This window comes from Agarilytica rhodophyticola (assembly GCF_002157225.2).
Lineage (GTDB): Bacteria > Pseudomonadota > Gammaproteobacteria > Pseudomonadales > Cellvibrionaceae > Agarilytica > Agarilytica rhodophyticola.
This window is the reverse complement of the sequence record NZ_CP020038.1, coordinates 1,130,344-1,245,686: the sequence shown is the minus strand read 5'-3', so window position 1 is coordinate 1,245,686 and position 115,343 is coordinate 1,130,344. Positions and strand designations below refer to the sequence as shown.

General features: G+C 41.6%; 98 protein-coding genes and 1 pseudogene (2 of these 99 only partly in view). 46 read left to right on the top strand and 53 right to left on the bottom strand.

What is annotated here, in order from left to right; genetic code table 11:
• The 7 genes from BVC89_RS05305 to BVC89_RS05275 all read left to right on the top strand — a co-directional run.
• Nucleotides 1–815, top strand: partial view of a porin gene (locus tag BVC89_RS05305; RefSeq protein ID WP_158657792.1) — the 3' portion only. Its footprint begins 289 nt before the window's first position; the window shows 815 of its 1,104 coding nt (coding positions 290–1,104); its start codon lies beyond the left edge, outside the window; the stop codon is at nt 813–815.
• Between the two features lie 153 nt (nt 816–968).
• Nucleotides 969–1,976: a TRAP transporter substrate-binding protein gene (locus BVC89_RS05300; protein ID WP_086930188.1), complete on the top strand. Its 1,008-nt coding sequence runs from the start codon at nt 969–971 to the stop codon at nt 1,974–1,976.
• Nucleotides 1,977–2,122: 146 nt separating this feature from the next.
• Nucleotides 2,123–2,620, top strand: coding sequence for a TRAP transporter small permease (locus tag BVC89_RS05295; RefSeq protein WP_086930187.1), 498 nt, complete (start codon nt 2,123–2,125; stop codon nt 2,618–2,620).
• A 70-nt stretch (nt 2,621–2,690) separates the two neighbouring features.
• Complete coding sequence (locus tag BVC89_RS05290) at nt 2,691–4,055, top strand: TRAP transporter large permease (protein WP_216825093.1); 1,365 nt, start codon at nt 2,691–2,693, stop codon at nt 4,053–4,055.
• 44 nt (nt 4,056–4,099) lie between these two features.
• On the top strand, nt 4,100–4,486 hold the full coding sequence (locus BVC89_RS05285; protein WP_216825092.1) for a nuclear transport factor 2 family protein: 387 nt from the start codon (nt 4,100–4,102) through the stop codon (nt 4,484–4,486).
• A 26-nt stretch (nt 4,487–4,512) separates the two neighbouring features.
• The gene (locus BVC89_RS05280; RefSeq protein ID WP_086930185.1) at nt 4,513–5,907 is read left to right on the top strand and encodes an NAD(P)/FAD-dependent oxidoreductase; all 1,395 of its coding nucleotides are present in this window, start codon (nt 4,513–4,515) and stop codon (nt 5,905–5,907) included.
• A complete protein-coding gene (locus BVC89_RS05275) occupies nt 5,898–6,644 on the top strand; it encodes a sulfite exporter TauE/SafE family protein (protein ID WP_086930184.1) in 747 nt (248 codons plus the stop codon). Before BVC89_RS05280 ends, BVC89_RS05275 begins: the two co-directional genes overlap by 10 nt.
• A 139-nt stretch (nt 6,645–6,783) precedes the next feature.
• On the opposite strand, the gene BVC89_RS05270 is transcribed toward BVC89_RS05275, so the two are convergent.
• The 3 genes from BVC89_RS05270 to BVC89_RS05260 form a co-directional block, all read right to left on the bottom strand.
• Nucleotides 6,784–7,248 carry a regulatory protein RecX gene (locus BVC89_RS05270; protein ID WP_086930183.1) on the bottom strand — a complete coding sequence of 155 codons (465 nt, stop codon included), beginning with the start codon at nt 7,246–7,248 and terminating at the stop codon, nt 6,784–6,786.
• 69 nt (nt 7,249–7,317) lie between these two features.
• The gene (recA, locus tag BVC89_RS05265; protein WP_086930182.1) at nt 7,318–8,343 is read right to left on the bottom strand and encodes a recombinase RecA; all 1,026 of its coding nucleotides are present in this window, start codon (nt 8,341–8,343) and stop codon (nt 7,318–7,320) included.
• A gap of 162 nt (nt 8,344–8,505) precedes the next feature.
• Nucleotides 8,506–9,003 (bottom strand): CinA family protein, encoded by a 498-nt coding sequence (locus BVC89_RS05260; RefSeq protein ID WP_086930181.1) that lies wholly within the window; start codon nt 9,001–9,003, stop codon nt 8,506–8,508.
• 336 nt (nt 9,004–9,339) lie between these two features.
• On the opposite strand from BVC89_RS05260, the gene BVC89_RS05255 reads away from it, so the two are divergent.
• Complete coding sequence (locus tag BVC89_RS05255; protein ID WP_086930180.1) at nt 9,340–9,810, top strand: DUF4124 domain-containing protein; 471 nt, start codon at nt 9,340–9,342, stop codon at nt 9,808–9,810.
• Between the two features lie 91 nt (nt 9,811–9,901).
• On the opposite strand, the gene BVC89_RS05250 is transcribed toward BVC89_RS05255, so the two are convergent.
• Entirely contained in the window at nt 9,902–11,353 is a 1,452-nt protein-coding gene (locus BVC89_RS05250; protein ID WP_086930179.1) for an aminotransferase-like domain-containing protein, read from the bottom strand.
• Between the two features lie 156 nt (nt 11,354–11,509).
• On the opposite strand from BVC89_RS05250, the gene BVC89_RS05245 reads away from it, so the two are divergent.
• On the top strand, nt 11,510–12,397 hold the full coding sequence (locus BVC89_RS05245) for an EamA family transporter (protein ID WP_086930178.1): 888 nt from the start codon (nt 11,510–11,512) through the stop codon (nt 12,395–12,397).
• A gap of 20 nt (nt 12,398–12,417) precedes the next feature.
• On the opposite strand, the gene BVC89_RS05240 is transcribed toward BVC89_RS05245, so the two are convergent.
• Both BVC89_RS05240 and BVC89_RS05235 read right to left on the bottom strand, forming a co-directional pair.
• Complete coding sequence (locus tag BVC89_RS05240) at nt 12,418–12,894, bottom strand: YHS domain-containing (seleno)protein (protein ID WP_086930177.1); 477 nt, start codon at nt 12,892–12,894, stop codon at nt 12,418–12,420.
• A gap of 116 nt (nt 12,895–13,010) precedes the next feature.
• Nucleotides 13,011–13,904 carry a LysR family transcriptional regulator gene (locus BVC89_RS05235; protein ID WP_086930176.1) on the bottom strand — a complete coding sequence of 298 codons (894 nt, stop codon included), beginning with the start codon at nt 13,902–13,904 and terminating at the stop codon, nt 13,011–13,013.
• Between the two features lie 107 nt (nt 13,905–14,011).
• Here BVC89_RS05235 and BVC89_RS05230 point away from each other — a divergent pair, with 107 nt between their 5' ends.
• The 5 genes from BVC89_RS05230 to BVC89_RS05210 all read left to right on the top strand — a co-directional run bounded on the left by BVC89_RS05230 (nt 14,012) and on the right by BVC89_RS05210 (nt 17,329).
• On the top strand, nt 14,012–14,881 hold the full coding sequence (locus BVC89_RS05230; RefSeq protein ID WP_086930175.1) for an SDR family oxidoreductase: 870 nt from the start codon (nt 14,012–14,014) through the stop codon (nt 14,879–14,881).
• A 105-nt stretch (nt 14,882–14,986) separates the two neighbouring features.
• Nucleotides 14,987–15,421, top strand: a complete 435-nt coding sequence (locus tag BVC89_RS05225) for a hypothetical protein (RefSeq protein WP_086930174.1) — start codon at nt 14,987–14,989, stop codon at nt 15,419–15,421.
• A 503-nt stretch (nt 15,422–15,924) separates the two neighbouring features.
• Nucleotides 15,925–16,215: a DUF6968 family protein gene (locus BVC89_RS05220; RefSeq protein ID WP_086930173.1), complete on the top strand. Its 291-nt coding sequence runs from the start codon at nt 15,925–15,927 to the stop codon at nt 16,213–16,215.
• Nucleotides 16,216–16,552: 337 nt separating this feature from the next.
• Nucleotides 16,553–16,837 carry a putative quinol monooxygenase gene (locus BVC89_RS05215; RefSeq protein ID WP_086930172.1) on the top strand — a complete coding sequence of 95 codons (285 nt, stop codon included), beginning with the start codon at nt 16,553–16,555 and terminating at the stop codon, nt 16,835–16,837.
• A 258-nt stretch (nt 16,838–17,095) separates the two neighbouring features.
• Nucleotides 17,096–17,329 (top strand): hypothetical protein, encoded by a 234-nt coding sequence (locus tag BVC89_RS05210; protein WP_086930171.1) that lies wholly within the window; start codon nt 17,096–17,098, stop codon nt 17,327–17,329.
• A 44-nt stretch (nt 17,330–17,373) separates the two neighbouring features.
• Here BVC89_RS05210 and BVC89_RS05205 read toward each other — a convergent pair whose 3' ends face one another.
• Nucleotides 17,374–18,627, bottom strand: a complete 1,254-nt coding sequence (locus tag BVC89_RS05205) for a WG repeat-containing protein (RefSeq protein WP_158657791.1) — start codon at nt 18,625–18,627, stop codon at nt 17,374–17,376.
• 545 nt (nt 18,628–19,172) lie between these two features.
• On the opposite strand from BVC89_RS05205, the gene BVC89_RS05200 reads away from it, so the two are divergent.
• The 3 genes from BVC89_RS05200 to fdxA all read left to right on the top strand — a co-directional run bounded on the left by BVC89_RS05200 (nt 19,173) and on the right by fdxA (nt 23,160).
• Nucleotides 19,173–19,433 carry a hypothetical protein gene (locus BVC89_RS05200; RefSeq protein WP_086930169.1) on the top strand — a complete coding sequence of 87 codons (261 nt, stop codon included), beginning with the start codon at nt 19,173–19,175 and terminating at the stop codon, nt 19,431–19,433.
• Between the two features lie 686 nt (nt 19,434–20,119).
• Nucleotides 20,120–22,732, top strand: coding sequence for a DNA mismatch repair protein MutS (gene mutS / locus BVC89_RS05195; protein WP_245929347.1), 2,613 nt, complete (start codon nt 20,120–20,122; stop codon nt 22,730–22,732).
• 104 nt (nt 22,733–22,836) lie between these two features.
• Nucleotides 22,837–23,160, top strand: a complete 324-nt coding sequence (gene fdxA, locus BVC89_RS05190; protein WP_086930168.1) for a ferredoxin FdxA — start codon at nt 22,837–22,839, stop codon at nt 23,158–23,160.
• Between the two features lie 268 nt (nt 23,161–23,428).
• Here fdxA and hmuQ read toward each other — a convergent pair whose 3' ends face one another.
• The 16 genes from hmuQ to BVC89_RS05110 all read right to left on the bottom strand — a co-directional run bounded on the left by hmuQ (nt 23,429) and on the right by BVC89_RS05110 (nt 39,676).
• Nucleotides 23,429–23,737 carry a heme-degrading protein HmuQ gene (hmuQ, locus tag BVC89_RS05185; protein ID WP_086930167.1) on the bottom strand — a complete coding sequence of 103 codons (309 nt, stop codon included), beginning with the start codon at nt 23,735–23,737 and terminating at the stop codon, nt 23,429–23,431.
• 67 nt (nt 23,738–23,804) lie between these two features.
• On the bottom strand, nt 23,805–24,149 hold the full coding sequence (locus BVC89_RS05180; RefSeq protein ID WP_103654236.1) for a hypothetical protein: 345 nt from the start codon (nt 24,147–24,149) through the stop codon (nt 23,805–23,807).
• 191 nt (nt 24,150–24,340) lie between these two features.
• Nucleotides 24,341–25,351: an RNA polymerase sigma factor RpoS gene (rpoS, locus tag BVC89_RS05175; RefSeq protein ID WP_087684105.1), complete on the bottom strand. Its 1,011-nt coding sequence runs from the start codon at nt 25,349–25,351 to the stop codon at nt 24,341–24,343.
• 176 nt (nt 25,352–25,527) lie between these two features.
• Nucleotides 25,528–26,322 carry a peptidoglycan DD-metalloendopeptidase family protein gene (locus tag BVC89_RS05170; RefSeq protein WP_245929346.1) on the bottom strand — a complete coding sequence of 265 codons (795 nt, stop codon included), beginning with the start codon at nt 26,320–26,322 and terminating at the stop codon, nt 25,528–25,530.
• A 176-nt stretch (nt 26,323–26,498) separates the two neighbouring features.
• Nucleotides 26,499–27,440 carry a DUF368 domain-containing protein gene (locus tag BVC89_RS05165; RefSeq protein WP_216825091.1) on the bottom strand — a complete coding sequence of 314 codons (942 nt, stop codon included), beginning with the start codon at nt 27,438–27,440 and terminating at the stop codon, nt 26,499–26,501.
• A 13-nt stretch (nt 27,441–27,453) separates the two neighbouring features.
• Entirely contained in the window at nt 27,454–28,095 is a 642-nt protein-coding gene (locus tag BVC89_RS05160) for a protein-L-isoaspartate(D-aspartate) O-methyltransferase (protein WP_086930165.1), read from the bottom strand.
• A gap of 167 nt (nt 28,096–28,262) precedes the next feature.
• Nucleotides 28,263–29,240: a tRNA pseudouridine(13) synthase TruD gene (gene truD / locus BVC89_RS05155; protein ID WP_086930164.1), complete on the bottom strand. Its 978-nt coding sequence runs from the start codon at nt 29,238–29,240 to the stop codon at nt 28,263–28,265.
• Nucleotides 29,241–29,311: 71 nt separating this feature from the next.
• Nucleotides 29,312–29,779: a 2-C-methyl-D-erythritol 2,4-cyclodiphosphate synthase gene (gene ispF, locus BVC89_RS05150; RefSeq protein WP_086930163.1), complete on the bottom strand. Its 468-nt coding sequence runs from the start codon at nt 29,777–29,779 to the stop codon at nt 29,312–29,314.
• On the bottom strand, nt 29,779–30,576 hold the full coding sequence (locus BVC89_RS05145; protein WP_158657790.1) for an IspD/TarI family cytidylyltransferase: 798 nt from the start codon (nt 30,574–30,576) through the stop codon (nt 29,779–29,781). Before BVC89_RS05145 ends, ispF begins: the two co-directional genes overlap by 1 nt.
• 137 nt (nt 30,577–30,713) lie before the next feature.
• A complete protein-coding gene (locus tag BVC89_RS05140) occupies nt 30,714–31,502 on the bottom strand; it encodes a hypothetical protein (protein WP_086930161.1) in 789 nt (262 codons plus the stop codon).
• A gap of 78 nt (nt 31,503–31,580) precedes the next feature.
• Nucleotides 31,581–33,047 carry a tetratricopeptide repeat protein gene (locus BVC89_RS05135; RefSeq protein WP_158657789.1) on the bottom strand — a complete coding sequence of 489 codons (1,467 nt, stop codon included), beginning with the start codon at nt 33,045–33,047 and terminating at the stop codon, nt 31,581–31,583.
• Nucleotides 33,048–33,659: 612 nt separating this feature from the next.
• A complete protein-coding gene (locus tag BVC89_RS05130; protein ID WP_086930159.1) occupies nt 33,660–34,853 on the bottom strand; it encodes a tetratricopeptide repeat protein in 1,194 nt (397 codons plus the stop codon).
• Nucleotides 34,854–35,120: 267 nt separating this feature from the next.
• Nucleotides 35,121–35,399, bottom strand: coding sequence for a cell division protein FtsB (ftsB, locus tag BVC89_RS05125; protein ID WP_086930158.1), 279 nt, complete (start codon nt 35,397–35,399; stop codon nt 35,121–35,123).
• 118 nt (nt 35,400–35,517) lie between these two features.
• A complete protein-coding gene (gene eno, locus BVC89_RS05120) occupies nt 35,518–36,804 on the bottom strand; it encodes a phosphopyruvate hydratase (RefSeq protein ID WP_086930157.1) in 1,287 nt (428 codons plus the stop codon).
• Between the two features lie 379 nt (nt 36,805–37,183).
• Entirely contained in the window at nt 37,184–38,035 is an 852-nt protein-coding gene (kdsA, locus tag BVC89_RS05115) for a 3-deoxy-8-phosphooctulonate synthase (RefSeq protein WP_086930156.1), read from the bottom strand.
• Nucleotides 38,036–38,047: 12 nt separating this feature from the next.
• The gene (locus tag BVC89_RS05110; RefSeq protein ID WP_086930155.1) at nt 38,048–39,676 is read right to left on the bottom strand and encodes a CTP synthase; all 1,629 of its coding nucleotides are present in this window, start codon (nt 39,674–39,676) and stop codon (nt 38,048–38,050) included.
• Nucleotides 39,677–40,056: 380 nt separating this feature from the next.
• Between BVC89_RS05110 and BVC89_RS05105 the strand changes: the two genes are divergently transcribed.
• Together BVC89_RS05105 and BVC89_RS05100 are read left to right on the top strand one after the other, a co-directional pair.
• The gene (locus tag BVC89_RS05105) at nt 40,057–41,739 is read left to right on the top strand and encodes an alpha-amylase family glycosyl hydrolase (RefSeq protein ID WP_086930154.1); all 1,683 of its coding nucleotides are present in this window, start codon (nt 40,057–40,059) and stop codon (nt 41,737–41,739) included.
• Nucleotides 41,740–41,935: 196 nt separating this feature from the next.
• Nucleotides 41,936–43,588, top strand: a complete 1,653-nt coding sequence (locus tag BVC89_RS05100) for a hypothetical protein (RefSeq protein ID WP_086930153.1) — start codon at nt 41,936–41,938, stop codon at nt 43,586–43,588.
• A 22-nt stretch (nt 43,589–43,610) separates the two neighbouring features.
• On the opposite strand, the gene BVC89_RS05095 is transcribed toward BVC89_RS05100, so the two are convergent.
• Both BVC89_RS05095 and tilS read right to left on the bottom strand, forming a co-directional pair.
• Nucleotides 43,611–45,566, bottom strand: a complete 1,956-nt coding sequence (locus tag BVC89_RS05095; RefSeq protein ID WP_086930152.1) for a HAMP domain-containing methyl-accepting chemotaxis protein — start codon at nt 45,564–45,566, stop codon at nt 43,611–43,613.
• A gap of 153 nt (nt 45,567–45,719) precedes the next feature.
• Nucleotides 45,720–47,063, bottom strand: a complete 1,344-nt coding sequence (gene tilS / locus BVC89_RS29550; protein ID WP_158657788.1) for a tRNA lysidine(34) synthetase TilS — start codon at nt 47,061–47,063, stop codon at nt 45,720–45,722.
• Nucleotides 47,064–47,080: 17 nt separating this feature from the next.
• Between tilS and BVC89_RS05080 the strand changes: the two genes are divergently transcribed.
• Nucleotides 47,081–49,057, top strand: coding sequence for a S9 family peptidase (locus BVC89_RS05080; RefSeq protein WP_245929345.1), 1,977 nt, complete (start codon nt 47,081–47,083; stop codon nt 49,055–49,057).
• 179 nt (nt 49,058–49,236) lie between these two features.
• Here the strand turns inward: BVC89_RS05080 and greB are convergent, their stop codons facing one another.
• The 3 genes from greB to BVC89_RS05065 all read right to left on the bottom strand — a co-directional run bounded on the left by greB (nt 49,237) and on the right by BVC89_RS05065 (nt 52,452).
• Nucleotides 49,237–49,713: a transcription elongation factor GreB gene (gene greB, locus BVC89_RS05075; RefSeq protein ID WP_086930150.1), complete on the bottom strand. Its 477-nt coding sequence runs from the start codon at nt 49,711–49,713 to the stop codon at nt 49,237–49,239.
• A 97-nt stretch (nt 49,714–49,810) separates the two neighbouring features.
• Entirely contained in the window at nt 49,811–51,031 is a 1,221-nt protein-coding gene (locus BVC89_RS05070) for a cyclic di-GMP phosphodiesterase (protein ID WP_086930149.1), read from the bottom strand.
• A 218-nt stretch (nt 51,032–51,249) separates the two neighbouring features.
• Nucleotides 51,250–52,452: an amino acid aminotransferase gene (locus tag BVC89_RS05065; protein ID WP_086934518.1), complete on the bottom strand. Its 1,203-nt coding sequence runs from the start codon at nt 52,450–52,452 to the stop codon at nt 51,250–51,252.
• A 317-nt stretch (nt 52,453–52,769) separates the two neighbouring features.
• On the opposite strand from BVC89_RS05065, the gene BVC89_RS05060 reads away from it, so the two are divergent.
• A complete protein-coding gene (locus BVC89_RS05060; RefSeq protein ID WP_086930148.1) occupies nt 52,770–53,237 on the top strand; it encodes an Lrp/AsnC family transcriptional regulator in 468 nt (155 codons plus the stop codon).
• A gap of 367 nt (nt 53,238–53,604) precedes the next feature.
• On the opposite strand, the gene BVC89_RS05055 is transcribed toward BVC89_RS05060, so the two are convergent.
• The gene (locus BVC89_RS05055; RefSeq protein WP_086934517.1) at nt 53,605–54,120 is read right to left on the bottom strand and encodes a shikimate kinase; all 516 of its coding nucleotides are present in this window, start codon (nt 54,118–54,120) and stop codon (nt 53,605–53,607) included.
• A gap of 66 nt (nt 54,121–54,186) precedes the next feature.
• Entirely contained in the window at nt 54,187–54,822 is a 636-nt protein-coding gene (gene pdxH / locus BVC89_RS05050; protein WP_086934516.1) for a pyridoxamine 5'-phosphate oxidase, read from the bottom strand.
• Between the two features lie 1,038 nt (nt 54,823–55,860).
• On the opposite strand from pdxH, the gene BVC89_RS05045 reads away from it, so the two are divergent.
• The 3 genes from BVC89_RS05045 to BVC89_RS05035 all read left to right on the top strand — a co-directional run bounded on the left by BVC89_RS05045 (nt 55,861) and on the right by BVC89_RS05035 (nt 57,762).
• Nucleotides 55,861–56,058 (top strand): LysR family transcriptional regulator, encoded by a 198-nt coding sequence (locus tag BVC89_RS05045; protein ID WP_086930147.1) that lies wholly within the window; start codon nt 55,861–55,863, stop codon nt 56,056–56,058.
• A 203-nt stretch (nt 56,059–56,261) separates the two neighbouring features.
• Nucleotides 56,262–56,888 (top strand): molybdenum cofactor guanylyltransferase MobA, encoded by a 627-nt coding sequence (mobA, locus tag BVC89_RS05040; protein ID WP_086930146.1) that lies wholly within the window; start codon nt 56,262–56,264, stop codon nt 56,886–56,888.
• Nucleotides 56,881–57,762: a hypothetical protein gene (locus BVC89_RS05035; protein WP_086930145.1), complete on the top strand. Its 882-nt coding sequence runs from the start codon at nt 56,881–56,883 to the stop codon at nt 57,760–57,762. The genes mobA and BVC89_RS05035 overlap by 8 nt, the downstream gene beginning before the upstream one ends.
• Here the strand turns inward: BVC89_RS05035 and BVC89_RS05030 are convergent.
• Nucleotides 57,743–60,349 (bottom strand): cadherin-like beta sandwich domain-containing protein, encoded by a 2,607-nt coding sequence (locus BVC89_RS05030; RefSeq protein ID WP_086930144.1) that lies wholly within the window; start codon nt 60,347–60,349, stop codon nt 57,743–57,745. The two genes, BVC89_RS05035 and BVC89_RS05030, sit on opposite strands and share 20 nt — an antisense overlap.
• 399 nt (nt 60,350–60,748) lie before the next feature.
• A complete protein-coding gene (locus BVC89_RS05025) occupies nt 60,749–61,168 on the bottom strand; it encodes an FHA domain-containing protein (RefSeq protein WP_086930143.1) in 420 nt (139 codons plus the stop codon).
• A 704-nt stretch (nt 61,169–61,872) separates the two neighbouring features.
• On the opposite strand from BVC89_RS05025, the gene BVC89_RS05020 reads away from it, so the two are divergent.
• The gene (locus BVC89_RS05020; RefSeq protein WP_158657787.1) at nt 61,873–62,589 is read left to right on the top strand and encodes a sulfite exporter TauE/SafE family protein; all 717 of its coding nucleotides are present in this window, start codon (nt 61,873–61,875) and stop codon (nt 62,587–62,589) included.
• 23 nt (nt 62,590–62,612) lie between these two features.
• On the opposite strand, the gene purU is transcribed toward BVC89_RS05020, so the two are convergent.
• Entirely contained in the window at nt 62,613–63,485 is an 873-nt protein-coding gene (gene purU, locus BVC89_RS05015; protein ID WP_086930141.1) for a formyltetrahydrofolate deformylase, read from the bottom strand.
• A 338-nt stretch (nt 63,486–63,823) separates the two neighbouring features.
• Here purU and BVC89_RS05010 point away from each other — a divergent pair, with 338 nt between their 5' ends.
• Nucleotides 63,824–64,732 (top strand): diguanylate cyclase, encoded by a 909-nt coding sequence (locus tag BVC89_RS05010; RefSeq protein ID WP_158657786.1) that lies wholly within the window; start codon nt 63,824–63,826, stop codon nt 64,730–64,732.
• Nucleotides 64,733–64,746: 14 nt separating this feature from the next.
• Here BVC89_RS05010 and BVC89_RS05005 read toward each other — a convergent pair whose 3' ends face one another.
• Nucleotides 64,747–65,508: an enoyl-CoA hydratase-related protein gene (locus BVC89_RS05005; protein ID WP_086930139.1), complete on the bottom strand. Its 762-nt coding sequence runs from the start codon at nt 65,506–65,508 to the stop codon at nt 64,747–64,749.
• Nucleotides 65,509–65,747: 239 nt separating this feature from the next.
• On the opposite strand from BVC89_RS05005, the gene argS reads away from it, so the two are divergent.
• Nucleotides 65,748–67,484 (top strand): arginine--tRNA ligase, encoded by a 1,737-nt coding sequence (gene argS, locus BVC89_RS05000; RefSeq protein ID WP_086930138.1) that lies wholly within the window; start codon nt 65,748–65,750, stop codon nt 67,482–67,484.
• Nucleotides 67,485–67,515: 31 nt separating this feature from the next.
• Here the strand turns inward: argS and BVC89_RS04995 are convergent, their stop codons facing one another.
• On the bottom strand, nt 67,516–68,391 hold the full coding sequence (locus tag BVC89_RS04995; RefSeq protein ID WP_086930137.1) for an AraC family transcriptional regulator: 876 nt from the start codon (nt 68,389–68,391) through the stop codon (nt 67,516–67,518).
• A gap of 253 nt (nt 68,392–68,644) precedes the next feature.
• On the opposite strand from BVC89_RS04995, the gene BVC89_RS04990 reads away from it, so the two are divergent.
• A complete protein-coding gene (locus tag BVC89_RS04990) occupies nt 68,645–68,878 on the top strand; it encodes a hypothetical protein (protein WP_086930136.1) in 234 nt (77 codons plus the stop codon).
• Between the two features lie 197 nt (nt 68,879–69,075).
• On the opposite strand, the gene BVC89_RS04985 is transcribed toward BVC89_RS04990, so the two are convergent.
• The 3 genes from BVC89_RS04985 to BVC89_RS04975 all read right to left on the bottom strand — a co-directional run bounded on the left by BVC89_RS04985 (nt 69,076) and on the right by BVC89_RS04975 (nt 70,864).
• Entirely contained in the window at nt 69,076–69,459 is a 384-nt protein-coding gene (locus BVC89_RS04985) for a nuclear transport factor 2 family protein (RefSeq protein ID WP_086930135.1), read from the bottom strand.
• A gap of 32 nt (nt 69,460–69,491) precedes the next feature.
• Nucleotides 69,492–70,325: an alpha/beta hydrolase family protein gene (locus tag BVC89_RS04980; protein ID WP_086930134.1), complete on the bottom strand. Its 834-nt coding sequence runs from the start codon at nt 70,323–70,325 to the stop codon at nt 69,492–69,494.
• A gap of 65 nt (nt 70,326–70,390) precedes the next feature.
• Complete coding sequence (locus BVC89_RS04975; RefSeq protein ID WP_216825090.1) at nt 70,391–70,864, bottom strand: GNAT family N-acetyltransferase; 474 nt, start codon at nt 70,862–70,864, stop codon at nt 70,391–70,393.
• Between the two features lie 768 nt (nt 70,865–71,632).
• On the opposite strand from BVC89_RS04975, the gene BVC89_RS04965 reads away from it, so the two are divergent.
• Both BVC89_RS04965 and BVC89_RS04960 read left to right on the top strand, forming a co-directional pair.
• Nucleotides 71,633–72,172: a glycoside hydrolase family 108 protein gene (locus tag BVC89_RS04965; RefSeq protein WP_086930132.1), complete on the top strand. Its 540-nt coding sequence runs from the start codon at nt 71,633–71,635 to the stop codon at nt 72,170–72,172.
• A 9-nt stretch (nt 72,173–72,181) separates the two neighbouring features.
• Nucleotides 72,182–72,880 (top strand): 3TM-type holin, encoded by a 699-nt coding sequence (locus tag BVC89_RS04960; RefSeq protein WP_086930131.1) that lies wholly within the window; start codon nt 72,182–72,184, stop codon nt 72,878–72,880.
• Nucleotides 72,881–73,109: 229 nt separating this feature from the next.
• Here BVC89_RS04960 and BVC89_RS04955 read toward each other — a convergent pair whose 3' ends face one another.
• The 3 genes from BVC89_RS04955 to BVC89_RS04945 form a co-directional block, all read right to left on the bottom strand.
• Complete coding sequence (locus BVC89_RS04955; RefSeq protein WP_086930130.1) at nt 73,110–73,727, bottom strand: class I SAM-dependent methyltransferase; 618 nt, start codon at nt 73,725–73,727, stop codon at nt 73,110–73,112.
• Between the two features lie 1,373 nt (nt 73,728–75,100).
• The gene (gene dinG, locus BVC89_RS04950) at nt 75,101–77,218 is read right to left on the bottom strand and encodes an ATP-dependent DNA helicase DinG (protein ID WP_086930129.1); all 2,118 of its coding nucleotides are present in this window, start codon (nt 77,216–77,218) and stop codon (nt 75,101–75,103) included.
• Nucleotides 77,219–77,221: 3 nt separating this feature from the next.
• Nucleotides 77,222–78,370: a 1-acyl-sn-glycerol-3-phosphate acyltransferase gene (locus BVC89_RS04945; protein WP_086930128.1), complete on the bottom strand. Its 1,149-nt coding sequence runs from the start codon at nt 78,368–78,370 to the stop codon at nt 77,222–77,224.
• 351 nt (nt 78,371–78,721) lie between these two features.
• On the opposite strand from BVC89_RS04945, the gene BVC89_RS04940 reads away from it, so the two are divergent.
• Complete coding sequence (locus tag BVC89_RS04940; protein ID WP_086930127.1) at nt 78,722–80,005, top strand: diguanylate cyclase; 1,284 nt, start codon at nt 78,722–78,724, stop codon at nt 80,003–80,005.
• A 32-nt stretch (nt 80,006–80,037) separates the two neighbouring features.
• On the opposite strand, the gene BVC89_RS04935 is transcribed toward BVC89_RS04940, so the two are convergent.
• The 7 genes from BVC89_RS04935 to BVC89_RS04905 form a co-directional block, all read right to left on the bottom strand.
• Nucleotides 80,038–81,048, bottom strand: coding sequence for an aspartate carbamoyltransferase (locus BVC89_RS04935; protein ID WP_086930126.1), 1,011 nt, complete (start codon nt 81,046–81,048; stop codon nt 80,038–80,040).
• A 92-nt stretch (nt 81,049–81,140) separates the two neighbouring features.
• Nucleotides 81,141–82,559, bottom strand: a complete 1,419-nt coding sequence (gene sbcB / locus BVC89_RS04930; RefSeq protein WP_086930125.1) for an exodeoxyribonuclease I — start codon at nt 82,557–82,559, stop codon at nt 81,141–81,143.
• A 111-nt stretch (nt 82,560–82,670) separates the two neighbouring features.
• On the bottom strand, nt 82,671–82,973 hold the full coding sequence (locus tag BVC89_RS04925) for a hypothetical protein (RefSeq protein ID WP_086930124.1): 303 nt from the start codon (nt 82,971–82,973) through the stop codon (nt 82,671–82,673).
• 54 nt (nt 82,974–83,027) lie between these two features.
• Nucleotides 83,028–83,732: a tetratricopeptide repeat protein gene (locus BVC89_RS04920; RefSeq protein WP_086930123.1), complete on the bottom strand. Its 705-nt coding sequence runs from the start codon at nt 83,730–83,732 to the stop codon at nt 83,028–83,030.
• 89 nt (nt 83,733–83,821) lie between these two features.
• Complete coding sequence (locus BVC89_RS04915) at nt 83,822–84,355, bottom strand: PIN domain-containing protein (RefSeq protein WP_086930122.1); 534 nt, start codon at nt 84,353–84,355, stop codon at nt 83,822–83,824.
• Between the two features lie 2 nt (nt 84,356–84,357).
• A complete protein-coding gene (locus BVC89_RS04910; protein WP_086930121.1) occupies nt 84,358–84,594 on the bottom strand; it encodes a UPF0175 family protein in 237 nt (78 codons plus the stop codon).
• A 126-nt stretch (nt 84,595–84,720) separates the two neighbouring features.
• Complete coding sequence (locus tag BVC89_RS04905) at nt 84,721–86,310, bottom strand: LA2681 family HEPN domain-containing protein (protein WP_086930120.1); 1,590 nt, start codon at nt 86,308–86,310, stop codon at nt 84,721–84,723.
• A gap of 444 nt (nt 86,311–86,754) precedes the next feature.
• Here BVC89_RS04905 and BVC89_RS30690 point away from each other — a divergent pair, with 444 nt between their 5' ends.
• On the top strand, nt 86,755–87,018 hold the full coding sequence (locus BVC89_RS30690; protein WP_425428387.1) for a site-specific integrase: 264 nt from the start codon (nt 86,755–86,757) through the stop codon (nt 87,016–87,018).
• Nucleotides 87,019–87,573: 555 nt separating this feature from the next.
• Here BVC89_RS30690 and dcd read toward each other — a convergent pair.
• The 3 genes from dcd to apbC form a co-directional block, all read right to left on the bottom strand.
• On the bottom strand, nt 87,574–88,143 hold the full coding sequence (gene dcd / locus BVC89_RS04890; RefSeq protein ID WP_086934514.1) for a dCTP deaminase: 570 nt from the start codon (nt 88,141–88,143) through the stop codon (nt 87,574–87,576).
• A gap of 193 nt (nt 88,144–88,336) precedes the next feature.
• Nucleotides 88,337–91,030: a hypothetical protein gene (locus BVC89_RS04885; protein ID WP_086930118.1), complete on the bottom strand. Its 2,694-nt coding sequence runs from the start codon at nt 91,028–91,030 to the stop codon at nt 88,337–88,339.
• Between the two features lie 215 nt (nt 91,031–91,245).
• Nucleotides 91,246–92,319, bottom strand: a complete 1,074-nt coding sequence (apbC, locus tag BVC89_RS04880) for an iron-sulfur cluster carrier protein ApbC (RefSeq protein WP_086934513.1) — start codon at nt 92,317–92,319, stop codon at nt 91,246–91,248.
• 579 nt (nt 92,320–92,898) lie between these two features.
• On the opposite strand from apbC, the pseudogene metG reads away from it, so the two are divergent.
• The 14 genes and pseudogenes from metG to pbpC form a co-directional block, all read left to right on the top strand.
• Nucleotides 92,899–94,950, top strand: a pseudogene (gene metG / locus BVC89_RS04875) (methionine--tRNA ligase); the annotation flags it as partial.
• A 264-nt stretch (nt 94,951–95,214) separates the two neighbouring features.
• Nucleotides 95,215–95,790, top strand: coding sequence for an electron transport complex subunit RsxA (gene rsxA, locus BVC89_RS04870; protein ID WP_086934512.1), 576 nt, complete (start codon nt 95,215–95,217; stop codon nt 95,788–95,790).
• A gap of 8 nt (nt 95,791–95,798) precedes the next feature.
• On the top strand, nt 95,799–96,449 hold the full coding sequence (gene rsxB, locus BVC89_RS04865) for an electron transport complex subunit RsxB (protein WP_086930116.1): 651 nt from the start codon (nt 95,799–95,801) through the stop codon (nt 96,447–96,449).
• Nucleotides 96,446–98,695, top strand: a complete 2,250-nt coding sequence (gene rsxC, locus BVC89_RS04860; RefSeq protein WP_086930115.1) for an electron transport complex subunit RsxC — start codon at nt 96,446–96,448, stop codon at nt 98,693–98,695. The genes rsxB and rsxC overlap by 4 nt, the downstream gene beginning before the upstream one ends.
• A 2-nt stretch (nt 98,696–98,697) precedes the next feature.
• A complete protein-coding gene (rsxD, locus tag BVC89_RS04855; protein WP_086930114.1) occupies nt 98,698–99,738 on the top strand; it encodes an electron transport complex subunit RsxD in 1,041 nt (346 codons plus the stop codon).
• A gap of 13 nt (nt 99,739–99,751) precedes the next feature.
• Nucleotides 99,752–100,435 (top strand): electron transport complex subunit RsxG, encoded by a 684-nt coding sequence (rsxG, locus tag BVC89_RS04850; protein ID WP_086930113.1) that lies wholly within the window; start codon nt 99,752–99,754, stop codon nt 100,433–100,435.
• Nucleotides 100,436–100,484: 49 nt separating this feature from the next.
• Nucleotides 100,485–101,195, top strand: a complete 711-nt coding sequence (locus BVC89_RS04845; RefSeq protein ID WP_086930112.1) for an electron transport complex subunit E — start codon at nt 100,485–100,487, stop codon at nt 101,193–101,195.
• A 268-nt stretch (nt 101,196–101,463) separates the two neighbouring features.
• Nucleotides 101,464–102,567, top strand: coding sequence for a hypothetical protein (locus BVC89_RS04840; protein WP_086930111.1), 1,104 nt, complete (start codon nt 101,464–101,466; stop codon nt 102,565–102,567).
• A gap of 10 nt (nt 102,568–102,577) precedes the next feature.
• Nucleotides 102,578–103,117 (top strand): GTP-binding protein, encoded by a 540-nt coding sequence (locus BVC89_RS04835; protein WP_086930110.1) that lies wholly within the window; start codon nt 102,578–102,580, stop codon nt 103,115–103,117.
• A gap of 5 nt (nt 103,118–103,122) precedes the next feature.
• Nucleotides 103,123–104,427 (top strand): phosphatase domain-containing putative toxin, encoded by a 1,305-nt coding sequence (locus BVC89_RS04830; protein ID WP_086930109.1) that lies wholly within the window; start codon nt 103,123–103,125, stop codon nt 104,425–104,427.
• 40 nt (nt 104,428–104,467) lie between these two features.
• Entirely contained in the window at nt 104,468–104,875 is a 408-nt protein-coding gene (locus BVC89_RS04825) for a hypothetical protein (RefSeq protein WP_086930108.1), read from the top strand.
• 15 nt (nt 104,876–104,890) lie between these two features.
• Nucleotides 104,891–105,292 carry a roadblock/LC7 domain-containing protein gene (locus tag BVC89_RS04820; RefSeq protein WP_086930107.1) on the top strand — a complete coding sequence of 134 codons (402 nt, stop codon included), beginning with the start codon at nt 104,891–104,893 and terminating at the stop codon, nt 105,290–105,292.
• Nucleotides 105,293–105,573: 281 nt separating this feature from the next.
• Complete coding sequence (locus BVC89_RS04815; protein ID WP_158657785.1) at nt 105,574–110,499, top strand: alpha-2-macroglobulin family protein; 4,926 nt, start codon at nt 105,574–105,576, stop codon at nt 110,497–110,499.
• Between the two features lie 47 nt (nt 110,500–110,546).
• The gene (gene pbpC, locus BVC89_RS04810) at nt 110,547–112,934 is read left to right on the top strand and encodes a penicillin-binding protein 1C (protein ID WP_216825089.1); all 2,388 of its coding nucleotides are present in this window, start codon (nt 110,547–110,549) and stop codon (nt 112,932–112,934) included.
• Nucleotides 112,935–112,986: 52 nt separating this feature from the next.
• On the opposite strand, the gene BVC89_RS04805 is transcribed toward pbpC, so the two are convergent.
• Together BVC89_RS04805 and BVC89_RS04800 are read right to left on the bottom strand one after the other, a co-directional pair.
• Entirely contained in the window at nt 112,987–114,015 is a 1,029-nt protein-coding gene (locus BVC89_RS04805) for a YncE family protein (RefSeq protein WP_086930104.1), read from the bottom strand.
• A 116-nt stretch (nt 114,016–114,131) separates the two neighbouring features.
• A protein-coding gene (locus BVC89_RS04800; protein WP_216825088.1) for a DUF885 domain-containing protein crosses the window boundary here: on the bottom strand, nt 114,132–115,343 show its 3' portion. It continues 657 nt past the right edge of the window; only the last 1,212 of its 1,869 coding nucleotides appear in the window; its start codon lies beyond the right edge, outside the window; it ends in the stop codon at nt 114,132–114,134.

Here is a 115,343-nt window from a genome sequence, read left to right as displayed (position 1 = left end):
CAGGCTTTAAAGCTGCTCATGAAATAATGGGTAGTTTGGCGGTAATAGCGCATGGCGAATGGGATATTTCGCTAGCTAATAATGGTGATTTTGGACGCGCACGCCAAGTGTATGTGGCTCTAAATTCATCCTTTGGTAATATTGGTTTAGGTAAGCAACGCCCGACTCAATACTTACTAATTGCGGGTTATATCGATATTTTCAACCACGCATCAAGCCCTTTTGCGTATGATCGAGAAAGTATATTTTTTGTAGATAATTTAATAAGTTACAAAAAAAACTTGGGCAATTTCACATATCTGACGACGGCGCAGTTTGACGGTAAAGAAGGCGCTGATGCGAGCGATTTAGTCAATACCGGTATCAGTTATGACACGGATAATCTGCACCTTGCAATCACTTATTTAGATCAAAAAATTGCCGACGGGAATGAAGTGCTTCGCAACGACGATGTCTGGGCAGGTGCTGTTGCCTATACCTTTAGCAATGGGCTATATACAGCTCTTGCTTATCAAGACAGAACCTATGAAGAGTTAGGGGCTAACAAGCGAAATGGAAGCACATTTGACACTGCATTCGCCTACCCAGTGTTCAATAATTTCAAGGTAAAAGCGGGGTATTTTAAATTTGATGATGGCATTGAAGGACCTGAAAGTGGTAAGCATGACGGCTATAACGTCACGCTTGAGTGGCAGCCAGTTTCTGCATTGAAGTTGCACCTAGAATATCTAAACAGGGAGTTTGAGTTTAGCGAAGACTTTCACTCGTTCTCCTTAGGTTTTAGATACGATTACTCAATTTCAACACGATTTTAACCCCGTGATTACTTCGCAATTTTCATTGTAAATAAAACTGGATATATAAAATTATTTAACTGGATATACGATCGTTTACCAGTTCTTGATAACTTAAATACATGCTTTGAAATATTTACCTGTCGCTTAACTTTCAAAACTTAGGTAACCACTATGATTTTTAATAAAGGTCTTTTATTCGTCACTGTTCTCGCTACCTCGTTACTAACAACTTCTTTGACTCACGCAAAAAACTTCAAAATCGCGGTTGGCGATGGCGCGGGCGGTGCACAAGAAGCTCTTGGCGAAGCATTTATCGCCACCCTAGAAGAAGAAAGCAAGGGCAAGCACAGCGCAAGTTTATTTCTTAACGGACAGTTAGGATCTGAACAGGACACAGTGAATTCAGCAGCAATAGGCACGTTAGATTTTTCTATTCTCGCCATTAATAACATTACGCCGTTCTCCCCTACCGTCGGCACTTTAACTCTGCCTTACGTAATTTTAAGTTTGGAAGATGCAGTTAATTTAACACAAGGGCCTGTAGGTCAAGGGTTGATTGAAAACACAATTCGTGATGCTGGTGTGCGTATCATCGGCTGGGCTTATTCAGGCTTTCGTGTGTTGACTAACTCGAAGCGTCCTGTGTCATCTGTTGATGATTTGAAAGGTCTGGTTATTCGTGTTCCAAAAAACGAAATTATGATTGAAACCTATAAATCTTGGGGCGTTAACCCCACGCCAATGGCGTGGTCTGAAACTTTTGCAGGCCTGCAACAAAAGGTGGTTGACGGGCAAGACAATCCTTACCTCACGGTCTATGCAATGAAATTTGATGAAGTACAAAAATATATCACCAATATTCGTTACATCTTTTCCATTGAACCATTAATTGTCTCAGAAGCTATTTTCCAAAACTTATCAAAGAAAGATCAAACGGCAATACTGGCAGCAGGTAAAAAAGCTACGCAGTTCAGTGAACAACTTCTTAGAGACAAAGAAGAGGCAATTAAAGTTGAGCTGGTTAAAAGAGGTATGCAAATTACTGAACCGGCTAATAACGAAAAAGAATTTATTGAATTGGCAACTAAGACAGTGTGGCCAAAATTCTATGACAGCGTTGGCGGTGTAGAAAAACTCAATAAAGTACTAAAAGAGTTAGACCGTCCGCAAGTAAAATAAGGATTGTGTATTACTATTGTGGGCCATTTTTTGGCCTCACAAAGTATCCCCTACAGCCTCTTTTTTATAACAATGTTCCTATTTTAGCAAGTGCGTGACAAGCACCTGGCTATCTATATCTTTTATTTTAGTTCAAGGGTTTATACATGAAACGGGCAAGCCTTTATCTTTGGAATAATTTCGAAAAACTGATGTGCAGTTTTTTACTGTGCAGCTTTGTCATTTTACTCTTTGTACAAATAGTAAGTAGAGAGTTATTCAGCTATTCATTTGCGTGGATTGAAGAGCTGTCAGTTTATATGTTTGTATGGTTTGTTTATTTGGGAGCAAGTGAAGCTGCTCGATTGTATGCGCACAACCGCGTTACCATTCAGTTCAAATTACTTCCCAAAAAATGGGGGAAATACCTAGACTCGTTTGCCGACCTATTCTGGATTTTCTTTAATGTCTATTTTATTTATTTATCTTATGATTTCGTTTTCAATCGGATGAACAAATTCTGGAAATCACAAACACTCGGCATCGAGATGAAGTATATCTACATTATTTTGCCGGTTGCGTTTACGCTAATGACAATTAGGATTATCGAAGTAAATTATCGTCGCATTATTAAAAATGAAGATATACAAACACTAGACAGTTAATGAGCCTCGCATTGTTTTAAACAACAACACTTACCTATGTCGTCGAGAAACAACCGGTTCTCTTGCAAGCGTGTTTAATGAAAAAGGTAAATCCATGCAAAGTGAAATATCGCTGATAGTTTTTGGTACATTTTTATTATTATTGATTTTGGGGACTCCCATTACTGTAGCACTTGGTACAGCCTCACTGCTGTCATTCTTGTATCTTGAAGAAAACCCGATTAAATTTGTGCAAATAGCTTTCACCTCGGTGGGTTCATTTCCACTCATGGCACTCCCTGCATTTATATTAACCGGCGCATTAATGGAAGCGGCTGGGATTTCCAAACGTCTAATTGATGTGGCCGAAAGCCTCGCAGGGCCTTTTACAGGGGGAATTTCTGCAGCAGCTGTGGTCGCATGCCTATTTTTTGGCGCTATTTCAGGCTCAGGCCCGGCAACAACTGCCGCCGTTGGTATGCTAATGATTCCAGCTATGGTAAAGCGCGGCTATAAAAAGGACTATGCCGCAGCAGTAACTGCGTCAGCAGGAGGATTGGGCATTGTAATTCCGCCTTCTATTCCAATGGTTATTTTTGGTATCGCTGCGTTAGGAGTTATGCCTTCACCCTCCGCTATTGAAGAATTTGGGTTGTTTCAAACGGTCTCTATTTCAAAGCTTTTTATGGCAGGAGTTATTCCGGCCTCAGTTATTGCCATTGGGATTCTAACAGTCAATTATATTCTAAGTAAAAAAGAGGGTTATGTCGGTAGCCAGCAAATACTTTGCTTTAAAAAAATTGCACAATCTATTCGAAATGCTATTTGGTCACTGCTAGCACCGATTGTTATTTTAGGTGGTATTTACTCAGGATTTTTCACTCCGACAGAAGCTGCCATTGTTGCCATAGCTTATACCTTATTTATTGGAATTTTCATTTATAAAGAATTAAATTGGCCCTCATTCTCTTTTTCACTGCAAACAACAACTTGGCTATGTGGCAGAGTATTAATGATTCTTTTCACCGCTACTGTATTCGGTCGTCTACTCGTTGAAAATCATATTCCAGCGAAAATTGCCGAGTCTATGCTTGAGCTAACCGATAATATGTATCTGATTTGGGCAATGATTATTTTATTTTTACTCTTTGTTGGCATGTTTATGGAAACGCTGGCTATTATTTTAATACTGGTTCCGATAATGCTTCCCATCGCTTTCAATGTTGGTATTGATCCTATCCATTTCGGGGTTGTGATGGTCTGTGCTTTAGGCGTTGGTTTTCAAACCCCTCCACTGGGTGAAAATTTATTTATCGCATCTGGTATCTCTAAAGTCTCAATCGAGAAAATTTCAGCGCGAGCTTTACCATTTGTTTTTGTTAATACCGCAATGATTTTTGTTATTGCATATATCCCAGAGTTATCCCTATGGCTACCTAGAGTATTGGGGTACTAGGTACATTTTTATTAACGATAAAATATTTAAAAGAGAATGATTTTATGAGTTTAACCATGACGACTAAAGATTTATCTGCATTATTTGACGCCTTTAATCTGCATGATATTGATGCTGTTATGAGTTTTTTTAATGACAACGCAATCTTCTACACCGTTGCAGGCGATGATGTTTTCGGTAATAAGATCGAAGGTAAGAGCGCCATCGCAGATGCCTTTAGTGCTGTATGGACCGCTATGTCGGATGCACAATGGGCACATCATAGCCATCTGGTCTCGGGAGATAGAGCAGTCTCTGAATGGACATTTATGGGTACGGATAAATCCGGCATGCGAGTGGAAGCTCAAGGAGCGGATTTATTTACATTAAAAAATGGAAAGATAGCGGTTAAACAAGCTTTTCGTAAAACTCGTCCAGCTTTTCAAGTTTAGTTTATCAGTATTTTAAAGAGGCTTTTATGAAGCATACTTCACACTTCTCTCCATATGATCCCACATACGACCCCTTGGTGCAGAGCACTCCCGGGCATGGGCAAGAATATGCACCAACCTATTGGATAGACACTGCTGGAGAGTTTCCCAAAGATGACGGCTCTGTTGTGACTGATTTCACCACCGATGTTGTTATCATCGGTAGCGGTTATACAGGGTTATCATGCGCCATTCATCTCGCCAAAGAACACAATATCCAAGCGGTTGTTTTAGAAGCTAATAGCGTTGCTTGGGGATGTTCGACACGTAATGGCGGTCAAGCACAGTTTTCATCGGGTCGCTTAAAACGTTCACAGTGGATTAAGCGTTGGGGCATTGATATTGCAAAAAAAATGCATGCCGAAATGATGGATGCATTTGCACTTTTCGATGACTTAATTCAAGACGACCTTATTGACTGTGACCCCCGACCGGGCGGTCATTATTATATTGCGCACAAGCCCACTGTTGTTCGGAGCCTTGAAGAAGAAGCAGCGTTGCTTCGAAATGTTTTTGGTTATAACGCAAAGGTCATTTCCAAGGATGAACTTCAAGCAGAGCATGTAAATGATAGAGAAGCGGCTGGTGCTATGTGGGAACAAGATGGTACAAGTGTTCACGCAGGCAAACTGGCATTTGGCTATCAGAAGCTTGCACGTAAATTAGGTGCGAAAATATATACAAGTAGCCCGGTTATAGCGTGGACACAGGATAATGGTAGACACTACTTAAGCACCCCCGGTGGTACTGTGTCAGCAAAGTCGGTAGCAGTTGCCACTGGCGGTTATACCTCTGGCGAATTAAGCCCATTAACTAAACATAGATTAATGCCAATTCTTTCTAATTCCATTGTAACCCGTCAGTTGACCGAAGACGAGTTACGGGCATGCGGTATTCGCGTCCACTGCCCGCTTACGGATACGAGAACATTGCGTCACTACTATCGCTTACTGCCAGATAATCGCGTACATATTGGTAGTAGAAGTGCAATTAAAGGTAAAGGTGCCCCCCACCAAAAGCATTTGGATCTACTAAAAACTGGCTTATATCGCAAGTTTCCTGACTTACAAAAAGTCGAAATCGATTATTCATGGTGGGGCTGGGTTGATGTGAGCCACGACATGATGCCGCGAATATTTCAACCGGATGAAAGTCAAAAAGCCTATTATTCGCTAGGATATGGCGGTAATGGAGTAATGTATTCCGCGCAAGCTGGTCGACGTTTAGCGCAATTAGTTGCAGGACAAAAGCAGGACTTAACGCTGCCCATTTTCCAGTCGCCCTTACCCCATTACGGCGTATTAACGCCGTTTAGGCGAATGGGACAAAGTATGTCTTATGTCTGGTACTACTTAAAAGACGAGGCGACAATATGGAGCTAACCCAAGGGGCTAGTGTATTACTTTACACCGTTGTTTTTGCTTGTGCTGTTTTACGCGGTATCACAGGGTTTGGCTTTGCCATTGCCGCAGTTCCTGTGATTAGTTTGTTTTTGCCCCCCGAAATTTCGGTGGCATACATAACATTGTTACAAGCCCTCATTGGTTTATATGATGTTCCCACCTGCAGAAAGGAAGCGCACTGGTCATCCGTATCGTGGTTTTCCATTAGCTCACTAGTGGGTATACCTCTCGGGGTTTATCTGCTCACAATGCTCGATGGTAATATTGTGAGAATTGTTATTGCTGGGGTGGTTATTTTTGCGGTAATAGGCTTGATCAGTAAACGAGGTCTGCCCATTAAAGCCAACATTAGATCAGCAATACCTTGTGGCGTTTTCGGAGGTCTGTTCGCAGGATTAGCCAGCATGCCAGGGCCGCCCGCTATCCTTTATTTTTTGGGTAGTGGTATTGCACCAGTACAAGCACGTGCATCGATGATCATCTTTTTCTTTTTTACATCCTTAATAGCTATTCCTTTTTTGTATGCCGCAGAGTTAATTGATAAAGCAATGCTAATTTACGCAGTTTTGGGTTTACCGATTTTTATTGCAGGAAGCAAAGTAGGAGAGATGATATTTAAACGCACGAGTGATATTGGCTATAAAAAAATATCTATCGTATTGCTGATCATTACCGCTTTACTGACGGCACTCAAGGGGATTTCAGGGTTGTTATAAATGTGCAACATCCCAATCACGCTGCGCTACATGAAGACAAGTAGCGCAACCAACATTAGAATCTGTTAAACATTCTCATACCTTATTGAGGCTATTTACCATTTACTAAGGCCTTGGGATTTTTTAAAGCAACACACCTCTAGCCTTCTATTCGCTTAAATAATTGACTTATTTCGTCAATGCTAAACCCTCGATATTGTAAAAAACGATACTGTTTAGCTTTTTCTTTTTGGTCTTGAGGCAGCGCTTTAAATTTTTTTCGCCATGTTTGTTCGATAATATTTACACTCGCCAACTCACCTTGAGCTTCTGCATTAAAGCTTTGTTCGGCAATATCTGTAGTAATGCCTTTATACATGAGTTCTTGTAAGACACGTCGCTTACCCAAACCTTTAGCTAATCGGTTGCGGGTAAACGCTATCGCAAAACGCTCATCACTTTGGTAGCCCTGATCCACCAGACGCTCTAGAACAGGCTCTAAACAGGATTGATCACAGTTGAATTTTTGCTGCAATTTTTCACGCAATTGAGCTTGACTGTGTTCACGCATCGACAATAATTCAATAGCTTTGTTATACACGTCTTTTTTTAAAGTTGTGTCCATTCAAACAATTACCATGCACAAAAAAGCCGGTACATCTACCGGCTTTTAGAAATCACCAAATGGAAAACCTTAAGCTTGCTCATTCTCACTTTCTTCTGTTTCAATGATTTCACCAAGTAGCTCCGACTTTATCTTTTGCTCAAGTAATTCTGCAATATCGGCATGTTCCCGTAGGTATTGGATAGCATTTGCCTTACCCTGACCAATTTTATCGCCATTGTAGCTGTACCAGGCACCCGCTTTGTCTACAAAGCCAAGCTTCACACCGTAATCGACAATTTCCCCTAGGCGATTAATACCCTGCCCGTAGAGAATTTGAAATTCTGTCTGTTTAAATGGAGGGGCAACTTTATTCTTAACAACTTTAACTCGAGTTTCGGAGCCAACCACCTCGTCACCATCTTTGACAGCACCAATGCGTCGAATATCCATACGAACAGACGAATAAAACTTCAAAGCGTTACCGCCGGTTGTGGTTTCTGGGTTACCAAACATTACGCCAATTTTCATACGGATTTGGTTGATGAAAATCGCCATACAATTAGCATTTTTAATATTACCGGTGATTTTCCTTAATGCCTGCGACATCAATCGGGCTTGTAAGCCCACATGGTGATCTCCCATATCTCCTTCGATCTCGGCTTTTGGTGTTAGTGCAGCCACAGAGTCAACAACAATAACGTCAATAGCACCTGAACGAACCAACATATCCGCTACTTCCAACGCTTGCTCCCCTGTATCTGGCTGAGAAATAATCAACTCTTCCACATTAACGCCAAGCTTCTCGGCATAAAGAGGATCAAGGGCATGTTCAGCATCGATAAAAGCACAGGTACCGCCCTGTTTCTGAGCTTCTGCAATAACCTGCAAAGTAAGGGTCGTTTTACCTGAAGATTCAGGGCCGAAGATTTCAACGATACGCCCACGGGGCAAACCTCCTATGCCCAAGGCCACATCTAAGCCTAATGAACCTGTAGAAATAGACGGAATAGACACTTGCTCGCGATCGCCTAAGCGCATCACTGTGCCTTTACCAAATTGGCGATCGATTTGAGTCAATGCCGCCTGTAACGCTTTTTCTTTATTGGTATCCATTTTTACCCATCACCTTTAAAAAATGTTTATTTTTTGTTCTTTAATCTTATGAAAGACTAGATTAGTTCCTTCTCTAGCATTCTGTAGATAAGAATACGACAAAAATACTGTATACGCAAACAGCATTATATCTTTATACAGTAGTTTGTTTTATTACAAGTACTATACCGCCTGCTCCAATGAGCAAAAATCCAGCAAATAACTAAGGGCAGTAACCACCGCCTGCTCTCTAATTTCGCTGCGATTACCTTCAAAGTACTCAGTATATGTGTTGACTTTAGATGTGCTACCCACGGCAAAACATATAGTTCCTACTGGTTTACCTGGTGCGGCGCCAGTTGGCCCTGCAATTCCACTAATAGCGACTCCTACGTCAGCCGCACTAATACTTATCGCACCGCGCAGCATGGCTTCTACCACTTGGTGGCTTACAGCACCATAACTATCGAGAATATTGGAAGGTACGTTTAGTACTTTTTCTTTTATCTCATTGCTATAGGTAACGAAGCCGGCAGAAAACCAAGCAGAACTACCAGCAATTTCTGTGATTGCCGTACTTACTCCACCACCAGTGCAGGACTCAGCTGTGGTGACCTGATAGTTATTACTACCTAACACTTGCCCCAATTGCTGAGCAAGCTTGACTATTTCTTGATTCATATAAGGTTTTGCTGATTAATACATTGAGTATGTCATGTTGTTAGAGCGCAGTAACAGGCTCTAGTATTTAAAAGCTACAAAACATAATAATACTATGCTCGCAGGATAAATAGATCAGTATTCGCTACTCTTCTATATATGACGTACAATTCCCCTAGGAGCTGCTATAAATACACTCTAGAACTGCTTTATCTGAAAAGACTTTATACTAAAAGATAAAAATACCTGAGCCTAGACCGTTACAGTCACTGCACGATACCTAGGGTATGATGGCCTAACACTGGCTTAAGAAGGTTTTAAAAACCTCGAATACTATTTAGCAAGGAGATACGAGGTATGAAAAAACTCATAACCAAAGCAATCTTAGTTGTTGTCATTGCTTTAGGGGCATCCAATTACATGCTGTATATCATGACGGGGAAGACGCCCTTCGACAGTAATGATATGAAAATACCAGACCTATCATTGAGCAGCCCCAAATTGGACAAAATCAATCCGCTAAGTGGTAGTAGTACGGTATATAAATGGGTGGATGAAAATGGCGTCACACAATATTCATCAGAACCACCGCCGGAAAACGTGCAGCGTAAAGTACTTGAAATTGATCCTAATGTGAATGTTGTACAAGGTTTGAGAATTGAAGAAGAGGAACCACAAGAAATTGCTCAAACACAAAACAATGTCATGCCTCAGGGTCAAGTCTATAATCCGCAGGCAATAAAAAAACTAATGGATGATGCAAAAAACGTTCAAAAAAAGTTAAATGAACGCTATAAAGAACAGGAAAAAGCAGTGCAAGACTTTTAAGCCCCAAGGCATATCTCCCCTTTTACTAATGTTAAGTGGGAGTATGCTCAATCACAACGGCTAGGCGCTAGATATTATTTACAAACAACAACTAGGGCCTGCTAACCTTACATAGCTCATTCGCCAGTTCGCATACCCGCTTCAGCTGTTGAAACGCTTCTGTTTCTAGTAGATTACCTTGCTTATCATGTGCTTCTAAGGACCAACCGAAGTTAATGCGGAAGTAATCTCGATAATAATTTTGGGTACTAAAACTAAGCCCCGAACGTATATCAATTTTCTCGTGCCGAGCTCTCTCAGTTAAGGCTTCTGCATCCAAACCAGGAATTTGAACCCATAAAACTAAGCCTCCCGATGGATCGCTAACTTTGGTGTAAGGTGGTAAGTTGTCTCTTAAATAGCGCTGGTATTGATAAGACTGCTGCTGCAGTTTTATGCGCATTCTATTGAGATGATGCATATACTGGCCACTGTTAATAAAGTCGGCCATGCTCATTTGAATTAAAGTGTTAACACCATAGCTGGTGTTTCTATGGCGAGTAATATATTCATTAAGATAGCGACCAGGTAGACACCAGCCAAGGCGAACGCCAGCAGCCAAAGTCTTAGAAATGGAACCACACCAAATAATATGTCCGCTTTTATCCCAGTATTTAGTGGCTAAAGGTGGTTTTTTATCATAGCCCATCTCCAGATACACATCGTCTTCTATGATAGGAATTTGGTACTTACTGGCAAGGGCAGCAAGTTGCTGTTTCTGCTCGGGTTTAAGACTGATGCCAAGAGGATTCACATGAGAAGTACTAAACAAGCCAGCCGTCATATTCTTACGCTTCATATGTCGTTCTAGCTGTGCTAAGTCAAGCCCGTCTCGCGAGCTTGGAATTTCGATAATTTTGCGAGACATATTGGAAAGTAAATCTAACAGACCACTGAAACATGGCGAACTTACCGCTAAGGTGTCACCCTCTTTACTCACAGTGTCCACCGCTATTCTAATCCCCTGCAGGCAGCCATGGGTGACGACCAGGTCAGAATCCGAAAATGCGAAATCATACTTCCTAAAGTGTTGCTGTAATGCCAACCGTAACGACTGGCTGCCTTGGGGCTCAGGGTAGTAGTGCAAGTCATTGCCTGCTCTTCTAGCGGCGCGCTTAATGCTCAGTTGCAACTCTTGAGTGGGCAATAACGCTGGCGACAGCATAGAAGTTCCCAATGGACTAAAAAATCCGCTATTTGGGTTATAACCAGCGACAGGGGCACAAGCACTAGGATCCGATGTGTGTGCAGTAAAACTGGGAATATCCGGATTTTGATCGGAAGCATTAGTAGTCGCGCCCTTAGCGACAAAAAAACCTGCCTGCGGTTGCGACACAATCCAACCTCTTTGTTCCAAGTGCTGATAAGCCTTGACCGCTGTGGTCATACTAATATTGTGCTGACTTGCCACTCGTCTCAAAGCCGGCAAACGCGCCCCCGGTGGCAGGCGCCCTACTTTAATATCATCAATGTAGTGCTCAGCAAGTGAAAGGTACAATTTCATGGCTCTACCTTAAGTTTTATGTAAACGGTCATCATATGAACAGCTTTTGTATTCACCACATGCAAAATTGTACCCTAAAAAATTTCAAAAATTGATACTGTATTCTATTTTTATTTTACTCGACAATACCCTAAAAACACCATTGCAGAGCTGATTATGAGTATTCGAGACTTATCCATAGGTATTGCCATTATGTGCTTATGGGGATTCAATTTTAGTGTGATAAAACTTGGCGTTGGCACAGCCGACCCTTTACTACTCACCGCCGCCCGCTTTTTTTTCGCCGTTTTACCTTTGATATTTTTTATTAAAAAACCTGATGTAAAATGGAGCTACCTCATCATTCACGGCCTCTGCTTTGGCATTGGTGTGTGGGGAATGGTGACTTGGTCTATTGATATGGGCTTGTCTGCCGGCATGGCGTCGCTACTACTGCAACTTAATGTGGTGAGCAGTCTACTTATAGGTCGCTTTTATTTTGGTGATTCTATTAGTTTGGCCAAAGCCTTGGGAGCATCGCTGGCGATCACAGGACTCGGCGTTATTATCCTAGAAGAATTACTATATAACGGTGGCGCACTCACCTCAGCAGGTTTACTACTTGTGCTACTGGGCGCATTATTTTGGAGTATTACAGGCGCTATTTTAAAAAGCGCGCACCCCAAGTCCATATTTGCTTTTAATCTTTGGTCGATGTTATTTGCGCCAATCCCATTAGTGTTACTTGCTTGGTTAACCCACGGCGGTGAAATATTCCATAATTTATTCGAGCAAGTAAATAGCGGGACTTGGTTTTCAGTGTTATTTCAAGCCTATCCAACCACCTTGCTCGGCTACTGGATCTGGAACCGGCTTATTGTTAAGTATTCACTTTCCAGCGTCGCGCCATTAACACTATTAGTCCCTATTTTTGGTTTATTGGGAGGAAATATTTTCTATAACGAAAGTGTTAGTCCAGCACAAATATTAGCAACCGTATTAATTATTACTGGTTTGTTAGTGAGTCAAAAAAACATTGCTATAAAAACCAGCTTGGCTAAATAGACTTTTTTAACTGGGGGTAATTATTTTACTTTAGCCTGTAAGATAGTTGCCCATTCTCGGTCGGCAATTTTTTTCAAGGCTTTATAGTTACTATTTCGCCAACGCTCAGCACCGCGAGAAGCATAGAACAAAAATAATTTGTTATCAAAAATCGCCCAGTGTTTGCCATTAGTTTTTACCAAGCCTTCACCCAGAGATAGCGCATTAGCACAATAGCCATTATATGCAGGAGCAAAGCGCTCGGGGTTTTCTGCAAAAGCCTCACTGTCTTGTTGGCTTACAAAGCGCCACTTAGCACCCTTCCATTCAACCACAAAGTCTTTCTTGCCTTTGACCGCTTTATCGCTCCTAGCCAAGCCATGATAAGCCTTAACATCATGACCACCTGCCGCAACCTTATTAAAAAAACCCGTGCTAACCGGCTCCTCTTGTGCATACAGGGCCAAAGGTAATAACAACAATAACAATGTTATTGTGTGACATAGTCTTATTTTCATATATGTCAATTTCCATCGTTAGTTAAAAATAAAAAACTAAATTCTAGACACTTTTAGCAAACGCTAGTTCGTAAAGCATACGAGACTTTTAATAAGTCTTCGATATTAAAATTTTTTTATATTTTTCTCATTCGCTTAAGTAAGAAGTTAACAAAAACTTTAACCTTAGGGGCAAGTTGTCTTTTATTAGCAAATATTGCATGAATAGGTGTACCGGCTGGAATAATAGGAAAGTCTTGCAAAACCGGCAGTAGGCGCTGTTGTTGTAATTCTTCACATATCATCCATTTGGGTAGCATGATTATGCCCATGCTATTGAGTGCAGCATTGCGCAAAAAAAACAAACCATTAACACTTAAACGCCCATTAATAGGCACATCAACCGCGTCATTTTCTATTTTAAAACACCAGTTATTAATGCCCGGTTGAGTACGAAACGATAAGCAGCTATGGGACTTAAGCTCATTGGGGTGTTTTGGCGTACCATATTTAGCAAGATATCCAGGACTAGCACATAGCAGTGAGTGACTCTGAGCTAATTTGCGAGCTACTAGGCTTGAGTCCTCTAAATGGCCAATACGTATTGCCAGATCTAAACTGCTATCAATAAGATCTTGAAACCCCGTACTCATATGCAGACTCAATTGAACATCAGGATAAAGGGCTAGAAACTCAGGCAAAAGAGGCTCAATAAACGCTAGCGCAAAGTCTGCTTCAGCTGTCACTCTTAATAAGCCAGAGGGGTTAGCCGTCAGCCTCTTAACTGCCAGCTGACCTGCATCTAGTTCTTCACACACACGCCTAGCGTACTGCAGATAAATATTACCGGCCTCCGTAAGACTTTGCCGGCGTGTGGAACGCTGAAAAAGACGCGCCCCCAGCTCACTCTCCAATTGGGATATCTGTCGCGACACCGCCGATGGCGTCAACCCAAGTAAACGCGCTGTTGCTGAAAAGCTCCCCTCTTCTACTACACGAATAAACAACTCAACATTTGATAAATTAGCCATTTGTGAATTATACGCACAAATCTTTTGATTTAATCACTGTTTTTAGCATTTTTAGAACATGAGAGGATGCCTACATCAGTTTGACGATTCTTAAATAGGAGATTTTTATGTCTAAAACCGTAGTTATCACAGGAACATCCACAGGCTTTGGCCGAGATACAGCAGAAACACTGGCAAGTGCTGGCCATCGTGTTTTCGCTACCATGCGCGACCCACAAGGAAAAAATAGTCATCATGCAGCAGCACTTGGAGCCATGGGCATTTATGTGATCGAAATGGATGTTACACAAGATAAGTCAGTCAACCAGGCCGTTACTCACATTAAAACTAGAGCCGAATATATTGATGTACTCATTAATAATGCAGGCCTCGCATCAGCTGGTGTAAGTGAAGCCTTCTCGCCTGCGCAAATGAATGAATTATTTGATGTGAATGTCATCGGCCCTCATAGAGTTAGCCGTGCAATATTGCCAATCATGCGGACGCAAAAATCTGGCTTAATTATTAACATTGGTTCTATCCTGGGGCGAATCACTTTTCCATTCTTTGGTATATATGGTGCGAGTAAGTATGCGCTAGAAGGTTTAAGCGACAGCCTCCGCTACGAGGTTTCTCAATTGGGCATAGACGTTACTCTAGTGCAACCTAGCGCTTACCCGACAAACATGTACGCCAGCGCCATGGAGCCGGTTGATAAACAATGTATTAGCGAGTACGGCACCACCGGCGAAATTCCCCAGGCTATGTTTGTGCAGTTTATGTCGATGTTCGAAGCCGATAACGGGCCTAATTTGCATGACGTTGCCCAAGCTATTGTAGAATTAATTGAGGCGCCCAATGGTAAGCGTCCTGCTCGAAAAGTGGTGGGTACCAGCTTCGGTGCTGACGCTATTAACAGCGCGGTAGCACCAATTCAGCAACAAACTATTAAAGCATTGGGGCTGGAGCACTTAGAAGCTGTCAATACTACTTTATAAATTCAACGCCTCTCACATGAGGGGCTATTGATAAATAGTAAGTTTGCCCAATCTTTTAACAGTAGCTCAATGAAAAAATATTTCTTTCATTAGAGGAGCAGGACTATGTCTGTCGAACTATTTTTAAAAGATAACGGTTTTAGTGATAAAGCATCTACATCACCCAACACCTATATTAAAGACCTAAAGACTTCTTGTAAGAATCTACACGCTCATATAAAAGTTACGCTAAACACAAATGGCAATACATTCGAAATTCATGCAACCGTAAGATTAGCTGGCGATGCCAAGGATATCGCAAGAGGAAAAAATGATGACAGTGCCTTAGGCCGTGCTATTTGGGTATATGCTAAGAACCAGTATCATACTCCTCAAAATATTGATTGGTGGATAAAAAATGGTGAAATTTACCGAGCGCCGTTAAAAAAGCTATGTAAATCCTTATCTAAGGAGGTGGAAAAATTTATTTATGAAATTGAAAGGCTAGGACCTAAATATAAGCAAAGCCTTCGCGCAAAAAGTGATACCAACTCTATCTAGATCTTGTCAACACAAAGTAGTCGCAGTAGTGCGAACCAGATAGGCGATTAAAATTTAGCTTCCAAGTAGAAATTAGAATAGCGGTCGCCTTTTCGCTTATAGCATATGCAATACGTCATATGCCTTCTACTTATGACCTTCGTTACTTATGCTCAAACAGTAAATAAAAAGGATGGTATTGCCTATCTCTTTTAAAACTAAACGAAAAAAGATTAAACCGACAATTACACATGATGCAAAATGCAAGCTTCACATAGTAACTCAAAAAAAAACCCAAAAGTTTTAACAAAAGTATTACAAGTTTAATCTAGTTTAAATTTGTATAAGTTAATAACTATTATGTATTACACCTTGCCCATATGAACTGTACTTTACTTCAATTTATTCAAGTTTCTTCACTATCGAACTTTAATAGCTCAGCAACAGTCTTAACAATAGAGCTTTATATAAGTTAACTGGGTATTGATAAAACATGGCGAAGAGATAAGTGTTGAGGAGGGCATGTGCAAAAAATAAAAGAGGTAGATAAAGTCATTGTTTCTAGGAAAATGGAGTTTGTCCACGCAGATGGTAAGCGTGAAAAAGCGTTTATTAAAGTAGGAAAACCCTACGAGCTTAATAAAAAGCTAGATTGGATGTGCCCTTATAAGATTGGCACAGAGTCCCAAAGTAAAACCTTTGGTATGGTTGGCTTAGATTCGCTACAAGCCCTAGAACTAACAATGAAAACCTTAGACACAGAAATTGAATGTTGGGAGAAAACGAATAAAGGTAAATTTGCCTTACTAAATTAAGGATTAACCCGCAAAAGTGTGAGCAAGATAAATTAGACTATAGTCGTATTAATAAAAAGGGCTAGCCACATATACCGACGAGATATATTTCGTAATAGACAATAGCATCATTAACGGTATAATTAACAGGCAACTTGGATATTACCGATGCATACATGGAGAGTATTCCCTCCTAATAGGGCCAGTTAATACAGATTTATTAAAATAGGCCTGCTAAAATAGTAACACCACGCTTTAACTCAATACTATTGAGTTAATTGGTTTTTTTAATAAGTAATATAATATAGCTCATACACGTAAACTGTGTATATGCGCAATACATAATAAGGACTTAACATTGTCAAAAGTTATTCTACAAGGGTACATTGTTGTTGCTGATAGAGACCTTTCAGCAGTAGAAACAGAGCTACCAAAGCACATAATACGGACTAGACTCGAAGAAGGCTGCTTGGAGTTTCAGGTAACGCGAGACTCCTACAATACCAATATATTTAATGTCTACGAAGAGTTTACCGACCGCAACGCCCTTGAAGCCCATAGAGAGCGTGTAAAAACATCTAACTGGGGCAAGGTTTCCGCTGGTGCCGAACGCCACTATAAAATTAGTGATGCGAGAGTATAAATTTTAACCACAACAAAAAATATTGTAAGCACATCAACCGAGATAAGCTTTTTAAAGAATAACCGATATGTATGCTCATAAAAGGGTTTAGCTTGATAGTTGCCTGACAAAACCCTTTTCCAAGATATGCCAAGGCAAACACGAATAAAAACAAAAACGCGCAGAGTAGATAAGATACATTTCAGTATCCATACCATAATACACGTTCTACATAAACTATCACCTCGATTAAAAATATTAAGCCAAAGGGAACAAAAAATGGGCATTACTGCTGGTGAGATTATTGGTTCACTACTTATTATTTGGGGCATAAGAAGCATGCTCAAAGATGAAACCGGCTCTAGCGATAACAAGTTAGGAAGAAAAGTTAATCGAAGCGATGACCCAGGAACATTTTATGCAATTCCAATAGTGGCCATAATAATGGGTTTTAGCTTTCTTCTATTTGGGATAATCGATAACCCCATTCTCAACGCTATAGGACGCCGATAACTTAATAAATTGTTCAGGTTAATAAAGAGCACAGATATCATTGATTAATTCAGTGCAGCAGTGCGCACAGTCAAGCTAATCAACTTATATCCATCGACCGTTTTCAAAAATTCAAATGCATTTTGCACTTCTAAATCTTTATGTTTATGATTTGCTACCACCGATAATACTGGGTGCTTATTTTCATAGTCATTGTAGCATTCTGCATAAAACTCTCGATACTTATCTTCCTCATAAATACCTCTATTGAGATTATTCATTGTTACAAAAAATGAACCCCCCTCTTTTTTAAGTAAACTCAAGGCCGCTAAAACAGTTTTGTTATTATTCGCCCAAAATTTGCTTTTAGGTTCTTTATACCACCCCCTTTGACTATCGTATAAAGTTATTTCTTCAAAGCTATATTTTTCCAAATTCGTTTTACTTAGTTTGTTTAAAATACGTTGACGAAACCAATCTTCAAAGTGTTTTTCCCTATTAATAAAGTTGTAAAATTTACCATCAACACCTTTAAAAGACTCAACAGCGACATCGTTTAACGGATTATCACTAATGGTAAGGGAATAACGATCAAACTCTTGACCAAGGGATAGCCCATAGAGAATCACGTTATTGCTTGCATCAATAACAAGCGATTCACCGCCTTGCCAGTGGGCATGCTCACAACGATTCTCATTAGAAAAAGGCTGTCCATTGCCACACATTAACGTTCCCCCGTTAAGAACACTGGCGACACCATTCGCAAAGGGTTGGCCAATACTGTATATCGCTGGAATAGCAACCTCACCCTCGCCATCAAGATATCCCATGCCACCCGTTTGTTTATCCCGAAAGCGGACTTTGCCATCGCTTTCACAATCGAAACTGTTATCGAAGGTAAACATATCAACACTATCGATTCGCCGCCCATCTTTAAGCAGATAGTAGGAGTCATAACTCCTTTCATATTCTCCACCCTTTACACCCTCCCCTTTCTCTTCCATAACTGCGATAATATTTTTAAATACCGTCGCCTGAGTCATTCCCATAAACTTTGGAGGAATACGTACCTTACCATTTTTATCTTTAAAACCACGTTTATAATGCTCATCGTCCCAAAAGGCAGTCCAGACATCCTCAGTAGCGTAGCTGAGAGGGGAGATTAGAAGGAAACCAACTAGCTGGAGTATTTTTATAAAAATAGAGATTGAATCCCGTCTTATATAGCTATTTTTTAAATTAGCTGCCATTAAAGTAAAACTCCATGATTTTACTGTACAAAAACGTCTTTCGAAGAAAGAGTAGAGATTATTTTCCATATAAACAATACTTCAGATATATTCATTCATAGTTTTTATGATAAAGCATATTAAAAAAATAGTAATTTTACTATTTAATGTGATTTTTTTCATCTAGGGCGAAAATTGATGACTTATCGCATACCATAACACCGAATCTCACGCCAATATTTTATAAACTCAGGCTATACGCCTCTGAGTGCTTTAGAGTTTTGACATAATTTAAGTGTATACACTGCGTGTAAAGGGTAAGCATGTATCCCTCCAGTTATGCTAAAAATGGGAAAGGTAATAGCTAACTCGTTATAAGCCAGAAATTCTGACAGAACAAAATTGTTTCTTGTTTGGACATAACAGAAGCTATTTCTAAAAAAGTATTGGCTAATAAACCTGGGTTTATTTTTTTCTATAGCGCTAATCGCCTAAATAACGCACGACCAAAAGTTATTCACGGTATATTTCAGCTACACATGGCACAGGAATATTTATTACTCGAACTAATTCTTTAAAAATAATACCTATAATCAGAACCGTAATTTACCGCATTTTTTGGGAGGGTATTTGTTATGAAGATACGCAACATTTTCTCGCAGGGCATCCGTAAAACCGAAAGTGCTATTAGTGATACGATAAGCTTTGCTGAACGCATGGCAAAGGGGCGGCCTGGCTCTCCCATGCACCCAACATCTACTTCACACCTGGCAAGTTTGCCTGCGCATGTGGATTGTTTTCAAGTGTACGCTTTAATACCTGAGTTGTCGGAGCTGATACCAGCAAGGAATAGTGATGAATTCCAACGGGATAAATGGGCAAGAGCGGTATCGTGACATGGATCAGCGCTATGTATTTACTCTGTATATATTTGGAGGGCAGCTATTAAATTTGGTCATTTCATTTAAGCACGATCAAACAACGAGCTTGAAGAGTGTGAGATTAAATTAAAAACTCCTTAACAAATTATGTAAAACACACTCAGTATAAATCTAATATCCATAGAGTATTAATACAAATCAAAGCTAGAAATTAAAAAAGCTAAAAAATAGTTTTTATAATAAATGATTTTATAGTCTCGCTCTTAATTACTTGCGGTCTGATATTTTTACTAAAAGAGAAAGCCTAAACAAACCGTATGCGACAGATTGTTGAAAAGGTATCGTTGGCCATCCATCCCATTAACAGGAGTTGCTAATAGTAACCAATCGTCATTAGTGCTCCTGCAAAATCGGCAGATCAAAAACCGAGCACTGTAGGAAAAGTTAAACCGACACAACGCTTTCTTACAGAATTGACCACAATTTATACTCCGAAAACCTACTTACCTGCCACAATAGACCATTCAAGTTATCACTGCTTTTATTGCAAGCATTGGTATAATGCTGCAATATCGCCACCCAAATTGGAATGACTTTCATTTTCAGCTTATGCGTAGCCCTGTCGAATATACTGCCTATTAGCGATTGTTAGCCAAAACACTAATTCAACTGAATATCATCGAATATAAGCTATTGATTTTATGAGTATTACTGCAAGCCAAAGCAATAAAAAAAACAAGTCCTCAAAAGCAGACTTAGCACAACATACCCCCATGATGCAGCAGTATTTGCGCATTAAAGCAGAACATCCAAACGAGCTTGTTTTCTACCGTATGGGAGATTTTTACGAGTTATTTTTCGATGATGCCAAACAGGCAGCGCGTATGCTCGATGTAACACTTACCGCGAGAGGCAAGTCTGGTGGCAACCCTATTCCCATGTGTGGTGTGCCCTTCCACGCGGCTGAAAATTACTTAGCTAAACTTGTCAAACTTGGTGTTTCTGTAGCTATCTGCGAGCAAATAGGGGACCCCAATACCACCAAGGGTCCTGTAGAAAGGAAAGTTGTGCGAGTTGTCACGCCAGGTACGGTAAGTGATGAAGCGCTAATGGACGCCACACAAGACAACTTGTTGGTGGCTTATTATCGCGGTAATGAAACCTTCGGTATCGCCAGCCTCGATATGGGAAGTGGCAGGTTTGTGGTGTTCGATACTGACAGTGAAGCTTCTCTGATCGATGAGATAGCGCGTCTGCGTCCAGCAGAGTTATTAGCCCAGGATGGGCTGGAACATCCGGCTGTGCTCAGTCAGTTGCCAGGGTTCAGGCAGCGCCCTGAATGGGAGTTCGACGAAGATACTGCGCGCAATACTCTCTCCAGGCATTTTCAAACAAAAGACCTTGGCGGCTTTGGCTGTGATGATTTACTCGCCATACGTGCGGCTGGCTGTCTGTTTGGCTACGCTCAGGAAACTCAGCGTACCTCGTTGCAACATATCGCCTCAATGCAGCAGGAAAATCAGGATGATCGCGTCACCCTGGATTCAGCCACAAGGCGTAACCTAGAAATAGACATTAATCTTAATGGCAGTGAGGAAAATACCCTCTACAGCGTCCTGAATACCTGTTCAACGGCAATGGGCAGCCGCTTGATGCGGCGCTGGTTAAATATCCCTCTGCGTCAAAAAGATGTGCTGGTGAAACGTCAGCAATCTATCGCCGAGTTATTGAGTGGCTATCTCTTCGAATCTCTGACGCCCCATTTAAAAAATATTGGTGACTTGGAACGAATTTTAGGCCGCGTCGCCCTGCGATCAGCGCGGCCAAGGGATCTTTCTCGTTTGTGTAGCTCACTGGCAGAATATCCCAAATTACAAGAAAACTTAGCAAGCACCGACAGCGAAGGCCTAAAACAACTGGCAGAGCAAATAAGCGAATTCCCAGAGTTGGTAGCGCTGTTAGATAAAGCACTAGTAGAAAACCCACCGGTGGTGATTCGAGATGGTGGTGTTATCGATGATGGCTACGATAGCGAGTTGGATGAATTACGCAATATTAGTTCGAACGCGGGTGACTTTCTGGTTCGCTTAGAGAATGAAGAACGAGAAAAAACCAAGCTTTCATCGCTCAAGGTCGGCTACAACCGGGTACATGGTTATTACATAGAAATAAGTAAAGCCCAGTCTGAGCGAGCGCCAGCTGAATATATTCGCAGGCAAACTTTAAAGAACGCTGAGCGCTTTATCACCCCCGAGCTAAAAGAATTTGAAGATAAAGCACTTTCAGCTAAGAGCCGCGCACTAACGCGGGAAAAAGCCCTTTACGACGAATTGGTCGAGCGTATTAACGAGTTCCTTGGGCCATTGCAAATAGCCGCCGGAGCAGTCGCTCAACTGGATGTGCTCAACGCTCTGTCAGAACGAGCAGAGCAGCTAAATCTAGTGTGCCCAACACTTAACGATAAGAGTGGCATTAACATTACCCAAGGGCGACACTTGGTAGTTGAGCAGGTACTGGATACGCCCTTTGTGCCTAACGATGTTAGCTTCGATGATAGTCAGCGTATGATGATCATTACCGGCCCTAATATGGGGGGTAAATCGACCTATATGCGACAAGCGGCATTGATTGTTTTAATGGCTCAAATTGGCAGTTATGTACCCGCAGAAGCCTGCCAGATGGGCTTAGTAGATCGTATTTTCACCCGTATTGGGTCTTCTGACGATCTCGCCGGCGGCCGCTCCACCTTCATGGTAGAGATGACAGAAACCGCCAACATTCTTAACAATGCAACCGATAAAAGCTTGGTGCTAATGGATGAGATTGGCCGTGGTACTAGTACCTATGACGGCCTCTCTTTAGCCTGGGCCAGTGTCGAGCACCTAGCTAAAAATATTAACGCATTCACTTTATTTGCCACTCACTATTTCGAGATCACCTCACTTGCGGATCAACTAGATGCCGTTGTTAATATTCATCTGGACGCTACTGAACATAATGACGACATTGTCTTCTTACACAATATTCAAAAAGGGCCAGCTAGTAAAAGCTACGGTTTACAAGTGGCCAAATTGGCCGGCATTCCTGAACAGGTCATAGATTGTGCAAAAAAACAGTTGGCAAAGTTAGAAAACCAAAAACCAGAGAATGACAAAGCCCCTGTAAAGCCAAGGCCCGCACCACAAATTGCTCAGGGCGAGCTATTTGCTAACGCAGAGCCCAGTGCTGTTGACCTGTTCGTGGAAAAGCTGGTGCCCGACGACATTTCTCCGCGAGAGGCACTCGATATTTTGTATAAGTTGAAAACTCTTTAAGCTAAAACACCGGCTAGCAGGCGCGAGTAAATGTGCAAATGGGTATTCCTGCGACCCTCGTATCCTGCTAGAATGCGCCCTCAAATTTTCCGGAGGCGAACGGTATGACCTTTGTAGTGGGCGAAAACTGCATCAAATGTAAACACACAGACTGTGTAGAAGTGTGTCCAGTTGATTGTTTTTACGAGGGGCCTAACTTCCTTGTCATACATCCAGACGAATGTATTGATTGCGCGCTTTGCGAACCAGAATGCCCTGTGAGCGCAATCTTTTCTGAAGATGAATTACCAGATGATCAGCAAGCGTTTGTGGAGCTAAACGCAGAACTTGCAGACGTATGGCCAAACATTACTGAGATGAAAGAGTCCCCTGCTGACGCAGATCAGTGGGATGGCGTGGAAAACAAGCTGCAACATCTCGAACGCTAGCTGTTTGTTAGCTGCAAGAATTTAAAGTCGTTATTTAATGGCATTTACAAAAAATAGCGACTTTTAAATTTCTCCCCAAAGAGATTTGTAGCGTTAAACGTATAGATTTAAATAGTGTCAAAATAATGTGCATTATTTATTTTAAGTTCTGCTGCAGCCACACTCTAAAAAGAAATAATTATCATTCCCGCTCCATTTCCTTGCTCTAGCCTAGCATTCTCACAACAAGTTAAGATTATCAGCTCAGTAACAGTGAGTGGTATTTTATTTACAATACTTCCTCAAACCCTTCAAATTTTGGATGGCCAACATAAATATCTTTTTTCCCTTTACTACCAGCATTGGCATGAGCTTTTCTGAAGGCTTCGGATTTAGTCCATGCTTCAAATGCTTCGCGTGATTCCCATACTGAATGGGAAGCGAAGAGCGTACATTCTTCATCAGTTGGCCCTTTTAATAAATGAAAGGTTTTAAAGCCCGGAACGGTGTCCAGATATGTCTCTCGATTTTTCCATACATCCACAAAGTCTTGCTCGCATCCCAATACAACTTTAAATCTATTCATTGCAATAAACATATACGCTCCGCACCAAATTATCTGTAATAGGCTTTATAGTTGACAATTATAGAGAAAAAATAAAGCGTTATTTTTTTATAGTTGCGTAATTAAATGTCGGAAAGTTTTCAAAACAACCGGACTCCCCGAAGGTCACCTGTTTACCACTTGCCTGTGCCGCTAACAATATGCTTAATATTGCATTTCCATTAGTATCACTAGTGCCGTTCCAACGGAAAGAACCATCATTATTAGCACATGCAGAGCTTATAGTTCCTTCGATATAGACGAAACAAGTCGTGCGATTAATGTGACAACCAACATCTTTGATATATTTTGTTTGAACAGCTGCAAAAGCCGAAAAGCTTGTTGAAAAAATTAATAGCCCAGCGACTGCTAACACTTTACTAGCGCCAGATATCCATCTAGTCATTTACATATCACTCAATTTATACATTTAACGAGCGGTGTAATACAAAATACAATCTCTTCGTTGACTCTAAAACTAAAGCCAAATAAAAAAGCCACTATCAAAGATAGTGGCTTAAACGAAGTATTTTTATTTTGCGATGCTTATTATAATTGCAATCAAAATAAAAAAGATATTATGTGTTGTTAGCTAACCTATTCAGCACCAAACAGCGCTGTTGCATCTAGCCCTTGTTTTTCAAGGATATCTCTCAGTCTGCGCAAGGCTTCTACTTGAATTTGTCTAACTCGCTCGCGAGTTAAACCAATCTCACGACCAACTTCTTCCAGTGTGCTAGTTTCGTGACCGCGCAACCCAAAGCGTCTTGCGACGACTTCTCGTTGCTTTTCACACAACTCATCTAGCCAGCAATCAAGGCTGGTACTTAGGTCGCTGTCCTGCAAAAGTTTTACCGGATCTGAAACCTGTTGATCTGGAACCGTATCAACAACAGTTTTATCAGAAGAAGGACCGACCGCAACATCCATTGAAGTAACGCGTTCGTTAAGTGCAAGCATTTTCTCGACATCGGCTACAGGCTTATCCAGCAGCATCGCAATTTCTTCTGGTGAAGGCTCATGATCGAGTTTTTGCGATAGTTCTCGCGCTGCACGTAGATACACATTCAGCTCTTTAACTACATGAATTGGCAAACGGATGGTGCGCGTTTGATTCATGATGGCACGTTCTATGGTTTGACGTATCCACCATGTGGCGTAAGTAGAAAAGCGAAAGCCCCGTTCTGGGTCAAATTTTTCAACAGCTCTGATAAGTCCTAAATTTCCCTCCTCTATCAAGTCTAGTAATGCTAGACCTCTGTTGACATAACGACGAGAAATCTTCACCACAAGCCTGAGATTGCTTTCTATCATGCGTTTTCGTGAAGCCTCACAACCTTTCAAGGCTTTGCGAGCAAAAAACACTTCTTCTTCTGCACTCAACAGCGGCGAAAAGCCTATCTCGTTTAAGTAAAGCTGTGTCGCGTCAAGCGTCTTGCTGTACCCATCTTCAAGATCTGGATCGCCTTTACCTTTGGAACTCTTTTTTAATTCCTCAACATCAACATCTGTGTCTACCACCTCTTCGTTAAACGGCGAATTTCCTGCCAGCACTACCGAATCAATATCACCATTTGAAGAAGAAACCTCTAGTTCTTGTATTGACATGACCGTTCCCCTGTGACCTTTTATTAATTTAGCGAACTTATTATCTATGTAGTTCGTATTTATCTCTTAACAATTAATGCGCTAACTAAATGATTCGGTATCTTGTTAAGAATCTTCAGTTACATTGTCGTCGATAAATATATTTTTCGGCTGTTAGTAAATAACTTTAATTTTTACTACTTCTTGGGCAAATGCTTTAGAGGATTAACAGGTTTTCCATCATACCTAATTTCAAAATGTAACTTTACCGAGTCTGTCCCCGTTGAACCCATTTCGGCGATTTTTTGTCCCTGCTTGACATAAGCGCCTTCTTTAACTAGCAACCGATGATTGTGGGCATATGCACTGAGATACTTCTCGTTGTGTTTAACAATCACCAATTTGCCATAGCCGCGCAAACCGTCGCCTGAATAAACAATCCTTCCAGCTGCTGCAGCAACTACAGGCTCCTCCAAATTTCCCTTAATATCAATACCCTTATTTAAACCGCTATTGGATTGAAAGCCCGCCAGCAGTTTGCCCTTTGCAGGCCACACCCATTTTTTTACTTTTGAGGGCTTCGCGGAGGTAATTTTTTTGGCAACTTTTGGCGTTTCTTTTTTTGAACGAGCGGGTTGAGGTCTTGGTTTTTTTGGTTGTTTTTTAACCTGCCTAACCACTTTTGGTGGTGCTTTCCATGGCTTTCTAACACTTCCTTTTAGCAGCAAACGCTGCCCTGGATAGATGCGATAATTAGAAGGAATCCCGTTTGCTTTGGCGAGTTGCTTGTAATCCAGATTGTATCGCCACGCGATCGAATATAGCGTTTCCCCCTTGGCCACTATATGCGTATTTACTTTTTGAGAAGGAGGCTGGCGTGATTCTTTTACTGCGGCATAGTGTGAAGTTTGACCACACGCCCCCAAAATAAAGGTGGTGATCAATATATTTAACACATAGCTAATTTGTTTTCCTAATGAAGGTGTCATCATACACCGAATAATGCCGCCACTGTTTAAAGTACTAAGACTTCTTATTAGAACCAAAAGCGCTTAATAAGTTGATAATATTTAAAAAAATTCTAAATCGAACCGATAAAATTATGCGTTTTTTCACACTTCTCCGATTTAAGTTAATGCTTTTGGTTAATTTTCATCATTTAAACTGACTAATTACGGCTCATTCTTTTCGCCAAAAAATCAGTCGAAAGTACTAGAAAAGCACCAAAAACAACAAAAAGAATGACAGCATAAAGTTGGGCATTAATACCCGTTATTTGTTCAAATTGTGCAGGGAAAACATTTTCTTGTAATAAGGGAACTTCTTTACCATGACGATTTACCATAACTTCAAGTGTATGTTTCCACGGCCAAGTTACATTGAGTGATCCGATCAGAAAACCAATCAATACAGCAATTGTCGGTCTGAAATGCATATCAAGCAACCAGGACAAGAAGCGAGAAAATGCCAATAAACCACAAAAACATCCAGCACCAAAGCTCGCAATTGCAACGACATCGACATTTTTAACCGCTTCAATAAAGACAGGGTAGAGGCCCAACAGTAGTAAGATAAAGCTGCCTGAGATTCCAGGCAGAATCATGGCGCATATGGCGATAAATCCGCCAAAGAAAAGTACCCACCAATGACCAGGCAATTGTGGCGGCGACGCGATGGAAACAATGTATACAAAGGCAGCTCCGATAAAACAAAACACCCACTCAGAAAGCCCCCAACCCTTTTGCTCTCTAGCAAGCAAAATAATAGATGCGGCGATAAGCCCACTAAAGAAGCCCCAGACTAATAGGGGATATGCTTCTAGGCTGTAACTGATAATCGAGGCAAAGGTTTTAATACTAATAAGAATACCGGCAAAAACAGCGAGCAAAAAACTGCCATTTACATGTTGCCAAAATGCAGCAAAACCCTGTTTATACAAAACAACAAAAGCTGAGGGGCCAATATTTTTCAAAGAATGAAGTAATTCATTGTAGATACCGGTGATAAACGCAATGGTGCCACCTGAAACACCGGGAACAACGTCTGCGGCTCCCATTGTTAAACCTTTCAATACAAGTAATACATAGTCACGCACGGTGCGGTTCTTCATCTTGATCCTTAAATTATCGTGTTATTCCAGAGAGCAAGGGTACAAATTTTACAGGCTCAAGTTTCTCTGTGCGAAACTTATCACTGTCTCCTTCTCTTACAACAAGTGTTAGGTATTGTGTATCCGCCCCCACAGGTATAACAAGAACACCATCTGGCGCCAACTGATCCAGCAGGCTCTGTGGTATAGAACGAGGGGCTGCCGCCGACAATATCCCCTGAAACTGGCCAATATCAGGCCATCCCAGACTGCCATCAGCATGCTTAAAACGTACATTGCGCAAACCCAACATTCGTATTCTTTCTCTCGCTTTATCCTGCAAAGGCTTAATACGTTCAATGCTCAAAACTTCGGACACTAATTGGGCGAGCACCGTGGTTTGATAACCAGAGCCGGTACCTACTTCTAACACTCGTTCAAGGTTGCCAGCAGCACCGAGCAGGATCTCTGTCATCCGTGCAACAATATAGGGTTGGGATAAGGTTTGCCCGTGACCAATAGGCAAGGCGGTATCTTCATATGCTCGATGAGCTAAAGCCTCATCAAGAAATAGATGGCGTGGTGTATTGCCAATCACATCCAACACATCTTGGTTGCTCACACCTTGTTCAACAAGCCGCTGAATCAAACGATCGCGGGTGCGCCGAGATGTCATGCCGACGCCTTCAATCTTCAGTAAGTCCACATCTCTCCCCAAAGAAACATTAAACTCAAGCTATAACAAAATTTGCCTTATTGCTTATTGATTATTTATTGTTAAAAACGACACATTAGAAACCACATGACCTGTAGCCCCAAGACGCTCGGCAGCAATATAGCACATTAATGGCTTTGATTATCTAGCAAACAAATTTCGCGCAAAACAGAAGTGGCAAATTGCCCAGGGGGAAGTACAAATGAGAGAGTAAGACTACTGTCCTGCCAATCCCAACAGAAGTCTTTTGGCATTAACTGCAAGGAGCGACGTTCCTGGTGTAAACCTACATGCTCAAGTTGATCACACCATGTAGAAAAAGGTGCAAGAGCTTCCGTTTCCAGCGCTAAAGCTGCGCCAGTACTTTTACTTCGTCCTCGCCCCCAAAGTGGCGCTGTGGCACAACCATTTTCTACAACATCACCATCTACATTCTTAAACCAATTATTTTGCTTAACGCGTTCGCTTAAAACCAAGTTAAATAGATAGGAACGTGCAGCGGACATTGCCATGCTGCGTTTACTTCTATTCCTGATAGTTTCACCGTCAACTAGCCATCTATGCGCCATAGTAAGATTATTACCGCCGCGGCCAAAACGCTGTTCACCAAAATAATTGGGTACTCCGTGTTCTGAAATTTTTCTCAGACGTTCTTCTAAGGTCTCTTGTTGTAGGAGGTCTCTGAGACAGATTTTAAATGCATTTCCCTGGTGAGCACCACGGCGTAATTTTTTTGTGTGGCGAGTTTTTCTCAGTATTTCTACATCGAGTTCAAATAATGTTTTGAATCTATTCCAGTCTGTATCCTCAGGCTCTCTAGGGAGATAAACACTAAACCATTGGGTAGTTTCAGCATGTCGATCTTTCATGCCACAAAAGCCCACATCCATACTTTTTACATTTAAAAACTTGGCTAATTTATCAGCCACCCACTGGGTGTTTTCGCCGCGTTTTTTTATTTCAAGGCATAGATGCTCACCTTCATCGGCAAGCTCAAAGCCAAGCTGCTCAACCACGATGAAATCTAATAATTCCGTGCGAAACTTAGCACGAGCTGAGGGTTTACCGTAGGCGTATTCTGTATCAAGGGGAAGATTATTGGTCATAAGATTAGCAATACATAAATCGCAGCATATTAACAGGCAATAATGCAGAGGTCAGTATCACTATTAGATTACTAACAGAGCAACACTGTAGCCAAGGCGGTAATGCCTTCGCCGCGACCATTAAACCCTAAACGCTCTGTAGTAGTCGCTTTAACATTGATATTTGCCATGTCGGTTTCTAAATGCTCAGCAATTCGCTCACGCATTTGATCGATATAAGGGGCCATTTTCGGTGCTTGAGCAACAATAGTCATATCGGCATTAGCGATACGATAACCTTGCGATTTTACCTTTGCGTAAACCATACGCAGTAAATTGCCGCTGTCCGCATTAGCGTATTGAGGATCATTATCTGGGAAATGACGACCGATATCCCCAAGTGCAGCAGCACCGAGCAGCGCATCGCAAAGTGCGTGTAATAAAACATCACCATCAGAGTGTGCTACCAAGCCTGAGTGGAACGGAATAACCACACCACCGAGAATAATCTTGTCACCGCTACCAAATTTATGAACGTCAACACCCTGCCCTATGCGCATTACTTGAACCCCTGCATTTTTAAAATAGTTTCTGCCCAGTAAAGATCTTCTGGTACCGTTATTTTGATATTATCGCGACGATCTTTAACCACAGCAACTCTGCCTCCGACCGCTTCAATTGCTGAAGCTTCATCGGTCACTGCAATATTGTCACGTCGGCATTTATGTAAAGCTTGGCTTAGGGGCTCAGTAGGGAAAAATTGCGGAGTGTGTGCTAACCACAGTTGGCTGCGATCTTCAGTACGTTCAATTTGCTCGTTGCTGCTAACACGTTTGACGGTATCGGCAACCGGAGACGCTAATATTGTTCCACAAGTAGCTGCAGCAAGATTGTTATCCTTCTTAAGATGAAGGTTGTCAGTATTTTGTGTCGTTTCAGAAAAAGTTTCAGCAAAGCTTAAGCCCCGTGCTATCAGTTCATTCATTTTCTGCTCAGTAACACATGGCCTTGCTGCATCGTGTACTAAGGCCCAAGAATGGACGTAATCTTGATCGGACATAATACTGCGGCAATATTCAAGACCATTGAGCACAGAATCACTACGTTCGCTACCGCCTTCAACACGGTGTACTTTGGCGTTAGAGGTAAAATATGATGTTTGCCAATAGGCATCCTCAGCGCTGAGAACTACAACGATACCGTCAACACATGTTAGCTGGAGGATTTTCTTGATAGTAATTTCTATCAAATATTGCCCAAATAACTGCATATACTGTTTGGGAGTATCCGATTCCATCCTACTGCCAACACCAGCAGCTGGAATGACGGCCCAAATTTTAGGAGTGTATTTAGTCACTTTTGATTTTGCCCTTATTATCGATATTCTAGATTGTATCAATAATAAAGCGTAAAAATATAGGAATTAAGCAGACCACCTTAACAGTGATATCACTTTTTTATTGCTCGTTAATAGCAAACAGATTAACTCACAACTTATGACGCTTCTACAGATCTATCACGCACATCGTTTAGCAAATCCTGTGCTTTATTTATCTCTTCTTCTCCGCTGTTAGAGCGTTTATGAAAAGCCAGCAACTCTTTGAGCACGAGTACAGCTTCATAGGATTTGTTATTAGTATGAAGCACTTGAGCATAATGATGTGCCATATCAGCATACTCTTCTTTGGAGCTATGCTTAGCTAAATGATATTCGAAACTTACTTTATGCATATCACAGCTATTGTGATCTTTGAACCAGTTATTAACATGCTCTCTCATATCATTTTTAGCGCCTTTCGCTGCTTTTTCAGGCTCTGAATTTTCATTCCCTTTAATCTCACTATCTAACGCTTTGAAAGCTTTTTCCATGGCCTCTGCCGCAGCGGAAATTCTGTCTCTTTTAAGCATCTCATCTACGAGGTTAATTGCTGAATTAGCAATTGCTTCGATTAATTTATGTTTAGAACTATCTGCCATGCCCGGTAATTTTTGGGAAACAGAAAGTGCTTTACCATAAGATTTTAATGCGAATACTAGCGAACGATTTTCAATGGCCATATTTCCATTGCATAACGCTTGCTCTATTTCAAATTTATGATAAGCAGTTTTTACTTTTGACAGCAGAGAAGTATTATGGGGCTGAACTAATATAGGAGACTCAGCTTTAGCAGAACGAAACCGAGACGCATGATAAGATTTACTAAGGGTTTCTTTTGTTGCCGTGGCAAAATTAGATAAATACGTATTTACATTATGAGCAAAAGGTTTGTGTATATTTGCCATAGTTTAAAGTTCTTGTTAGTTTAAATAACATAATTTAAGTATATTTAATAAGTAACGCCTTATAAAACACGCTACGACTTAATTATTAGTTAATTCCTGCAACACATGCAGTTCTTCACGAGTCTTTTTAGTATCAGAGTGGTCTTTTCCTAGCACTTGTTCACGAATTTCCAATACGTTAGAACAAAGTTTTTTTGCCGCATCCATCCTCCCCAAACTTTCGAGCATATTTACAGCACTGTCTAACACTTCAGCGGCCCGAGCTTTGTCATTAACAAACATTAACGTATTAAAAGATTCTGTAAAAAGCAGGTAAGCTTCGTCATGCTTTCCATCCGCACGATAAATAGATGCGATAGTATGGCGACAATCAGCTGTATGCCAATCTTGTCCTTCCTTGGTATTAATTGCCAAAGCCTGTTCAGCCAGTGCTAGCGCATCTATGTTTTTACCTAGCTCAAATTTTACTTTGCCATAGGTTAATATCGCTTGAGCGGTCTTGATATGATCGTTTCCATATAGTGTCTGCACACCATCTAAGTACTCCTCTGAACGTTTTTCTGCCTTACTGAAATCTTTTTCTCTTATGTTAAGACAGATTAATTTATCGAGGCATGCCAAGGTTGTATTGTGGATTTTGCCAAATTGGTCAACTGCCATATCATAAGAATATTCGAGGCATTTTTTCGCCTTACCGTATTGCTCTAATTCAGTATATGCAATGCCCAAAAGTTGCTGAGCAGAACTTATGTCTTCGCTATCGCTACCTGAGGCTATGTGAGCGGCTAACGCGTCGCGATAAGCAATTTTAGCATTTTCATATTCTTGTAGTTGAAAACAGGCAAGCCCCAGATTAGTGGCTATAGTCGCATGATTTAAATCTTTATTTTGTTTGCTAGCTTGGAACGATTTGGAAAGTAGTTGTTTGGCAATGTTATATTGTCTCTCATTTAATAACATAGTTCCTGCATAGCTAAACAATCTTACTTTAGTCTGTTTTGCTACCGGCGCAAACTCTCTATCAGCTTGATACTCATTTTCAAGGAGCTTGCCTACGTCTGCAAGAATCTCAAGTCCTGTTGTTTCTCTCAGTTTCACAGAACTACTCACAACACTTTCGACAGAGCGCTCTAAAGCTTGTAACAGTTGTGGCGTAACTAAACCCTTGCCATTGGTCTTCTGGTGACTTGTAATAGCTTCAATTAACGCATTAACACCTTTACAATAGGCTCTAAATGACTTGCAATATTCTCCTTTTTTCTCAAACTCACGTGCCCGATTCATATCTGTATTGGCTCGCTTAACGGTGGCAGCTAAATTAATAAAAGATGCCCTAGCAGCCTCAGGCTTGGAGTTACCTGTAGCAGAAATTGGATAGGCCACAAGTACAGGATTATGCACTACTGGCGACACAAGTGTGGGATATGATGCAGTTTCAGGGCGTAATTCGTTCTCTCTCGACAAGAAAAAAGATACACCTGCGTCTATAAGATTTGGCGCGCCCTCGTTGACAGAATCAATAATACCTTTAAGGTTTCTCTTCACCTCCGGAGCTACCTTTTTTGAGGTATTTACTATAGGCCGGATCAAATTTTCTCTTATATTATTGAGCATGTGTCACGCCATATATTTGATTGCAGAAAACAGATAACTAATTTTTTCTGGCGATGGCTAAGCGTTAATGCGAGGTTAAATTCTCCCATGGCTCACCATAACTAAAATATTTAGTTACCACTACCTATTAGACTGATGCATTTATATCTGTCTGTTATAAACCCCGTTAAAAAGTTCATCGCCACGGCTAATACAAGACACGCCGCTTAAGAGATGTCTAGAATCCGTCAACGTTGTGGTCAACACATAAAACTTTGTCGCTCTGACTGCTTTAACTTAAAATAAAAAATGAGTTACTTTTATTTAAAGCTACTTGCTGAAAAATTAACTTTCGATACCTTTCACAAGTTAATTCAGCCCTGAAACAGTGAGGCAATAAGATAAACGTAGAATTAATTTTTATGTTATTAATATGCAAAAAAGCAGCTAGGAGCGAGATACTCTGTTGGTATTTTATTAAGGCAATGATATCTATTGGAAAGAATCACTGCCCAAAAATAAAACGAGTAACTGTATACACAATCACTCGAACCTTAACAGACCCTAAGCTAGTTTTTCATTCAATTTAGCCTGATTTGACTTCATATGTTGCACCGCTGGATGCTCTCCACCGAGATGCTCCTCATAGGTAGCAACCGCTTGATCAACAAGGTGTTTGGCAGCGGCGTAATTCTCTTGCGAAAAGTGGACAGCACCCAGAGCCATAGCACTGTCTGCAGTAGCAAGATGATCCTCTCCGTGGTGTCCTAATTGAATATCATACGCTTTTTGGGCATGCTGCATCGCCTCACTTAAATTGCCCTGTCCTCGGAGCGCGATGACTAAGTTGCCAAGAGAGGTGGTTGTGTCAATATGATCCTCACCATAGGTTTTTCGTTCCCATTCAAGATTCGTTCTAATCAACCCCTCCGCTTCTTTAAATTTGCCTTGCTCTAAATTTAAGCGTGCGAGTTTGTTACGGCGAGTCACAGTGGTTTCATGATTTTCACCAAATTTTTCCAATGCCATATTGTAGGAGTTTTCAAGAGGCTTTTGCGCAGCATCATAGTCTCCTAACTCAAGGGATGCCGTACCTAAAAACTGGCTGATAGTAGCGATATCAGTATCATTACTCCCTATATTGTTGTCTCCAAAGCTGGTATGAATATTAAGAGCTTGTTGGTAGTATTCCCTAGCATTTTGGTAGTCCCCTTGTTGGTATAATATAAAACCTAAATCCGCTAACTTAGTGCCAACTTTATCGCGTAAATTGGCCTTTACTTGTTGTGCCGATGTAGCAGATTCTGTCGCTGGCTGATTAATTTCAGCGTCAAGTAGATTGACTGCCTTTTCCAAGGTGCCTGCAGCGGATACGCCATCGCCATTTTCTAAAGCCGTAGCAATTGACCCTGTAGCGGATGTTACAACAGCATTCAGTAATTCTGGTGGTGCCGACCCTTTACCATTTAATGATTGATGCGAAGATAAAGCATCGGAGTATGCATTAAACGCCATACTATGGTTGCCACTCTTTTCATGATTAGCGGCACTATTCACCAAACTGTCAATGTTATTTTGGGTAGGCGCTGAACCGGCCGCAGACAGTAAAGACTGTGTGCCAGCTGAAATGAGCATAGGCGCTGCAGCTCTGACAGACTTTATAAGATCTTTTAATGTGTTTTTTACCTCAGAAGCTATTCGCCCCAAAGTATCAAGCGCCGAGGTAATGGTTGGATTATTCTTTATGTAGTTGAGCATAGCCTTCAATAATATAAGTGTTATGGTTAAATTAAGACGTTCTTAAGTGTTTAAAACTTATGGTTGTAAGTGATAGATAGCGAGGCAATAGTTCATTAAGACGTGTTAATTGTCAGTTGTTAACGATCAGGTATCTAGGGCCTGTTGACCCTACTGTGAATGGCTTCTATTGCTCCTAAGAAGCAATGTTCTTCATGGCTGAGCTACGTTAAAAGTGACAAATAAAGTGCGAGTATCGAGATGTGTAGTGTCGGGGAAATATTGCTGTCAGGGGCTTTCGTTAACGATTAGAAAAAAGGTTTCGCCCTCTCTAATCATACCCATTTGGTGACGTGCGCGCTCTTCTATGCCTTCAGTGCCGCTTTTTAAAGCTTCCACTTCCGCCGCTAGTAAACGATTGCGCTCCTTCAGGCGATCGTTTTCAGCTTGTTGACGTTCAATGTCATCATTCAATCGTACTACATGCGCAAGACTGCCATCGCCTACCCAAAAACGATATTGTAGTCCTAGTACGATCAGCGTTAGCGTAACAAGCAAAAACTTCATAAATGAGAAAATTTAGTTAATCCTATTCTTAAAAGTAACACATAAATCCCAATAAAGAAAAAGGCCAGCAATGCTGGCCCTTTATATATGTGTTACGTTTCGCACATTTTAGCAAATTCTACTTAAATTCGGCACGACCACGGTAAGCAGCGTTTTCACCAAGTTCTGCTTCGATACGCAACAGTCTATTGTATTTCGCAATACGATCTGAGCGAGATAGGGAGCCCGTTTTGATCTGACCTGCAGCTGTGGCCACAGCTAAATCGGCGATGGTGGTATCTTCGGTTTCCCCTGAACGATGAGAAATCACTGCGGTATAACCTGCAGCTTGTGCCATTTTAATCGCATCGAGAGTTTCACTTAAAGAGCCAATTTGATTGAATTTAATCAAGATAGAGTTGGCGATCTTTTTGTCGATACCTTCTTGTAAAATTTTGGTGTTAGTAACAAACAAATCGTCACCGACAAGTTGAACTTTATCACCAATCTTTTGGGTTAAATCAGCCCAGCCATCCCAATCACTCTCATCCATACCATCTTCAATGGATAAAATCGGATATTTGCCGGCAAGTTCCGCGAGGTAATCGGAGAATTCTGGTGCAGAGAAAGTCTTACCTTCACCGGACATATTGTACACGCCATCTTTATAAAATTCAGATGAAGCACAATCGAGAGCTAGCGTAATATCTTTACCTAATTCATAGCCAGCATTTTTTACCGCTTCAGCAATAGCAGCAAGTGCAGCTTCGTTAGATGGTAAGTCTGGAGCAAATCCGCCTTCATCACCAACTGCCGTATTTAATCCTCGGCCAGATAATACTTTTTTCAGGCTATGAAAAACTTCGGCTCCCATACGCAACGCTTCGCTAAACGTGCTGGCAGCAACTGGCTGAATCATAAATTCTTGAATATCAACATTGTTATCTGCGTGTTCACCGCCGTTGATAATATTCATCATAGGCACAGGCATGGTGTACTTACCTTCTGTACCATTAACTTGTGCGATGTGCTGATAAAGTGGGATCTTTTTATCTGCCGCTGCCGCTTTAGCAGCCGCCAAGGATACAGCCAGAATAGCATTGGCACCAAACTGAGACTTATTTTCTGTGCCGTCGGCATCGATCATAATAGTATCGAGTTGACGCTGCTCGTTGGCATCTTTACCTAACAATAAAGGCTTAATGTTATCGTTGACATTGGCAACCGCTTTCAAGACACCTTTGCCAAGATAACGTGCTTTATCACCGTCACGAAGTTCAAGGGCTTCACGTGAGCCGGTAGATGCGCCTGACGGTGCACATGCACTGCCGATAACACCTGAATCAAGCACAACCTCAGCCATAACTGTGGGGTTGCCGCGAGAGTCCATCACTTCAAAACCTCTAACATCCGCTATTTTACTCATACAACATTCTCTCTATTGTCTTAATGAATTGGAAATCTGTTCTTTTTACCTACTTAAAAAAATAGTGTCCCTCACTATTTTTTTGGTCGCCCTCCAAAATCTGGCAGATCGGCAATTGCTCCTGCATTGCCCTAATACACCACATCCATGTGGCTACTGCGCGGAAATCCTTGATTTTAGAGGGCTCGCATTGACCTTCGGTCAATGGCGCACTTCCTGTGCTTGCTGTTCTTTTACCTACTTAAAAAATAGTGTCCCTCACTATTTTAGTGTCGTGTTTTCTGCACTTGCTTATGTTTGTAGAAGACTGAATTGACGGATAGTCGATATAGTCTTATTCCTTTTCCTTGGTATTTATTTATTAGGCTTGTGGCCTAATTTAATTAATATCTAATGGCGGTAGATTTTTTATGAGATCATCAACCCCTTTCATTTGTGCTAAAAATGGCTCGAGCTTATCCAGGGGAAGAGCACTAGGGCCATCGCATTTAGCTTGATCGGGATTGGGGTGGGCCTCAATAAATAGCCCCGCAAGTCCCACAGCGATGCCTGCGCGAGCAAGCTCAGCTGTTTGATGGCGCCGGCCGCCTGAGGCCGCGCCCAGCGGATCACGACATTGTAATGCATGGGTCGCATCAAAAATTAGAGGCAACCCGCCGCTGACTTCTTTCATAGTGCGAAAGCCCAGCATATCAACTACTAAATTATCATAGCCCATGCATGTACCACGCTCGCACAGCATAACCTTTGCGTTACCGCACTCGATAAACTTATCGACGATGTTCTTCATCTGTCCAGGGCTTAAAAACTGAGGTTTTTTGACATTAATAATTGCCCCTGTTTTTGCCATAGCTTCAACCAGATCTGTCTGACGGGCAAGGAAAGCCGGTAGCTGAATTACATCACACACTTCTGCTATTGGCTGCGCCTGATGAATTTCATGGACATCTGTAATAATGGGCACATCAAATTCACTTTTAATGGCTTCAAAAATTTTCAAGCCTTCTTCCATACCTGGGCCACGATAGGAGTGTATTGAAGAGCGGTTAGCTTTATCAAAGGAGGCTTTAAAAACGTAGGGGATGCTTAGTTTGTCTGTTACTTTCTTATAGTGCTCAGCTACCTGCAAGGCCAGGTCTTTAGACTCCAGCACGTTCATGCCGCCAAATAACACCAAAGGCTTGTCGTTAGCCACTGGAATACTTTGAATATCAATGATCTTACTTTGCAATAGATTATCCTCTTAAGACTTCTTGCTTTGAGCAATAGCAGCGCTGATATAGCTGGAGAACAACGGGTGGCCATCACGCGGCGTGGAAGTGAACTCTGGATGAAATTGACATGCGACAAACCAAGGGTGATCTGCGTATTCTATTACCTCAACAAGAGTATCATCAGAAGACCAGCCTCCTATTTTCAAGCCGGCTTTACGCATACGGTCTACATAAGCATCATTCACCTCATAGCGATGGCGATGACGTTCCACGATCACATTCTTACCATAAATTTCAGCAACTTTTGAATCCTTTTCTAAATGGCATTCTTGTGCACCTAAACGCATAGTGCCGCCTAAATCTGCGGTTTCGTCGCGCACTTCAATACTACCGTCGCTACCAGTCCACTCAGCAATCAAGGCAATGACAGGATCCGGCGTTTTGCGATCAAATTCCGTGCTATTTGCCTTATCTAAATGCATAACATTGCGCGCAAATTCAATAACCGCTGTTTGCATACCCAGGCAAATACCCAAATAAGGGATTTTGTTTTCACGAGCAAATTGCACGGCACTTAGCTTCCCTTCCAAGCCTCGTTCGCCGAAGCCACCTGGCACTAAAATTCCGTCAACACCATCAAGGATTGAAGTTCCCTGCTCCTCCACATCTTCAGCATTGATATAGTTAATATTGACCTTAGTGCGAGTATGAATGCCAGCATGCTTGAGGGCTTCATTGAGAGACTTATAAGCATCGAGCAATTCCATGTACTTACCTACCATCGCGATGGTAATTTCTTGCTCGGGATTGAGTTCGTTTTCAACTACAGCATGCCACTCACTAAGGTTTGCTTCATCGGCTTCTATACCGAACTTCTCAAGAACAATTTGATCGAGGTTATGACTTTTTAGCAACTCAGGAATAGCATAAATTGTTTTAGCGTCCGCTAATGGCACAACAGCGCGCTCTTCCACATTGGTAAACAGAGAGATTTTGCGTCGTGAATCCACATCAATTTCTTTCTCTGAACGACACAGCAAGATGTCAGCCTGTAAGCCAATAGAGCGAAGCTCTTTCACGGAGTGCTGGGTCGGCTTAGTTTTAGTCTCGCCGGCAGTGGCGATGTAGGGCACCAGAGTCAAGTGCATCAATAAGGCCCGCTGGCTACCCAATTCCACTTTCAATTGTCTAACAGCTTCTAAGAACGGCTGAGACTCAATATCACCTACGGTACCGCCAATCTCAACAATGGCCACATCAGCTTCTTTAGCACCACTTAAAATGCGGCGTTTTATCTCATCGGTTATGTGGGGAATAACCTGTACAGTGCCACCAAGATAATCACCACGACGCTCTTTACGCAAAACAGTTTCATAAACGCGACCTGTGGTGAAGTTATTACTACGTGTCATCTTTGTGCGTATAAAACGCTCGTAGTGACCGAGATCTAAGTCAGTTTCAGCACCATCTTCAGTGACAAACACTTCGCCATGCTGAAAGGGGCTCATGGTTCCCGGATCAACATTAATATATGGATCCAACTTCAAAATGGTTACTTTTAAACCACGAGATTCAAGCACCGCTGCAAGCGATGCCGATGCAATTCCTTTACCCAAAGAAGAAACTACGCCACCTGTAACGAAAATATAACGCGTCATATAAGCCCTTAAATCAACAATAGAGCGCCCCGGAGAAAGGCCGAGGGTGATCAAAATATGTGTTTTATTTATGCGGCGAAGATACCGCGGTGTCTGGAACCTTGTTAATCGGCCCTTGGTGAGAGAGTAGTAAAAAATTAGACGATTGCATGTTGTATTCTGCCCTCCCGAAACGGGGCGCCAGATTACCAGAAAAGCGCCAATGACTCAATCTTAGCTGGCGCGCAAAGCAATATTTCAGTCATTTGTTCGCATACGAATACAAAGCGACTTTCACCTAACACTAACCTTATTATTAACACACTGTAAGAAGAGGCTTATCTCACAGCCCTATGGCCATCAATGCGCCGATAAAAAGATAACGATAAAGAGCAATTATTATGAAATTATGGATCTATGCCCTGTCTGCACTTTTATGCATTGCATGCAGTAGTAAGGCCCCTATTACTGTAACGCCGCAAGAAAAAGACTCACAGCCTTTCCTATGGGAAAACGCCACTATTTATTTTCTCTTAACCGATAGGTTTAACAATGGTGATGCTAGTAATGACCATCCCGTAGCCAAAACTGAAAGTGCAGTTTTACGCGGTTATGAAGGCGGCGATATCAAAGGCATTACTCAGAAAATTAAAGAGGGGTATTTTACTGACTTAGGAGTTAATGCTATATGGCTGACGCCACATGTCGAACAAATAAGCGGTGCTACTGACGAGGGTACAGGCAAAACCTATGCGTACCATGGTTATTGGGCGGCAGACTGGACACAGGTTGATCCTAATATTGGCACTATGAAAGACATGCAGGAATTCGTCGACACGGCTCATAAAAACGGTATCAGAGTTTTACTCGATGTGGTGATTAATCATACCGGCCCAGTCACATCAGCAGATCCTGTATGGCCTAAGGAATGGGTACGAACCGACCCGAAATGTGAATTTGCGTCGATAAAGACGACGGTTGAATGCACTCTGGTTGAAAACTTACCCGATATCAAAACCGAGAGCGACGATGATGTAGCCTTGCCCTCAAGTTTAGAGAAAAAATGGAAAGAAGAAGGGCGCTATGAAGCAGAAATGCAGGAATTAGACACTTTTTTTGCTAACACACAGCTACCGCGTGCACCTCGCTATTACCTTATGAAATGGCACTTAGACTGGGTAAGGGAATTGGGAGTAGATGGTTTTCGCATTGATACAGCCAAACATACCGAAGCGTCTATATGGGCGGAGCTAAACAAACTTGCGCAGCAAGAGTTTGAGACTTGGAAGCGCAATCATCCCGAAAAAAAAATGAATGATGATCCATTTTATATGATGGGTGAGGTATATCACTATACGATTGAATCTGGCCAACAATTTAATATGTCAGCCACAGAACAAGTTAATTTCTACCAAAATGGATTCGATAGTCTGATTAATTTTTCCTTAAGGAGTGCCGCTGAGCAAGACTACGACACCATATTTAGCCGTTACAGTAATATTCTTCACGGCGGAGCACTAGATAAATACTCTGTGGTGAATTACATCAGCAGTCATGATGATGCTCATCCTCTCGACCCAAGTCGCTCGCAGCCTTTTGAGTCGGCAATCAAGTTGCTGTTAAGTCCTGGAGCTAGCCAGATATATTACGGAGATGAAAGTGCGCGGGATTTAATCTATCCAGGTGCAAATGGTGATGCAAATTTGCGTAGCTATATGAATTGGGATGAATTAAATAACAACGCTAAGAAAAATGGCTACCAGGTTAAAGAGGTTTGGTCACATTGGAGTAAGTTAGGACAGTTTCGCAAAGCTCATCCCGCTGTGGGAGCGGGCATTCACAAAAAACTAAGTGATCAACCCTATGTATTTTCTCGCACACTTAGCCATAAAAAACTAAACGATCGCGTCGTTGTTGCTATCGACTTAGAAAAAGGCAAAACGCAGCAGACCATTAACGTAAAAGGCATATTTAAAGACGGTACCAAGCTTAAAGATTATTACTCTAATACCTACACAAGAGTGTTAAACGGAGAGGCTTTAGTTAATACATCCAGCACAATTGTACTTTTGGGTGAACATTAACATTAATTAAATGAGTGCCCTAATGAAAGGCTGCACTATGACGTAATCACAAGGAAGTGGCGTAAATTATGCCTTGAGAGGCTTCGAACTTTATCTCCATCATACTCACTTATATTGTGAAAAACGCTAGGTTAGAGAAAGACCTAGGGCCTGTTAACAGGCTCTAGTAGCCACAAATAAATTGCTGAGGATAAAGATGGTTAGACGATACGATGCCAACATACATCGTCAATTTGCAGGACAGGTACGTAATTTTGCCAATGCCAAACAAACACGCCTAGCTTTTGCTGGTGCAGTGACGGCAGCGCAACAATTCAATTCGACTAGAGCCTCTCTTTATCCAGCGGCAAACCCAAGGACGACAGGATCACAATATTCTGCCGCTTCTAGGCCCACTCCCGCAAGAATACACTCCCCTCAACCTCAAGCGCATCAAGGAAATCGTCAAGCAAATATCGGGCTGCAAGGTGCACAATCTGGGCGTGCACAGTTTAACAATGTGCTACAGGGACAAAAGCTTATAAAGCAGCAAGCAGAATTAAGGAGTTTTATTCATGCAGAGCGCAATTTAGTCAACAGAGACCCTAATCTTACCGCTCGGGAGAAAAGCTGGGTAATAAGCAACCTAGGCCAGTTATTTGGGGCAAACAGAGCATCTAATAGAGATGATTTGCTCACCCAACATAAAAAAATGATGCAATATTATGCTAGTGATGGAAAAGTTTCTGACGGCTTAAAGCATCGCTTAACAAAGATAGCGAATAAGCTAGCATCGCAAACCTCAGGGCCACAATCATCACCGCAGCAGGCTTCGCGCACATCAGCACAGGTGGGCGTGTATCAGCCTAGCCATCCGTCTCGACCTACCTTAAATTTCTCAGGGCAAACCGTTCGGCCTAAGCAATCAGCAGCTCAACACTCCACATATCAGCCTATGCAGGCGGGGGTATATCGGCCGGCTTATCAACCAAGGCCTTCGGGAAATTTACAGTTTTCACAGCGCACCGTTCGCCGTCAACAACAGTATAATATTAATGATGAACTTAACAATGTAGCCAAAACACCAACGCTAAACCCCCTCGCGAAAAAAGCACTCGATACTTTTAGGCAAAAAGATTACGGCGCTGCTTTAGCACAAATGAATGGCCTGATATCCAATGGCCAGGAAGCAAATGCTATAAAAGAAGCAATTAATACAGGGTTTGATGCAGTCTCCTTAGGCGATGAAAGTGTTGGCAAGCAAGGGCTTAATAATCTGCACAAATCCAAACTTGAAAATGTAATGAAACTCGCCAAAGACCGCATAGATGTGCGTGTTTCACTGGGGCAAATAAATGCTGATGTAGGAAATAATGCCAAGGCCAGAATTGATACTATTCTCAAGGAAGTAAATCCTTATAATTCAAAGAGCAATATGAAAGCCATAATGAATCAGCTACAAAATGACATAGCCGATTCTAAAAATGCTCTGGATGCTCAAAATCTGTTGTCGCAAGGTACCGACAAAGCGCAGCGCTCATACGGTAAAAATGCCAGTCTAAGTAACGTTTTATCAGAAGCAAGGCAAAAGACGACAGATATGCCTAATGGGCGCGAAGTAAGAGATATACTGATGGAATTTGGCGAGCAGGCGGGTCTATATAAGGATCAGGCATTGGGGCTTTTAGCAAAACATGCTGGAGGTTTCACAGAGAACGGCAAGGGCATAGAACATTTATCCCAGGAAAAACTATCGCTAGTTGTTCGTCTAGCTAAACTCGATACGCCACACGGTTCCCATGGCGAAAAACTCAATGCCGCCCTAAACCACTTTGCCCAACAGGCAGGGTTAAAGCAGAAATTAGATTAAAGGCCGTCCTGATTAAACTTAATTATACTTTAAATCCATCAGCCAGCTCATTCAGTGTTGCAGCCATTTGTCGAACATCGCTACTCATGGCTTGGGCAGATTGAGCTTTACTTAGCGTATCATCGAATGTGTCATTAATATTTGCCATATTAGCAGTGACTTCTTTAACAACATTGGACTGTTCAGCAACGGCAGTAGCTACTTGAGTATTCATTTGAGATATGTCATTGATCATATCGTATATCGTCGATAAAGCCTGATCGGTTTTGTTAGAAAATTCCACTGTGTCTCTGGCTTTGGAGACACTCTGTTCCATTACGGTTACCGTTTGACTAGTACCATTTTGTAAATTCTGAATGATTTCTTGTATTTCAGTGGTCGATTCCTGAGTACGTTGGGCCAAAGTTCTCACTTCATCAGCGACGACGGCAAATCCTCTGCCTTGCTCACCAGCGCGTGCCGCTTCAATAGCTGCGTTTAAGGCAAGTAAATTAGTCTGTTCTGAAATGCCTTGAATAACTTCGATAACGGAATCAATTTCAGAACTCTGTTTTTCTAAGTTTTTAATGACATTCATTGAACTGTTTAGATTTTCTGATAGTTCATTAATTGATTTAACTGCAACTTTAACTGTTTCTCGACCTTTTGTTGTCTCGTCCATTCCTACTCTGGATTTATCTTCCGAGTTAGAGGCTAAATTTACGACTTCCAGTATACTTTGGGACATTTGCTCCACCGCGACAACAACACTTTCGGTCATACTTTTCTGATTTTCTACCGTTTCAACATTTGAAGAAATGATATTTGAGCTTTCATTGGCAGAATGAATAAGCTTATCACTGGTATCAATAATCGAACTAATTAACGATCGAAGCTTCGATGACATGTCACATACTGAGCGGTAAATTCCCGTATCCTTCTCATTAACGGTTAATTGCTTACTTAAATCGCCCTCAGAAATTCGGCTGGTAATTTCTGCTATTTCCCTAGGTTCACCACCAATAGGACGTCGCACAATGATCGCCATTCGCCATGACACTGTTACACCAATAATTATGACCAAGACTGAAATACTATTAATAAGAACGATAAAATTTTCCGACTCATGCTGAACCTTGGGCCCGAGAGTGTCTTGATCAGTTTTAACAGACAACTTAACCTCTTCTATTTTAGAGGCGACAAGCGGACCAATACGATTCAAGGTATTATCAATATAATCATTACGTTCTTGAATCACCGATCGAATTTCCCCAAAGGTTTTAAGGTAGTTTTGATGATGTGATCTTGCCGATTTGATCAGTTCAAGACGATCATAACTGTATAAGTTAGCTTCCAACTGCTGGAAAAACTTGGGCATTTCATCGGTCAATTCTGATTGCGCTCGTTCAGCATCCTCTTGTGCATTAGTAACGAGATATTTCGTCACATAAAGTCTCGCCAACAAGAGATGCTCTTGAAGTTGTGATGCGTAGAATGACGCTTGAGCATTATTATCATCGTTAGATGAAACAATAATATTTGATACCACCTTGCGCATTTCCAAACCAGAAGGGTCAAGTTGATCGCTTACGAGTGCATTACGTTTTTCATATAAGCTCACAACTTTTTCAAATGCGTTAATATAATCATCCACCTCTGAGTCCACATCCTTAACTAGGCGCGCTCTCGAAGGTTCTTGGATCTCGCTCTTGGCTTCTTGTAAAAACTTTTTCATTTTTTTACTGCGTAGCTCAAACTCATCAATAGCCGCCTGAGAGCGAGTATTGATAAATTTCAATACCGATAGTCGCATTGACAACATATTTGCCTGAACTCGTCCGGCAAGATTAGTATCCCGCGCCAAGCCTCGATAATCGACAAAACTGTCGTGCCCGTTTTTAAGGCCCGAATATGCCACCAATGAAATAACAAACACGAGCATCAAAATAGAGCCAAACGACAACATTAGAAGGGTATTAAGCTTTAAATTTTCAAACATAAAACTACTCGTAGTAGCCGTTCACATACTAAACGATGTTATAAGGACGACAATGGTGAAATATTAGGGTTCTCATAGAGAATAGGATAGAAAAGCTGGACTTACCAAACACGTATGAAAAACATCTATCGATTACACACCTAACCCTCTGGCTTATTCTTCAAAGTGATAATGCCATTCAAAAGACAGCGTCGTCTTAGTATAGTTGTCGATAGTTTTACAGTGAAAAATATCACCCACAGCAACCAATTCGTCCTCAACATAAATCAGCGGCACCCGCTGGCGTAGCCAAGGCTCTAGTTCGTATTCCTGTAGTAATTTTTTTAAAGTCTGGGAATGAGTGCGCTGTTGAGGTTGGCAACGTTCGCCACCGCTCCTATATTTCACGGTGAAACTTATAGCTTCAGAACCGGCATAACTACAGTGTAAAGTACTGCCATCACTCAATTTAAGGGGTTCACGCCCATCCCAAATAATAGGCAAAGAGGTTTGATCACAAGAAGGAAGTTTTCTAGTTAGAAATAAGCGTTTTTTATAACGCCTGAGTTCAACATTGCCCCAACACAACACCGGTGATGATGCATTACGAGCCAACAAAAGAGTAGGCAGCTGCTCAATAACAACACCATCTGGAACGCTAAAATGCAATCTCTGACACCAAACACGGACAAGGTGCTTTTGTCTTATATAGGAAAAGCCACTAAACGTGTTCAGGCACAAGCTTTCGCCTAACTCGTGGCGCGTCATTTTTTTAACTTTACACTGAGCCAAATCCTGCTGCGCATACTCGCTTAATAATATACTGGATTCTAACAGCCACGCACTGGTTGTCACTAGACGCTGTTGAAAATTTGGCCAGCGCTTACTTAATATAGGAAAAAGGCTATGGCGTAAAAAATTGCGGTCATAATACTGATCACTATTACTCTCATCTTCAATCCAATTCAATCCATGCTGCTTGGCATACTGTATAATTTGTTGGCGAGAAAAATTAAGTAAAGGCCGCAATAGTGTTCCGCCAGCAAAAACTCGCTTAGACCTTATTCCCGTTAAGCCCTGTAGACCAGCACCGCGCATCAGACGATATATGATGGTTTCGGCAACATCGTCACGATGATGGCCACAAAGAATAATATCCCCTTGTGACATTACTTGCGCAAATGCTTGGTAGCGCCTCTCGCGCGCACTGCTTTCAATACCCTTACCCATATTTTCCACAAGGACTTTTTTACTGACACAGGTAATGTCTAAACTTGCACAGAATGCTTCACAATGTCTTTGCCAGTTATCCGCATGTTCTGATAATTGATGATTAACGTGTAATGCTTTGACATTGTAGATTTTATCATTCTGGAGCTGTGTCAATTGAGCCATCAAATGCAAAAGAACCGTAGAATCAGCTCCACCGCTAAATGCCACCCACAGAGTATTTGCCGAGATCAAAGTCGATGCGTATTCTTGTACAATATTCTCAATATTAATATTCAATGTTTTCACAAACCGGATCATTTACTGTGACAAATACTATAACAAAAAAAAGCCTGCCATTTGGCAGTTGGCCATCCCCCATTGCCGCCAACATGGTAGCGGGAAAAAGTCCCAAGCTTAGCGATACACAGATTAATAATGGACGCTTTTTTTGGTGTGAGTCGATTGCCCAAGAAAAAGGCCGCAATGCCATCATGATGCACGATGGCGATCAACTCAAGTGTATATTACCTAAGCCTTTGAGCGCCAAATCCAAGGTCCATGAATACGGCGGCGCGGCCTACACTATTTCGGGGGATACTTTATTTTTTGTATTAGGAGATGATCAACGTGTTTACCGCAGTCAGCTAAGCCAAACTGACTTTAAGCCCTCACCTATCACACCTGAAGGAAATTTTCGTTTCGCCGATCTTACAATTGCGGGAGAGAAGGTTATCGCCGTCTGCGAAGAACATAGCGGCCCGCATCATACGGATGTGAAAAATTACCTCGTTGCCATACCAATGGAAACTTCTTCAGACCAAGGCGATGAGTTCAAAAAAATTGCTGAGGGCCATGACTTTTATTCCAACCCAAGTGTCTCCCCAGACGGTAAAAAGCTGGCATGGTTAACGTGGGATAACCCGAATATGCCTTGGGATAATACAGAGTTATGGGTTGCTGACCTAAGCTTAGAGGGCTTGCATAACATTCGAAAAATTGCAGGCAACGGCGAAGAAAGTATTTTCCAGCCACAATGGTCTAAACAAGGTGATTTGTTTTTTGTTTCGGATCGCAAACAATGGTGGAATATCTACTGTGTAAAAAAAGACAACCTATCATCGCCATCCCCCGAGATCATCCATCTGTTAGATCAGCAAGCAGAGTTTGCAACGCCACAGTGGGTCTTCGGTATGTCCACCTATGGTTTTTTTAACGATACAAAAATTATTGCCACCGCTACCAGCAACGGTGTTTGGCAGCTTTTAGAGATAGATATTGGTGAGCCTGAAAATATTAAAGTCAGTATCATCGATACCTCTTGCACCAATATTCAAGCCTTGAAGGCACACGATAACCAAGCGATATTTATTGGTGCATCACCCAGTGTCGACAATAATATCTATCGCTATCAGCATGGCAAGCTGTCAGCCATAAAACCAGTGGAGTCCGCGATATCTTCTGCGGAATTCTCAACGCCTAGAGCGATCACATTTCCCACATCTGAGGGTGACACAGCACAAGGTTTATTTTATCCACCTAATAATAACCAGTACACATGCGACAGCGAATTACCTCCCGTTATTGTTATTTGCCACGGCGGCCCAACAGGCGCAACCGAAAGTAGTTTAAACCTTAAAATTCAGTATTGGACAAATCGCGGTTTTGCAGTAGCGGATATTAACTATCGCGGCAGTACCGGTTATGGCCGAGAATTTCGTCACCGCTTACAAGATAAATGGGGGGTTTATGATGTAGACGACGTCTGCGCTGCGGTTGATTATCTCGCCGACCGCGCTTGGATTGACAAAAACCGTTGTGTGATTAAAGGGAGTAGTGCCGGAGGTTATACCGTATTAGCCGCACTCGCATTCCGCGATACCTTTAAAGCAGGCGTCAGCCTCTACGGTATAGGCGATCTAGCCATGCTGGCGCAGGACACTCACAAATTCGAAGCACGCTATTTAGATGGGTTAATTGGGCCATATCCCGAAGCAGAAGATACCTACAAGCAAAGATCCCCTATTCATGGAATTGATAAAATTACCTGCCCTTTGCTTATATTCCAAGGCTTACAAGATAAGGTGGTTCCTCCAAATCAAGCCAAAGCAATGTTTGATGCAGTAAAAGCTAAGGGTATTCCTGTGGCTTATGTCACCTACGAAAACGAAGCTCACGGATTTCGTGATGCTGCAACAGTGGAACATATGCTCGACAGTGAATTGCAGTTTTACGCGAAATTATTCGGTTTCTCCTTGCCTGAAACGGCGAAATTTCCCCTCAAAATTGAAAACATAGAATAAAACTATTCACTCTTTCGGTGCAGAAATCCCAACTGCACCATAGCTATATATTGGATAGGATAAAAGGTGTACAGATAAAGTCTTAATAAAAAAGACAAGCCAATATTTGGCTTATATAATCGTTTAGTATTGTTTTTTTATAAGCTTCGTATCGGCAACATGTGGCGATGGATGCATGATCAACTCTTTTCGTACTCGATGGCATTGATAAACCAAGTTACTGAGCCGGCCTCAGTTTTAACTTCGGCGTCATCATCTACTTCTTTTTTTAACAGCGCACGGGCCATTGGCGAGTCAATAGAGATATAATCATTACGCCCAAAGATCTCATCGTAGCCTACAATACGAAAACGCATGGTTTCACCGGTATTATTTTCTACCTCAACCCAAGCACCAAAATAGACTTTGCCTTCTTGTTCCGGGTTGTATTGAACTATCTTAAGATTTTCTAAGCTTTTGCGCAGATAGCGTACACGCCGATCTATTTCTCTCAATCGCTTTTTATTATATTGATAATCAGCATTTTCACTTCTATCACCTAGACTTGCTGCCCAGGCCACTTTCTTGGTCACCTCAGGTCTTTCAACGCGCCATAACTGGTTTAATTCATTTTGTAAGTTTTCATAGCCCTGTTTGGTAATTAAGGGGGTTCTCATGGAAAGCCTCAGATAAACACGAATTCACACCCCTCCTTAAGAGGATTGCTACATTATGCTGGCAAAATCAACAGGATAAGTGCCGGGGATATTGATATTAATAATTAAGTAGAATGCCTTCTTCTTGATATTTTCGCAGAAATACGCCAAAGCTACCATCGGGCAGCACCTGCTTAATCAAATAATCGCGAGGAAGATCACCTTCTTCAATATGGGAAAGATCTGCGATTTTATATTTTTCTTTTTTAACATGATCTTTATCTAACACCAGCACCACACGAGGTAAGTGGCGCCTTTTGGGGTTGGTCTCCACGACAATACCAATTTCGCCGTTGTAGAGTTCCACCACACTGCCCACGGGAAACAAACCTATGGTTTTGATAAATTGTAAGGCCAACTCTTCATCAAATTGCTTGCCGCGCTCCTCGTAAATAATTTTCAGTGCAACAGTTGTGGATTTTGCTTTGGAGTAGCAACGATCGGCAGTCATTGCATCATAAGCATCGACAATACTTATAATTCGAGCAAAGCGCGAAATATCTGGGCCATTAATCTTCCTTGGATAACCCTGCCCATCTATCCTTTCGTGATGACTATAAGCCGAATCAATCACCATAGGGCTAATGGTAGGCGTAGACAACAGTAAATTGCGTCCGTGAACCGTGTGCGCCTTCATAAGGTTCATTTCTTTCTTGCTAAGAGGGCCAGACTTCTCGAGGATTTCATTGGGCACACGCATTTTACCTATATCATGCAATAAGCCGCACATGCCAAGAGTTTCCAGTTGCTGCTGATTAAGCCCAAGATGGCGGCCAAAAGCCACCGCCAAAACACAGACGTTTAAGCTGTGTTCCGCTGTATATTGACTTTCCTGGCGGATTTTTGACATCCATAACAAAGCATCGGGGTTACGCAGTACTGAACTGACACACTCCTCAACCGTATCGCGAGCGGTTTCCGTATCAACCGTCTTGCCAAGTCGAACATCATCAAGAAAGTTGCCGGTAAAGGTTCGTGCTTTTTGGAAGTTTTCATGGGTTTGCTGATACTCTTCCTCAACCGTAACTTGATGGCTAAGATCTCTTTTGGGAGCGGTGCAGGCCGTACCTTCGCTACTACTGTGGGAGCTGGCTGGTTTTACGTAATCTAGATCAACCCAAACATGCTCACAGTACTCAGCCACTACTCGAACATCGCTGCTGTCTTCGATGGTAAAACCCTGCATTAGAAAGGGCGTATCAAGCCAAGGGCGATCTAGCTTGGAAACACGCATTCCGACTCTGAGTTGATCTACACTAATTTTCTTTTCGTTTGGCATTAAGCTTTAGTAGGGCAAATCTAATAATTGGTTTTGACCTCTTCGCAAGTAGGGACTGAAATCCAATTATTAGAGGTGCTCTTTATCAAAAAATGATACAAAAGTATCTCATTTAAACCTGGGTACGCCATGTATATTATAGGCTATCAAAATATAAATTCATCAAGCATGTGGCTCCTTTTATCGCATAAGAACGATAAAAACAATGCGTTTTTACCCTATGAAGCGCTGAGAACCGTGGCAAGAGAACCACAAAAATATTCCAGGTTATTAGCATTTAAACCAGCAATATTAATACGACTAGAATCCGCCATGTAAATACCGTATTCATCTCCCAGTTGCTGCACTTGGGACGGATTTATACCAAGAAAAGAAAACATGCCTCGTTCACTCTCAACGAAGCGAAAATCTTCGCCAAAACCTTTTGCAGCCATATTATCAGCCAAACCTCGGCGCATATGCTGAATGCGCTCACGCATAGTGTTGAGTTCCACCAACCAGCCCGCTCTCAATTCTTCACTGCCAAGAATATTTGCCACAACTGCTGCACCATGGTCAGGCGGCATAGAATAAATACCCCGTACCACTTGTACAAGATGGCTCATCAACGCAGGAGAAGTATCTTTCGATACATTCATAAAGCCTACAACACCTACTCGATCTCGATACAAACCAAAGTTTTTTGAGCAAGAGATGCAAAAAATCGCCTCAGGGCATTTTTCAATAACTAGTCTTAAGCCAAAAGCATCTTTATCGAGATCTTCTCCAAAACCTTGATACGCCATATCAATAAAGGGGACTAATTCGCGCTCAAGCATAAGATCACATAAATCATGCCATTGTTGTTGCGATAGGTCGGCTCCACTGGGGTTGTGGCAACAGGCATGCAGTAATACGAGATCACCTGATTGTGCAGCTTTCAAACCTTCGAGCATAGCAGAGAAGTCTATGGTTTTAGTGCCATGGTCATAATAAGGATATTTTTCAATCGTAAGCCCCGCATCCCCCAGTAATGGAACGTGGTTGGCCCAAGTAGGGTCACTCACCCACACCTTGACACCAGGCTTAGAACGATTCACCAGTTCTGCAGCAACCCGCAAAGCACCACAACCACCTGGGGTTTGCAAAGCAGAAATACGACCACTCTCAAGGATTCCCGCAGACTGTTCCCCCAACGCTAGCTGGCACATTAAACGCGTGAAATTTTTATCACCGTTAGGGCCTAGGTAGCTTTTCGACGTCTGTTTTTTAAGCAAAAATGTTTCGGCTTGCTTGACACAATCAAGCACAGCGGTTTGATTATTCTCATCTTTATAGACGCCAACCCCTAAGTCAATTTTATTTGGGTTAGTATCCTTATTAAATTTATCGATGATCCCCAACAAAGGATCTGGCGGAATCAATTGTAAATGTTCAAACATATCAAGTACCTTTACACGTTCTTGTAATATATTCTCGTAATCTCGCATCTCTTAGCTCAAACAGGCCAGGGTAAACAAGGCTTATATAGAGACGCCTATCACATGCCACTATCATCATTAGGGCTTCAGTTATTGTTAAAACCATGGGATTATAGCTTTATTGGGGAGGCGCTCATACTAGGCTTTTATCTCATGCACTTGCAGCATTATTAAGACTCAGTAAACACTACAATACTTTGAACAAGTAATGAGCTAAAAGAATATTCTCCTTTTAAGAAATAACTCTACTAACAAGCAATAAACTTACAGGCTAAAATATGGCTACAGTGTCATTAGATAACTACGATAAAAAAATACTAAAGGCCTTACAAAGTAATGCCGAACTTTCAATGGCAGACCTTGGCGATCAAGTTGGCTTATCACACACCCCTTGTTGGCGCAGGGTAAAGCGCTTGGAAGAAGAAGGGTTTATTCAACGCCGAGTTACTCTTCTATCGGCAGACAAACTTAATTTAAATGTTTCTGTACACGCCTATATTACTATAAAAAGTCATGACGAGGATTCCTTATTAGCCTTTGAGAGCGCTGTTCAAGAAGTCCATGAGATTGTTGAATGTTATAGTATCTCTGGAGAAAAAGACTACCTTCTGCGTATGATTGTGGCAAATGTCGACCACTATGAAAAACTCCTGAAGAAAACCCTAGTACATTTACCTAATGTTGCATCCGTTAATTCAGTATTTGCATTAAAACAGGTTAAATACACGACAGCGCTCCCCCTTTAAACAAGGGCTTAAGACAGGAGAAGGGCTCGCTGCGGCTTGTATATTAGAGAATAACACTTCCCTAGAAAGATAAAAAAAGCCCACATAATATGTGGGCTACAGAATTGCGTATAAAAAGAAAGGGTTACATAAGGAGATACATTGCTTAGACTGAAGTAAATAAACCATGGAGCAATCAAGGCATAAAAAATTCTCTTATGTAGTAATAGTTATAGCCCAAAATTTATTAAATACAGTGCTTATAGAGAAATAATCTTCTTTGTAAAATTCATATGCCCCTGTGGACAATTATTCACCAAAATAGCGAATTGAAAGACCGAGAGCGCATATAAAACAACCAAAAAATACGAATTACTCTATCGGCGCTTTATGCAAATTTCTGCTCTAGCGATGATAAAAGTAACGCTAGTGCCTCATCAAAATTACAATCATCGATCACTACGGTTAAGTCCGCGTAGCGCTCGTAAAGCGGATAACGTTCGTCATACAAATCTTTTAATGTAGTTCCTGGTTTACAAGCAAGTCCCCTTTCCCCCTGATTGTTAACACGTTTAATTAAAGTATCGTAGGATATTTTCAGATAAACCCTCAAGCCTGCTTTTGCCAAGGCCTCCATTCCCGCAGCGCTATAGACAACACTTCCTCCAGTTGCAATAACAGTATTAGTGAAGTTTAAGTCTAGTAATACTTTCTCTTCCTCTTTGCGCAAAGACTGATAGCCTTCTCTATCTAGGTGGGCTTGCAATGTTTCACCCATGCGTTCTTGGATGAGTATATCAGTGTCGATAAAAGGCATCGCCAGGGTTTTCGCTAACAGCACACCAAGGGTACTTTTACCAGCACCGGGCATGCCGATTAAAATAATAGAGGGTAGATTTTTCATTGAAAGCATAAGAATAGACTTAAATAAAATACGGGTTTTATCTTGTAATGGTTTACGGGTTGTTATCTAGGGCGCTAATCGCGTAATCGACCATTGCTGTTCTTGGCGCACATAGCTAAAACGGTCGTGCAGACGGTTGCTGCCTCCTTGCCAAAACTCAAATTGATTGGCAATAATACGATACCCTCCCCAAAAGTCAGGCAGGGGCACATCGCCTTGCTTAAATTTTTCTTTCATAGACAGATATTGCGACATCAAAAATTGCCGTGAACTTATCTTATGGCTTTGTTGAGAAGCCCAAGCAGCAAGTTGGCTGTCCCTTGGGCGTGAGGCAAAATATTGCAGAGATTCGCTCACAGGCACCTTTTGCGCATATCCCAAGACCTTAACTTGTCTTTCCATCATATGCCATGGAAAATGCAATGATACTTTGCTATTGGCAGCAATATCCTGTGCCTTATTACTACTGTAGTTGGTATAAAAAACAAACCCTCTCTCATCTAAGTGCTTAAGAAGCACAATACGCTGGCTCGGTTGACCTTCGGCATCAACTGTCGCTAAGGTCATCGCCGTTGGATCCGGAATCTTACTGGCTATTGTCTGCTGCATCCACTTTTCAAATTGTTTGAAAGGATCACTCTCTAGACTCTCCCGAGTTAAACCATCTTTCAAATACTCTCGCCGGATATCTTCCAATTCCATATACATTAGCTCTCTATATAGGCATCTTTGTTTAGGACTTACAATTGCAGCATTATCTCATAGATTTAGAAGTGGCTGTCTACACTAATTTAATGGCTCCTCAACATCCAAAGCATTGAAAAATGCATATCGCCAAGTATGACACAACCAGTATGAACATCTAATACACTGCCGATTATTTACTCTGGGCCTGAGTGAAATGGCCTAAATAACTTCGTATCAGAAGGTGTGTGATACGCTCTTACCTTTCAAACCTAGGCAACCTTTGCCACCAAGCGTCAGGTTGGCCTACTTGTTCGGGCTTTCACTTGAGTTATCGCTATTGTCGAAAAGGCTACCGCAAGCCCCCAAGCGATAAGATCAATAACGCTAAGGAATAAGGGCATATAGCCAGAAATAAGTATCAACAAAATAAACGCTATATCGACAGCAGATGAGATACTTTTAAACCTGTTTCAGCGGTGTAATCTAGTAAATAAGTTGCGCGTTAGAAGCTTATAGCTCTGGATTCAGTATTCAAATTATTAACGGTAAACCATTGTGCAATAGCCAAAAAAACCACCTGCATTGAATTTATAAAATCTTAAAGAAACAAGTAAACTAACTTATTTCTAAGCTTTAAACAGAACATCATCGCTATCATAAAAAACCTAAAAAAATAATATGTTAATTTATATCGCTAAAGAGAGCGGCAAACTTGATAATTTCTTTAAGACGTACCAAATGAAAATATTATGAAATAGATTAGGTCCTAAATATTAGCCAATCGAGAAAATCTCACTTGCGCAAGAATAAATATTTTTGTGGATATCATAATAGTGAATGCTAGCGCCACAAAGAATATTTTCTCGTGATATATACTTGGTTGGGTGATGAATGCTGCTCCAGTTATCATTATGTGACTCACAGGTTTTCAACACAATGGCGACTATATAGGATGACGATCAACATTTTACTTTTAGTAATAGAATTATGGATATTATTGACAATTTAAAGGCCCTCGTGACCACAGCCTAAGCAGGTTTATTTACAGAAGCTGTGAATAGGCCCGAAACTTCTCATCGTTTAACATCCAAATATGTCGCTCAGTTAGAAAATAAGATAGGCTCACGTCTACTTCTACGAACAACTCGAAAAGTAGGGCTGACTCCAGCAGGGGAAGAATTAGTGTCTCGCACCCCTGCACTAATTGAGGAAGTGGACGACTCGCTAGGCACTGTATCACAAGAGCCATAGGGCCTAACAGGCGTGTTAAGAATCGCTGCCCGCACACCTACTGGCGAAATATCAATCAATGATATACTAATTAGGTGCTTAGCCCTAAACCCTTACGTAACTCTTGCTTTTGCGGTTGATGATTTTAATAAAAAAAGCACATATATTTAACTGTGATAAGTGCAAATAGGAGTAATTAAATTAGCCCATACAGGCCCAATATTATGCTTGAACAAAAAAAAGATATTCCTATTGTTGTTTTAGCTGGCGGCGAAGGCAATCGAATGGGCACCATAGACAAGTGTCTTCTAAAGCTGGGAAGCCTAACGTTATTAGAGCGGTTAATGATAACGCTCAAAAAGCAATCAACGAATATTATTCTCAATGTCAATGGCGATAAGAGCCGATTTAAGGACTATAGCCTAACGGTTGTTAATGATATGTTTACCCCGCCTATCGGGCCTTTGGGTGGTTTATTGGCAGCCCTCAAGGTAGCGCGTACAAAAGGCGCCCATTGGTGTGTAACTGTACCTGGAGACTGCCCTTTTATTCCAGACAACCTACTAGACACATTGTTTAGCACAGTGGAATCACATGATAGCCACAAATTAGATGTTGTCTTTTGCAGCAGCGCCGGTAGAGATCACTATATTACGGCTCTTTGGTCTGTCCATTTATACGAAAAACTCATTCAATTTATAGAATCAGGTCAGCGTAGTGTTAGACATTTTATTGTACAACAGAAATATCAAAAGTCCGTATTTGATACGAGCCCAATAGATCCATTTTTTAACATCAATACTCCAGAACAATGGCAAGAAGCTGAGCGTTACATATATCACTATGAATAAAATAAACCTCAAACAACGACTTCATCTGGTGGTAACAATCACCATATTATGCACAGTGCAAAACGTCCAAGGAATTACCGCAAAGCAGTGTTTCGATTCGGCTAAAACAGACTTGGAAAAAGTCTACTGCCAACTAGTGGAAAAAGGCAAAGGGCAATCTCTACCTGCATTTAACGAATTTCGTCGCAACCCTGCTACAACACAAAATTTATTGTTACGAGGACCGGCAAAAAGAGCAGGAATAACACTACCAAAAGTTAGTAAGCGCAATGCCTCTCGCTCTGTCAGTAAAAAAAGAACTCCAGTTACATCGCGCAAAGCCGAAGCCAAAACCTATAAGCAACAGCCATCCTCAAAAGCACGGTCCGCAAATAGCAAAAGAGTGGATCACGGGAGAGCAATGCAGGGGTGCGAAATACATGGGGATCGTCTCATATGTGGCCAAGACATTTATTATATGGCAATTAATATTCCTGCTAATCGCTTACCTAACAATGCGCTCACGAACAGCAACCGTTTGCAGTTTCCAGAAAAACCTCAAGAACAAGAAGCCCTACAATATTTATCAAGTTTATATCCTCGCTACATTGAAAAAATGCTCACTATAGGCTTAGGGGACTCGACTATTTCTTTTACTAAATTCCATGCTATCTACAAGACATCCATGGCCCAACAAAATAGTTTTACTGAGCGTTTTGGAAAAATGTACGAGCTACTGAAAAAGGAAAGAAAATCTCAAGCAATTAAGCAACGCTACCGCAATAATTTCCCGCAAAGTATTGAGCAATGCATGCAACTAAGTAAAAACTTAGTTGCATGCGATAATGTTGAACAAAACTGGGTATACCAAAGACTTACTGGCGAACGAGGGTAAAAGTGCCTGACTCGCCAGTGACAGGTATTTTTGCAAATATAGGCTGATTACCACCCTCTAAATCAGCCACCGTAATATTTGGAGCTTCCGTTAGAAAAAAGGCTGGGTTAAATCGATTAGAAAAAACCACTTCCTCACCATTAAACAGCATACGCCAGCGTAAGAAGAAAGCGCTGTCCAAAACCTCGCCAGTATCTTCACGGTTAGCAGCAAAAGTTAAAGTGGTATCGCCATTGACTAACGAAACAAAAGACACTTTTGTTGACAAGCTAGACCGAGGTGAAATAAATACGAAACCATCGTCAATGATGGTAAAAGTCCACTGTTGAGCTTCACTGCCATCACAGGCGGCCACGACGATCCCTTCCGGACTGGCGTCAAGATTATCTCGAAGAATATTGACCTCCTGCCGAGTTAGGCAGTTGTTACTATCTAGGGTAGAGCGAATTTGAAACGATGGCGTAGTAAAATTTTGATCCACCGTCCCAGCATATAAGATATCGCCAGTGTCTTGGCGGGTATTATCCGCAACATCAGTCTCACCCATACCAATCCCGTTAACGATGTTTATTGCTTGGCTATCGAGGTTAAATATATTTTGAAATACTTCTGTAACTGCACCAGTTGCAGCATTAGCGACAATAAACTGTGAGAAATCGTCGGTTCCAGATTCAATATCGTTATACTCAAACTGGTTGTAACTCACTTCTGTAGCAGCGCCTTCGATATTAATTAATGATCTATCTGTCACAGGACGAACAATCGTATTATCACTTTCGAATACATTAAACTGGATATTAGTGTCAGTGGCATTAGCTTTGATATCGATAGCTTCGTTGGCAATATTCCTACCGAAGGTCATATTACGCACGCTATTACCCGTGCTAGTCATATCTCCAGCACCAATAACAACACCTTCACCAAATACCTCCGTCACACCATCTCGCGTTTGCGGCTCTAAACCAGTTCTGTCGATTGTGCTTAAACGCACCTGGTTATTGCTACTACCATTTTGCATAACAATGCCGCGCTCGCCCACAGATTCAACTTCCACTAGCTCCATTAGGACATTGTTAGCACCATCGAGGACAATACCATTTTGCGCTTGTGAAAATTCAAATCTCGATGATATAACCCAGTGATCTCCAGTAATTTTAAGCACAGAGTTTTGATTAAGATCGGTACCCATAAGCCGTACCGGGTCGCCTCCTTCTATACGCAGGCGAATCGGCTGATCTTCAGTACCGCTGCCAGATGAGAAGAAATGTGCGCTAGGGTCACCACTACCAGTTGCACTACTAGCATCGCCAACGGTACCAACATAATCTCCAGGAGCCACAACGATATCGTCATTAGGGCCAGCGTTGCGAAGCGCCTGTTGTAATTGCTCAGCATTTTCGACAAACACTTCATTAGTAGTGAGTCGCTCAATTTCGACTTGATAAGCGGTGATAGAGTCTCCATCAGCAGAAGTCACAGTGATGATGAAGAAGTTCTCTCCCTCTTCAAGGTTTTGCAAAATTGCCCCATCAAAAGTTTGCCCGGAAGTAAGGGGCTCAGGGTCTACTGACTCGAACCTCCCGTCTGTATCGCGTGCCGGAGAACCATCTTCAATTCGGGCTCGCCCGATAGTCATTGTCGCACCTGAGCGACTAGTCTCTGCCACCAAAGTTACAGCGGTGACATTATTACTTACCGTCTGGTTAGAGCTAGTAGTAAGGTTACAGCGAAAATCAGCTACTTTTCTCGATGAGCTGACATCAATACTCTTCAAAGTACTGTCATTGGCGATATCAGAATCACTAGAGGTAGCCCTTGTTAGGGTAAAAGTGTATTCAGCCGTATTGTTATTGTCTTCAGATACAATTCGTACTACGACAGGTGTAGGATCATTATTATCCAGGGGAATAAATTCAAACTGAAGGGGTGAGGAAGGCTCACCATTTACGGTGACTGTAGCACGTCGATTAGCAGGAAATGGGAGAAAAGTGACCCCACAATTTTCTTGCGATATGGCCACATCATAAGAGAAAACATCTTCGACGATACCGGATGAGGGATCGAAACGAACATTGTCTGTACTATTTGCCGAGCGCACATTTTGGATATTCACTTCAGCCAAAGCCGCCGATGAAGATACTTTATTCACCTGAATCACATATTCTGATACCACGTTGTTTATGGTGCTTGCCAAACGCATCAGAATAACATTTGAGCCTTCGCTGATGTCTACGGTGACGTCTTCCCCTGAGGTGAGATTCTCACGAATAATATCTTGGTCATTCTCGCCTTTATTGACCTCAACCAGTTGCAGGTTCACGTCATCCACAGTGATAGTCGGGCGCAAAGTAACACTGGTTACAGATTGATCTGTTAATACAATGCGATAGGGGCCAAAGTTATTTTGGTCAAACTCCTCAACAGCATCTTCTTCGAAGGTAAGCGTGCCACCGGCAACGACTTCTAAGTTGCTCAGGCGTAGATCCCTTAGCTCATTAAACCCACCTACATCCCCACCGTTACATGCGGCAAGCACTAACACACCGAGGCTAACCACTAACCATCGTTGAATCGCTGTAAATACCATTTGTTTCAAACCTAAATTAATTCTATAGAAGTTATCTGTACTACTTGTAGACCTCGAATTGCAGACCTCGAAGCGTATACTTCAGAACATATACCCTAAAATATAAGAGAATGTTCGAGAAAAACCTCTCGCAAAGATTATCTGTTGCTGCTTTGGGGTCGAGGCAAGTTCAATAAACGCTACTGCCCACAAGGGCGAACACGGTACTAGTATTCGCCATTAGAGTAAAGATCTACGCTGAGCGCTATGGGGCTGTTAATACTAGTTTTACCCATGGTCACAACAGTCCCTTGCCAATAAGACAATTATTGTCGCTGGAGTTCAGCTGTTATTATATTTTTCAACAGCATAGATATAAGAGTTCACAAGAAAAGGATGTAGGATCAAAGCTCAAAGCAACTAAGCAGACTCCATAATCACCTTGAATAAGATCATTTCCGATTGATCAGAGCTGTATTGCTCTCCCAAAGAAAGACAACCCTTACCGGTGAGCGGGTAAAATTCATCTCGGATAATAACGCTATTTGCTTCGCCAACTTTAACCACTGTGCCATTAGTACTTCTATCGAGAATACCCACCTGGTTATCTTTGATTTCCACAACACAGTGTATTCTCGAGACTACGTCTTTATCCACAGAAAGTGGGCAAACACGGTCATCTCGCCCGATATAGAAAGGTAAATCGCCGACGTTTACCCGGTAGGCATCCCCCTTGTGAAAAAGCTCGATACGGGAAAATTCGCCTTCGGACTTTTGAAGGAGATCAGAATTAATAAGCGTATTGGGGTTATCTTCTTCAACCATCACACTAAAGCCCATCGTAGCAATACCTTAGAATCGTAAGAGACCTCTGATATATACGAGCAGGCCCCTGTAGGTTGAGAATAGTAGCTCTTGGCAGACATGAAGTTAGATGTTCGCAATTTTACAAGACCGGACATTATAAGACCGCGCATTCCATATATCTTTCCCAGCACTGGTATCGCATTGGATGCGCATAAGTTCAAAACAGCGCTTATGTGTGTTGTAAAAAAACTTCGTGAGCGGAGAATATCTACTGCCATATAATCAATATACATCATTGAGATAGAGTTTGCCTTTAGCTTGCAAGCAATTCATATCTTAGTCATTAATGGTAACAATCATTTGCACTTGAGGTCTGCCAATATCCATTTTGAACAGCAACTGGTTACTATCAAGAATATTTCAAGAGCTTTCTCAAAGCGCCTAAAGTATTGCCAATTCAAAAATAGTGTCAACTAGCTCCACAGGATTATACAATTGGTTAGCAAAATTAAAAGCGCAAACACAAACTCCGGTCACGCTTTTCGACATTGATAAAGTCAACTTTTGTTATCTTCAAAGCTTCCAACAACATACCTAACAGCACCTAATAGTATAAGTATATATTCCCTATTGTTCATGACTATATTCATTATTCATAGTTCGAATTATATAGACATACACAAAACTGTTAGAGTCGATAAACAATAACAAGCTTCCCGCCATAGGTATGTAACATTGTGCAACTAGATGCCTTACTAGCGTTAATCGCTTTTATCACCTCGACTTTAGCCGCAATAATTGGCTTGGGTGGTGGTATGTTACTTATCGCCATCCTACCGTTTTTGCTACCTTTACCCGCAGTCATTCCTCTGCATGGTGCGTGTCAGCTAATGAGTAATCTGTCTAGGACGGCTTTTGCTCTGCCTCATGTCAAATGGCAATTTGTGCCACCGTTTCTTGTCGGATCACTTTTCGGCGTGGTGCTAGCATGGCAAGTGATTGCTCACATTTCTGTCGAGTGGTTACCGCTAGCCCTAGGTGTATATATTTTATCTCACTTATGGTGGCCAAAGTTTCGTGCGATAACCGATAAGCGACAAAACCTCTATCTCATAGGTGCAGTGCAGACGGGACTGGGAACAGTTATCGGTGCAACAGGACCACTGGCTACTACTTTTCTATCAGAGAAGCTAAAAAAGAAAGACAGTATTATAAGCACCAGTGCCCTCTTTATGGCCTGCTCACATGTGATAAAGATAGCCATCTACGCGGCCTTAGGTTTTGCATTCATTGACTACTGGCAAACAATACTCTTTATGGCTATCGGCGCTGTAGTGGGATCATATGTAGGTACTAAAATTCGCGCTCATATCGAACCGCAGCAGTACCTACTCGGCTTAAAGCTCACCTTATCACTGCTCGCCTGCACAATGATTTATAGTGTATTTTTTTAAATTGCAGCTCAAAACTCTTGGGGTTAACGTCGGAAAATCACTGTCTTTTTACCATTGAGTAGCACCCTGTGTTCCGAATGCCAGTGCACGGCTCTGCGCAAGGTTACCGCTTCTATATCCCGCCCAATTTGCACCAGTTCCTGCGGCGTATCTGCGTGACTGACCCTTTCAACTGACTGCTCGATAATGGGCCCTTCATCAAGGTCTTTTGTCACGTAGTGGGCGGTCGCACCAATGAGTTTGACGCCACGCTCATATGCTTGATGGTAAGGTTTCGCACCTTTAAAGCCGGGTAAAAAAGAGTGATGTATATTAATCACCTTGCCTTCAAGTTCAGCGCATATGGTATCGGAGAGAATTTGCATATAACGGGCTAAAACAAGTAGTTCGGCTCCACTGCTTTCGATTAAAGATAAAAGTGTTTGCTCTTGCTCGTGTTTAGTTTCTGGGGTGATTGGTAGATGGTGGTACTGCACACCGTGCCACTCTGTCAGAGATCGCATATCTTCATGATTTGAAACAACACCGACAATTTCTATTGGTAAGGCCCCAGCTTTCCATGCATTCAACAGGCTGCTTAAGCAGTGCCCCCATTGAGATACCATCAGTAGTACCCGCATCTTCTCCTGACTTCCCCAGATATCCCACACCATAGAATAGCGATCGGCAACGGATTGGAAGGCGGTTTTGATATCGTTTAAGCGCTTCGGGCCTTCAACTGACTCTAATACCGTACGCATAAAGAAGCGATTTTGATGTACATCTTCGAACTGAGAAGATTCGCGAATATTGAACCCTTGTAGTGAGAATAAACTCGCCACTGAGGCAACAATTCCCGGCTGATCTTTACAGCTTAGGGTTAAAATTAAATCTTCTACTTCTTGTTCTTGCGACATGTATGTTCTCCGAAAACACTATTAACTATTCGCCTACATACCGCAGATTATGGGACATTGCGGCGCGGAGCGGTATTCTACACAATTTGCCGCTTATGAACTCATCCTTATACCATTCGACTCAAATATGCCAAAGTTTCACCGTCTATTGTGTTTTTCTGACTAAGCCTTGTTAAGGGCAGCCCTAGTTAGAAGTATGCAGTGTGTCGCAAATTAGAGGGCGCGAAGGTCAGCCGAAAGTCTACACTTAGAATGCTAAGGTTTGTTAGCGAGCCAAAGTGCCGTTAACAGGCTCTATATACATCGCTAACCAAGTTATAGTGTGGACTAACTATTGATTGTCATCCCTTAAATATATGAACGCCCATTATTCCTCATCCAACATTCGTATAGGGGCATTAGTCAGCTCAATTCTTTTTCACCTTGTTGTTTACCAAACCTGCTTTGCAACTGAGAAATCTCTTACTTACCTGCCGGCAAACACTCCCTGGGAAGCGCTAATCGTCGATGTGCTGCACCTAGCCATTGAGAAAAGTGGTCAGCAACATCTATACAAGTATCAGCAATTGCAACAGCTTGATCAGGGTGATGCCACGAGCTTACTGGAGGAAGGCCTGCTGGATGTTATTTGGTTAAGCGCATCGCAACCAAAGCGCCAAGAAAGTCAAATACGGCCAATACGCATTCCTATTTTAAAGGGCTTATTGGGCTACCAAATTTTCTTAATTCGCGGCAATGATCAAGGCAACTATAAAGACTTGCAGACACTTGATGAAGTACGCAATATTCCTCTTGGCCAAGGCCGCTACTGGGAAAACACCCCCATACTTAAACAAGCCAACCTACACGTGATCGACCCTATTAAATACCAAAGTCTGTTTTATATGCTCGAAGGGGGCCGCTTCGATCTTTTGCCCAGAGCCATTCATCAACCTTGGGATGAAATAAACACTTGGCAGCATTTAAATTTAGCCGTGGAACAGGAGCTCCTGCTTTTTTATCCTTTTCCTGTCTATTTCTATGTTGCCAACAAAAACCCTAAATTGGGTGAAGCTATTAAACGCGGTTTAAGTAATGCCATCGCCGATGGTAGTTTCGACAGACTGTTTTACTCACATCCTTTAATAAAAGAAATCCTTAGCAAAGCCAATCTCAAAGGGAGAAGGGTTATACGTATCACCAACCCAGAGCTTTCACCATTGACTCCCCTTGACCACCCCTCTTTCTGGTTACATGTAGGCCATTAATCCTTAGCACAAACTTAAAATTTCGAGAAGTCAGGCCTACGTTTTTCAAAGAATGCTTTTGCCGCTTCTGAAAATTCGGCTCCTTTGAGCGAGCGATTGAAAATGTCGAATTCGTTCTCCATGACCTTGGCAATATTGTCCTTATGGGGAGCTGCAATAAGCGCCTTGGCGTTGCGCATCGCCGCGGGCGGTTGAGCGGCTAGCTTGCGCGCTTGAGACAGCGCTGTTTCGAGGGGGTTGTCGGTAATATCATTAATTAGATTTGCATCTTTAGCGTCAGCAGCTGAGAAAAACTCACCGAGCAATAGCCACTCTGCGGCTTTTACTCGACCTGCTAATGCGGGTAAAACATACGAAGACGCAAATTCTGGACACAGGCCAAGATTAACAAAAGGCAAGCTAAACTGAGCATTGCTATGAGCGTAAACGAGATCGCTGTGCAAAAGCACGGTGGTACCAATACCCACAGCAACACCTTCAACGGCCACCACCAGTGGAATTGGTAGCTCTAGCACTGTGTAAAGGAATCGTGCAATAGGGTTATCGTTGCTAACAACATTCGCATTATTAGCGAAGTCTCCCAAATCGTTACCACTAGTAAAGCAACCTCCAGCCCCACTGAGAACAATAACGCGAGTACCATCGTTGGCAGCTTGTTTCATATGCTCAGTCAAGCTTTCATACATGGCCAAATTAATCGCGTTTTTCTGGTTCGGACGGTTCATAGTTAGTTGCAGAATTTTGCCTTCCTTCTCTACAAGAATCTCATCGCTCATGGATATCTCCTCAAAATTCACTTATCGTCAACTTGCCAAGCGCAATTAACGGTTGATTATTGTTATGTTTAGTCAATCACAAAGCACTTAGTCAGGGGCTAATGCCAAGTTCTTAGCTCTTTACGCCTGCTTTTTAAGGCGGCTTGCATCTGTCGGCAAGACCGCTACAATCTCGCCTTTTGAAGACAGATCTAACTCACGCCAAAAACACTCACCCTACACAACATAGACGACGCGAGATGAATATAAGAAACCTTATAGCCGAACATATTAAAAGTGCCATGAAAGCTGCCGGGGTTCCCAGCAAATTCCAAGCTCACGTCGCGCCTAGTAAGAACCCTAAGTTCGGAGACTACCAAGCTAACGGCGCTATGGCAGCAGCCAAAGGGCTCAAAATGAATCCCCGAGACCTCGCGCAAAAGATTGTTGATCATCTGACATTGGATGATATAGCAAGCAAAATTGAAATTGCAGGGCCGGGCTTTATTAATATCCATTTAGACCATTCATGGTTAGCACATCATATTGCTAATATCTCTAACGACGACAGGCTAAACATCGCGAAAAAAACTGCGCCACAAACCGTAGTTGTCGACTATTCAGCGCCTAATCTCGCTAAAGAAATGCATGTGGGCCACTTGCGCTCGACCATTATTGGCGACGCTATCGTGCGAGTTTTAGAATTCTTAGGTGACCAAGTGATTCGCCAAAACCATGTGGGCGACTGGGGAACTCAGTTCGGTATGTTAATCGCAGAACTTGAATTGCACATGAGTGAAGGGGAACAGGCAGAACTTGCCTTGAAAGATCTTGAGAGCTTCTACAAGCAGGCAAAAAGCCATTTTGACAGCGATGAAGCCTTTGCCAATACTGCGCGAGAATACGTAGTTAAGTTGCAGTCAGGAGATGCCAAGATATTGAAGCTATGGCAACAATTTAGAAGTATTTCCTTGTCTCACAACCAAGAAATTTATCAAACATTAAATGTTACACTCAATAACGATCATGTCTGTGGGGAAAGCTTCTATAACGATGACCTACCGGTTCTGGTTGAAGAGCTAAAAGAGCAAAAGCTTGCGCAGGAGGATCAAGGTGCCCAAGTTGTCAAACTAGCAGAATTGGCAAATAAAGAGGGCGAGCCCAGTGTAGTTATCATCCAGAAAAATGATGGTGGCTATCTTTATTCAACCACAGACCTGGCAGCAATTCGATATCGAGTTAATCACCTAAAAGCCCAGCGTATACTTTATTTTATTGATGACCGTCAGTCTCTGCATTTAAAACAAGTCTACACCCTAGCGCGAAAAGCCCAATTTGTTCCCAAGGAAACGTCACTTGAGCATCATGCTTTTGGCAAGATGCTAGGTAAGGATAAAACACCATTTAAAACCCGTGCTGGAGGTACTGTCAAACTGGCTGATCTATTACAAGAAGCGGTGGAAAGGGCGTCAAATGTTATTCAAGGCAGAGAAAATTTTAGCGAGCAGGAAATGCAGACCATCGCTAATAATGTCGGTATCGGTGCGGTCAAATACGCGGATCTCTCAAAAACACGTACGACAGATTACGTCTTTGACTGGGAGTCGATGCTGAGCTTTGAGGGGAATACCGGTCCCTATATGCAATACGCTTATGCACGTGTTTGCAGTGTTTTCGACAAAGCTGAAATAGACATGGACAAACACATCAGCACCATCACTATTGACGCACCCCAGGAAAAAGACTTAGCGATTAAAATAATGCGTCTACCAGAAATTATTGAGCAGGTAGCAGATGACGCCTACCCCCACACCTTGTGTTCTCATCTTTACGAACTTGCCAGCGCTTTTATGACCTTCTATGAAGCTTGTCCTATATTAAAGTCCGATGTCAGTGCTGAACAAAAAGCCAGCCGTTTACAGTTAAGTAAAGCATGTGCAAAATCGTTAAAACTTGGCCTTAACTTACTCGGCATTAATGTTATGAGGAAAATGTAGCAGAGTGTGTACTCTATCTTGATAAGCCCTTTTAACAAGGGCTTTCGATAGGCAGGTAAACGTCGGTAATCATGTCACTTTCTAACACATCTGGAAAAAAACTTACTCTTTCAAAAAAAATAGGGAAGTCTCTAAGTTCGTAATTTGATTGGCGTATCCATGTTGAATAAAGATAACGAACAGCTGCACCTATAGCATCATCACTACCTACATGGCGAATTTTCGCACATAAGCCTGCCGGGATAGTTTTATTGATGACACCGTAATTATTTTCCTCCACTGGATTTTCGATGGCACAACAGACATCAAAACGATAGTTCTCAGCATCTGTTAATGCCGGATCATCATAGATCAAATTAAATGTTTTACTTTTATGTGGTGGCAAACTATTTTCTCTGCGCCACTGAATGAAACTTGATAAGACCTTATTAAGTAATATCGGCGAGCCTCGGTGCTCCATCACCGCAACAAGTGTTTTAGGAAAGTCCGTAATTTCAACATCAAAAAAGACTTTTTTGTCCATAATTTGGGTTCTCAGCTTGATAATAGGTTCATATTTCGAGCGCCAAGGCCCCCAATTGGGTGCGCCTCTAAATTCAGAAGGGCTTTGGGAAAAGTATTTTTTAAACGCTCTGGAAAAGGCTTCATGGCTGTCGTAACCACTTGCAAGTGCAATATCGATAACCTTCATGTCAGAACGATAAGTCAACTGGTAGGACGCTCTTTTGAGTTTAAGTAACTTTACAAACGCCATAACAGACATACCAAAAAATATAGAACACTGCCTATGGAAATGATATTTCGACAAACCAACTAGATCGCACAATGTGTTGGTATTGATAGGTTCATCAAGGTTAGCTTCGATATATTGAACAACTTGGATAAAACGATCCTGATACCTATTCATATATATACGCCACACCTCTAAGTTTTCGTATTAGCAGGCTCCAATATAAACCTAATTAATTCACACATCTTGATCAAGATTGCTATTAAAGACGACATACCGAAATTAACAGTAAGCAATCAATAAAATTTATCGATTTGCGGCTTTTTCGGCAAATTTATCTACACTTTCATAGTAAGGTTACACCTTGCAATGAACCTTTTGCGCCATTTGACACTAAGAAATACGGTTAAACAATTAAGATGCTGCTTTTATGAATTCTTTACGTGATGTATCTCTATCTAGAATAGGCAAGAAAAAGTCTTATATTACCGAAAAAATAAGTGGGACAAAGCGCGTTACATGGGCACGCGACTCCCTACCACTTATGCTTCGTAATAAAACCTGTGGTGCGCTATTTGTTGATGACTATCGGTTATCCAGCATGAACATAGAAGAAAGTAGGAAGAGGAAATTAGAAAAAGCACAAAGTATGAGCCTAAACTAGGGCCTTTTTGTACTTATACTCGATGACACAGACTTATGGGTATTTCTATATAATTATGTAGAAATACCCATAAGCATAGTTTCGTTTGTTCTATGAGCCGACGATGTATTGTCGTAGGTTTTGAATAGTATTCGCTTTTCTTAGTGTCTTCTCTTAATCTTATATGCAAGTAAGTGTTAGGGCTTGCCCTGCAAGCCCTAACTAATATCGCGAATTGAAGAAATTTTATTATTCGAGAATATAAACTCAGAAGTACCAGTTAGGTTTAACTCATCTCCAGCCTTTAAACCATTAGGTAAGTTTTCGGCAACTTTAGCGTAGAATGATATTTTTACTAATGTTATTGATGAAGTCTCTTCAATGGCCAGTATCGACTGTTTCCTTTCTGAAAACAAAGTTTTTCCCTGTTCGGCCAGGGCTCTAAATTCATCTTTGCCGCTCGCGGACGCGTTTACTTGATTATTTTGAATATTTTCGAACTCAATATCATCGGCCAAGGTATTCAGCATACCTTCGATATCAAATTTATTATAAGCATTCAAATACACTTGAATAATTTCTCTTTTGTCACTCAGTTTCATACATCCTCCTTTTTTTTATTTTGCCAGCAGACTTACAATCCCTTAATCCAAGCGACTGCATTATCAAAGGTTTCAGGTATATTATTGTGACCTAGCCCTGAAAATAATTTATAGTCGTATTTCCGACCGGAATTTATGTGTTGCTGCAACCTTTTGATAGATAAATCAACTGGCACGCTGCCATCGCTTCCACCAAAGATCCAAAGTCCCGGAATAGTGATTTTTTGTAAACTTTCACTTGGATCTGAATCCTTACCTAAAAAGTCAGGCCAAATATATTTTACTTTTCTTGCGCTTAATGCTTCTTCATAACTAGGTACTTGTTCGCTGTCTAGGTCAGCAGTGTATTTACTAAAAATATCTTCCTCACTCACTTTACAAACTGGCCCACTCCACAGGACCATAAAACTAACCATAGAACTTTTTTCTGCAGCTAATGGGACTATCCAACCCGCTTGGCTAATACCGGTTAAGCCTAAAGGTAAATTTTTTGTTTTAGGGTGGTCATGCAGCACCTTTAATGCTGCCAATGAATCATCTGCCAGTAAGGTAATATTCATCTCACTGACACTCTGATTTCCTTCATAAGTACCACCTGAACGCCCCGCTCCGCGTTTATCATATACCAGGGCAACAATCCCTTGAGAGGCAAAACGTTTAGCAATGTACATATTCCTACTTTGCTTACCAGAACCGTGAACAAACACAACAGCAGAATGCCATTTCTCGCTATTGGGAAATACGATAGATCCAGCTAATTTAGTATTATGGCTAGAGAATTCAACCTCCTCGATAGCATAATCTTTTGCCAAAACGAAATTGCAATTTAGTAGAAAAAATAACGCAAGTATTATCTTTTTGATCATCGGCTAGCACCTGTTAACACTAGTGGTATATCAACTCTCAGAATAAATTAAAGTGCCAGTTACTTTTATTGGACACCTCTAATATCTTTAATAAAACAGACTTTACTGTTATCGCTAGTACCGTTGTCGATATACCCCGAAATATGATAACCGCGGGAGATTAACATATGTAACATTGCAGGAAATCGATTCATCGAACGAACAGAAATAGTATTGTAGTTATGATCAATAACCCAAGATTCCTGCTGCTGTAACATAGCATCCGCTATACCTTTCTTCCTATATTTGGGAACCACTGCGCCAAGCCAGCTATAAAATTGATAACTTGATAAGGCATAACCAATTTTATAAGCAACAGGTAATTGATTGTCATAAGCAATGATAATGGCACAGATCTTATCAGTAAGTCGAGACTCAAGTTTTTGAATATTATGTTCACTGCCAAACTCGGGAATTTGTGAGCCAATTTTCAATATTATATTTAGTATTTCTTTATCAACACCGTGCTCGGGGTAAAATTCATAAATTTGATAATGCATATATTTCCTAACTTGCCTCAGGGCTCGTTAACAAGTAGTTGTGTATGAAAGATATTTTCTGCTACCGCTTACACACTTTACTGCAGTCTTATTGAGTTTTCATACCTGAATCTAGATATACATCCAAAAAACAAATTAATAGTCTTAAAGACATACATTTTACCAATAGTAGTATGACTGGCAGCAATCATGGCAAAAAGTATGAGTACAAGCCTAAACTTAAGAGCAAAAACCGAGGTTTTTGTCGATATTATCGTTGTGGCGCAATTTGCAACATAACCAAGAGGATTTCTTGCGCCGCTCATTTGTTCGACACCATGCATTTAAATTAATCCCTTAGACGTTTAGAATCGTCACACAGAAGTAGATTGTTGTAACCAAGAAGGCAATTATCTTAACTAATGTCATTAATAGGTTAAGAACTAAAACCTTTGTGACCTTAGCTTACAGATTTCTCAGCAACGGCTGTGAAGCAAGTGGAACATTCATCTTGGGATATTCGTAGTATCCAGTAGACCGCTAATTTAGCTGGTATTACGAGCTGTTATTCCTGCAAATAACATGGCAAATAAATACATAGAGCTAATTAAATATAAATTGGCATAATAAAAGTGGTTGTTTTATCGTCTGTTGCCTTTGTTTCGTTTGCTCATAGCAGTGCTATGAGCAGCATTAAGCGCTTAGGTAGGCAGCAAAACTTCTCTCTTTTTCTTTATGGCAATCTATGGTTAGCCAGCTCTAGAACAACGTACAGGAAGACTAAGCACTATGACAATTGACATCAAGCACCTTGTTGATGAGGTGTTAAGTAAAGAAGGTGGGTTTGTTAACCATCCAGCAGACAAGGGAGGTGCTACTAATTTTGGTATTACCCAGCATACTCTTTCGAAGTACTTAGAACAAAATGTTACCGTCGAAGATGTAAAAGCTCTTGATGTAGAAACAGCTCGACATATTTATGAGTTGCGCTATTACCGTTCACCTAAGATAGATCGCTTACCCGAGGATATTCAGCATTTTGTATTCGACTCTGCTGTTAATCACGGGCCAAGGCGAGCAATTAAATTTGTCCAAAATGTTTGTAATGACGCAGGCTTTGGGCCAATCGTCGCAGACGGTTTAATGGGACCGAAGACCCGAGCACAAGCGAATGCCTGTTATCAAGAACTAGATGAGTGGATGATGGTAGCTCTAGTCGAAGAACGACAAATGTTTTACGCCAATATCGTCGCAAATAATCCCAGCCAGTCCGTGTTTTTAGTGGGATGGTTAAATCGAGCACGATCTTTTTTACCCCAAGCAGCATAAGGAGCGAACATGGCTGACTTTAACCCTATCTCCGGCGTCATTAACGCGGCCTCCAAAGGTATTGAAAGCGTTGCCGGTGTATTTACCACCAATAAAGAAAAAGATGCACAGCGTTCCGCAGACGAACAAATGGCCCTATTGCAATCATATCAAGCCGAGTTTCATCAACGCAGTAACCGTAGCTGGGTTGATATCTTTGCCGATGGTTTCAACCGTTTAATTCGCCCGTTTATTGTAACCCTAGTACTTTCAATCTTTATTATTGCCTACATCTCACCAGAGCATTTAGTTTTAATTACCACAGGGTTAAATTCTATTCCGGAGGGTTATTGGACATTGCTGAGTGTGATTATTGCATTCTACTTTGGTGGCAGAATGCAATTAAAGAGTCAAGAATTTAAATTCAATACCTCTCAAGCTGAAGCAGTAAAAACACTTATCCAGGCAAAAAAAGAATTTCGCAAATTAGAAATGGACACTGATGAGCCAGATCGTTTGGCTGGAGAAGCCGTAGGAAAAATGCCCGAAGTGGATCAAGATAGAGCGGTACAGAGTAATCCAGTTGTAGAACTTGCGTTAAAAACATCATCCTCAGAGAAGAAAGATGAACTGACAAAAAAAATAAAAGAAATGCAAGATGAAAGTGTTGAGTCAGTACAGAAACGACGCAAATTAAAATCTCGCCCCCGCCGTGCAGGACGGAGATAAGATCAAGTCCCAGAAATTCCTACAACAGCCCTTTCTACCTCAGTTATTATTACCTCCATGTAGTAATAACTGAGCGAATGAAAAAAGCTCGTTCAAATCTGCTTAAATAATCTAGAGTGCTTTTATTAGATCCTAAAACAGGATAAAACTTTTAACCAGTAAAGCTAATAACGTATTATCAGCCAGTTTTATTTAAAAACACCTCGAAGAATAACGAAATAAAGAAATTTCAGATGACTAAACTAGGTGTTTTTTCAATACAGGCGTAGGTACCAGGTACGCCCTCAGGGAAACCATTAACTTCAATGTTTGTCACACCTGAATTAACAATATACCAATCACCTTGAAAGTTCTCCTTAATGTCATCTTCAGTAACACCACGAGGTGCACCTGGTACAGTTAACTCCACACCAAAATTTAACATATATAGCCTACCGCCAGGCTTCAAAATATTATTCAGCACTGAAATATATTTACCTCGCGCTTTATCATCAAGCATATGAAAAAAGCAACAATCTAAAATAGAACCAAACTCAGAGTTTAATTCCTCCAATTTAAAAGCGTCATGAACTTTAAAAGATAAGTTCGGTGTCGAACCAAAAAATTTCTTTCTTGCAGATTCTATAGCTTTGGGTGAAAAGTCAATGCCCAATACTTCACAACCTAAATCAGCTACAAGCTTTGACAAACTCCCTTTACCACAGCCGATATCTAGAACTGGTGCCTCTGGCAAGTTCTCCGATAATGTATCAACAAAATATTGCTGTGGTTTGCCAACATCCCATACGGGCTGGCCTTCATATTCTTCCTCAAAACGCTCGATGGACATTCCAGGCTGATGATTCATTTACTTTCCTCTTTCAAAATATTGGGTTAACACTAGGCTAATCGTGTTCAACAACTCGATGCTTGCAAAATGAGAACATAAAAATTAATCAAGCTCGACAAAAGCGAATGCATTTTAGACCGAACCATGATTTGATTGGCTAGATAAATATAGCCCAATTTATTAATAGGGAAAAGCTTTACAATTTTTGTTTTTTATTTTTAAAAAAATGATGTGCCAATAAAAATAATCTAGTGAAAGCACACTGCACTTATAAAAAATCATTATTATTTATACTGTCATCTAAAAAATCAAAAACATAACATTAAAGCGCCAATAAAAAGCCGCAAACACAAACAATATAAAACAAAAAGAAAAATTCAAAAAAAAAAATTATTTTACATTCTACACACCAAGCATTAAAACAAACTTAAAAATAAAAAAAACTTAATACAGATTTCAACTACAACAAGGTTATTTATGATATTCACCATACTCACAAAAACAACACTCAATAATTTTGCAAAGATTGAAAAAACAACTATATTAATTTCAATGCTAGAAAAAATTTCTACAACAGCCCATTACATAGAGAAACTGCACGCTTAAGATGGTTTTTTTATAAAACCCAGCGTTTGCATAAAGTAATGGTAATCGATAAAGATTTCGCAAAGTTCATGATTTGCGAACAATGAGAACATATTTATTTTTTAATCACTACCAAAATAAAACACACCCAGACAACAAATTAAATTAATTTTTTTTAATAAAAAATAAACAAAATATAGATAATCTGAGAGTTTTTATTTCTACCATTAACCTGGAGGATTAGTAACAAAAAAGAATAGCGAATAAAAAACAATATGCTATGTTCTCTAATAATTCTAATACTCTTACAACCGTAGTTAACCATGAAGAGCTGAGTATGCTTTCTATATCAGCTATTAATTTTAACTAACTTGGCAGAAGGCAGTAGTGTATTGAAATCATTAGATACCATAAAGAACGCAAAATGCCACACACGGCTATAAAACAGCGCAAAAAAGACATTCTCCATAGTCAATAATTTTGCTTACATTTTATTAAAAGCGAAGAATATTAAATACACATTAAGAGAGGGGCTGGTTATTCACTACTATATAAATAATATAAAAGTGATCGATAATTAGTGTTTCATTGCTACTTTTATATTCTTCGAGATTATTTGTTATTACATCCCCTCCGCCAATATTAAAACATTGCTCAGTCCTTAGTCATAAATCGCAGGAGTCATATTAGCCTACAGCGGTAAAGATAGCTGTTTTTATATAAAGGTTAAGGGGATATAAGAGGGGAAAATTACAACAAGCCACACTCAACTGGGGAGCAACAATCCTCATTCATGTTTTGGCTCATTAAAATTCTCTTTTAAATGGAGGTAGAGAATTTAGTAATGCTTTGCCATAACGTTTTGTTAGCAGACGTTTATCTAATATAGTAACGGTGCCTGAATCAGTTTCAGTGCGTAGCAAACGACCGCATGCTTGAATTAATCTCATGGACGCATCGGGCACGCTAATCTCCATAAAGGCATTACCGCCACGGGCTTCAATCCATTCAGATAGTGCGGCTTCCAAGGGGTCATCAGGAACAGAGAAAGGTAATTTAGCAATCACAACGTGAATACAATAATTACCAGGCAAATCCACGCCTTCAGCAAAACTCGCTAGCCCAAAAATGACACTGCCTTGCTGGGCATCGATGCGGGATTTATGCTCACGTACCAGTGCCTGTTTACTTTCTACTCCTTGCATTAAAATCAGCTGTCGAAGTTCAGCGGGCAACTGATCATAAACATCTGACATCTGCCGACGAGAAGAAAACAATACTAGGCTACCCTTGTGAGGGTCGATAATATCTGGCAGTAGGGAAATAATACTATCAGTATGGGCAACAGTATCATTAGCTTCAACTGCATCTTGCGGGATTCGAATAACACCGTTGCGCTCAAAATCAAAAGGACTGGGCACAACAGCATAATGACTATCGTTGTATGTGCCTGCACGATATTTAAACCGTTCAAAAGAATTTAATGCAGTCAATGTTGCTGAAGTTACCACCGCACCACTACAACGAGACCACAAATCTTTTGCTAACGCTTTAGAGGCAAGAATAGGGCTGGCGACAATTTCATAGTCCACAATATCGTTGTATTCCAACAAGGTCACCCAGCGGGCCAGAGGCCAAGTCTCATTCATTTTTGTATCGCAGTATAAGCGCCACAATTCAAGATTACCTTCTGCTCGCCCTAGCCAAGCACCGACAATGGAATATACATTCTCTAAATCCACTTTAGGCACAATGGCATAATCTTCCTCGATAAGAACATTGAGCTCGTCATAAAGTTTTCCCAATGAGTCGCATAATTGTGCAAACTGATCACGTAGTTGCTGTGCCACTATTTCCATTATTTTAGGCGCAACCCCCTTTTCAAAGCGGATACGTGGCGTTTGCTGGCTGCGATCAACACTTAGCGTCAGTTCTTGCAACTGGTGCAAGTTACTTTCAAGAACTGTACGCACTGCCTTTAATTGTCCTTCAAGAGGCTGAGCTAACTCACTAAAATAAGTAGCCTTTGATAAGGGCTCGACCATATTGGGCCACTGCCCTTCACTTTGACCGAGCCAGCGAATAGTGCTCTTATAGCGGGTATGGCTAGCAAAATGATTGAGCGCTTTATCGGGCAGGTGATGACCTTCATCGAAGATGTATATAGTTTCCTCTGGTGGCGGCAAAATAGCGCCCCCCCCGAGAGCAAGATCAGCTAATACCATATCATGATTGGCAACAATGCAATCGGCATCATTGAGTGCATCTCTGGCCTTAAAAAAAGAGCAGTTACGCACATGGGAACATTTTCGTCCTGTACACTGCCGGTGATCTGTCGTCACCCGCTGCCACGCTTCCGGTGCTAATTCAGATTCCCAACTATCGCGGTCACCATCCCATTTGCCATCACTGAGGCGCAGCATCATATCATTGTAGAGACTCGCATCCTGCTCATTGATGATTGCGTCTTCATCTTCGTAGACTGGAATCAATTGTGAGCCATCATCCGAGGAAAGTATCTTATCGAGCTTGGCGAGACATAAATATCGACCGCGGCCCTTCGCTAAACAAAAATCGAAGTCGTAGCCGCTGTGTCGCACAACTTCAGGTAAATCTTTAAGTACCACTTGCTCTTGCAAAGCAATGGTAGCGGTAGCTAAAACAACACGTTTATCCAGCGCCTTGGCAATAGGTAAGGTCGCCAGTAAATACGCCACCGTCTTACCTGTTCCTGTGCCGGCTTCAATCACACAAATAGGGGCGCTAACATCGTCATCATCGTTGTCACCAGGTCTTATATTCCCGAGCGTTCTGGCAATTTCGGCGATCATTAATTTTTGGCCATAGCGCGGCTTTAACGACTTTGCCGATAGAAACTGGCTATAGGCTTTTTGTATTTCTTCTTTGACTTTTTTACTTAGCATTAATTACAACACTGCCAGTTTTTCATACACAGGATTGGCATAGATTTTTAGTAATGTATCACGGTGCTTAGCGTCACAGGTTTGCACGTGTGCTTTAAATTTTTGCCTTTCTTCATCCACATTAAGCTCATGGAACATATCGCCATTTTCTCCCACGGCAATACGGGGTGAAGTTTTTTCTAAGGTTTCATAGGCAAAGCAATTGGTTAGTTGTAACACGTAGTTCTTGCGGATTTGTTTATTCAGTTCCTCGGTGACGCCTTCAATATCGGAAAAATTAGCCAGCGGCCGACCGAAAGATAAATGTACGCGTCCTTTATATCCCACGATGCCCTGAGCAATACTCTCTACATCTTCGTGCTCACCTTTGGTATATTCACCCTCGGTCATTTTTTCATACAACTCACGAGCTTTGGCTTTATCACAAGGATCATATTCATAGGAGATGCTCACCGGTACAATCTGTAAACTCTCGATATAGTCCTCAAATTTTTCCTGCTTATTTTTATTGATGGTCAGCATACTGATAATTGCAGGGTTAGTGCTATCTATACCATCTTTGGCTCGCCCTTCCCGCTGTGCTATCCATACGTTCTCATTATCGTTAACCACTGAATGCTGGATGTATTTTGACAACAGTTTGGCTGCCTTTAGCTTTTCTCTAGGCGCCGTAGCAGATCGATTGACAATAAAGCTCTTATTAAGACGCATTAAATCGGAGGCAAACGGCTTGGTTAACAGGTTGTCGCCAATGGCAATGCGCAAGGTAGTAAAACCATTTTGATAGAGCGTCCAGTTAACAAAAGCGGGGTCCATGGCAATATCGCGGTGGTTACTGATAAACAGGTGCGCCCGACTCCTATCTAGATTAGATAGTCCTGAAATCGATAGCTTATCCACTGTCCTATCGAGCACATTTTTTAAGTAATCTTCTATCAGTGCCTGGAAGTCTTCCACGGCGTTGACATTGGCCACCTCCTTTGATAAACGACTTCGAACCATAGCCCGGAACGCAGGCGCAATAAACCTCCCAATTTTGGGTAGCTTTAGCTTGGCGATTGTATCTAAAAACTCGTTATCTCCTAGAAGACGATCCACAACACGTTTAACTTCACTATCATCATAGGGTCTTATTGCATCAAATTCGGACATCAGTGCCTGCTATCTACATTATCAAATGGGTGATTAAATAACCAATTTTAGCTTTATCAAGTGTTTTTGCCGGCGATTATACCTGTACAAAACAGAATTGACTAAAGCCTCCCCCTATTAATTGCTTTGCGCCTCGACCCTAGCCTCAGAAGGTTTAGTGTAAAGAAGGTTGCAGCTCGCAAAACTGGTAGCCTTTGCAAGCAATCTGATGCAGCAATCAAGTTTGTTTAAATAGTGAGTTTAGCGAGGCAATTATTCATTTAGTGGATTAGATCTCTAGCCAAAGCGAAGTCAGCGCGATATGTTAGACTTAAGAGAATGAATATGAGTTGCCGGCATCATTAATAACACATGAAAATACTTCTTGTAGAGGACAGCGCTACTATCCGTTATGCCATGTGTGCATACATTGAGAATGCTGGACATGAAACAATCGTCGCAGAAAGTGGTGAGCAAGCACTACAAATTATTGATACTACGCCTGTCGATATGGTAATCATGGACGTTGAAATGCCAGGCTTGGACGGGTTTGAAACCACCAAGTTGATTCGCGAATGGCTGGGCGATCACTGGATACCTATTATCTTTGTCACCGGTAAAAGTGAAGCATCGAGTTTAGAAGAAGGTATATCTGCAGGTGGTGACGACTACCTTATCAAGCCAGTTAACCAAGTTATTTTAAATGCCAAAATTTCCGCCATGGAACGCATTACGGAAATGCGTAACCAATTGGCAAAGCTCAACGAAGAATTAACGATTCTCAGCCAGCGCGACGATCTCACCCAATTATATAATCGCCGTACCTTTGAGCAAAAAGCAGCGGATCTCTGGGACTATGCCACTCGCCATAAAACTCCCTTCACAATTATACTGCTCGATATTGACCACTTTAAACTTTATAACGATTGCTATGGTCACCCAGCTGGAGATAAGTGTATCCAAGAGGTCGCCAGAGCACTGTTAAGCAGTTTAAATCGATCCGCCGATTTGGCAGCTCGCTATGGTGGTGAAGAGTTTATTGCAGTGCTACCCGATACTCATGAAGAAGGCGCGAAGCACGTATGTGAAACGATCCGCAGCGCTGTCGAGGCACTTGAGATACGCCATAGAGACTCATCTGTCAGTAAGTGTGTCACTGTAAGTATAGGTGCCACCGTTGTCAATTACACCACGGGTACAGATCTTATATTTCAAATAGATCAAGCGGATCGTGCACTCTACTGCGCCAAACGCGCAGGCAGAAACCAGGCGATCATTCGAGAGTTTAATCCTTACAGCAAAGTTCTAGTTGTAGATGAAAATGAAGAAAGCTTGGAAAGTTCGTGCCAGATACTGCGCGGGCACTGCTCTGTTATCCCCTTATCCCATAGCGAGGACTGCGCAAACTTTGCTGAAGAATACTATCCAGATCTGATCCTTTTAGATATCAAACCTGATTCTAACCATCAGCAAATTTGCCAAAAGCTAAAAAACAACGATAAAACACGAAGTATACCAGTGATACTAATGTGCGAATCGGGCATAGAAGAGTTAAAACGTTTTGGACAGCAAGTTCACGCCAATGGCTGTATTACCAAGCCTTTCGAAGCCAACCAACTGATTGCTAAGGTAAACCAGTTTTTAAACCTAAATTAAATGGCTAGAAACAAAAATAGCAACGCCATCCATCACTCTCTTTGACGATACCAATTGACCGGCCGCGAGCTAAGCTCGACTTGATCCACCACATCCAAGATAAGTGCAAATAGCGCCATACGCACTAGCAAACCATTATCTGTTTGTCGGAAAATTGCCAAGTTGGGGTTTTGGTTAAGATCGCTATCAAGTTCATTTGCTTCGGCACGAGAGTCTCTCGGCAAGGGATGCATAATGACAGTATTGGGTTCACAATATTGGGTATAGATAGCTTGATTAAGCCGAAAGCGCCCGCGATATAAATCAGCTTCATCGCTCGATTCAAAACGCTCTTCCTGTATGCGTGTTGAGTAGACAATATCCACATGCCCAATGCTGTTGGTTAAATCTGACGAAACAAGAACCTGGTGCCCAGCCTGACGCAGGTGCTCCACATGTTCTTCAGGCATTTGCAAGGCATCGGGGGAAACTAAAATAACTTGCAAGTCTTTAAATAAACTCAACAGGCGAATTAATGAGTGCACCGTGCGACCATATTTTAAGTCACCGATCATCGCAATTCGCAAACCATCTAAAGAACGCCCTTTATCGCGAACCTCTTTACGAATTGTATATAAATCCAACAGCGCTTGGCTGGGATGTTCATTGGCACCATCACCCCCATTGATCACTGGGACACGACTAGCGCCAGCGAACTCAGCCACAGAACCTGACTCAGGATGACGCATGCAAATAATATCGCTATAGCCGGATAAAACCCGCGCAGTGTCATAAAGGGATTCCCCCTTGGTGATTGCTGAGCTTTTAAACCCTGTGGTTTCGCGCACCTCGCCACCGAGCAGGTTAAAAGCACAACCAAAGCTGACTCGAGTTCGGGTGGACGGTTCAAAAAACATATTGCCAAGAATAGCGCCTTCTAACACCCTGGTGACTTTGCGCCGCAAAGCATAGGGTTCCATAATATCGGCAACCGAAAAAATTTGTTCAATATCTGCGCGTTCAAATTGATCGACAGAAAGGATATGTGCACCAGCAAATTTCAAAGTCAGTTACCCCTATGTGAACAAGCCCTATAAAATTTGGCGCATATTCTACGCTTATGCAAGTCGTCTAGAAAGAAAAATATCCTTTAAGTTTAGGCCATGTGAGCCATAGCATATTGCTCTAATGCATATAAAATATTTTGCTTTTCATCATCATCCTTATAGTACTGCTTCAGCTCAGCAACATGCGTTGAAAATTGTTCATGACTAAGCATATTGTCTGCGCCAAAGGCTCGCCGTTGTGCTACGAACTCGCGCCATTCTTCTTGTTCGTGAGGTGCTAGAGAATTGGGGAAATTTCGCGCTTTGTAGCGCAGAATCATGTCATTTAAGCGAGGATCTTCAAAGATGACATTGGTCGTAGCAAACTCCTGCTCCGTCATGGCTCTAAGCTCAGCCATTAGACGCTTGTCGTTGTTGGGAATAAAACCATCATAAAGCTGGCATTCAGGATCACTAGAAGGAGCAAAAGTATCTAGTTGATACATTTGCTTAAGTTTGTTGCCAACATCCATTTTTTTAAGTGTCTGCCAATGTTTTTCACATTGCGCTTTATCAATACCATGTTTATCTGCTGTTTTTTGATCGAGCAGTTTAGTTGTCCCTAAAATAGGACATTTATTTAAATGAACGAGTTTAATAGGTAAGCGCTGTTCTCCCTCTGGCAAATCTTCTTGTGCAACAAAGACTCGCTCATGAATCTCTTCCGGGCTCAAATAGCCAAGTGGCTTAGGATCAACAGCAAGGTCGAAAACTATTACCGCATTTTTATTCACTGGATGCATTGCGAGTGGGGCAATAAGTCCAGCGCACCCTCTTGTAGACGGGAATTTAGAGGAGATGTGTAATAAGGGTTTACAATTGGCAATATCAATAAAGCCGGCGGCAGCATGTTTGTTTTTATTTTTCAAAACGTAGTCGTAAAGTGCTGGCTTTTTTTCTTTAATCAATTTAGCAAGATTGATCGTTGCTTCAACATCAGAGTAGGCGTCGTGGGCTGATTCGTGACTGATGCCATTAGCGATACATAAGTTTTCAAGTTTGAAGCTGGGTTTATCATCCACTATCGGCCACTCGATACCTTCTGGCCTTAGTGCATAAACCAAACGCACCATATCGATAATATCCCAGCGTGAATTACCAAAATTCCACTCACGTTCGTAAGGATCATAAAAATTGCGATACAGAGTGTAACGAGTCACTTCATCATCAAAACGCAAGGTGTTATAGCCGACCCCACAGGTTTTAGGCTGCGCTAACTGTTGATGGATCTTGGCAATAAACTCCCGCTCGCTCAAGCCTTCGGCCAAAGCTTTTTGAGGCGTTATGCCTGTGATCAGGCACGCTTCTGGGTGGGGCCAGATATCTTCGGGAGGACGGCAATAAACTACCAAAGGATCGTCGATAATATTTAAATCTTCATCAGTGCGAACGCCAGCGAACTGGCTAGGCCGGTCAATGGCAGGATTAGCGCCCCAGGTTTCATAATCGTGCCAATAAAAAGTATTCATTCTTTTATTAATTTTCTCTCAAGCTTGACCCCATCATACTAACGGGATATTTGAAAAGAATACATGTCTATATAGCTGAAGCATTATAAATTGACGTAGCTAATTGACTTGTTAAGCATTTTTAGAACCTCGCGCTCGATAATACATAGCACCTTTAATAATCGAATACATTACCGCTAAAAACGTAACAATCTTGATATTGCCAATAAAATCATACTTAGAATATTTGGGGGCATCATACCAAGCAGAATCACTATAGAAAATATATGGAAAAACAATTTCCATAACGCCGTCAACTGGAATCTCAAGGCCACCCCAAAAGCACTGACACAATATTATCGAAGCGTACCATAGCCAAACGAGAGCAAAAGATTTATGTATAACTTTGATCATAATAATGCTTAATGCCGCCATAATTTGGCGCCTGAAGCGCAGCGTAAGGCGGTCAAATTGATGACTTTGTTATCTCTACTCACTCTCAGTTACTGTAATTTCTAGTGAAGTAAAGACTGATGCTCCAGATAATATATTCTTCGTTGCTTCTAGGTAATTACCTTCTTCAAGCTCAAGAGCACCAATAAGTACACTAGCAAATTTGTAGTCTTGAGCTTTGGCACGACGAAACCATGATAAAGCTCTATCCTTATCACTTTTCTCTAAAGCAAGCATACCTATGAAGCATTGCGCATATGGTTGGTCAGCCTCAGCTGCCTGCAATATAAGCTTCTTGCCCTTTTCGACATCCTGTTCTGATACTATGCCGAAGTAATAATCCATTCCAACCCTCAAGTCAGCTTCGGGAACTCCCTTGCCATAAGCTTGATGATACAGTTTAAAAGCGATTTCTTTATTCTTATCTGTGCCACGACCATGTAAATATGCTTGACCCAGCATGTAAAGGACTAATGGCTCTTTTGAAACAGCGGCTTTTTTATACCAATAGAAACTCTTCTTGTAATCAATGTCGGCCCCCAAACCATGAAGGTACATCCACCCGAGATTGTTCTGGGCTCGTATATTTCCATTCTCGGCAGACTTCATAAAATGATCGAGAGCTGTATCGTAGTTCTCGTTCTCATAAGCCTCATAACCTGCAATGAAATCACTGTCGTCGGCAGCGCAAACACTTGTGAAAATTGAGCTTAGGATAAAAATAAGAACTTTAATGTACATTAACCACCTCTAGCAGATAACGCCAAGTTCTGCTGAAAACATAAGCGGAGGCGAAGCCGGAGCTTATGGTTTTCAGCAGGAGCGCATTGTTAGGCATTTTTTTGCTTAGCTCCATGTATTTCGCTTTCACCAGCCAACATCAGCGCTTTATTGTATAAAGAAGGACCCATTTTAAAGTTGGTTAATCTCAACTTATTTAGATAAGGCTTGATTGTTGGAATTATTTTTTTCTCTTTTGCTTTAAGCAATATACCAATCATGCCTGTAATGGGAATACCTAAGCTCTCAGCCTCCAAACGACCTTTACGTTCGTCGATAATTAATAGGTCAGCTTTCTTTTGCAGAGCCATTCCTATTGCTTGCCTCTCACCTGGATCTAGCTTACGACCAAATCTAGCAGATATTTTTTCGAATTCTGGTACAATTTCGACTTTGATCCATGACAATGTTTTTACTTCTTGTGATCCGGGGTTTGCATCGCCTGGATCAGTTAGTTCCTTATAAACAGCCATTGGTATATAGATTTGCTTAAACAAGGATTTTAATAAAGTAATCGCACCTATCTTGGAAAGGTACGTAATTGCAGTTGTGTCACTTATAACTATTTTTCCTGGCTTATCCATGCTTAAAAGTCCTTAAGATTGTTTAAATCGGCATCTAGGTCACCTTCGTCATAGTTAATAAATTGACCATATTTCCCAAGGAGGCCATGAAATTCTATTTCGGATTTACCCGTAATTTTTCCACCTTGGACGCCATTAATTTTCTCCATCTTATAAAGTGAAACTGCTAGTACTTCTAATATTTCCTCCTCGCTTAGATCGAGGAGTTTCGAAACCTCATCGTTTATTTCTAATTTCATTATAACCTCCTTTTTTCTCGATTTTACCTCGACTTATGATTAATGCCTAACGCCGCGCTCTGCGGCAATTTTGGAACGCAGTGAAAAAATTGTCCGACAGCAGCGCCTTGTTATAAATCTCATGCTTCATTTGTAATCTTTCCGAAGAATGCTATTTGGAAGGTAAATACGGCCATCTTCCTTTTCATTTAGAGCTTTGTCACGAACAGCAAATACGAACGAAAAAATTGCAGAACGAGTTAACTGAAAAAGACGTTCAAGGTGATTGAGGAAATCGCCCTCATTAATAAACACGATATTTTTTATAAACTCATATGATTTATAAATATCACTAGGACTGTCCGTTTTGTGAACAACAACAAATTCATGCTCCAAATCATTCCTCAACTGTTTAAAGAACGACCATTCACCGCCTTTTCTATCATTCAAATCTGTTGCAATACTATACAAGGCCAAGAGCCCTGGGCTTTTATGGCTATTGAATTTTTCTCTCCGGCTGTCTCGGTCGAGTTGCCAAAAGCTCTGAAAATAGACCGTTCCGTTAGGAGGATACAGGTCGAATAATTCACAAATAGCGATGGCTATTTTATCCAATATGCCAAAACATGACCTAAAAGCCGTTCTAAGTTTCTCAACATCAATACCCAACAGCTCGTCATTAAACAGCTCGGAAAAACATGAATCATGAAGCAATTCATAATCTTGCTCTTCAGTTAGATATTCGAAATACAAATGTCGTGCAAATGAAAACTCTGATTTTAGCCTGTTGAGTACCATTTCCATTGGAACAACAAAGTCGCCGACTACTCCGCCTGAAGTTGGTATGGTTAAGTTATCTCTGGAACTCCCCGCACAAGAACAGTACAACCCATGCTCTGACAAACTTAAATTATTGTCTAAACAAAATTTTCTGTAATCACTTAGCTCATTATACTCAGATTCAGTTTTGTCCAAATCATGAGCATCCATCTCGATTTCAGCGTCTTTACAGACCTCTACTATCTTATTCTGATGATAAGCAACTTGTTGCCTGTAATATTCTAACCACGAAGGAGGAATTTCTTTCGACGATAACACATTCTCATATCCGTTTTTAATCTGCTCTAACATCTGAATGGAGTATGTATTAGAAACCTGATTCAACATCATGAGAGTTTCAGATCTGTTGATCCAAGATTGTGGAATATCTAGATTAAGTGAGTTAACTCTTTCATAGCAGTCTAGGGCTTCAGATATACGGAACTGCTGCTTTAAGGAATTACCTAAATTGACAACATAGGTTGGCTGAGCCTTCACACTATCAATGTCGCCACAAGACTTTATGGCTTTCCAAAGGTCTTTTTTTACTTCAACAAGCTGTTCAATAGTTGAGAAGGTATGATTGAATGGATTTTTCTCAGCTATCAAATTTGATTTTGCGTTACTCAGGTTGTAAAAGTAAGCATCCTTTCCAATCTGCCCGACTATTTCATCTTTGTATTGACTAAGAATATCCATGCCTTTTTGAGACGATTCAACGCATGGCTTCATATGTCCGACATCAACAAATAGACTCGCAATATTAGATGCGATTCTGAAAAACACAGCGTTTCTTTCGCTGCCTTCATTGATGAAGGCATATAGCGTGTCGATACCATTCAAAGCTTCATCAAAATGTCCTATACCTACCATTTCAGACAGTCTGACAAGTTCGAATTCTATGCTCTCGATGTCCATGAGATCTCCGATCGAGATTTATAACAGTGTATTGGTCGGAATTCCCGTTTATCCCACTTATCCACAACGGTTTTCCGAGTAATTTTGAGTATAAAACGTTATCGGATTCAATAGTTTACAGCAATAGGCCCGAGCGCCAATCACGGGTAAAAGTAAGCCATTGTGTTTAACGAGACCCCAAGCAGGTCTCTTATGCACCAAACTAAACGAAAACCCCCTATATAAATCAATAAGATAACTGATTGAGTGCGGGATGATCACGAATACAAAGTTCGGTTCTCACGAGACTTCAGGGTTGGCAAACGTTCCAAAATTCGTTATAGCTGTATATATACATATCAAAGGATTGACATCATACCGCCATCGCCCTTTCTGGAACAGATTCGTGCAGTGTTGCGGACGCGCCATTACAGTCTGCGCACAGAGAAGACGTACCTTTATTGAATACGCCACTTCATCTTATTCAATGATAAACGGCACCCGACAGAGATGGGTAATCGTGACATCGAACGATTTCTGAGTTATCTCGCAACGCATCGACGTGTGAGTGCTGCAACTCAAAACCAAGCCTTATGTGCGATTATCTTTATGTATCGTCACGTCCTTCAGAAGGCAATTGAGGGACTTGAATATGGTTTCGCTAAACGCTCGAAGAACTTGCTGACAGTACTCTCACCAACGGAAGTCTCAGACATTCGGAAGATATAAATAAAGCAAACTTCGGCTCGTTGTTTGTTTTTGGCATATTCAGCGGCTTGCTTGATTTGGCTAAATCACATTGTATTTTTCCACGATTCGGCGTTGTAAATTTCGCACTTGAGTACTTCGACTAACTGCATTTGCTTGTCTCATAGCAAATGTTCAATGGTACCATTTGCCTCTTCATAACCAGTTGCGGGAATTAGGCATTCAGCATAGTAAAATTCTTATTCGTCATTATCTCAAGAACAACTTTCAAGTTGTCGTGATTTAGTTGAGACTCTCCATAAAGCTTTGTTATCCATTTATCCTCCTGACTGATTTTCGAAATATGATGTGATGCGAAATACCCTATTTGAATATTTCCTTTACCCTTCAAAGCAAGTTTGAATAATTTTTGCAAATTGAGTTTCTTTGCCTATTCCATCCAAAATCTAGTAACTTTTTTTTTGAGAAAGCAGCTCGCGTTTAATCAATGTAAACGCGAGATTTTATAGATATCCAGGGTGGGGAAAAGAAAAACATGCCGTTTAGATTTAGGCCCAGCATATATTTTGGGTAAAGTTAGGTTTTAGGTAAGGTAACGCCGGTTTGCCCTTGGTACTTACCACGTCTATCTTTATAAGAGGTTTCACACACCTCATCACTTTCAAAAAATAGCATCTGAGCAACACCCTCATTGGCATAGATCTTCGCAGGTAGCGGTGTTGTATTTGAAAACTCCAAGGTCACATGACCTTCCCACTCTGGCTCCAAGGGTGTCACATTGACAATAATGCCACAGCGAGCATATGTCGACTTACCTAAACAGACAGTTAAAACACTGCGAGGTATACGGAAATACTCCACTGTTCGCGCAAGAGCAAATGAGTTGGGGGGAATGATGCAAACATCACTTTTTATATCGACAAAGCTATCGTCATCAAAGTTTTTAGGATCTACAACAGCAGAGTGAACATTAGTAAAAATTTTAAACTCATCTGCACAACGGACATCGTAGCCATAGCTTGAAGTACCATAGGAAATTAGACGATTACCTGCATCGTCGTAACGCACTTGACCCGCATCAAAAGGTTCGATCATACCCTCTTGCTCCGCCAACCGACGGATCCAATTGTCAGACTTTATACTCATATCTTCTATATTCTCAATTACCATCAACTGCTGCCAATGTTAACACTGCGCAGGGCCTGTTGACACTAATTTAACCGCTACTGCTGGTAAGTTTTATTTCTTCTTTGGGCGGTAAATCATGCCCACACTGAACAAATTTCCGACAAAAGAATGAGTTGAATTTATCAGTAACGTGATTGCTTACCAGTATTAGCTAGCGCCGCGCTATACCTAAACTGCGACCGCCATGCTTATTGAACAAGGTAATTGTATCTTCTAGGCCACTATATTTTACGACAAAGGTTTTGTCGTCCAGCCATTGCGTCTCAGGTAAATCATCGCCCTCATGGTAGGGGTATAACATCACTGAAAACTGAGGATTGCGGCTAGTGGATGCCTCAAGTACTAAAGCCGGCCAAAGTTGGTCATGACGCCCAGGACGAGGATTAGTGCGGGTTGTGATATAGGCAGGCGCGGAGATCAATCCTTGTGCAGACAATACTCTCACCAATAAACGCCTATTACCGCTTAGCTCTGGCTCAGCCAGAATAATATCGCGTATAGCTCCCTGTGGATGAGTAGTTGTACTAACCGTTAAAATCGAGAGATCGTCAGGTATTTGTAATTGCCATTTATAATTGTGTATTGCCCCGTCATTTGACTTCAGATCATCCAGCACCAGAGCGTAGGGGTTGTCTCCACGAACTAAAGCGACTGTCCTAATCACAGAATCCACCGCTAACCAAGGCTTTTTTACCATCCGTTCGGCTTTAGGAAAACCGTGCCAAGAAGCATAATTGTAAAACGGAATATTTAAATGGGGTTGTGCTCCTGCTATAGCCCTAAAGTCGTTCAGAGTTTCGTTAACTTTCAACCACCCTTGATTCAACCGAACATCTTCTAGCGAAGGGTCTCCAGCGCTCCAATCATATTCCCATTTATAGGCATAGCTAGCATCACCAGTGGCAAGCATCATGGTTTCATTATCACTAACCTCCAGCAATATAGCCGGCTGACGCGCTTTAGTACCATCTTTGCGATTCACCTTGATGCCTTTGTCATCAATAAGGACGTTAGAATGGTATTTCATTTGATGAGGATTACCGTCATTACCACCGGCAACTTCTGTGCGATAGACAGCCCAAGTGCGCCCTAACGCACTTAAGTTAATATTCAAGCGATCAGCATTAGTATGGCCACCGAAATCTTGGCGTACATGAAATTGCAGCTGCAAAGCATCCTCGCTATTATGACTCCGAGCATGCACCAACCCTCGGTCAAATGCTGAATATGTTAAGGGGATATTAAGATTTTGCCAGGAGTTACTAGTATCGAAGTCAGAGGCGAATATCGCCGAAAGTAACAGAGCATTATGATAGCCTCGCGGCTGAAATTGCCCGTAATAATATTGATTAGCATAATGTTTTTCTGCCTCTTTAGAAACGGTACTGTCGGCGTGACCAATATAATTTCGCCAGAGCCAATCAACCGTCTTGCTATCAGGAAATATCCATTTCAAACCAATAGCATCGTGGGCATCAAATTTGAAGAACTGTCGCTTACTTGGCGAAGGGTAAAAACCACTTCCCCCCAAGGAATCATAAGCAGTGAAGCCAAAGCCAAATGGCTGTATTAAAGCGGGTAAAAATCTTTCTGCATAAGATCGTACATAAGGATGTCCCAGAAGTTTTTCACCACGACGCTCCATGGCGATCATGGTAGTGGCATACATATAATTTTTACCTAAGCCCTCGACGCCGGCTCCAGAAGGATAAAAACCATAGCTTAAAAAATTGTAGTAGGCGCGCACAGCACCTTTATAGGCAAGCGGGTTTATATCCTCTACCTCACCCTCAATCGCCATATATACAAGCGGAATAAAGGATGTCAAAGCCACCCAGTTGCTGGTAGTTGCATAGGACTCTTCGTAACTGCCATAAGGTTCTTGTGTGGCTAAATATTTACCTAATTTATCGGTAACTAGAGCTTTTTGTGCAGAGTTCATTGCATTGGCGGCAAAATCATAAGCCATCGCAATATGAAAATTACATTGATAGTCGCTACTGTATTTGTCCATTTCCCGAGCTAAACTAGAAATTGCCCTACCCACTTCCCTGAGCCCTTCAATGTTATCTTTTATTAGGTAGTCGAAACTGCGCAGAGCAATAATGCCACACAGTAAAATTCGTTTGGTCGCGTTGGTATTTTTAAGTGGATCTTGTTCATTTGAAATAAGTGCTTGGTACAAGCCTTTAACATTGAACAGGCCAGGATTGCTAATTCTTTGTCGGCCCAACGGATCTAAAGCATAGTCATCTTGTCGACAATATTTTCCATTCTTACAACCACCGTCATAACCTAGCTCTAACAGCTTCATATACGCTTGTATTTGCGCGTTAGCAGCCATACCTGAACGCGTTGTGTTAAGCCTTTGTCGAATAGTTGGAACATCCTCTATGTTAAAAAAAACTCTGGGGTGTTCACCTATTGGTGGCGCAGTACCAACATCACGAATGCCGTCATAATTGTATAAGTGTGTGAGATCAGCCCTATCATTAATATCAAAAGTCGATGTTGTAAATGCCAGCACCTCACTTTGAAAAACTCTGTCACCTCTAGCACTGAAAGATTCTACTCGCCAATAATATTTTTTTTGCCTTTTTAAATGTGTTAACTGTAAATAAGTGTTGGTAGTTTCCATTATTTCTGGCGCTCGGTTAAAGTCCGCCACCGAATCCACATAAATTCTGTAGAGTTGACTACCAGGAATATGAGGCCAATTTAAAGTGGGGACTACTTCAATATCTGTCGCGCCGTGAGCAGGAATAAAGTTAATAGGTAAAGAGGTGTGAGCATCAGTATTGTGATTTAGTAAAACGGCAAAGCAAAAAATAATTAAATAGCACATGCGTCTACTACTCCTAAATCAAGATTAGTACGAATATTTGGCAAGAAATGGTTGGGAACAAAAACTTTGTAGAGGTACAAAGTAATCAGCAATTGAATCTGTGCGGGCCTTCACTAAGTAAAGACCACTTTTTGCGGAAGAAAATGAAATTATTATTAAATAATAAAAGAAGATTAGGGTTTGCTGACAGACCTTAAATTAAAGCGACGTTATTACTACTCATCAGTAAAGGATATTACTGGACCAGAGGAATCTTCCGAGCGCTGCCAAATATCGGCAGCGACAGCGTGTGCTATCTTGAGATACTGTTGGCTAACCTCTGACGATGGGTCACCAATTAAAGGAGGTGTGCCACTGTCCATCTGTTCGCGAATATCTTTGCGCAAGGGTAATCGAGCAAGTACTTGGGTATCATATTCTTGAGCTAGACGATCGCCTCCAGCTTCACCAAAAATCGCCTCGCTATGACCACAGTTGGAACAGGTATACATGGCCATATTTTCTACCACACCCACAACAGGAATATTCACCTTGCGAAACATTTCAATTCCCTTTTTGGCATCTAGCAACGCAATATCCTGCGGCGTAGTAACGACGATAGAGCTTGATACGGGCACCGACTGACTTAGTGTCAATTGAATATCCCCTGTGCCAGGAGGCATATCAATTACCAGGTAATCCACCTCATCCCAATGGGTTTGATTAAGTAATTGCTTTAGAGCTCCGCTGACCATTGGCCCGCGCCAGACCATTGGGGTATTTTCTGTCACTAGGTTACCCATGGAGATCACCTGTATACCATGTGCCAATAGAGGACGCATTGCGCGGTTGTCCACTATTTCCGGCCTTTGTTCACCGAGGCCCAACATCTGCGGCATACTAGGACCATAGATATCCGCATCCAGTAAACCAACACGACCACCTTCATAGGCTAATGCCAAAGCCAAATTTGCTGCTGTAGTGGACTTGCCAACCCCTCCTTTGCCAGAAGCAACCGCGATAATATTTTTAACGCCGGGGATTGTTTGATCAGTATTACTAGGTTTAACAGATGGGATCTGCTGCTCAAGTACAACGGCAGCGTCGATATTTTCGGCCATCAGGCGCTGACGCACATCTTCTGCCACAGAATTTTTTACTTGGGAAATTGGATAACCCACTGTAAGTGTCACTTTTACAGGGCCTACACTTTCATTAACTTGAGCAATATCAGCAGCACTAAAAGAAGTGCCAGGGACATTAACGTGTGCGAGAATGTTTATAATTTGTTCAGCGGTGGGATTAGACACTATTGGGAGTCTCCGATTGATAGTGACATGAATGGCTAGAAAGAAATGATGTTGATGCTTTTCACTTTCTTGGCTTATCTTGGGGGCAGAAATAAAAGAATCCAAGTCTACGCGCCATTATTGGTCTAGGATTGGTCTAGGGCCTGTTGACACTAATAGAATCCCGCCTGCTGGAGTGTATTTTTTTCGTATTTTAGACGCTGTGAGTGTTATTTGGTTATTCCAAATGAACGAGCAGCAACGCAGAATGTGGAAAAAATACGCCCAGCCCTTTGGGTCATCCCTAATACTCGCCATTTGTCGTTGCTCGTCGCTTATTTGGTTCACCAAACTGCGCTTCTCGCGCCTAAACTGGCGAGTATTAGGGATGACAGGTGTAATTTAATTAGTGTCAACAGGCTCTAGCTTTCGCTCAACCATCGAACAAATTTAGCGATAGCATGAAACAAATGCCCATATCCACCGTAACAAATATCAAGAATTCAAATATAGTCGTAGTTAAAGTCAAATTTTACTTCTAAAAATGCTATAGTTTCGCGCCAATTTTAACGCGTCTTAGACACAACCTTCAAAAACGACAGTCATACGATGAATCAGCCACGAAAAATACTAGTGACCAGCGCCCTTCCATACGCCAATGGATCTATACATCTCGGCCATATGGTGGAGACGATTCAAACAGATATATGGGTAAGATTCCAAAAGCAGCGAGGCAATCAATGCACCTATGTATGTGCTGACGATGCCCACGGCACTGCGATTATGCTCAAAGCTGAACAATTAGGCATCAGCCCAGAGCAACAAATTGCCAATGTACAAGCCGAGCATGAGCGAGACTTCAAAGATTTCCTGGTGGAGTTTGACAATTATTACTCCACTCATTCGCCAGAAAATGAAGTACTGTCTGGCAATATTTATAAAGCATTAAAAGCCAATGGCAAAATTGCTGTGCGTAAAATCGTGCAAGCTTATGATCCAGAAAAAGAAATGTTTTTGGCCGACCGCTATATCAAAGGTAGCTGTCCAAAATGTAAAAGCCCCGGTCAGTATGGTGACAATTGCGAAGTATGCGGCGCGACTTATTCACCGATGGATCTTATTGATGCAAAGTCGACAATTTCTGACGCCGCGCCCATCGCTAAGGAATCAGAGCACTTCTTTTTTAAATTGCCTGAATTTACAGATTTCCTAAGAGAGTGGACGCGCGCAGGACACCTGCAAGATGAAGTGGCCAACAAACTATCTGAGTGGCTTGATGGCGAGCTAAAAGAATGGGATATATCCCGTGATGCCCCCTATTTCGGCTTTGAGATTCCCGATGAGAAAGACAAGTATTTTTACGTCTGGTTGGATGCACCTGTAGGTTATATGGCGAGCTTTAAAAACCTTTGTGACCGCAGAGATGATCTAGATTTTGACGATTATTGGCAGGCGGATTCGAAGTCCGAGCTCTACCATTTTATCGGTAAAGATATTGTTAACTTCCATGCACTATTTTGGCCGGCAATATTAAAAAACACAGGATACCGAACGCCAACTAAAGTATGTGTCCATGGTTTTCTCACGGTAGACGGCGAGAAAATGTCTAAGTCCCGTGGCACCTTTATAAATGCCCGTACCTATCTTGAGCACCTGAACCCAGAATATTTGCGTTATTACTACGCCAATAAGCTCAACGCATCTGTGGACGATCTCGACCTCAATACTGAGGACTTTGTACAAAAAGTTAACTCTGATTTGGTGGGTAAGGTGGTGAATATTGCCAGCCGTACCGCCAAATTTGTTAACAAAGCCGGCGGAAAGTTATCAGCCAATATTGCCGATGCTGAACTTTGGCAGAAATTTGTTGCCGCCAACCAAACCATTGCCCAACTTTATGAAGCACGAGAATACGGCAAAGCCATGCGCGAGATCATGGCCTTAGCGGATGCCGCCAACGAGTACATCGCGGCTCAAGCACCTTGGAGTTTGGCAAAAGATAGTAGTAAAACACAAGAGGTGCTTGATATATGCACACTGGGAATTAACTGCTTTCGAGTACTGATGACATTTTTAAAACCGGTATTGCCAGTAACAGCTGCCGCATCTGAGCTGTTCCTTAACAATAACTTGGCATGGCCAGAAAAAATTGAATTTTTAGGCGAGCATGAGATCAACAAGTTCAAACCCTTGATGCAACGTATTGATGCCAAGCAAGTGGCGGCCATGATTGAAGCCAGTAAAGAAGAGCAGCCCAAAGTAGCAGCTCCTAAAAAGAAAGATTCTGCCGACAATGATTCCTGGCTTGCCAAAGAGCCTATTGCCGACGAAATCAGCTTCGACGACTTTGTCAAAGTAGATCTGCGCATAGCACGCATCGCGAATGCAGAGCATGTGGAAGGCGCTGACAAACTTCTGCGCTTAACCTTAGATTTAGGCGGTGAGCTGCGCAACGTCTTTTCGGGAATTAAAGATGCCTATCAGCCTGAAGATTTAATCGGCAAATACACCGTCATGGTAGCCAACCTCAAGCCCCGAAAAATGAAGTTTGGTATGTCTGAAGGCATGGTTCTAGCCGCAGGGCCTGGCAAAAAGGAAATTTATATTCTTGAGCCAAATGAGGGTGCTCAACCGGGAATGCGTGTCATATAATGCGCAGTCCAAAGTTCCGGCAAAAACGTATTGTAGCGCTAACTATCTGAAGAACAGGCCCTTTAAAACAGCGAGGCCCTCTTCAAAATAAACTAAATCAGCACGCAAGCCAGGAAGGCTTGCCCATTGGCCGCAGGCCAATGCGAGCCCCCCAAATGCCAGCAAAATCACACTTTTGCGTTAAGCATTTGGGGGGCGACTTTTGGCGAAGGGCAGGACGCCCTTCGCCAAAATAAACAAAAGCAAAAAGGTAAGCAGATAAGCATGACGGAATTTGCCGTTATTTTACTCAGTACAGTGCTTGTAAATAACTTCGTACTGGCACAGTTTCTTGGGCTATGCCCCTTTATGGGTGTCTCCAATAAATTGGAGACGGCCATAGGGATGAGCACGGCAACCACTTTCGTTTTGACACTCGCCTCAATTTGCAGTTATATGATTCACGCGTGGATTCTTGAGCCTCTAGGTTTAACTTACCTTAAAACTATTTCATTTATCCTAGTGATTGCCGCTGTCGTGCAGTTTGCCAAGATGTTTATCGAGAAAACTAGCCCGCTGTTATACCGTGTACTAGGCGTCTTTCTCCCTCTAATTACGACCAATTGTGCAGTTTTAGGTGTCGCCTTACAAAACACCAATAAAGCCCACAACTTCTTCCAATCAACGCTCTACGGTTTCGGTGCAGCTCTAGGTTTTTCGTTGGTACTTATTTTGTTCTCTGCCATGCGCGAGCGACTCGCCGTAGCCGATGTCCCGGTGCCGTTTAAAGGTGCAGCAATCGGCATGATTACCGCAGGACTAATGTCCCTTGCTTTTATGGGCTTTGCAGGATTAGTGTAAATATTTTAATGATCGATTTTTTCTTCAATAACCCTATTATCAGTGCCCTGATAGCACTTGGATCTCTCGCTGCTTGCTTTGGCGCTGTATTAGGCTTTGCCGCAATTAAATTTAAGGTAGAGGGTGACCCTCTAGTCGAGCAAATTGACGAGTTATTGCCACAAACCCAATGTGGCCAGTGTGGTTACCCTGGCTGTCGCCCCTATGCCCAAGCCATTGTGGATGGCGATGCCATCAATAAATGCCCACCTGGTGGCCATGCCACCATCAATGCACTTGCCAATTTGTTAGACGTAGAAGCACCGGCCTTAGATGAAGAGCATGGTGAAGAGTCTGAAGTTAAAAAAGTGGCCTTTATTCGTGAAGAAGATTGCATTGGCTGCACAAAATGCATACAAGCTTGCCCTGTAGACGCTATTTTAGGTGCCGCCAAACATATGCACACTGTGATTGCTTCAGAATGCACCGGCTGTGATTTATGCCTAGATCCATGTCCTGTCGACTGCATTGATATGTTGCCTGTCGATAATGGTATTGCAGGTTGGAAATGGAACCAGCCACCTGCAGTTGAGATTATAGCAAGTGATAAAACGTCTTCTTATATCCCCCCTAAAAATGACAATGGACATGATGACGAGGATAAGGAGAGTGCGGCGTGAGAAAAATTTGGGACATACCTGGCGGCGTCCATCCGCCAGAAAATAAATCACAATCCAACACCACACCAATTACCAGCATCCCTCTACCAAAAGAAGTGATATTGCCCTTAGGGCAGCATATTGGTTCAGAGGCCATTGCCAAAGTTGCCGTTGGTGACTATGTACTAAAAGGGCAAGTAATAGCAGAACCTCAAGGGTTGGTAAGCGCCCCCATACATGCATCCACATCGGGCACTGTTACTGCCATTGAGGCACGCCCAATACCTCATGCTTCCGGTTTAAATGCGCTCTGTATTGTTCTCGAATGTGATGGCAAAGATGAGTGGATAGACTTGTCCCCTTGTGAGGATTACAGACTCCTCGACAAAGTGGAAGTGCTAGCGAAAATTCGCGAGGGAGGTATTGCAGGCATGGGGGGAGCAGGCTTCCCCACAGCAGTAAAACTAAGCCCCCATGCCAATCAGAAGATCGACACTCTTATTCTCAATGGGACAGAGTGTGAGCCCTATATCACGGCTGACGACGTGCTAATGCGCGAGCGCGCCGGTGAGATTATCGCAGGGGCAGAGCTGTTAGCCTACCTACTGGATTCGCCAGAGAATGTCATTATTGGCATTGAAGATAATAAGCCACAGGCCATCGCTGCTATGCAAGCGGCAGCGGCTGATAAGGCCATCGAAGTGATAGAGTTTCCAACCAAATATCCGTCTGGCGGCGAGAAGCAGCTGATTCATATTCTCACAGGTAAAGAAGTGCCCAGTGGCGGTATCCCTGCGCAGGTGGGAATTGTTGTACAAAACGTGGCAACTGCAGCGGCAGCTTATCGCGCAGTAAAGTACGGTGAGCCTCTTGTTCAACGAGTGACCACTGTGGTTGGCGAGGCGTTAAATATCCAACGCAATATAGAAGTATTATTGGGAACGCCTATCGACCATGTTTTGCAACAACACGATTTTGAGCCTGATCAATGTGCCCGATTGATTATCGGCGGCCCGATGATGGGTTATGCCATGGCGCGCTCAGATATTCCCGTCGTTAAGACCACCAACTGCCTACTTGTCCCCAGCCATGAAGAAATGCCGGAACAAGAACAAGCACAACCCTGCATACGCTGTGGAATGTGCGCACAGGCTTGTCCTGCAAGCTTACTTCCTCAGCAGCTGTACTGGTACGCGAAGGCAGAAGACACCGAAAAACTCAACGCCCACAATCTGTTTGACTGTATCGAATGCGGCGCATGCTCTTTCGTTTGCCCAAGTAATATCCCACTTGTGCAATACTACCGTGCATCAAAAGGCACTATTCGCCAACAGGAAGCAGATAAGGTTAAGTCCGACCGTTCACGACAACGTTTTGAATTCCGCCAGGAGCGACTTGCCAAAGCGCAAGCAGAAAAAGAAGCCAAGCGTATCGCTAGGAAAAAGGCAGCAGAAGAAGCAAAGCGCTTACTGGCAGAACAGAAAGACAACCAGTCATCAGAACAACAAAGTGCGACAGCAGCTCCTCAAAAAGCACCAACAAAAGCTTCCACTGTAAAATCAGATGATCCAGATCTACAGCGTGGCAAATTAGAACGAGCAGTTGCGGGCGCCAAGAGCAGAGTTAGCCGTGCACAAGAACAACTTGAAACAGGAAAACAAGAAGCCGATCAAGCTCGCATCGAGAGCCTCGAAGCACGTTTAAAACAAGCTCAACAAAAGCTAAGTGATGCCGAATCCAAGCTGGCAGAGTTTAATACTAACGGTGCTGCGGTGCAGGCCAACCCCATCAAAGAAAAACTGGCTTTGTCACCAAGAGAGAAGCAAGAAAAAAGTATTGCGACGTTGAAAAAACGTATCGCCACTGCAGAAGAGAAACTTGCTGAAGCGGTACAAAGTGGTGCAGCCAGTGCCGATGCTCTTCAGCAAGGTGTGGAAAAGTTACGTACCAAACTCGCTGATGCAGAATCAGAATTAGCATCACTACCTGCACAAGCAGAACAAACCGAAGAGTCAGAAGTAGATGCGCAGGTGATGTCCGCCGCCGATATAGCCATCGAAAAGGCCAAAGCAAAAACGGCGGCCATGGCCAATATGTCTGATCAAGAAAAAACTCAGGCGCAGATCGAATCTCTCAAGGGACGTCTGGAAAAAGCACAACAAAGACTAAAGAAAGCCGAAGAAGAAAATAGTGAGCACTTGGACGCTTTTAAAAGTAGCGTCGAGAAACTAGAAGCAAAGCTTCGCGAAGCTGAGGAAAAAGTATAACTATGGCATTTTTGAAAGCCTCATCGCCACATGCTCACGTAAACAGCAATATCAGAAGTAATACTGGCAATGTCATGAAAACCGTGATCATTGCCTGCTTGCCGGGCGTCATCGCTCTCACCGTTTTTTTCGGTTTCGGGACATTGAGTAATATTCTGCTGAGCCTAATATTTTGCCTCGGTTTTGAAGCTCTCATACTGAAGTTGCGCGGGCGTAATATTGGCTTCTACCTTAAGGATTACAGTGCGGCGGTAACCGCTGTGCTATTGGCGATAGCCATTCCCCCATACGCAGCATGGTGGATGGTAGCGGTAGGCTGCTTTTTTGCTATAGTTGTTGCCAAACAGCTCTATGGTGGTTTGGGCTATAACCCATTCAACCCGGCGATGGTAGCCTATGTGGTACTGATCATATCTTTTCCTCTGGAAATGACTCAATGGCTATCTGCAGGAGGCATATTCGATAACGCTGTATCTATCGGTACGGGGCTGCAACAAGTTTTCGGCCAAACATCTTTAAATGCTATCGACGGCTACACTGGCGCAACCCCTCTAGAAATAGTAAAACAAAATAACGCCCAATTATTAGTAGATCTTTACCAGCAAGAACCCACATTAAGCAAAGCAATGTGGGCAGGATACGGATGGGAATGGGTTAATATCGGGTTTCTGCTTGGTGGCATTTACCTTCTATACAATAAAGTTTTCACCTGGCACGCACCTGTCAGCATGCTCATTTCATTGGCGATATTGGCCGCTGTATTTTACGATGGCGGCAGCTCTGCAAGTAAGGGCTCACCCCTACTGCATCTGTTATCTGGAGGCACGATGTTAGGCGCCTTCTTTATTATTACCGATCCCGTATCATCTGCCGTCAGTAATAAAGGACGCCTTATTTACGGCGCCTGCATCGGCGTATTGATATTTACAATAAGAGTCGAGGGTAATTATCCTGACGCGGTTGCTTTTGCAGTATTGCTGATGAATTTTGCAGCTCCATTTATTGATTACTACACCATACCTCGCAGTTATGGTCATAAATAGGGGATAAATTGGCGTGTTAGGAAAATCGATCAGTAAAAATAGCGTAATACTTGGCGGCTTTGCACTGATAACAGCAGGCGTGCTTGCGACTACCTTTAAAGCAACTGAGACAAAAATTGCCCAAGCGCAAAAGCGCGCGGCTCAACTAGCGTTGCTAGAAATAGTGCCGTTAGAACGTCATGATAATGACATGTTGGATGATACCTGGCCAATTCCAGCTAAACATGCACAGCAGCTAGGCATTGCCACTGGCGAAGCTATTCATATTGCCCGCAAAGATGGAAAACCTGTCGCAGCAATTATTCCGAGCACTGCGCCCGATGGCTATAGCGGTGCCATCAAAATTATTGTCGGCATCAATACCGATGGCACAATTGCTGGAGCTAGAGCTCTTGCACACAAAGAAACACCAGGCTTGGGTGATAAAATTGATCTCAATAAAGATGAATGGATTCTAGGCTTCAATAACAAAAGCCTCAATGATCCAGTGCTTGCGGCATGGAAGGTAAAAAAGGACGGTGGTGAATTCGACCAATTTACCGGCGCGACAATTACGCCACGTGCGGTAGTCAATAGAATTAAGCAGACTCTTATATATTTCCAAGAGCATCGAGACCTAATATTTGCGAAAAGCAATATAGATGAGCAAGCGAACACAGGTTTGCCAATGAGTGTAAATGCCGATGAAAGTAATTAAGGGCATTTTTCAAAAAAGAATACACAAGTAGATCCGGTGAGTAAATCTAATGCACCAATATCAAGAAATTACAGCTAATGGTTTGTGGAAAAATAATCCTGCACTGGTCCAGCTGCTAGGTTTATGTCCTCTACTGGCGGTTACAGGTTCGGTTGTCAACGCACTAGGTCTTGGACTGGCGACCATGTTAGTACTTGTAGGCTCCAATATTGCGGTCTCATTAGTGAGAAATTCAGTAAGTGACGCCGTTAAGTTACCTGCATTTGTGATGATTATTGCCTCATTCACGACCTGCACAGAACTGTTGATGCAGGCGTTCACCTACGAGCTATATCAAATTTTAGGAATATTCATTCCGTTAATTGTTACCAACTGCGCAATTCTAGGAAGAGCGGATGCATTCGCCTGTAAAAACAAAGTGATTCCATCCGCACTCGATGGTTTCATGATGGGACTAGGTTTTACGCTAGTTCTACTGACCATCGGTGTTATTCGCGAAGTACTGGGTAGTGGGACACTATTTTCTAATATGCATTTAATATTTGGCGAAAGCGCGAGAAGCTGGGTTATTGTTTTATTCGGCGAAAATTACAAAGGCTTCTTAGTAGCAATACTGCCGCCTGGTGCGTTTTTAGTAGCAGGTTTACTTATAGCTATTAAAAATGTTGTTGATAACGAAATTAAGAAACAAGAAGAAGCAAGGAAAGCCAAACCAGTCAAAGGTTCCAAACGTGTGCGCACGACCGGTCAGGTAGCCTAGGGCCTATTCACAGGCCCTTAATTGATTAACATTTAATTACAAAATTAAAACCTGTAATTGGCCTTGCAGCATGCGGCCTACTATAAAGAACTCACAAAACTGATCTCCCTATCCAGCGGTACCTCTCGTGATGTTCCACTGTGCTTAAGCACACCTACCAAATCGAAATAAGTAAAAGTAAATTACGCCCTAAACGACATAAAAAGTAGGCGAAAAAATTTATGCTAGACTGAGGTATAAGCTCGCTAACAATGCATAGCAGAACTCTATGATTGCAAAAAGAAAACCTATCTGTGTCGGCGCTTTAGGCATGGAGGAAGATAGCCTAGCTCGAATGAAACTGGTGTTCAACATGAACTACAAGGGCCAGTGCGTGCTAACTGAGCTATCCAAGGCAGAAATAATACTTGCTGAAACCCATGCCAAAGATGATGGGGAATTAAAGGCGCTTAAAAAGAAATTATTGGAATATCCACACACGCCAATTATTTTTATTGGCCCAAAAATGGAAAACTACCAGGGCATACAAAACATCGACTACCCACCCAAAATAAATGGCATGTGGGACTTAATTATCGAGCTTACAGATAATCAGTCGATGAATGATGCCTCCTTCCAACGCGGGCGCATTCTACGCCAACTAAAAAGTGTTGACGTTGAACATACACATAAAGATGTTTCTCAGTCGCCCCAAAGTGATAATAAGCATATAGCCAAGGAATCCTTTTTTCGTATCGAGGATTTCTTATTAGGCAAGCTTCAAGATGCTATTGAAGAATCTAGAAGTAAAAAACTAACCGTACAAATTAAATGCTGGAAAAATAGAAGAATTATTTTCTTCCCTGAGTCCGGAGTCATTTTATCTGATTTAAAAAAGTCTCAACTTAGAAATTTGGGTCTAGTGCAAGTTGTCCACTCCAGTGAAATAGAGACAGTGGAATTCACAACTGAAACGATGAAAAGCTTTTCCCAACGACAAATGAAAGAAGTATGGGCCCTACCGGTTGAAATACTAATGTGGAATCTTGCTGCACGAACCTCTAGAGGCAGGCTTCCGGAAGGATCATCATTAAATAAAGTATATCGATTGAAAAAGTGGCCTAACTTTACCCGCCTTGAGTATAGTCCCAGTGACCTACAAATTGCGGCACACTGGTCTAGGCAAGCACTATCAATCAACCAAATATCCGCACTACTAAATCTTGAAAGAGAACATATTTATACATTTTTTACAGCAGCTTTAGCTGTGGGTTTATTTGATAACGCTATATCAAAACCAAAAGAGACTTCAAGTCTACCTATTAAGAAGCTTCAGAGGCAACCAATCATTACTAATATTTTAAATACATTAGCACGTGTGACCCAGCGTTGAAAAAGATATCATGAGCGAACAATATAAAATTATATTTGCAGGTAGCGTTGGCGCGGGAAAAACAACAGCAATAGCACAACTCAGTGACGATGACTTAGTCACAACTGAACAACGTGCCAGTGACGATGTAAAATTAAAAAAACAACATACAACAGTCGCCATGGATTACGGTTCTGTTCAATTAGAAAATGGAGATACCTTACATCTTTACGGAACACCGGGACAAAAACGTTTTGAGTCTATGTGGCAGGTGTTAGCAGATGGCTGCATGGGGCTTGTTATTCTAATAGATCACTCATCAAAATCACCTCTAGAAGACCTTACATTTTTTCTTGAAAAATTTACCGAACTTACTTCAGATTGTCCTATTGTTGTAGGGCTAACACATATGACTCGCGCCAAAGGGCCAAGTATCGACGAGTATCAAAATATTATCTTTGAAAAAAAACTGCGCTGTGCTGTATTTGAAGTAGATGCGCGAAAACTCAATGATGTCATTACTCTTTTAAAAGCATTACTTTATTGTATTGACGCACAGCAAGTTGGCTAAACTCAATGGAAACCCTTCTACGTCTTGAAAATTTTGGCGCATCGTTCTATGAAAAAACAATTTTACAAGATGTCTCTTTAAGCTTACCCCCCAAAGGTATTACAACTCTTCTTGGCCCAGTAGCTTCAGGAAAATCAACATTATTACGTTGCCTTTGCGGTGTAAATAATGCCAGTCCTTCTTTAAGGACATGGGGTACAGCTGAGTATTTAGATCAACCTTTAGGAACATCCGAATGGCCTCAGTTGGTTGCACAAAAAGCGAAGTTACTCATAGCTTCTGTATTGGAAAATATCGTCTGTGAACTCCCTGAAAGGCATCAACTCACTATTGCCAGCCAACGAGAACTAGCCAAAAGGCTGTTATTAAATGCAGATATGGAAGAACTTGGTGATAAGTTAGATGATGAAGTTGTATCTCTGCCGCTAAAAATGCAACGTATGCTAGCAATTATTCGTGTCGCTGCAACAAGTCCAAAAATGATACTACTCGATGAACCAACCGCAGACATAGATGATGAATATTGCGACAAAATTATCCGATTTTTAAAACAAGAATCAGAAAAAAGAGCTATATTGATAGTTACCCACAATCAAAAGCATGCACGTCAATTAGGAGGACACTCTGCTTTATTAGCAGGAGGTGTTATACAAGAATTTGCCGATACTGATAACTTTTTTAATTCACCACAATCGCAACCAGCCAAAGACTTGGTCGCTACAGGTTCGTGTGCCGTTGCGGAGAAAGACCCACCGCAAAAAGACCAAGCAAAAGTTGGAATAAAAAGCGAATCACCTGCAAAGCAGATCGAGGAAGTTGAATGTGTGAGCGATGCTTTTGGCCCAAGAAATTTTCTTTGGCTTAAACCTGGACTTTTGGCAGGCACCCCCAAACCAGGTTTATTATACGATTTGGATTATGATCTAGCAGCGTTAAAACGTGTAGGCATAAAAATGCTTGTGACGTTAACAGAAAAAGAATTTGATAGTGCTGCATTAAAAGAATTTGGAATTAAAAATATTTGGTTTCCTATAGAAGACATGAACTGTCCAGAAATACCGGAAGCAATAAATTTTTGTAAAGAAATAGAAGCACTGTTAAAAAATAAAATACCAACAGCATTTCATTGCCATGCAGGTTTAGGAAGAACCGGTACTATGCTTGCCAGCCAATTAATATGGGAAGGATATACAGCTTTAGAAGCTTTAGAGGCAGTTAGAAAAATTGAACCACGCTGGGTGCAATCAGAAATTCAAACATCTTTTTTGACTAATTTTTCGCTAAAAATTGAAAATATGATAAGCTCTTAATATAGTATTTAAAACTATTTCACACGATATTGGAGACAATATGTCTATCGAAGCACAATTACAACAAAGCATGTCAAACATACCAGAGTGTCTTGCCGCTGGTGTATCAGATATAGAAACTGGAATGTTATTAGGTGTAAAAACCGTTGACTCTCACCCTACAGAAGTATTGGAATTAGTTGCCGCCGCCACTGCAGATTTATATCAAGGCTCTAATGTTTTGTCCATTGAAAGAATGTTTAAAAAATCGAGAGGAATCGACGAAAGCAACGATGAACGTTATTTTCAAGATATGTTAATTACCAGTAAAAATTTATTGCATATGTTTTTACGTTCAAGAACAAATCCCAACCACGTAATTACTATTGTCTGTCGCGGCACTGCAAATATGGGAATGGTTATAAGCAAATCAAGAGCGGCACTTCCTGCAATCGAAAAATTACTTTGATAATTATTTACATTCATGGCGAATATATCACAAATTAATAATAATGCTTCCTTTAAGGATAAAGTCAATGCGCTACTAGTGAAAATGAAATCTGATGACAAAAACGTAGTTAGCGTAGCACTTATTTCTTCAGATGGTATTGTAGTTTCGTCAAGTTTGCGAGAGGGGATAAAAGCCGAACGCTTCGGTGCAATAAGTGCTAGCCTTCTCAGCTTGGGTGATACTTTTATTAAAGAACTAGCAAAAGGCAAATTGAACCAAGTATTACTCAATGGTAGCGATAGTACATTGCTGTTTATAAAAGTAGGAAAACATCATGTACTTGCTATCGAAGCGACTAATGATATAAAACTAGGTATGCTTTTTCACAATGCAAAAAAAGTTTCTGATACCATAGTGTCGATCATGCACATATGATTATCTATCATCCTCATAAACTCACTTGCAATCTTACTTAAGCCTCATAATATAGACGGCTATTCCTTAACAAGTTTATTTCTGCCTTAGCAGATCTCATACCTAAAATGTAAATAAATTCATCCGATAATAAGCCATTTTTACTATCCACTCTATATCACGAACCAAAACTGCTTACGTTAGTTGAAATGCCAACCACGTTTGTTCCCATTTTTGCCTTTTCATTGCCACATTTGGTAATTATCATTGCAACTAAATCAACTTATAGGGTGAAAGAAACGATGAATATCGTGCGGTGGGCCGGTACTTTTATTATTACATGCTGCATAGCATTGGTAGGATGCTCTCAAGAGAACGTCGATTCGGCTAAGAATGATACGATTAAACAATCTACTCCTGAAGAGAGTAACAATAAAACTCCATCAGTCCAAGATAACAGGGATAGTGATGACACTAGTATATTATCAATACTCGATATCTCAGAACGAACCAAGGATGGTAAAAATGCAATCGCTGTTACCCTATCTAAGCCGCTAGATCTATCACTGGACTTTCAATCATATTTCAATGTCAGCGATACATCAGACGGTATAGTAGACGGTGGCTGGGAGCTATCAGAATCAGGGAAAATAGTATGGTTTAGCCATACGGAACCTAACACGACATATGAAATTACCATATATCAGGGCCTAAAAGCGGCAAGAGGCCAGGAACTGCAAGCCTCAAAAACTGAAACCATTAGTACTAGAAACCTAAGGCCGTCCGTCAATTTTGATACCAGTGGTGCATTTTTAACGCAAGGAATGGGTTCTGGCTTACCCGTTGTTGCCGTGAATATCAATGAGGTCGATATTGACTTTTTTAAAATTAAAGAAGATGAACTTAGTAGTTTTATTAGTTCAATGCGTTCAGACAATTACTATTACTACGTCGATAACTTAACAAAGCAAGGAAAGCTAACATATAGCGGTCGCTACACTTTAGATGTGCCTAAGAATACTCGTGTTACTCGGCGTATTAACATCCAAGATCACAAAGAGCTTAGCGAGGTCGGCGTTTATCTCGCGGTTATGCGACCTGCGGGGCAATATGAGAAAAAACAAATTGTTTGGTTTTCAGTAACCGATATTGGTATGCACGCTCGAGTTTATGAGAATCAGCTAGATATTTATATTTCTTCTCTTACAAAGGGAGAAGCATTAAAAAACGTTACGGTCAGCTTACTGGATCAAAAAAGTCAGCTCATTAAGCAAATAAAATCAAGTCCGGATGGTTTAGCCAGTTTCAGCGGTGACATAAGTAACGCATCATTAGTAGTGGCACGTGATAAACAACACTTATCTCTTATTGAATTGAAGAAGCCTGCATTAGATTTATCTGAGTTTGACTTAGGTAACCGCCCCCAGCTACCCGTAGAAGCATTTGTTTATACTGCACGAGATCTATTTCGACCTGGTGAGCTTGTAGACTTTAATGCACTGGTTAGAGATTTTGATGGTAATAAAACTCACTCACCGGTGCTACATGCTGAAATTAGGCGGCCCAATGGTTCCGTAGCAAAAAAAATTCGTTGGTCTAAGGAGATAGACGGCTACTATCATTATGAGTGGCAAATACCTAATGATGCTCCGGTAGGTAACTGGGAATTTGTGATAGGCAAGCCTTTAAAAACTCGTCAAACATATTCGTTCAAAGTGGAAGAGTTTTTACCAGAGAGGATGAAAATTACTTATAACAATGGTGAAAAACAAGTCTCGCAGTTTAACGCAAGTAACGATATTGAAGTTGATGTACTAGGAGAGTATCTATATGGTGCCCCAGCAGCCAACAATCGCTTGAGTACTATTGTTAACGTTAGTCAGTGGCGGTCGCCTATAGAGGTATTGAAAGATTACCAGTTTGGTAATGTTAACGAGCAGGACTTTAATCAACGCTTTGACTTAGATGATATAAAGCTAAATAGTGAAGGTAAAACAAGCTTACAAGTAAGCTCACGTTGGAAAAGTGTCTCATCACCTTTACGCATAAAGTTCATCAATAGCCTCTACGAAAGCGGGGGCAGACCTGTAAGTCGTACATACTCAGCATTAGTATGGCCGAAGAATGCTCTGGTAGGTATACGTCCACATTTCGGTGATAAGAATCCAGAGTCTAACAGCCGGGTTAAATTTGATGTAATAAAAGCTAATAGTAAAGGTCAGCTTTTAAACGCAGATAACCTAGAAGTCAAATTAATACGGGAGGATAGACAATACTTCTGGACTTTTAGTGATCATCGTGGATGGCACTGGGATTGGAGTGACAAAGAGTATCCTGAGTTTACACAAAGTTTGTCACTACAGGCCACCAAACCTCGTACATTGGAATTTCCGGTCAGTTGGGGTAACTATCGCTTAGAAGTCAGTGATCCGGAATCGAATACAACCTCTAGCATAAGGTTTTATGCAGGCTATAACTGGTACCAGGATTGGCAGAATGCTCAACAAGGCTCTGGTGCAGCAAGGCCCGATAGTGTGACAGTTGCTCTGGATAAAGCTAGTTATAGCGCAGGCGATATCGCCAATGTCACGATAGTTCCACCCGATGCAGCTGAAGCGCTCGTTATTGTCGAAGGAGATACTCCTTTGTGGATGGAACGCATCAGCTTAAAAAAAGGCACAAACCAAATCGACATACCCATTGATGAAAATTGGCAACATCACAATATTTATATTTCCGTTGTCGCTCTACAAGCAGCCAAAGAGAGCAAAGTTATTACGCCAAAACGGAGTTTTGGTATTGTCCACCTGCCTTTAAATAGAAACAGCAGAAAATTAAATATTGACATTGATATTCCAGAAAAAACACTACCAGAAAAAACTTTGATAGCTAAAGTAAAAATAGCTAGTGCTGCATCCATAGCAAACACTCCCATATACTTAACACTGGCAGCGGTAGACGTTGGTGTATTAAGTATTAGTGATTTTGAAACACCTGATCCTTATCAAGCGTTTTTTGGCCAAAGGAGATATGGTGTTGATGTTAAGGATATGTACCATAAGGTCATAGAGCGTTCTGATACTCAGCAGGCTCGTCTACGATTCGGAGGCGATCAGGATTTACAGCGTGGCGGCGACCAGCCGCAATCAGAAGTCCAAATAGTGTCACTGTTTAGTGGCCTAGTTGAAGTATCAGCAGATGGCTATGCAGAGATTCCTCTTGATCTCCCTGATTTTAATGGCAAGCTTCGCCTAATGGCATTGGCATTTTCAGATGATAGTTTTGGCCATCAAGAAGAAGAGATAACCGTTGCATCACCAATAGTGACTCAAATTGCTATGCCTCGTTTTCTTGCCGCAGGAGATACGTCACACCTTGCCGTTGATATTCATAATTTAACAGATGAAACACATACATTAATCATTAATATGGAGAGTGATGGGCCTGTTCAACTAAACTATTCTCCGCAGGAAATGATCTTAGAAAAAAATAAAAAACAGACGATCACCTACCCAATTAAAGCTATTGATTATCAAGGCCAAGCAAGTATAAAACTTCATGTCAGTGGTGAAAAAATCGAAGATTTTTCACGTCAATGGAAATTGGGGGTTCGCCCACCCTACCCGGCTATGATCACTCAAAAACGGAAGGCCTTGGCTAGGGGAGAAGAATTTACTATCGATGCAAGTCTATTCGCGAATACTTTGCCGGGAACCATGCAAGCTGTTATGTCTGCTTCTCCCGTTGTTGATATGAACATTGAAAATCAATTGCAGCACTTATTAAGCTATCCTTATGGATGCTTGGAACAAACAACATCACGATCATTTCCTTTACTATACGCCAGCAAGGAAAATCAGAGTAAATTTAATATCAAAAATGTCGATCAAAAAACTCGTTTCGAAATGATAGAAAAGGGTTTAACAAGAATTTCATCATTACAACTAGCTAACGGTGGTTTCGGTCTGTGGGACAATCGGTCAAATGAGCAACATTGGCTCACAGCTTATGTTGGTGATTTTCTCGTAACAGCAAAAAATAAAGGCGTTGATGTTCCACAAGAAATGCTAGATAGCACAATGCGACGACTGAAAAGATATCTCAATCGCAATAGTCGCTTCGTCAATGAGCGGTGGAGCCAAAACAGGGATCACTATAACTTTGCTTATAAGGCTTATGCTGCATATGTTTTAGCAAAAGTTAATCAAGCGCCTCTTGGTTCAATGAGAACTCTATACGATAAGTATTCTAAAAATGCTAAATCGGGCTTTTCTCAAGCACAACTTGGTATAGCCCTTTTGAAAATGGGAGATAAAAAGCGCGGCAATGAAGCGATTGAAACGGCTTTGACAAACTTTAACAATGAGCGACGTTATTGGGGGGATTATGGCAGTTCGGTGCGAGACTATGGCATGCTTATCCACCTTCTTATTTCTAACGATGTTTTCGTAAAACAAGCTCAAGAGTTGAGTTTTAAGTTAGCTGAAGAAATACGAAATCGTCGATGGTTTAGTACTCAAGAGCGTACTGCAATGTTTCTGGCTGGTTTAGCCTTGCAAAGAGGTTCAAGCGATGTTTGGCAAGCCCAATTTATAGAGAATATAAATAGCGATATGAATATTACTGAACTCCAGCAGAAGAGTAATTTCAAAAAGCGTTTAAATGAAGATCAAATTAAAAATGGCGTTATGTTCAGATCTAAGAATCAACATACATTATTTATTAATTCAGAGATGCAAAGCTACAGTGCTAGCGCGCCGCCGGAAGAGTTTTCTGGTTTTTCTATATATCGACACTGGTTTAATAGTAAGGGAGAAGAAGTAACACCAAATCAGGTTCAAGTAGGTGATTTATTTCTGGTTCATATAGAAGTTAGTGCTGATAAACGCAGCCCCGATGCTCTTATAGTAGATTTACTGCCAGCTGGATTCGAACTGGAAAATCAAAATCTAGATCACGCGATTAAATTAGAAGACTTTAAGATCGACGGTAAAAGCATTACTAAATTACGTGATAATACAACGATTAAATACCAGGAATACCGTGATGACCGCTACGTAGGTGCAGTAGATATTAGCAGCTACCGATCATCCCACTTATTTTATCTTGTGCGGGCAGTAACGCCTGGAGAATATAAGGTTCCTGTACCGTTTGTGGAGGATATGTATCAACCTGAACGAAGAGCAACAGGTAGTACTCTTAAAAGTATTCGAGTTAAAAACAACTAATCGCAATGGATATTCAATTCACTACTTTTTTTCGAAGTCTATTAAAGGTGGCAAAGCGCCACCTCTATGTAACATCATTACTTGTGTTTTTACTTTTTATTCATGTAGTGGATCGTAATTTTCCTTTGCATATTCCTTATCAAGATAAAATGTTCGCTCGCATCGTAGTTGATGATCAAGGTCGTCCTCTACGTGCATTTGCAGACAAACAAGGTATATGGCGTTACCCAATAGAATTAGAAGAAGTATCTCCCAAATATCTTGAAGCCTTAATCGAGTATGAAGATAAGTGGTTTTGGCATCATCCAGGAATAAATCCTTTTGCGGTATTACGTGCACTTTATCTCAATATAAAGTACGACAAAATTATTTCGGGAGGATCGACGCTATCCATGCAAGTGGCACGCTTGCTACACCCTCACTCTCGCACCTTTACAGGAAAGCTGTACCAGGCTATACGTACACTCCAACTGGAATGGCATTTCAGCAAAAAAGAGATACTGACACTCTATTGCAACATCGCACCCTTTGGCGGAGCAATCGAGGGCGTGCAAGCCGCAAGCTTTACCTACCTTGACAAACCCGCAAGTGAACTGAGCTATGCAGAAGCGGCATTATTAGCCGTGCTGCCACAATCACCAACACGTCTACGGCCAGATCTTAATAATAAATTGGCGGAACTAGCGCGTAATAAAGTGCTTGATAGGATGCAAAGCTACGGCATATGGAGTAGTGATGTCGTCAAAGATGCGAAAATGGAACATGTGAGCGCAACAAGAATTAAATCGGCTCAACATGCACCTTTACTGGCAAGAAGATTAATAAATCAAGCCAATACAGCCTCCAATACTACCACCTCTCCTATTAATATCTCCCCTATTAAGAGTACTATCGACGGCGATCTACAAGCATCGCTTGAAGACTATACTAAGGAATATATTTCACGCCTACCACACAAGACAAGTGCTGCCATATTAGTTGTGGAAAATAAAACAGCAAATGTAAAAGCTTATTTAGGCACTGCTGATTTCGCCAATGATGAGCGCTATGGCCACGTTGATATGGTACAAGCAATACGTTCTCCAGGTTCCACTTTAAAGCCTTTTCTGTATGCTATGGCAATGGATGAGGGTTTGATTCATTCTAAGTCACTACTGGTTGATGTCCCAAGAACATGGGATACCTATAGGCCAGGTAATTTTAATAATACCTTTTCAGGCCCTGTATCTGTTACAGATGCCTTGCAACGTTCTCTCAACCTTCCTGCTATCGATTTATTGAGTCGAGTAGGCCCCAAAAAATTCGTTGCCGCCATGAATCATGCGGGTGTCCAAATAACCCTGCCAGAAAACAAACCTAATCTTGCGACAATTTTAGGTGGTGCGGGAACATCATTGGAGAAGCTTGTCAGTGGTTACCTCGCTTTCGCTAACGGAGGTAAAAGTAGCCAGCTCAATTTTCTACAACAAGCAAATAGTAAAGAGCATCGCAAACAGCGTCATTTTTTTTCCGAGGGCGCAGCTTGGATCGTACAAGATATATTGTCAGGTGTGGCACGACCAGGAAGATTAAATACACTTGCACAAACCCGCAGTGCACATCAGCTGGCATGGAAAACAGGAACCAGTTATGGTTTTAGAGATTCCTGGGCAATTGGGGTAAATAAACGTTATACCATAGGTGTTTGGGTTGGCCGCCCAGATGGAACTCCCATTCCAGGCCACTCAGGTAGAGCAACTGCAGCACCGCTATTGCATACAGTAGCAGACTATTTGTCACAGCCCAAAACTAGTATTAGCAAGCCTCACAGCGTTACACAACACACCATATGCTGGCCTCTGGGGACAGCAGAAAAAGATAACAGCACAAACTTATGCCATAGCAAACATCATGCATGGGTAATTGATGATACAATTCCCCCAACTTGGCATCCCGCAGATTTAGGCGACTGGCAAAATCCTAAATCCAGCTTTTGGATAAGTAGTAAAAGTGGCAAACGCCTTAGTGCTAGTTGTGAGACAGAAAACACTGTAGTGACAACTCAAAAACATTATCGAACAGTAGCTTTATGGCCAAAGGTACTTGATCCATGGTTACCCTACAATTTTAAATATAGCAGCCAAAAGCCACCATTAGATCAACGCTGTTTAGGCAATGAAGTTACAGGTGGTGCACAGATTAGAATAACAGGAACAGAGAATGGCAATAAATACCTTTCTTCTCGGCAGCAACAAAACCTCGCTAAAATCCCCTTAAAAGCTATCGGTGGGGAAGGTAGATACCATTGGTATATTAATGGTAAATACCTTCACAGCAGTAACAAAGGAAATTATTCTTCTTATAGTCTTAACAATCCTGGAAACTATCAGATAGTTGTTATTGATGACCAGGGCAACAGCGATAAGGCAGATATCGAAGTGCTGGAATACTTTTAAAGTTTCTGAGTTCTTCAACGACTAACCGATAAAGCAAGTCGCGTCTATGAAATTAAAAACTAGAAAAAGCCATACCATCAGGTTCTTTTTCCGTGCCAAAGCTATCTATAACTCTTAGTGTTTTAAGGTCGATTACTGAAATTTGATCTGCATTAGTTTGTGCGACATAAGCAACAGGTCTTTCCCCATCTATCTCAATCCCAATGGGGATAGAGCTTTCTTTATGCCTGCCCCATTTTTCATTTCTGCTTATAAAATTGGAGGACAATTTTATTGTCTTTTTTAGTCTGTAAGACTGCGTATCAAAAATTGAAATACTATCGGCATATGCATTTGAAACAAAAGCTAGTTTACTATTTGAATCTAGTGATACGCGAATAGGAAACTCTTGTGCTGGAAATGTTTTAACAATTTCCAATGACTTAGTGTTAATAATTAAAACTTTATTATCACTTCGATTAGATACCCACAACCAACGATCATCCGTACTTAAATCAATCCCTTCTGCACCCCTGCCTATTTCAATTTGCTTAATCACTTTGCCGTTCAGCAGGTCAATAACTGTAACTGCTCCGCCACCAATGCTAGATACATACACACGCTCATTTTTGCTATCCATTGCAAGCATGTGAGAAACCGCTTTATCTGTTTTAATAAACTTCTCAACCTTAGCCTTTTCTACATCCACTATAACAATACCATCCATACCTTCAACTGTAACAATAATGGAACGATTGTCATTCATCCAGGTGGCACCATGAGGCATGGTATATTTACCTAAATCGATAGTTTTAATGACACTCTTTTTTCTAATATCAACCAGCGTCAAGGTATTACCAGGCACGTTTCTATCACCATAATTGGTGACAACTGCAATTTTGCCATTTGGAGATACAGCGACCTCATGGGGTATCTTCCCCGTAGGTAAAGAGGCCTTTTTTTTATACGTTTTAGTATCAAACAAAGTTACGGTATGCCCATTTTTATTGGCTACTAACAGTGTCCCGGCAAAAACTGGAGTGTTGGCAAAAATACTACATACAACAAGAAGGCCAATTAAACTCACATATAATTTAATCATTGAAAACCTAATAATTTAAAATCAGAACACATGTTTTAGCTCCAGTAACATTGAAATTCTAAAAGAGGAGCAATAGTTATTCCTCTTTTAGACAGTTTGTTAATAGGCTCTCTTATCTACAACTTTTTTTCATTTTCAATCCAGCGGTCAATTTTTTCTTCTAGCAATGAAAGAGGTACCGGACCATCTTTTAAAACTTCATCATGGAAGCCACGGATATCGAACTTATCGCCAAGCTCAGCTTTTGCATGTTCGCGCAGCTCTAATATTTTAATCTTACCAATCAAGTACGCCGTTGCTTGTCCAGGGTATACAATATAACGCTCGATAGCCTTAACTGTGTCCTCTGCCGGGTTAGGCGTGTTGTCCTGTAAATATTTAATCGCTTCTTCGCGTGACCATTTTTTAGCATGAATGCCGGTATCGACAACAAGCCTACAAGCACGCCACAACTCCATCGCTAAGCGACCAAAGTCAGAGTAAGGGTCTTGATAAAATCCCATCTCTTTAGGCAGGTATTCAGAATAGAGCCCCCAACCTTCGGTAAAAGCCGTAAACGATACATATTTTTGGAAGTTGGGAATATCTTTTAATTCAACGGTAATCGCTCGTTGCATATGATGTCCTGGAATACCCTCATGGTAGGCTAAGGCCTCCATTTGATATTTCGGCATACTCGACATGCGAAACAAATTGGCATAGTAAATACCCGCTCGACTTCCATCTGCTGACGGCGCTTGATAAAAGGCTTTGCCCGCTGATCGCTCACGAAACGGCTCAACGCGTTTTACCACCATGTCCGCTTTAGGCAATATGCCAAAATATTCGGGTAATTTCTTGCGGATTGTATCAACCAAATTAGTTGCTTCCGTCAAGTACGCATTACGACCATCATCAGTCTCTGGGTAATAAAATTGGTTATCGTCACGCATAAACGCAAAGAAATCTTGCAATTCACCTTTAAATTTTACTTTGGTCATGATGTCTCGCATTTCCTGATGGATGCGAGCCACATTATCTAAACCTAATTGATGCACTTGCTCAGCATTTAGGTCGGTGGTTGTATAAAACTGAAGCAGATAATTGTAATAGTCTTTGCCGTTAGGCAAGCGCCACACTCCATCCCCTTCTGGGGCAATGTCTTGTTGTAATTGCAACTCTTTAATTAATTTTTCATAGGCAGGTTTAACAGAAGACAGCAGTGCAGCTTCTACTTCTGATAGGTACTTTTGTGATACAGAATTATCGAGTGATAAAGCGCTAAGTTTGTTCTTAAAATCTTTTAGTATTGTACTGTCGTCTCCTTTCTCAAAAGGAGCACCTACAAT

What these genes read in the sequence shown, in the direction of transcription:
- BVC89_RS05300 (WP_086930188.1), top strand. Translation starts at nt 969, where the DNA reads ATGATTTTTAATAAAGGTCTTTTATTCGTCACTGTTCTCGCTACCTCG.
- BVC89_RS05295 (WP_086930187.1), top strand. Translation starts at nt 2,123, where the DNA reads ATGAAACGGGCAAGCCTTTATCTTTGGAATAATTTCGAAAAACTGATG.
- BVC89_RS05285 (WP_216825092.1), top strand. Translation starts at nt 4,100, where the DNA reads ATGAGTTTAACCATGACGACTAAAGATTTATCTGCATTATTTGACGCC.
- BVC89_RS05280 (WP_086930185.1), top strand. Translation starts at nt 4,513, where the DNA reads ATGAAGCATACTTCACACTTCTCTCCATATGATCCCACATACGACCCC.
- BVC89_RS05275 (WP_086930184.1), top strand. Translation starts at nt 5,898, where the DNA reads ATGGAGCTAACCCAAGGGGCTAGTGTATTACTTTACACCGTTGTTTTT.
- BVC89_RS05270 (WP_086930183.1), bottom strand. Translation starts at nt 7,248, where the DNA reads ATGGACACAACTTTAAAAAAAGACGTGTATAACAAAGCTATTGAATTA.
- recA (WP_086930182.1), bottom strand. Translation starts at nt 8,343, where the DNA reads ATGGATACCAATAAAGAAAAAGCGTTACAGGCGGCATTGACTCAAATC.
- BVC89_RS05260 (WP_086930181.1), bottom strand. Translation starts at nt 9,003, where the DNA reads ATGAATCAAGAAATAGTCAAGCTTGCTCAGCAATTGGGGCAAGTGTTA.
- BVC89_RS05255 (WP_086930180.1), top strand. Translation starts at nt 9,340, where the DNA reads ATGAAAAAACTCATAACCAAAGCAATCTTAGTTGTTGTCATTGCTTTA.
- BVC89_RS05250 (WP_086930179.1), bottom strand. Translation starts at nt 11,353, where the DNA reads ATGAAATTGTACCTTTCACTTGCTGAGCACTACATTGATGATATTAAA.
- BVC89_RS05245 (WP_086930178.1), top strand. Translation starts at nt 11,510, where the DNA reads ATGAGTATTCGAGACTTATCCATAGGTATTGCCATTATGTGCTTATGG.
- BVC89_RS05240 (WP_086930177.1), bottom strand. Translation starts at nt 12,894, where the DNA reads ATGAAAATAAGACTATGTCACACAATAACATTGTTATTGTTGTTATTA.
- BVC89_RS05235 (WP_086930176.1), bottom strand. Translation starts at nt 13,904, where the DNA reads ATGGCTAATTTATCAAATGTTGAGTTGTTTATTCGTGTAGTAGAAGAG.
- BVC89_RS05230 (WP_086930175.1), top strand. Translation starts at nt 14,012, where the DNA reads ATGTCTAAAACCGTAGTTATCACAGGAACATCCACAGGCTTTGGCCGA.
- BVC89_RS05225 (WP_086930174.1), top strand. Translation starts at nt 14,987, where the DNA reads ATGTCTGTCGAACTATTTTTAAAAGATAACGGTTTTAGTGATAAAGCA.
- BVC89_RS05210 (WP_086930171.1), top strand. Translation starts at nt 17,096, where the DNA reads ATGGGCATTACTGCTGGTGAGATTATTGGTTCACTACTTATTATTTGG.
- BVC89_RS05205 (WP_158657791.1), bottom strand. Translation starts at nt 18,627, where the DNA reads ATGGAAAATAATCTCTACTCTTTCTTCGAAAGACGTTTTTGTACAGTA.
- BVC89_RS05200 (WP_086930169.1), top strand. Translation starts at nt 19,173, where the DNA reads ATGAAGATACGCAACATTTTCTCGCAGGGCATCCGTAAAACCGAAAGT.
- mutS (WP_245929347.1), top strand. Translation starts at nt 20,120, where the DNA reads ATGAGTATTACTGCAAGCCAAAGCAATAAAAAAAACAAGTCCTCAAAA.
- fdxA (WP_086930168.1), top strand. Translation starts at nt 22,837, where the DNA reads ATGACCTTTGTAGTGGGCGAAAACTGCATCAAATGTAAACACACAGAC.
- hmuQ (WP_086930167.1), bottom strand. Translation starts at nt 23,737, where the DNA reads ATGTTTATTGCAATGAATAGATTTAAAGTTGTATTGGGATGCGAGCAA.
- BVC89_RS05180 (WP_103654236.1), bottom strand. Translation starts at nt 24,149, where the DNA reads ATGACTAGATGGATATCTGGCGCTAGTAAAGTGTTAGCAGTCGCTGGG.
- rpoS (WP_087684105.1), bottom strand. Translation starts at nt 25,351, where the DNA reads ATGTCAATACAAGAACTAGAGGTTTCTTCTTCAAATGGTGATATTGAT.
- BVC89_RS05170 (WP_245929346.1), bottom strand. Translation starts at nt 26,322, where the DNA reads ATGATGACACCTTCATTAGGAAAACAAATTAGCTATGTGTTAAATATA.
- BVC89_RS05165 (WP_216825091.1), bottom strand. Translation starts at nt 27,440, where the DNA reads ATGAAGAACCGCACCGTGCGTGACTATGTATTACTTGTATTGAAAGGT.
- BVC89_RS05160 (WP_086930165.1), bottom strand. Translation starts at nt 28,095, where the DNA reads ATGACATCTCGGCGCACCCGCGATCGTTTGATTCAGCGGCTTGTTGAA.
- truD (WP_086930164.1), bottom strand. Translation starts at nt 29,240, where the DNA reads ATGACCAATAATCTTCCCCTTGATACAGAATACGCCTACGGTAAACCC.
- ispF (WP_086930163.1), bottom strand. Translation starts at nt 29,779, where the DNA reads ATGCGCATAGGGCAGGGTGTTGACGTTCATAAATTTGGTAGCGGTGAC.
- BVC89_RS05140 (WP_086930161.1), bottom strand. Translation starts at nt 31,502, where the DNA reads ATGGCAAATATACACAAACCTTTTGCTCATAATGTAAATACGTATTTA.
- BVC89_RS05130 (WP_086930159.1), bottom strand. Translation starts at nt 34,853, where the DNA reads ATGCTCAACTACATAAAGAATAATCCAACCATTACCTCGGCGCTTGAT.
- ftsB (WP_086930158.1), bottom strand. Translation starts at nt 35,399, where the DNA reads ATGAAGTTTTTGCTTGTTACGCTAACGCTGATCGTACTAGGACTACAA.
- eno (WP_086930157.1), bottom strand. Translation starts at nt 36,804, where the DNA reads ATGAGTAAAATAGCGGATGTTAGAGGTTTTGAAGTGATGGACTCTCGC.
- BVC89_RS05110 (WP_086930155.1), bottom strand. Translation starts at nt 39,676, where the DNA reads ATGACGCGTTATATTTTCGTTACAGGTGGCGTAGTTTCTTCTTTGGGT.
- BVC89_RS05105 (WP_086930154.1), top strand. Translation starts at nt 40,057, where the DNA reads ATGAAATTATGGATCTATGCCCTGTCTGCACTTTTATGCATTGCATGC.
- BVC89_RS05100 (WP_086930153.1), top strand. Translation starts at nt 41,936, where the DNA reads ATGGTTAGACGATACGATGCCAACATACATCGTCAATTTGCAGGACAG.
- BVC89_RS05095 (WP_086930152.1), bottom strand. Translation starts at nt 45,566, where the DNA reads ATGTTTGAAAATTTAAAGCTTAATACCCTTCTAATGTTGTCGTTTGGC.
- greB (WP_086930150.1), bottom strand. Translation starts at nt 49,713, where the DNA reads ATGAGAACCCCCTTAATTACCAAACAGGGCTATGAAAACTTACAAAAT.
- BVC89_RS05070 (WP_086930149.1), bottom strand. Translation starts at nt 51,031, where the DNA reads ATGCCAAACGAAAAGAAAATTAGTGTAGATCAACTCAGAGTCGGAATG.
- BVC89_RS05065 (WP_086934518.1), bottom strand. Translation starts at nt 52,452, where the DNA reads ATGTTTGAACATTTACAATTGATTCCGCCAGATCCTTTGTTGGGGATC.
- BVC89_RS05060 (WP_086930148.1), top strand. Translation starts at nt 52,770, where the DNA reads ATGGCTACAGTGTCATTAGATAACTACGATAAAAAAATACTAAAGGCC.
- BVC89_RS05055 (WP_086934517.1), bottom strand. Translation starts at nt 54,120, where the DNA reads ATGAAAAATCTACCCTCTATTATTTTAATCGGCATGCCCGGTGCTGGT.
- pdxH (WP_086934516.1), bottom strand. Translation starts at nt 54,822, where the DNA reads ATGGAATTGGAAGATATCCGGCGAGAGTATTTGAAAGATGGTTTAACT.
- mobA (WP_086930146.1), top strand. Translation starts at nt 56,262, where the DNA reads ATGCTTGAACAAAAAAAAGATATTCCTATTGTTGTTTTAGCTGGCGGC.
- BVC89_RS05035 (WP_086930145.1), top strand. Translation starts at nt 56,881, where the DNA reads ATGAATAAAATAAACCTCAAACAACGACTTCATCTGGTGGTAACAATC.
- BVC89_RS05030 (WP_086930144.1), bottom strand. Translation starts at nt 60,349, where the DNA reads ATGGTATTTACAGCGATTCAACGATGGTTAGTGGTTAGCCTCGGTGTG.
- BVC89_RS05025 (WP_086930143.1), bottom strand. Translation starts at nt 61,168, where the DNA reads ATGGGCTTTAGTGTGATGGTTGAAGAAGATAACCCCAATACGCTTATT.
- purU (WP_086930141.1), bottom strand. Translation starts at nt 63,485, where the DNA reads ATGTCGCAAGAACAAGAAGTAGAAGATTTAATTTTAACCCTAAGCTGT.
- BVC89_RS05005 (WP_086930139.1), bottom strand. Translation starts at nt 65,508, where the DNA reads ATGAGCGATGAGATTCTTGTAGAGAAGGAAGGCAAAATTCTGCAACTA.
- argS (WP_086930138.1), top strand. Translation starts at nt 65,748, where the DNA reads ATGAATATAAGAAACCTTATAGCCGAACATATTAAAAGTGCCATGAAA.
- BVC89_RS04995 (WP_086930137.1), bottom strand. Translation starts at nt 68,391, where the DNA reads ATGAATAGGTATCAGGATCGTTTTATCCAAGTTGTTCAATATATCGAA.
- BVC89_RS04990 (WP_086930136.1), top strand. Translation starts at nt 68,645, where the DNA reads ATGAATTCTTTACGTGATGTATCTCTATCTAGAATAGGCAAGAAAAAG.
- BVC89_RS04985 (WP_086930135.1), bottom strand. Translation starts at nt 69,459, where the DNA reads ATGAAACTGAGTGACAAAAGAGAAATTATTCAAGTGTATTTGAATGCT.
- BVC89_RS04980 (WP_086930134.1), bottom strand. Translation starts at nt 70,325, where the DNA reads ATGATCAAAAAGATAATACTTGCGTTATTTTTTCTACTAAATTGCAAT.
- BVC89_RS04975 (WP_216825090.1), bottom strand. Translation starts at nt 70,864, where the DNA reads ATGCATTATCAAATTTATGAATTTTACCCCGAGCACGGTGTTGATAAA.
- BVC89_RS04965 (WP_086930132.1), top strand. Translation starts at nt 71,633, where the DNA reads ATGACAATTGACATCAAGCACCTTGTTGATGAGGTGTTAAGTAAAGAA.
- BVC89_RS04960 (WP_086930131.1), top strand. Translation starts at nt 72,182, where the DNA reads ATGGCTGACTTTAACCCTATCTCCGGCGTCATTAACGCGGCCTCCAAA.
- BVC89_RS04955 (WP_086930130.1), bottom strand. Translation starts at nt 73,727, where the DNA reads ATGAATCATCAGCCTGGAATGTCCATCGAGCGTTTTGAGGAAGAATAT.
- dinG (WP_086930129.1), bottom strand. Translation starts at nt 77,218, where the DNA reads ATGCTAAGTAAAAAAGTCAAAGAAGAAATACAAAAAGCCTATAGCCAG.
- BVC89_RS04945 (WP_086930128.1), bottom strand. Translation starts at nt 78,370, where the DNA reads ATGTCCGAATTTGATGCAATAAGACCCTATGATGATAGTGAAGTTAAA.
- BVC89_RS04940 (WP_086930127.1), top strand. Translation starts at nt 78,722, where the DNA reads ATGAAAATACTTCTTGTAGAGGACAGCGCTACTATCCGTTATGCCATG.
- sbcB (WP_086930125.1), bottom strand. Translation starts at nt 82,559, where the DNA reads ATGAATACTTTTTATTGGCACGATTATGAAACCTGGGGCGCTAATCCT.
- BVC89_RS04925 (WP_086930124.1), bottom strand. Translation starts at nt 82,973, where the DNA reads ATGGCGGCATTAAGCATTATTATGATCAAAGTTATACATAAATCTTTT.
- BVC89_RS04920 (WP_086930123.1), bottom strand. Translation starts at nt 83,732, where the DNA reads ATGTACATTAAAGTTCTTATTTTTATCCTAAGCTCAATTTTCACAAGT.
- BVC89_RS04915 (WP_086930122.1), bottom strand. Translation starts at nt 84,355, where the DNA reads ATGGATAAGCCAGGAAAAATAGTTATAAGTGACACAACTGCAATTACG.
- BVC89_RS04910 (WP_086930121.1), bottom strand. Translation starts at nt 84,594, where the DNA reads ATGAAATTAGAAATAAACGATGAGGTTTCGAAACTCCTCGATCTAAGC.
- BVC89_RS04905 (WP_086930120.1), bottom strand. Translation starts at nt 86,310, where the DNA reads ATGGACATCGAGAGCATAGAATTCGAACTTGTCAGACTGTCTGAAATG.
- dcd (WP_086934514.1), bottom strand. Translation starts at nt 88,143, where the DNA reads ATGAGTATAAAGTCTGACAATTGGATCCGTCGGTTGGCGGAGCAAGAG.
- BVC89_RS04885 (WP_086930118.1), bottom strand. Translation starts at nt 91,030, where the DNA reads ATGTGCTATTTAATTATTTTTTGCTTTGCCGTTTTACTAAATCACAAT.
- rsxA (WP_086934512.1), top strand. Translation starts at nt 95,215, where the DNA reads ATGACGGAATTTGCCGTTATTTTACTCAGTACAGTGCTTGTAAATAAC.
- rsxB (WP_086930116.1), top strand. Translation starts at nt 95,799, where the DNA reads ATGATCGATTTTTTCTTCAATAACCCTATTATCAGTGCCCTGATAGCA.
- rsxD (WP_086930114.1), top strand. Translation starts at nt 98,698, where the DNA reads ATGGCATTTTTGAAAGCCTCATCGCCACATGCTCACGTAAACAGCAAT.
- BVC89_RS04845 (WP_086930112.1), top strand. Translation starts at nt 100,485, where the DNA reads ATGCACCAATATCAAGAAATTACAGCTAATGGTTTGTGGAAAAATAAT.
- BVC89_RS04840 (WP_086930111.1), top strand. Translation starts at nt 101,464, where the DNA reads ATGATTGCAAAAAGAAAACCTATCTGTGTCGGCGCTTTAGGCATGGAG.
- BVC89_RS04835 (WP_086930110.1), top strand. Translation starts at nt 102,578, where the DNA reads ATGAGCGAACAATATAAAATTATATTTGCAGGTAGCGTTGGCGCGGGA.
- BVC89_RS04830 (WP_086930109.1), top strand. Translation starts at nt 103,123, where the DNA reads ATGGAAACCCTTCTACGTCTTGAAAATTTTGGCGCATCGTTCTATGAA.
- BVC89_RS04825 (WP_086930108.1), top strand. Translation starts at nt 104,468, where the DNA reads ATGTCTATCGAAGCACAATTACAACAAAGCATGTCAAACATACCAGAG.
- BVC89_RS04820 (WP_086930107.1), top strand. Translation starts at nt 104,891, where the DNA reads ATGGCGAATATATCACAAATTAATAATAATGCTTCCTTTAAGGATAAA.
- BVC89_RS04815 (WP_158657785.1), top strand. Translation starts at nt 105,574, where the DNA reads ATGAATATCGTGCGGTGGGCCGGTACTTTTATTATTACATGCTGCATA.
- BVC89_RS04805 (WP_086930104.1), bottom strand. Translation starts at nt 114,015, where the DNA reads ATGATTAAATTATATGTGAGTTTAATTGGCCTTCTTGTTGTATGTAGT.